We start from the raw sequence: 96637 nt of genomic DNA, 5'->3' as shown, positions 1-96637 counted from the left end.
GTCGTGGAGTCGTGGAGTCGTGGAGTCGTGGAGTCGTGGAGTCGTGGAGTCGTGGAGTCGTGGAGTCGTGGAGTCGTGGAGTCGTGGAGTCGTGGACGCGGGTCGGTGGCGAGCGGCTCCGTCGGGTGGGCTTTGGGGATAGGCGCGGGTTTGCGGGTGGAGTCCGGTCGAGGGCCGCCGACGTGGGTGGTCGTGGGCCTCGATTCTTTGCGGATGAGGGCTGGTGGTGCCGAAGGCTGGCCAGTGTGGCGCGTTGGACCGATGGGGCCGGTTGGGCCGATGGGGCCGTTGGGGTGGGTTGGGGTGGGCTGGCGCCTGAACTGGCGGATGGGGAGGCTTGCAAGGCTGGCTGAGGGGTGCGAGTGCGAAGTGGTGGTGACTCGTGGGTCGCGTTGGGAGCGTTTGAGGGGTGAGGGTGCGCTGCTGGGTCGGGTTGAAGGGCGCGACTCGCGGTTGGCACCGCGGTGGCGCGGGCGTGCGGCTGTGGGCCTGGTGGTGTGGCCATGGGGGCGGTGGAGGTCGTAAGCGCAGTGAAGGTCGTAAGCGCGGTGAAGGTCTTAGGCGCGGTGGAGGTCGTAAGCGCGGTGGTGTGGGGCCGTGGAAGCGGTCTGTGGCGTTGGTCGGGGCCCTGGGCGCATGGTGCTCGTTCGAGGGTGTGTTGCTCTCACAGCGGCCTGTGGATGGGCAGGCGTCACTGATTGGCCTATAAGGCCGCCCAGCGTCGGCTCGGAGGTGCCGATGTGCGACTGCGGCTTGCGAGGGGTGAGTGGTGACGACTCGCGGGAGTGGTCCGCAGCGCTGACTCACCCTCACGGCACGCTTGCATTGCTCCCCTCCGAACACGCCCGCATTGCTCGCGGGAGTCGGCGCGTGTGCCCGTCGTACGAGCGGTACGCCACGCTGGGCCACCCTCTCTGGCCACGACGGCGGCTCGTGAGCGTGGCACGCGGCGTTGGCCGCCCCGCGCGGTGCACCGGGGTCGGCTCGCCGGCTCAGTGCGCGGTGTCGGCTTCATGAGAGGCACGGATGTGGCTCACCAGAGGGGCCGATGGGGCTGAGGGTGAGGGGCTGCGGCCCCGTGAAGCCTGTGGCGGAGGCGCGCCGGCACCGGCGGCCGGCCAAGCTGGACGACCAGGATGAGCGGGCGGCCAGGATGAGTGGGCGGGTGGGCTCCGGGCCCCGGCTCGTTACCCCGAGAAGCCCTCCTTGGGCATCTCCAGGTCCGCCTTGGCCAGTTCTTCCACGTTCACATCTTTAAACGTGACCACTCGCACGTTCTTCACGAACCGCGCCGGTCGATACATGTCCCACACCCAGGCGTCCTGCATCTTCACGTCGAAGAAGACGTCGCCGTTCTCCGCGGTACGGACGTCGAGGTCGACCGAGTTGGTCAGGTAGAAGCGACGCTCAGTCTCCACCACGTATGTGAACAAACCGACGACATCCCGGTATTCGCGGTAAAGCTGCAGCTCCATCTCGGTTTCGTACTTTTCGAGATCCTCTGCGCTCATCGCGGTCCTCCTGTCGTACCGGTCCCCCGGTTCGCCTGGTCAGGCAACCCCGGCCCCCATTTCATTTTCACCCATCTCCCTCGCCACCGTGACGAAGGAGTATCGGTGATCAGGACACGGCCCGTGCGTTTCCAGCGCCAGCCGGTGTCCTGGTGTGACATACCCCTTGTGCACCGCGAAGCCATACTGCGGATAGCGCTCGTCGAGCGCGACCATGAGGCGGTCTCGCGTCACCTTGGCCACGATCGACGCCGCCGCCACGCATGCGGCCACCTGGTCCCCCTTCCACACGGCCAGCGACGGCGCCGGGAGCCCCGGCACCGGGAAGCCGTCCGTCAGGATGTACTCCGGGTCACAAGGCAACTGTGCGACAGCCCGCCGCATTCCTGAAACGTTGCTTTTGTGAAGACCTTTTGCGTCAATCTCCCCCGGCGGGATGATCACCATGCCGATGTGGGAGACGCGGACGATCTGGTCGTACAGACGTTCGCGCACCGCCGGGGAGAGCAGCTTCGAGTCGCCGAGGCCGTCGATCTGCCTGCGCAGGATCACGGCCGCGACGACGAGAGGCCCCGCGCAGGCGCCGCGGCCGGCCTCGTCGACGCCCGCGATGGGGGTGAGGCCGCGGCGGGCGAGCGCCCGCTCATAGGCGTAGAGTCCGGAATCGCGCCGGACGACGCTTGGCCGAGGGCGGAACGCAACTGTCATGACAGAGGCAGCGTACGCCCCATACGCCGCGAACCGCGACCGAAAGCGCCCGCTATTTGACCTTGTCAAAAGTGTCAGGACGGGAGAACAGATACCCCCGTGACAGCGGCCAGTAGCGCACCACGGCCTTGCCGATCACATCGTTCTCCGAGATGAACCCGCCTCCGGCCTCCTCCATGTGGGCCCGCGAGTCGGCCGAGGCGCTGCGGTGGTCGCCCATCAGCCAGAGCTTCCCGGGGGGCACGGTAACGTTGAACTTATCGCCGGAAGCGTAATCGCCCGGGTAGAGGTACGATGCCTCGTCCAGCGGCGTGCCGTTGACCGTGATGTGCTTCTTGGAGTCGCAGCACACCACCTTGTCGCCGCCGACGCCGATGACCCGCTTGATGGTGTCCTCGCCGTTGTTCCAGCCCTTGAACACCACGATGTCGCCGCGCTCCGGCGCGCCCGCCAGCTTGTTGACGAACACCCGGTCGTTGATCAGCAGAGTGTTCTCCATCGAGACGGACGGGATGTAGAACGAGCCGATCACGAACGCCTGCAGCAGCAGCGCGATGCCCACGCCCAGGACCAGCAGCAGCACCGTCTCGCGGAAGCCGCCCTTCTTCTTCTCTTTGCCCACGCCCTCCGCCTTCTTGGTGACGGCCATCAACGCCTCCTCCCCAGCCAGCGGCGACGAACCAGGACCAAGGGTACGGCCAGCCCGAACCCGGCGACCAGCGGCACGGAGTCGCCGAGCGCCTGAAGAGCGGGTTGCGCGAACGTGTCCGGGATGTCGATCGAGGCCGCCCGGTTGAACGGCCAGACGATCACGAAGGCCCGGCCGATGACCTGGCTCACGGGAATGGACCCGCCGCCCGCGTCACCGGTGTGGGACCGGGAGTCGAGCGAGACCGACCGGTGGTCGCCCATCACCCACAGCCGCCCCTCCGGCACCGTGATGTCGAAGAACTTGTCGGACGGCACGTTGCCCGGATAGAGATAGCTCTCCTCGTCGATGGGCGTGCCGTTGACCGTGATGCGATTCTTGGGATCGCAGCACTTGACGTGGTCGCCGCCGACGCCGATGACCCGCTTGATGTAGTCCTTCTCGCCGGGCACGATGCCGAACGCCGTGCCGACCCAGCGGAAGAAGGCCGCGATCGGGTTGGACGGCTCCTCCATCTGGAACTCGCCGTCCCAGGAGTCGACGCCCGAGAAGACCACCACGTCACCGCGCTCGATGTCACGCGTGTGATAGACGAGCTTGTTGACCAGGACCCTGTCGTTTTTCAACAGGGTGTTCTCCATCGACTCCGACGGAATGTAGAAGGCCTGGACCACAAACGTCTTGATGATCAGGGCCAGAACCAAGGCCACGACGACAAGAACGGGAAGTTCTTTCCAGAACGACCCCTTCTTCTCCCGTTTCTCGCCTTTTGCTGGCTTCTGAGTCTCTTCGGCGACCACGTCCACCTCGTCCTCGACAGGGCGGCGCGGCGCGCCGTGCTCCTGGCTCTCGCTAGTCATCGCTGACGAGCCTAGATGATGCTTCGGCTCGACAAGCCTCGACCGACGTTACACCCATGCACGAGTCGCTCCACATAAAGGAAACGGCCCTGTAAAGCCGAATGGCCCGCGCGAGTGCGCGGGCCATCAAAGAACGGGCTACTTGGCGGGCGTAGCCTCGCGCTTCTCGCGGATGCGGGCGGCCTTGCCGCGCAGGTCGCGCATGTAGTAGAGCTTGGCCCGGCGCACGTCGCCGCGGGTCACGAGCACGATCTTCTCGATGACCGGGCTGTGCACGGGGAAGGTCCGCTCGACGCCGACGCCGTAGCTGACCTTGCGGACCGTGAAGGTCTCGCGGGCGCCGGCGCCCTGCCTGCGCAGCACGAAACCCTTGAAGACCTGGATACGGGAGCGGTTTCCTTCGACGACTCGTACGTGAACCTCGAGCGTGTCGCCGGGGCGGAAGCCCGGCACGTCGCTACGCAGCGTCGCCTTCTCGAGCTCCTGGATCTTCGTGTGCATGAGAGCTGTCCTCAAGTCCTCGTGAGCACGCGGAGGTCCACCCGGCCGGGGCTCGCGGCGGACACGCCTGCTGATGTGATGAACCCGGGACCGTTTCCCGGGCATGACAGACCAACCAAATGACGGTTGGCAGCGATTCAGTTTGCCATATCTTCGCGCCCGACGCGAAACGACAGCTCCTCAAGGAGCTTCCTGTCGTGCTTGTCGAGCGTGTCAGGGTCGAGCGCCGCCGCCAGCTCCGGCCTGTTCCGTACGGTACGGCGCAACGCCTGGTCACGCCGCCATCTGGCGATTTTTCCGTGATGTCCGGACAGGAGCACATCAGGCACTTCGTGCTCCCGCCAGACGGGCGGCTTGGTGTAGACGGGACCTTCGACCAGATTCTGCATGGATCCGGGCGCGAAGGAGTCGTCCACGGCCGACTGGGCATTGCCGAGCACCCCGGGCAGCAGCCGCCCGATGGCCTCCACCATGACCAGCACCGCCACCTCGCCCCCGGCCAGCACGTAGTCGCCGATGCCGACCTCGTCGACCCGCAGCCGGGAGCCGTACTCCTCCATGACCCGCGAGTCGATGCCCTCGTACCGGCCGCACGCGAACAGCAGCCACTGCTCCCCCGCCAGCTCCTGCGCCAGCTCCTGGGTGAACGGCCGCCCGCTCGGCGTCGGCACGATCATCCGCGGCGCGCCGTCCCCGACGACGGTGTCGATGGCCTCGCCCCACACCTCGGGCTTCATGACCATGCCCGGCCCCCCGCCGTAGGGGGTGTCGTCCACGGTCTTGTGCACGTCGTGGGCCCAGTCGCGCAGCTGGTGCACGCGTACGTCCAGCGTGCCGCGCTCGCGGGCCTTGCCGATCAGCGAGACGTCGAGCGGCGCGAAGTATTCAGGGAAGATCGAGATGATGTCGAGCCGCATCAGAGCAGGCCCTCTGGCGGATCGACGACCAGCCGGCCACCCTTCAGATCGACCTCGGGCACCAGCGCCTTGACGAACGGGATGAGCGCCTCGTCCGCCCCGGCCCTGCGTACGACCAGGAGGTCCTGGCCGTGGTGGAGGACATCGGTGATCTCGCCCACGGGCTCCCCGGCGACGGTCTCCACCGTCAGGCCGATGAGCTGATGATCGTGGAACTCGTCGGGGTCATCGGACGGCGTCACCTCGGCCGAGTCGATGACGAGCATGGTGCCCCGTAGCTCCTCCGCCACGTCGCGGTCGGCAACCCCCTCGAACGCCAACAGCAGGAAGCCCTTGTGCCAGCGGCGGGCCGCGATGACCAGCGGCCCCCTGGCTGCCGGGTCCGTGGCGATGGACGTGCCCACGGCGAAACGCAGCTCGGGATCGTCGGTGCGTACCTCGACGGACACCTCACCGCGCACCCCGTGCGGACGGCCGATCCGGCCGACGACCAGCTGCAACATGAACTCCTAACGCAAGCGCCCCCATCGGCCGGCGAGGCCGATGAGGGCGCGGAAACCTGACGCTAACGGACTGCTTCGTGCAGGTCGAGCAAGTCGACCCGTACGTACTTCCCGTCGGCCAGGGCGTTCACAACGGTGCGCAGAGCCTTGGCGGTGCGCCCGCCGCGTCCGATGACCTTGCCCAGGTCCTCGGGGTGCACCCGGACCTCCAGGACGCGCCCGCTGCGAATGCGGCGTGCGCGGACCCGGACATCGTCTGGATGTTCGACGATGCCCTTCACGAGGTGCTCGAGAGCCTCCTCGAGCACGTCAGGCCTCGCCCTCGGGCTGGGTCTCGGCGGGGGCCTCAGCCTCTTCCTTCTTCTTGGCCTTCCTCGGCGTGGTGGCGGCCGTGCCGGTGTCGCCACCGGACAGCGCCTCCTTGGCCGCGGCCTCGTAGAGGGCGTGACGGTCGGGCGCGGGCTCGGCGACCTTCAGCGGCGCAGGGGCGGCCTCGCCCTTGAACTTCTGCCAGTCGCCGGTGAGCTTGAGCAGCTTGAGGACGGGCTCGGTCGGCTGCGCGCCGACCCCCAGCCAGTAGGCCGCACGCTCGGCGTTGATCTCGATGCGCGAAGGGTCGTCCTTCGGGTGGTACAGGCCGATCTCCTCGATCGCCCGGCCGTCACGCTTGGTGCGGCTGTCGGCGACGACGATGCGGTATTGAGCGTTGCGGATCATGCCGAGCCGCTTGAGCTTGATCTTGACTGCCACGGGTGTGGTCTCTCCTGCATTCGAGCGTGGGTGAACGGCATCTCGCCGAGTGGGGCACGACGGGACGACGCTCCAGGGACAGGCGCGTCCGGCGGGAGATGAGAGGGCACCCGCATGGCCACGATGTTCCAACATGCCATTGTGCCAGATCGACGGCACTGCCAACGACGTTCCGTCACGGCGCGTTGCCTTCGTCCGTGCCCGAATGGCTCCCGGAGGCTCAGCACCGCCCGCGACCAGGCCGCACGTACGGCGAGTGACCTGCTCATGCTATCGCCCGGGTACGCGATCCCGGGCGATCCCGGTCGCCGACCGGCTCGCGCCCCCAGCGCAGTCGTACGAGGAGCGGGGCGGCCAGGCGCGACGGGTGCAGGCGCTCACGGCGACCAGGGCACGGGTGAGCGGGATCCCGCCAGGTGCCGGAGCACGCCACCGCCAACGCGGAAACCCGGGGCGCGGGCCGTCGACAGCATGGACGCGCCGGTGGCCGAAGTACCGCGCCGCACGCGCCACTGGCCGGTGAGCCGGTGCCGCCGGAGTACCGGGCCGCGCGGACACCTGCGCCGTCGACAGCCGGGACGCGCCGCTGGTGGGCCGTGGCGCAGAACGGTGAGCCGGAGTGCCGAGGTGGCACCCGCGCCGCCGGGAGGGCTCCCGGCGGCGGTTTACTTCTGGCCGGGCAGGCGGAACTTGGAGGGGTCGAAGCCGGGCGGCAACTCCATCCCCGGCGGCAGCTTGCCCCCCAGGTTGCCCAGCAGCCCGCCGCCCTGGGGCTCGGCCGCGGGAGCCTCTTCGGCGGAGGAGGCCTTGCCGAGGGCCGCCTTGCGCGGGTCGCCGCTGACGCGCCGCCCCTTCTTGACCTTCTTCTGCGCCTTGGCCGCCTTGCCCCGGCCGCCCGGCATGCCGGGAATGCCCATGCCGCCCGCCATCCGCTTCATCATCTTCTGGGCGTCGAAGAAGCGGGTGACGAGGTTGCTGACGGCGGTGACCGTGACGCCGGAGCCGGCCGCGATGCGGACCCGGCGCGACCCGTTGATGATCTTGGGGTCCTGGCGCTCCGCCGGCGTCATCGAGCGGATGATGGCGGCGATGCGGTCGAGGTCGCGGTCGTCGATGGAGTTGAGCTGGTCGCGCATCTGCCCCATGCCGGGCATCATGCCCAGCAGGTTTTTGATGGGCCCCATCTTCTGGACCATCATCATCTGCTCGAGGAAGTCCTCGAGCGTGAAGTTTTCGCCCGACGTGAGCTTGCCCGCCATCTTGGCGGCCTGCTCCTCGTCGAACGTCTTCTGGGCCTGCTCGATCAGGGTGAGGATGTCACCCATGTCGAGGATGCGGGAGGCCATGCGATCGGGGTGGAAGGCGTCGAAGTCTTCCAGCTTCTCGCCCGTGGAGGCGAACATGATCGGCCGGCCCGTGATGTGCCGTACCGAAAGGGCGGCGCCACCGCGGGCGTCGCCGTCGAGCTTGGTCAGCACGACCCCGTCGAAGCCGACACCCTCCATGAACGCCTGCGCCGTCGTGACGGCGTCCTGGCCGATCATGGCGTCGACCACGAACAGGACCTCGTCGGGCGAGACCGCGTCGCGGATGTCCGCGGCCTGCTTCATCATCTCCTGGTCGATGCCCAGGCGGCCGGCGGTGTCGATGACGACGACGTCGTGCTGCAGCCGCTTGGCCTCGTCGATCGACGTGCGGGCGACCGCGATCGGGTCGCCGGTGCCGTTGCCCGGCTCGGGGGCGTAGACGGCGACCCCGGCGCGCTCGCCCACGACCTGGAGCTGCTGGACGGCGTTGGGGCGCTGCAGGTCGGCGGCGACCAGCATGGGCGTGTGGCCCTGCTCGCGCAGCCACTTGGCCAGCTTGCCCGCCAGAGTGGTCTTACCGGCGCCCTGCAGACCCGCCAGCATGATCACGGTCGGCGGCGTCTTGGCGAGGCGGAGCCTGCGCGTCTCGCCGCCGAGGATCGCGATCAGCTCGTCATTGACGATCTTGACGACCTGCTGCGCCGGGTTGAGCGCCTGGGAGACCTCGGACCCGCGGGCGCGCTCCTTGACCTGGGCGACGAACGCCTTGACCACCGGGAGCGCGACATCGGCCTCCAGCAGGGCGATGCGGATCTCGCGGGTTGTGGCGTCGATGTCGGCATCGGACAGCCGGCCTTTGGACCGGAGGGAGGAGAAGACCGATGTCAACCGGTCGGATAGCGTCTCGAACACGTGGTTGGCCAGTCCTCGAAGCGAATGAACGTCTAAGACTCCAGCCTATCCGCTCCGCTAGCCGCTCCAGCCTGGCACGGCCATGCGGACCGAGAGAGCGTGCTCGACCAGGTTGATCAGCGCGGTCTTGACCGAGTCCTTGGACCTGGCGTCGAGGCGCACCATCGGGATGTGCGGCGCCAGGGTCAGGGCGTCGCGCACCTCGACGTCACTGTGACCGTAGACGCCGTCCCATCCGTTCACCCCCACGATGAACGGCAGCTGAGCTTCCTCGAAGTAGTCGATCGCGGGGAAGCTGTCCGCCAGGCGCCGCGTGTCCACGAGCACCACCGCGCCGATGGCACCGCGTACGAGGTCGTCCCACATGAACCAGAACCTGTGCTGTCCGGGGGTGCCGAACAGGTAAAGGATCAGGTCGCGATCGAGCGAGACGCGGCCGAAGTCCATGGCGACGGTCGTGGTCGACTTCAGCGGGGTCATGCCCAGATCGTCGATGCCCGCGGAGGCGTCGGTCATGACGGCCTCCGTGGTCAGCGGCATGATCTCCGACACCGCGCCGACGAACGTCGTCTTGCCCACCCCGAACCCACCGGCGACCACGATCTTCGTCGAGGTCAAACCGGGGCTAGAGCCTGCGAAGTCCACTGAGCACCCTTTCCAGCAGGTTGACGTCCGGCCTACCCGCTTCCAGCTGCGGCTGATGCACCCGAACCAGGCCCTCTGCCGCCATATCCGCGATCAGAACACGCACCACCCCGAGGGGGATCCGCAGCAGCGCCGAGACCTCAGCCACCGACCTGACCTGCAGGCACAGCTGGCTGATCGCCTTGTACTCGGGAGTGATGTGCGAGAACTCCCGGTGCTCGGCGGTCGCCGAGGACACCAGTGCCTCCATGGCCAGCTTGACCTTGGGCGCGGTACGCCCGCCGGTGACGGCATAGGGCCGCACCGGCGAGGCAGGGTCATTGCTGGGCGGCGGAGGCTGCCAGCTCCCGCTGTTCTGGGAATCCCATGCACCGCTGTTATGGGATTCCCAGCCGCCGCTGTTCCATCTCGGGTCTGTCACCTACATCACCTGGTCTGGCTGGCACGCAGTTCGGCGCGCACAGCCGGAGTCAGCACCTGACCGGCGCGATCAACCATCAGCGTCATCTGATACGCCACCAGACCCATGTCACAGTCCGGAGCCGCCAGCACCGCCAGGCACGAGCCGTCGCTGATCGACATGATCAGCATCAGCCCGCGTTGCATCTCCACGATCGTCTGGTTGACCGCACCGCCCTCGAACACCCTGGCCGCACCCTGCGTCAGGCTCACCAGGCCCGACGCGATCGCGGCCAGCTGGTCAGCCCGGTCAGCCGGGAAGCCCGACGAAGCCGCCAGCGGCAACCCGTCGGAAGAGACGACCACCGCGTGCGCGACGCCAGGAACGGTGCTGACGAAGTCGGTGATTAACCAGTCCACCCCACGCGCCGACTGGCTCAGGTCATTCATGTGCGCTCATCCCTGCTTTCAACACTTCTCGGACCGGAGGGATACGTCCTGCCCTCGCTGATGTCGTCACGTGCCGCCCTGAACCCCTGCTGGAAGCTCGAAAGGCGGCTGCGCACCCGGTCCGGCGAGACCGCCGGCATGGGGGCGACGCCCTTGGGCGCCGAGACGGTGTCGGCCGAGCCGGGCACCAGGTTGGCCTTGGGCACCCGCTTGGGCAGTCCCGCCGCGGTCGCGCCGTCACGTACCGGCTCGACGACGGCTTCCGCGGCGCTCCAGCCCGCGTCCGCCTTGGCGGAACCCCAGGTCGCGCCACCCTCGTTGCCCTGCTCGAACCAGGCCGACTCGACCGAGGCGAAGATCGGCAGGTATTCGTCGCCCCCGGAGGCGGGCTTCACGGCCGGGATGGGACCGGTCGCCGCCGACTCGGTTTCGGGGAAGTCGTACCTCGGCTGCCCCATGTCCATCTGGTCGCCGCCGAAGGGCCGCCTCGGCAGGGAGTTGTTGTCCTGGCCCCATTCGCCCGGCCGGCTGTTGGAGTTGCGTGCCGGAACCCAGACGTCAGAGGTGTCGTACCCGCCGCTGCTGCTGCGCGGGTCGGCCGGCCAGCCCACGTCCACGCTCGGGTGCGCCGAGAACGACGGCTGTGAGGGGAACGACGGGTGCCCCGGCCCGGGCTGGTAGCCTCCCGGCCCCCACTGGGGAACGGGCGGCGGCGGCATGGGGGGCTGCATCGGGGGTTGCATCGGGGGTTGCTGCATGGGGGGCATGGGCTGACGGGCGCCGAAGCTGTCGTCGAACGAGTCCAGGGTCCCCATGCCATTGCTTCCGGGGGTCGCATAGGCGGGAGACTGCGAGCCCAGCAGCGCTTCCGGCATCAGGACCATGGCGGTCAGACCGCCGGTGCCGTGCGGGCGCAGCTGCACCCGGATGCCGTGGCGGTGCGCCAGCCTCGCGACCACGAACAGGCCCATTCGGCGCGACACAGACACGTCCACGGTGGGAGCGTCCATGAGGCGGTCGTTGGCAATGGTGAGCTCATCAGGGGTCATGCCGATGCCGGAGTCGCTGATCGACAGCATCACGCCGCCGCCGTCGATCCTGCTCCCGGAGACGGTCACCCTGGTCTCGCGCGGCGAGAACGACAGGGCGTTCTCGATCAGCTCGGCGAGCAGGTGGATGACGTCGTTGACGGCCTGACCGGCCACGGCGACGCCGTCCGGGACCTGGAGGACGACCCGCTCGTAGTTCTCGACCTCGGACAGCGAGGCGCGGGCCACGTCGACCAGCTTGACGGGCTTGCTCCAGCGGCGGGGCGGTTCCTGGCCGGCGAGGACCAGGAGGTTCTCGCTGTTGCGCCGCATGCGGGTGGCCAGGTGGTCCAGCTTGAACAGGTTCCCGAGCCGCTGCTCGTCCTGCTCGCCCTGCTCCAGTCCGTCGATCAGGGTGATCTGCCGTTCCACCAGCGTCTGACTGCGGCGGGACAGGTTCACGAACATCGCGTTGACGTTGCTGCGCAGGCGGGCTTCCTCGCTCGCCAGCCGGACCGCCTCGCGGTGTACCTCGTCGAACGCCCGCGCGACTTCACCGATCTCGTCCTGAGAGGCGACACCGATCGGCTGGACGTCGACGCCGTCCCCGACCGACTCGGCCTCACGAAGCTGACGGACGGTGTCGGGCAGGCGGCGACCGGCGATGAACAGCGCCTCCCTGCGCAGCCTGCGGAGGGGGCCGCTCAGCGAGCGCGCCATGAAGATGGTGACCAGCAGCACCAGGATGAGCAGGATCAGGATGGCGATCGCCACAATGACCGCGTTCTGCTGCTCGGACCCTTCCAGGGTGCGGCTGCGGAGCACGATGGAGTCGGCGGCGCGCTGCTCGACCTTGCGCATCCCGTCGATGGTCTCGCTGATGGCGGCGAACCAGTCCTTGCCGTCACGGGTGAGGCCGAGCTTCGGGTCCGACACCTGCTGCGGCTGCCCCAGGCTCTGCAGGAACAGAGCTCGGGCGGCCAGGATCTCCGCGCGGTCGACGGCCTTGCCGCTGACGGTGTCGTCGTACGCCTGGCGCAGCTCAAGGGGGACCTGTGCCCGGAAGGTGGCCAGCTCACTGTTCTTCTGCGCGCGGGCGGCGATGAAGGCGTCGAGCTCGGCCCGGCCGAACTCCTTGGTCGCCAGGGCCGACACGAGCAGCGCGCGCTGCGTGGAGACGTACTGCTTGGCGCGGGAAAGGGCGGCGAAGCCGGAGACGACCGCCGAGAGCTCCTTGTCGACCGCACCTTGATCGATGGTGTCGTTCAGGGAGAGAAGATCTGTGATGAACCGGTCGTAGAGCTCGATGACGGAGTTCACGTCAAGCTGGGAGTCCATCGCGTTCTTACGCGCGGTCTCCAGCTCGTTGAGGCGGTTCTTGATACGCAGGGCCTCGGGCGCCTGAGGGCTGTCGGAGGACGCCAGCGCATCGACGCCGCCCTTGACCTCGGCGACGAGCTTGTTGACCGGCTCGTACTGATCGGTCACTTCATCTCGGCCGGCCCTGCGCCCGAGGGCGACGAAGCGCGCGGTGTAGTCGCGCTCCACCTCGACCTCGTGCGCGAGCGCGGTCAGCCGGCTCGCCATCACGGCGACCTCGTTGACCTGCGCGTAGTCGCCGGCGCTCGAGATCGAGGTGGTGACACGCAGACCACCGAGCACGAGCGCGGCGAGCGTCGGGATGACGACCAGGACGAGCAGTTTGGAGCGCACGCGCCAGTTACGCAGGGAGAACCGCGACGCCGTCCGAGGCTTGCCTGCCTCACCCGCATTGCCTGGCGCGACCTGCTGGGGTCCACCAGACGCATGCCGGGGGGCTTCCTCTATTAAGCCCGGATCCCCGCCCACAGAGGGGACAACACTCTTCACTTGCCTCCGCAACCTCTCCTCGGACGGTCTGGTGCACGAAGATCACGTTATGCAGGTGTTTGCGGTGTGACGCCGACGCACCCTTGGGGCGAGAGCTTATTGGAGCACATCAACACGAGATCGGCCAATACCGCAAAGATCACGGTCGACACACGGCAGCACATTTTACGCAAATCACAACACCTGCCACAGGCCCTCGAAGTCAAGCCGAGTCAGAGATATTAATCGGACAAAAGGGATATATCGCCACATATGGTGATATATCTTGTTAATTTTAGGAGTTCCCGGTGCATCGGGAACTACGGGCTGCGCTAGGGTTCCAGCGTCGCTGACACCCTCAGTTACCAACACCCCCATCCCCATGGGTTCAAAGGAGACCGTAATGCGGTTCGGTGCATTAGGGCGCAGTGCCCTGATTGGGCTTGTCACCACCCTCGTCATCACCGGGTGTTCAAGTTCCGGCGACAAACCAGAAAGCTCGAGTTCCGCCGCCGGGGGCATGAAAACTGATCTTCTCGTCGGACAGTATCCGGGCGCCGACTCTGCGCCACTGTTCATCGCCATGGAGCGCGGCTTCTTCAAGGAAGAGGGCCTCAACGTCAAGCAGGAGCCCATTCAGGCTCCCCAGGCGGTCCTCCCCAAGCTCTCCAACGGCCAGATGGACGTGGTGCTGGGTAGCTACGCGACCATCCTGAGCATCCAGCAGGCGGGCACCGAGAAGTTCAAGTACATCGCCGACTCCTACCAGGGCGCGCCCGGGGCCTTCGGCATCATGGTCAAGAAGGACTCCCCGATCAAGCAGGTCGCCGACCTGAAGGGCAAGAAGATCGGCGTCAACATCGTCGGCGGTCTGGGCACGCTCACGATGGCCCCGCACTTCAAGATCGCCGGCATCGACACCGCCAAGGACATCAAGTACGTCCCCATCCAGACGACGGAATGGATCTCCTCGCTGGACAAGGGCCAAGTCGACGCCGTGTGGATGACGGACCCGTACGTCAGCCAGGCGAAGAAGGAGATCGGCGCCACCATGCTGCTGGACACCATGTCCGGCCCGACCGACGGTCTGCCCATCACCGGCTGGGCCGCCACGGAGAAGTGGACGCAGAACAACCCCAAGACCCTGGCCGCCTTCCAGCGGGCCATGGCCAAGGCGCAGCAGATCGCGGCCACCGACCGCAGCGCGGTCACCAAGGTCCTGCCGACCTACACCAAGATCCCGGCTGAGACCGCCGCCACGATCAACCTGGGCGCCTATCCGACCTCGCTGAACGCGCAGCGCATCCAGCGGGTGGCGGACCTGATGTTCGACTCCCAGATGCTCAAGCAGAAGATGGACGTCAGCTCGATGATCTACACAGCATCCCAGGGATGATGACCACGATCACCACGGCGCGGCGCGGGCAGAATCCGCTCGCCCGCGCCAAGCTGGCCAAATTCACCCGCCACGCCATCGGCGTGGCGGGTTTTCTGCTTGCCTGGCAGCTTCTCGGCATGACGGGCCTGTTCAAGTGGTTGCCTCAGGCCGGGGAAACCCTGGCCAGGACGTTCTCCCTGGCCTTGGACCCGGAATTCCTCGAGGACATCGCGGGCACGCTCACCGCCGCGGTCATCGGGCTGCCGCTGGCCGTCCTGGTCGCCGTCCCCATCGGACTCCTACTGGGAACGGTCCCGGTGGTCGAGGAGATGACCCGGGTGTTCGTGGAGTTCCTGCGGCCCATCCCCTCGGTGGCGCTGATCCCGCTGGCGCTGTTCTTCGTCCAGCCGGAGATCAACGCCAAGGTGGCGCTCATCATGTTCGCCGCCTCCTGGCCGATCCTGATCAACACCATGTACGGCGTGCGCGACGTGGACCCGCTGGCCAAGGAGACGCTGCGCTCGTTCGGGTTCGGCCGCGGCGCGGTGATCTGGCGGGTCGCGCTCCCGAGCGCGGCGCCCTTCATCGCGACGGGCGTCCGGCTGGCCGCCTCCATCACGCTCATCCTGGCCATCAGCGTGGAGTACGTCGTGGGCGGCTCGGTCGGCGTCGGAGGCTTCCTCATCGAGGCGAGCACCGGCATCGGCATGGACGCGATGATCGACGTCGTCGCGGTCCTGATCTGGGCCGGCATGATCGGGCTCGTCGTCAACATCCTGCTCGCACGCGCCGAGCGGCGGCTGTTCAGATGGCGGAACACATGATCCTCACCCTGCTCAAGCGCCTGTGGCTGGTCCCGGTCATGTTCTTCGGCTGGGAGCTGCTCTCCGGGGCGCTCGCCACTCCGTATCTCCCCGGACCGACCCTGATCGTGTCCCGGATCTACGAGATGTGGTTCTCCGGGCCTTACATCCTCACCGAGGAAGCAGTCGAGAACTTCCTGCCCAGCCTGATCAGGGTGGTCGGGTCCTGGGCCATCGCCGTGGTCATCGGCGTGGCGCTCGGGGTGGCGATCGGCAGGACCGCCTGGCTGGCCGACATCGTCGAACCGCTGATCGAGTTCGGCCGGGCCGTGCCGCCTCCCGTCATGCTCCCGATCTTCCTCGTGCTCTTCCAGATCGGCCCGCAGGTGCAGGTCGCGACCATCGTGTTCGGCATCATCTGGCCGATCCTGATCAACTCCATCGACGGCGCGCGCAACCTCGACGTGCTGAAGGTGGAGACCGCGGCCGTCTTCGGCGTGCCCGCCCGCCTGCGGTTCTTCCGGATCATCCTGCCCGCCGCGGCACCGAAGATCTTCGCGGGCCTGCGCCTGAGCGTCTCCCTGGCGCTGATCCTCATGGTCATCTCCGAGCTCAAGGCCAGCACCGAGGGGTTCGGCTATCTCCTCAACATGGCCGTCAGCAGCGCCGACATGGCGGCCATCTGGGCCAACGTCGTGCTGCTCGGCGTGCTGGGCTTCGCATTCAACTCACTGTTCCTCACGGTGGAGCGGCGCGTGCTGTCCTGGCACCGCAACGCCCACCGCCTCGCATAGGAAAGACCACTGCTGTGACCGACCTGTTGTTGAAGAACGTGAAGGTTGTCACCCACGAACACGACGAGCCCGTCGAGGCGGACATCGCCATCGCGGACGGCCGCATCGTACGGGTGGAGCCCGGGCAGTCCGCCGCCGGCGAGGTGATCGACGGCGGCGGCAAGCTGGCCTTCCCCGGGGTCGTCGACGCCCACCAGCACTGGGGCATCTACAACCCGCTGCCCGAGGACACCGGGTCGGAGAGCCGCGCCAGCGCCCAGGGCGGCGTGACGACGGCGCTCACCTACATGCGGACCGGCCAGTACTACCTCAACAGGGGCGGCTCCTACGCCGAGTTCTTCCCCGAGGTGCTCAGGCAGGCCGAGGGCCGGGCCTACATCGACTACGGTTTCCACCTGGCGCCCATGTCGAAGGGGCACATCGGCGAGCTGCCCGACCTGGTCGAACAGTTCGGGGTGCCGTCGTTCAAGATCTTCATGTTCTACGGCGGGCACGGGCTGCACGGGCGCTCCGACGACCAGCGGGCGTTCCTCATGCTGCCTGAGGGCGAGCGCTACGACTACGCGCACTTCGAGTTCGTGATGCGCGGCGTGCAGGCGGCCAGGGAGCGGCTTCCCGAGCTGGCCGGAGAGATCTCGCTGTCGCTGCACTGCGAGACCGCCGAGATCATGACCGCGTACACGAAGCTCGTGGAGGAGGCCGGGGACCTGAGCGGGCTGGCCGCCTACAGCGCCTCCCGGCCGCCGCACTCCGAGGGGCTGGCCGTCTTCATCGCCTCCTATCTCGCCCACGAGACGGGCCTGGCCAACGTCAACCTGCTCCACCTGTCCTCGGCCAAGGCTCTGGACGCCGCCGTACGCATGGCGGCGACGTTCCCGCACATCGACTTCCGCCGCGAGGTCACGATCGGTCACCTGCTCGCCGACATCGACACGGCCAGCGGCATCGGGGCCAAGGTCAACCCGCCGATCAGGCCCCGCGAGGACGTCGAGGCGCTGTGGGGACACGTGCTCGACGGCACCGTGGACTGGGTGGTCAGCGACCACGCCTGCTGCCGCGACGAGCTCAAGTTCGGCGAGCGGCGCGACGACGTCTTCGTGGCCAAGGCCGGGTTCGGGGGCGCCGAGTACCTGCTGCCCGGTCTGATCACCGAAGGACGCCGCCGGGGCCTGCCGTACGGCCGGATCGCCGCGCTGACCTCGTGGAACCCCGCCAAGCGGTACGGCCTGCGCACCAAGGGCACCATCGCCCCCGGTTTCGACGCCGACATCTGCCTGGTCGACCCCGGGCAGACCTGGACGGTACGCGCGCAGGACTCGGAGTCGACGCAGGAGTACACGCCGTTCGAGGGGTTCGAGCTGACCGCCAAGGTCACCGACACGTTCGTGCGCGGCAACCACGTGCTCGACGCCGGCAAGATCGTGGGGCAGCCGGTCGGCCGCTACGTGTCCCGCCCCGCCTGAAAGCGCATGCTCCTGCAGAAGAGATCATTCCTCGGGTACGCTCACGCAAAGTAACGTGTCTCGCTCTCCCAAATCCAAGTAGGAGAACCCCCCATGGCACGCACACTGCGCTGTCACGTACTCGCGCTCGGCACCGCCGCCGTCCTCGCGCTCACCGGCTGCAGCGGGGGCGGCGCGCCACCCGCCACGACGGGGCCCAACGGTCTGGAGAAAACCACCGTCAAGGTCGGGGCGCTCCCGATTCCCGACCCGGTCGCGCTCTACATCGCCCAGGCCAAGGGCTTCTTCAAGGAAGAGGGCCTGACGGTGGAGCCGGTCACGATCACCGGCGGCGCCGCCGCGCTGCCGCAGATCGAGAGCGGCGCCCTGGACATCACCCAGACCAACTACGTGTCCTCGATCCTGGCCGCGAGCCAGGGCAAGAAGATCAAGCTGGTGGCCGACATGTACCGGGCGGCCCCCAGCACCTTCGAGATCATGGTCCCCAAGGACTCGCCGATCCAGACGGTCGCGGATCTGAAGGGCAGGACCGTCCTGGTCAACAATCTCAGAAACATCGCCACGCTGGCCGTCACGACCCAGCTCAAGGCGGCCGGCCTCAGCGAGACGGACGTGAAGTTCGCCGAGAAGCCGTTCCCTGAGATGGGCAACGCGATCACCGCGGGGCAGGGCGACGCGGGCTGGATCACCGAGCCGTTCATCACCGCCAACAAGAACGCGCTCGGCTTCCGCACGATCGCCGACACGATGACGGGCCAGACCGCCGACCTGCCCATCGCGGGCTGGATGGCCACCGACGAGTGGGTCCGGCAGAACCCGAAGACGCTGGCCGCCTTCCAGCGGGCGATCTCCAAGGCGCAGCAACTCGCCTCCGGAGACCGCAAGGAGATCGAGGCGGCGCTGCCGACGTACACGAAGATCGACGCCAAGACCGCCGCGGCGATCACCCTGGGCGCCTACCCGAGCACCCTTGAGGCGGCGCGGCTGCAGAAGGTGGCCGACCTCATGCTCGAGTACAAGTACATCAGCGGCCCGATCGACGTGAAGTCGCTGATCGCGGCGAGCCCGGGCGGATGACGGGTGCCCGGCTGCTCCGCGGCGCCGTCGGCGCCGCGGGGTTTCTCCTGGCCGGAGAGCTGGTCATCCGCTTCGGCCTGGGCGAGAACCTCCTCTTCCCACCGCCTTCGACCGTCCTGTACGAAGCCGCGCTCCTCCCCGCCGACGCCAAGTTCCTGGCCGGGGTGGGCGCCACCCTCACGAACTGGGCACTCGGCCTGCTGACCGCCGTCGCGGTGGCCGTGCCCGCGGGCGTGCTGCTCGGCGCGCTGGCGCCGGTGGAGCGGGCGATCAGGCCCGTGCTCGAGTTCATGCGCCCGATCCCCTCGGTGGCCATCATCCCGCTCGCGATCCTGCTGGTCCCGGTGGACGAGCTGATGAAGGTTTCGGTCATCGTGTACGCGTCCGTCTGGCCGATCCTCATCAACACCCTGTACGGCATGCGCGACGTGGACCCGCTGGCCAAGGAGTCCCTGCGCAGCTTCGGGTTCGGCAACCTGGCCGTGCTCTACCGGGTGAGCCTGCCCAGCGCGGCCCCGTTCGTCGCGACCGGGATCAGGATCGCCGCCGGGATCGCGCTCGTCCTGGCCGTCAGCGCCGAGCTGGTCGCAGGCGGCGTCGACGGGATCGGCGTCTACGTGACCGTGGCAGGCAACGGCAACCGGACCGACCTCATGATGGCGGCGACGTTCTGGGCCGGGCTGTTCGGCGTGATCGCGAACCTGGCCCTGCTCGCCGGCGAGCGCCGCCTGTTCCACTGGCACCACGCTCGGACCGGGGCGGCTTCGTGAGGGCGGTCGCCAGGCTCTGGGTGGTCCCCATGGTGCTGGTCGTCTGGGAGATCATGGGGCGGGCGATCGGGGACACCGATTTCCCGCCGCCCACGACGATCGCCGTCCGCATGTACGAGCTGTGGTTCTCCGGCCCGCCTTCCCGCGCCTTCCTCACCGGCGACGCGGTCGCGAACATCCTGCCGAGCCTCGGCCGCATGTTCGGCGGCTGGCTGCTGGCCGCGCTGATCGGGATCGTGGCGGGCACGCTGCTCGGACGTTCGCGCTCGGCGACCGACTATGTGGACCCGCTGATCGAGTTCGGCCGGGCCATCCCGCCGCCGCTGCTGCTGCCGCTGTTCCTCGTGTTGTTCAAGGCGGGCCTGACCACGCAGCTGGCCACTATCGTGTTCGGAGTGATCTGGCCGGTGCTGCTCAACTCGATCGACGGTGCCAGATCCGTCGATCGCACCTACACCGACACGGCCACGGTCTTCAACCTGTCGAGGCTGCAGCGTCTGGGCATGGTCGTCCTCCCCGCCGCCGCACCCAAGATCTTCGCCGGGCTGCGGCTGAGCCTGTCGCTGGCGTTGATCCTCATGGTGATCTCCGAGCTCATCGGCGGCACGGACGGCATCGGCTACCAGTTGCTGACGGCCATGCGCAGTTTCGACGGCGCCGGGGTGTGGGCGGCGATCGCCCTGCTGGGTGTCCTCGGCTACGTCGTCAACTCCCTGTTCGTGCTGGCCGAGCGCCGTCTGCTCGTCTGGCACAGGCAGGCCACCGGAAATTCGTGAACTCTCAGGACCGAGAAGGGCATTGGCGATGAAGCTGGCCAGGTTCGTAGTCGCGGGTATGGCGATCGCGCTGACGATCAGCGCGTGCGGCGGAGGAGGAGAAAGCTCCACGGGCACGAGCAGCACCTCGTCCTCGGGCGGGCTGGAGAAGACCCAGCTCCTGGTGGGCGTGGTGCCGGTCCCGTCGTCGGCGCCGCTGTTCATCGCGGAGAAGCGCGGCTTCTTCAAGGAGGAGGGCCTGACCGTCAAGACGGAGATCATCCAGGCGCCACAGGCGGTCATGCCGAAGATCCTCAACGGCAGCATGGACGCGTTCCTCACGAGCTACGTGTCGCTGATGGCCATCAACGACTCGGGCGCGGCCAAGCTCAAGCTCTTCCAGCACAGCCAGGAGGCCGCCCCCAACGTCGCCGGCGTCGTCGTGGCCAAGGGCTCCCCCGTCAAGACGGCCGCCGACCTCAAGGGCAAGACCATCGCGGTCAACGTGCTCAAGGCCCTCGGCCAGACGCTGACCAACGCCCACCTGCAGCAGGCCGGGCTCAAGCCCGAGGACGTCAAGTACGTCCCTGTGCAGTTCGCCGACCAGATCGCCGCGCTGAGCTCGGGCCAGGTGGACGCGGCCTGGCTGGTCGAGCCGTTCCTGACCGCGGCGAAGAAGGGCGGCGCCACGCAGATCATCGACACCACCGACGGCGTGACGGCCGGCGTGCCGATCGACGGGTGGGGCGTCACCGAAGACTGGCTGGCCAAGAACCCGAAGACGGCCGCCGCCTTCCACCGCGCCCTGGCCAAGGCCCAGCAGGTCGCGGGCACCGACAGGAAGGCGATCGACGAGGTGGTGCCGACGTACACGCAGATCCCGGCGGACGCAGCGGCGGCGATGACGCTCGGCAAGTTCTCGATGGAGGCCGACAAGGCCAGTGTCCAGAAGCTGGCCGACCTGCTGCACGGCTACGGCTACCTCAAGACGAAGGTGGACGTGGCGCAGCTGTTCGCGCCTGTGAGCGGATGATCGAACACCGGATCGGGCGGGCGGCGCTCGGGGCCCTGGGGATCGCCGCGTTCATCGCCCTCGTCGAGCTGGCCGGGCGGCTCGGGCTGACCCCGGCCGGGTGGCCGTACGCGTCGGCCGTGCTCGCCACGGCGGCGGAGCTGCCGCTGGAGCCGCAGTTCAGGGCCGATGTCCTGGCCACGCTGGGCGCGTGCGCGAGCGGGCTGCTGATCGCGGTCGCGGTGGCCGTGCCCGCGGGGCTGCTGCTCGGGACGGTGCCGTTCGTGGAGAAGTCGGTGCGGCCGCTGGTGGAGTTCCTGCGGCCGATCCCGTCGGTATCGCTGATCCCGATCGCGATGTTCCTGTGGACCGCGAGCCAGGACGCCAAGACCGCGCTGGTCGTCTACACCTGCACGTGGCCGGTGCTGATCAACACGCTGTACGGCCTGACCGACGTCGACCCGCTGGCCAAGGACACGCTGCGGAGCTTCGGCTTCGGGCCGGTCGCCGTGGCGCTGCGGGTGAGCCTGCCGAGCGCGGCGCCCTTCATCGCGACCGGCGTGCGGATCGCGGTGTCGGTCACGCTGATCGTGGCCGTGAGCGCGGAGCTGCTGGCACCGGGCGGTGGCGGGATCGGCGCGTTCCTGTCGCTGGCCGGCAGCGCGAACCGGCTCGACCGCATGCTGGCGGCGCCGCTGTGGGCGGGGCTGATCGGGCTGGCCGCCAACCTGCTGTTCACCGCCGCCGAACGGCGCGCGTTCCGCTGGCACCGGGAACGGACGGGGGACGCCTCGTGAATTCTCTGCGCAGGCTCATGTGGTACTGGCTGCTGCCCGTGGCCGTGCTCTGCTGGGAGCTGGCCACGCGTTCCGCGCAGGCCGCGTACTTCCCGCCGCCGTCGCGGATCGTGGCCAGGCTGCACGAGATGTGGCTCTCGGGGCCGTGGACGCGGGCGTTCCTGACCGACGAGGCCGTCGCCGACCTGCTGCCCAGCCTGGCCAGGCTGTTCGCGGGCTGGGCGGTGGCCTGTGTGGCCGGGATGGCGATCGGGGTCGCGCTCGGCCGCTCGCGCTGGCTGTCTGCCCTGGTGGAGCCGCTGCTGCACGTCGGCCGCTCGGTGCCGCCCACCACGCTGGTGCCGGTGTTCCTGGCGCTGTTCAAGATCGGCACCCCGATGCAGCTGGCCGCGATCGTGTACGGCGTCGTCTGGCCCGTACTGATCAACTCCATGGACGGCGCCCGCCACGTGGACCGGCAGTACATCGAGACCGGGGTCGTCTATCGGCTCGGCCCCTGGCAGCGGCTCACCCGGATCATCCTGCCCGGCGCGTCACCCAAGATCTTCGCCGGGCTGCGGCTGAGCGTGTCGCTGGCGTTGATCATGATGATCATCTCGGAGCTGGTCGGCAGCACCGAGGGGGTCGGGCACCGGATGCTGGAGGCGCAGAGCCAGTTCGACATCCCGGCCATGTGGGCGGGGATCGTGCTGCTCGGGCTGCTGGGCATCGTGCTCAACGCCGGTTTCCTGGGGTTCGAGCGGGTGGTGCTGTCGTGGCACCGGGGTGCGAGAGGCTGACTCAGCCGACGCGGCGCTCGTTGATCAGGGTGCGCTTCACGCAAACGCCGTCCTTGATCCACTGCCAGGCGCGGCTGCGTGACTTGCCGTCCTCGCTCAGCACGATCATCTCGTAGAGCCGCAGGTCCTCGCCCTCGGCCTTGTACTGCCAGCTGAGGTAGATGGTGCTGCCGTCCAGCTCCCAGAACTCGCCCTTGATCCGCTCGGTGTCGAACCCGCACCGCCCGCCGCCGAGGTACGTGCCCGGGAACTCGTGCACCTCGGTGCGCCCGTCGTCCCAGCTGTAGCGGTTGGTCTGGTGGTAGACGGCGTCGTCCAGGATCGCGCAGGTCATCTGGACGCGGTGCCGGTCGATCGGGTTTCCCTCTCGGTCGAGGTGGAGGTACTCGCCTTCCCACTCGCCCTCGTGGCGGGCCAGCAGCGGCATGTCCGCGCGAAGTCCCATCCGGAGCTACTCCTTCGTCTGGTGCCACCAGGGGTCGGCGGCGTCGGATCGGTTGACCAGGAAGGCCCTGCGGCGGACGAACCGGCGGATGGAGGCGGCGCCCATCCGCGAGCCGCCGAGCCCCGACAGGCGGAAGGAGTGCTTCTCCCCCTCGTGCACGAGCGCGGTCAGCGAGGCGTCGTTGACGCTGATCGCGCCGGCCCGCAGCCGGGCCGCCACGGCCATGGCCTGCTCCTCCGTGGCGGCGAAGACCGCGGCCGACAGCCCGTAGACCGAGTCGTTGGCCATCGCGACGGCCTCGCCGGGCCCGTCCACGGCCATGACCGGCAGCACCGGGCCGAACGTCTCCTCCGTCATCACCAGCATGCCGTGGTCGACGCCGGACAGCACGGTCGGGCGGCACCAGTGGCCGCCGCCGTGGCGCTCGATCCGGCCTCCCGTGTGCACGGTCGCGCCCTTGGCCACGGCGTCGGCCAGGTGCGCGGCGACGACGTCCTCCTGTCCGGGGCCGATGATCGGCCCGATCGGGCCACCCTCGCAGGTCAGGCCCACCTTGGCGGCCCGGTCCACCAGCAGCGCGAGGAACTCGTCGTGGACCTCGCGGGCCACGTAGACGCGCTCGATCGACTGGCACGACTGCCCGGCGTTGGCGGTGCCGCCCCACAGGACGGCCGACGCGGCCCGCTCCAGGTCGGCCCCGGCCAGCACGATCGCCGGGTCCTTGCCGCCCAGCTCCAGGAACGCGGGCACGAACGCGCGGGCCGCCGCCTCGGCGACCACCCGTCCCGTCTCGACGCTGCCGGTGAAGACCACGGCGTCCACCAGGCCGACCAGGGCCGCGCCCGTCGCGCCGTCGCCCTCGACGATCTCCAGCGGCAGCTCGTCCGGGACCAGCCGCATCAGCGGCTCGATGAACCTGGGGGTCACCTCGCTCGGCTTGACCAGCACCGCGCAGCCCGCGGCCAGCGCGGGCACGGCGTCGATGAGGCCCAGCAGCAGCGGGAAGTTCCACGGACTGATCACCCCGACCAGCTCGTACGGCACCACGTCGCCGCCCACGAAGACGCCGGGCAGGGAGGCCGGGGTCTCGGCGGGCGGTGTGAGGAGGTCGGGCGCCTGGCGTACCCATCGGCCGATCAGACCGGCGACGATCTGCCGCTCGAGCACCGACTCCCCCACCCTGCCGGTGTCGGCCACCAGGGCGGAGAGCAGCTCTTCGTCATCGGCCAGCGCCGCCGCGAACCTGGAGAGGATCTCGCCGCGGTCGGCGTCCTGCCAGCTCCGCTGCCGTTCGCGCAGACCTGCCGCCAGGGCGGCGAGCCGGTCGGGCGGGACCGGGGCGAGCGGCCTGTCGGCCTGCCCGGTGATCGGGTTCCTCACGTTCATGTGGTGCGGCCACGGGACATGATGCTCCTGCGATGCTCGGCGGGAGCCATTGTGATCAGGAGAGGGCCGCGGCTGTCAACGCGCCCACGGGGCCAAAGCGGTACGACAGATTTCCTAACCGCCCCAGCCCGGGACGGCCATGCGCACGGAGAGCGCGTGTTCGACCAGGTTGATCAGCGCGACCTTGACCGAGTCCTTGGACCTGGCGTCGAGCCGCACCAACGGGATGTGCGGCGCCAGCGTCAGGGCGTCGCGCACCTCGGCGTCGCTGTGCGGATATTGACCGTCCCAGCCGTTGACGCCCACCACGAACGGCAGCTGGGCCTCCTCGAAGTAGTCGATCGCCGGGAAACTGTCGGAGAGTCGGCGTGTGTCCACGAGCACGACCGCGCCGATGGCGCCCCGCACCAGGTCGTCCCACATGAACCAGAACCTGTGCTGACCGGGCGTCCCGAACAGGTACAGGATGAGGTCACGGTCCAGGGAGACCCGGCCGAAGTCCATGGCGACGGTCGTGGTCGACTTCAGCGGCGTCATGCCCAGATCGTCGATCCCCACGGAGGCGTCGGTCATGACGGCCTCCGTGGTCAACGGCATGATCTCCGACACCGCGCCGACGAACGTCGTCTTGCCCACCCCGAAACCTCCAGCCACCACGATCTTCGTCGAGGTGAGGCCGGGGCTAGAGCCTGCGAAGTCCACTGAGCACCCTTTCGAGCAGATTAACGTCCGGCCTGCCGTCGTCCAGCTGTGGCTGATGCACGCGGACGAGACCTTCGGCAGCCATGTCAGCGATCAGCACGCGCACCACGCCGAGGGGGATCCGCAGCAGGGCCGACACCTCTGCCACGGACCGGACCTGCCGGCACAGTTGACTGATCGCCTGGTACTCCGGCGTGATATGCGAGAACTCCCGGTGCTCGGCGGTCGCCGAGGACACCAGGGCCTCCATCGCCAGCTTTACCCGCGGCGCCGTCCGTCCACCTGTCACGGCATAGGGACGGACGGGCGATGCGGGGTCGGGATTCAGCTGCGGCTGGGACTGGGGCACAGGCTGGGGCGCCCAACCGCCGCTGTTCCATCTCGGGTCTGACACCTACATCACCTGGTCTGGCTGGCGCGCAGCTCGGCCCGCACAGCCGGAGTCAGCACCTGACCGGCGCGATCGACCATCAGCGTCATCTGATACGCCACCAGACCCATGTCACAGTCCGGAGCCGCCAGCACCGCCAGGCACGAACCGTCACTGACCGACATGATCAGCATCAGCCCGCGCTGCATCTCCACGATCGTCTGGTTGACCGCACCGCCCTCGAACACCCTGGCCGCACCCTGCGTCAGGCTCACCAGGCCCGACGCGATCGCGGCCAGCTGGTCAGCCCGGTCAGCCGGGAAGCCCGACGAAGCCGCCAGCGGCAACCCGTCGGAAGAGACGACCACCGCGTGCGCGACGCCAGGAACGGTGCTGACGAAATCGGTGATTAACCAGTCAACGCCGCGCGCCGCGTGACTCAGCTCATTCATGCGCCCTCCTTCGTCGGACGCATGAACGAGACTCAGCTGTGTTGATTGGTCGCTCGCTTCGCTCACTCATGCGCCCTCCTCCATCGGGCGCATGAGGTGTTGATCGGTCGCTCGCTCATGCTCCCTCCTCCCTGTCATTGTTTCTCGGGCCAGAGGGGAACGCCCTGCCCTCGGTGATGTCGTCGCGTGCCGCCCGGAAGCCCTGCTGGAAGCTCGAGAGCCGGTTGCGGATGCGGTCCGGTGACACCGACGGCATCGGTGTCACGCCCTTCGGCGACGCCGAGGAGTCAGCCGAGCCGGGCACCAGGTTGGCCTTGGGCACCCGCTTGGGCAGCCCCGCCGCCGTCTGGCCGTCACGTACCGGTTCCACCACTGCCTCCGCCGCGCTCCAGCCTTCGTCCGCTTTGCTCGAACCCCAGCTCGCCCCGCTGTCGCGGCCGAACCAGGCCGACTCCACCGCGGCGAAGATGGGTAAGTAGTCGTCTCCCGCCGAGGCGGGCGGGGCGGCCGGGATGGAGCCCGGGTTGCCCGACTCGGTCTCGGGGAAGTCGAACCCCGGCCGCTGCGGCGGCATGGTGTCGCGGCCCCATCCGCCCGGCGGGGGCTCGGGCACGGGCCGTCTGGGCAGGGCTCGGTCGCCGTTCCAGGACGGGCTGCGGGGCGGGGTCCAGACGTCGGAGCTGTCGTAGCCGCTGCCGATGCGCGGCTCGGACGGCCACGCGGCGGCGTCCGGCTGCCACTGCTGCGTCGGCGGCCAGTTGCCGTTCAGCTCCGGGTTCGACGGGAAGGACGGGTGGCCGGGCCCCATCTGGCCGGGCCCCATCTGGTACGTGGGCTGCGGCCAGTCCGGAGCCGGGGGCGCGGTCTGCGGCCAGTCCGGAGCCGGGGGTGCGGCCTGCGGCCAGTCCGGAGCCGGGGGTGCGGCCTGCGGCCAGTCCGGAGCCGGGGGTGCGGCCTGCGGCCAGTCCGTTGCCGGAGGCGCCGGGTGCGGCCCCGAGTACGGCTGCTCGCCGGGACCGCCACTCGCCGCGCCCGCGAGGGCGGGCGGCTGGTTGCCCGAGAAGGAGGGCATGCCGGCGATGTTCGGAACCTGGGAGCCGAGCATGTTCTCCGGGATGAGCACCATCGCGGTCAGGCCGCCTGAGGCGTGCGGGCGCAGCTGCACCCGGATGCCGTGCCGGTGCGCCAGCCTGGCCACCACGAACAGGCCCATGCGCCGCGACACCGACACGTCCACGCTCGGCGCGTCCGTGAGGCGGTCGTTGGCCTGGACCAGCTCGTCCTGGGTCATGCCGATGCCGGCGTCGGTGATCGACAACATGACACCGCCGCCGTCGATCCTGCTGCCCGAGACCGTCACCCTGGTCTCGCGCGGCGAGAACGACAGCGCGTTCTCGACGAGCTCGGCGAGCAGGTGGATGACGTCGTTGACGGCCTGGCCGGCCACCGAGACGCCGTCGGGCACCTGCAGCACGACCCGCTCGTAGTTCTCCACCTCGGACAGCGAGGCGCGGGCCACGTCCACCAGCTTGACCGGCTGGCTCCAGCGGCGCGGCGGGTCCTGACCGGCCAGCACCAGCAGGTTCTCGCTGTTGCGCCGCATGCGGGTGGCCAGGTGGTCCAGCTTGAACAGGTTCCCGAGCCGCTGCTCGTCCTGCTCGCCCTGCTCCAGCCCGTCGATCAGGGTGATCTGCCGTTCCACCAGCGTCTGACTGCGCCGCGACAGGTTCACGAACATCGCGTTGACGTTGCTCCGCAGGCGGGCCTCCTCGCCCGCCAGCCGGACCGCCTCACGGTGCACCTCGTCGAACGCCCGCGCGACCTCGCCGATCTCGTCGTGCGTGTCCACGCCGATGGGGACGACGGGACCGGCCACGCCGTCGTTGCTCTCGCGCAGCTGCTGCACGGTCTCCGGCAGGCGGTGGCCGGCGATGTCGAGGGCCTCGCCGCGCAGCTTGCGCAGCGGCCTGATGAGCGAACGGGCGATGAGCGAGATGATCGCGGTGACCACGACCAGCAGGAGCAGGATGAGACCGCCGGAGATCAGCGCCGAACGGTTGGCGCCTTCCTCCAGGGCGCGGGCGCGCAGGATGACGGAGGAGGACAGGTCCTTCTCCACGCTGCGCAGCGCGTCGATCTTGCCGGTGCTGACGTCGAACCAGGTGGAGACGTCCCTGTCCGGCCGGACACCGATGCTCAGCTCCTTGCCCTCGGCGGACTGCGCCATGGCCCGCAGCCTGAACAGGTCGGTCTGGTCGACGTCCCTGCCCACGACCGTGTTGCGGTAGAGCTCAAGCTGGTCGAGGGTGGCCAGGGTCGCGAACAGCGTCTCCTCGCTCTCCTCGCGCGACTTGGCGTCGGTGAGCGCGTCGAACTCGCCGCTGTCGAAGCCCTGCTTGTCCAGAGCGCTGGCCAGGACGCCGCGCTGCTTGGAGGCCTGCTCCTTGGCCCGGGAGATGGCCGACATCGCGCTGGCGCTGTGCGAGACCTCGTCGTCCACCGCCACCTGGCCGACCTGGTCGTGGAACTGGAGCAGGGCCGCGATGATCTGCGAGTACTTCTGGATCATCGGGAGGGGCTGGATCTTCCCCTTGACGGCCGTCTCGCGCAGCGTCGGGATCTCCTCCAGACGGCGGAGCACGGGGCGTACGGCGTCGCCATGGGTGTCCGAGAGCGCCCGCGCCCGCTGCTTGGCCTCGTCGATGAGGCCGTTCACACCGCTGTAGGTCGTGCGGAGCTGGGCCTCTCGGGTGGCCGGCCGGCCCTGTGCGATGTAGAGGGCGGTCTGGTCGCGTTCGAAGGACAGCTCATGGGTGACGGCGCCGAGCTGCTGGCTGAGCTCGGCCACCTCTCTGAGGGTCTGGTAGGTGTTGGCGTCCCTGAGCGAGGTGAACACGCTCAGTCCGCCCAGACCCACGGCCACTGCCGTGGGGACGACGATCAGCGCGATAAGGCGCGACCGCACGTGCCAGTTGCCCAGCCCGAACCTGCGTGAAGGAGGGTTGGGCAACCGTCGCTTCTGATGCCCGTGCGGCTCGCGGTCGGCGGAAGCTCCAGCGCTCTGCGTTCTCACTTGCCTTCGCAACCTCTCGCCCGTGGAGGGGAATTCTCGGTGACCATGCAGGTAAATGCACGTGGGGCAATATGTACGTCAGATAGTCAGCATTTGAGCACAGCAGTTGGCGCGGGCCAACCACTACTAGTGCCCCATTGAGGCGTTTATCCCCGATTGTCCAAATATTTCGGCAGAATCGGTGAGGTTACCCTCTAACTGGTGAAACAGGCAACAGAAGAGTGTCCAGCGAGCCTGTTTCGGGCTCGTGGAATATTCGACTGACTAGCCTCATCAGTAACAGTCGTCCCGCCGATCCCCTCCTTTCACAAACCGGACAAACACCGATCTCTTACCGCTCATCAAATTTTCACGATAGAACGAGAACCCGACATTGCAACCACAGATATCGTTTTCGCGATAATGACTACAGATTTGGTGTTACGGTCTATCCCTGTTGTGCGTCAGGCACACAGCCCCCGGGAGCAGAAGCCACCCGGTCCCCCCGCCTGGCTCCATCTGAAGGGAGTCCCTGACATGAGGCTTGGCCGTCCCGCCAGGGCCGCCATCATCGGGTTAGCTTTGACACTCGGCGCCGTTGCGTGCAGCACGGGCGGCTCCACGACACCAAGCGCGGCCCCGTCCGCATCCGCCGGCGGCCTGGAGAAGACGAAGATCAAGGTCGCCACCCTGCCCGCCATCGACAGTGCCGCCATCTACGTCGCCATCGACCAGAAGCTCTTCGAGAAGGAAGGGCTGGAGGTCACCCCGCAAGTGGTCCAGGCCGCGCCAGAGGCCATCCCCATGCTGCTCAAGGGCGAGATCGACGCGATGTTCGGCAACTATGTGTCGATGTTCCAGGCGCACGACAAGCAGGCTCTGAAGCTGCGCATCCTGGCCGAGGGCTCTCGCGCGGCCCCCGACTCGCTCAGCATCATGGCCCTGCCGAACTCGCCCATCAAGACCGCGAAAGACCTCGAAGGCAAGACGATCAACGTGAACGTCCTGCACAACTTCCAGGAACTGGCGCTGACGCAGGTGCTCAAGGCCAACAACGTCGACCCGGCCAAAATCAAGTACGTCCAGGTGACGTTCCAGAACATCATGCCCTCGTGGAAGGGCGGCCAGATCGACGCCGCGTACCTGGGCGAGCCCATGGTCACGGCGGCCACGTCCTCGATGGGCGCCCGCAAGATCCTCGACCCGGCGTCGGGTCCCGCCGCAGAGTTCCCGATCTCCGGTTATGTCAGCACCCAGGAGTGGTACGACAAGAACCCCAAGACGGCGGCGGCGTTCCAGCGGGCGATCCACAACGCGGCCAAGCTCATGGAGAACAACCGCGAAGTGGTGGCCAAGGTGCTGCCGAACTTCACCCAGATCGACGCGGCCACCGCGGCCACGGTCACGTTCCCGTACTTCTCCAGCAACGACAACCCCGTCCGCCTGCAACGCGTGGCCGACTGGATGCTGGAAGCCAAGTGGCTCTCGAAGGCGATCGACGTCAAGTCGCTGATGTCGCCCACCACGTCGGGGTGAGCGCTCAGACCCTGGCCCCCTCCCGCCCGGCGTCCGCCGCCACACGCTGGTCGCGCCGGGCGGGCGGGGCCCTCGCCTTCGCCGCACTGATCGAACTCGTCAGCCGGACCGGGCTGGTCGATCCGGAGAACCTGCCGCCCGCGACGGCGATACTCGGGCGGGCGGTGACGCTGATGGCCGATCCCGCCTTCCGCGCGCACGCCCTGACGAGCCTGCTCGCCTGGGCGATCGGGCTCGGCGTCGCGGCGGTGGTCGCGGTGCCGCTCGGGCTGCTGCTCGGCAGCGTGCCGGTCATCGACGCCGCCACGCGCTCGGTCGTGGAGTTCCTGCGGCCGATCCCGTCGGTGGCGCTGATCCCCCTGGTGTCCCTCCTGATCGGCACCGGACTGCAGGTGCGCGTCACGCTGGCGGTCTACGCCTCGTTGTGGCCGATCCTCTACAACACGATGTACGGGCTGCGCGGCGTCGACCCCCTCGCCAAGGAGTCGCTGCGGTCGTACGGCTTCGGGCCCCTCGCGGTGCTGCTGCGCGTGTCACTGCCGTCGTCGGCGCCCTTCATCACGACCGGGATCAGGCTGGCCGCCGGAGTCGCGCTCATCCTGATCGTCAGCACCGAGATCGTGGCCGGGCGGGGTGAGGGCATCGGCGTGTTCATCTTCTTCGCCGGCATCGCCGTGCCCGCGCGGATGACCGACATCCTGGCCGCGGTGTTCTGGGTCGGGCTGTTCGGGGTGCTGGTCAACGCGCTGCTGGTGGCCGCCGAACGGCGGGCGTTCCGCTGGCACCACGCGCGCCTGGGAGAGACGGCATGAGGACCAGGGGCATGCGAGGGGCGGCGTTCCGGTCGCTGGTGCTGGTCGTGCTGATCCTCGCCTGGGAGGCGGTCACGCGGCTGGCGGGCAGCACGTTCTTCCCGCCGCCCAGCACGATCGTGGTCAGGATGCACGCGATGTGGTTCTCCGGCCCGCCGGGCAGGCTGTTCCTGACCGACGACGCCATCGGGAACATCCTGCCGAGCCTGGGCAGGATGGCCGCCGGGTTCGCGGGGGGCGCGCTGGCCGGGGTCGTGCTCGGGCTCGCGCTGGGGCTGTCCGCGCGGGCGTACGACTATCTCGACGGGGTGCTGCAGTTCCTGCGGGCCATCCCGCCGCCCGCGCTGGTCACGGTCTTCGTGGTGGTGTTCGGGTTCGGGCTGCGGATGCAGCTGACGTTCATCGTCTTCAGCATCGTCTGGCCGGTGCTGCTCAACACCGCCGACGGCGCCCGCTCGGTCGAACCGCTGCACCTGCAGACCGGCCAGGTGTTCCGGCTGACCTGGACCGAGCGGCTCTTCCTGGTGATCCTGCCGTCGGCGCTGCCCAAGATGTTCGCGGGGCTGCGGCTCGCGCTGTCGCTCTCCTTGATCGTCATGGTCTTCTCCGAACTGCTGCCCGGCACCGTGAACGGCATCGGGTTCCAGCTCACGGCCGCGTACCAGACCTTCGACCTGCCCGCCATGTGGGGCGGGATCGTGCTGCTCGGAGTGCTGGGCTACGCCCTCAACGAGCTCTTCCTGGTCGTCGAGCGGCGAGTCCTGGCCTGGCACCACGCCGCCCAGCAACTCACGGGCACGTGAGAGTAAGATCGCACGCGTTTACAAGTATGCCGATTCCCGCTCGGATAGAGTGTTTCCGGCTCAGTGTTGTCCATGGTCTCGCCCCCTGAGGAACTCCATTGCTCGAGATAGACAACCTCTCCCACGTCTACGGCGGCGGTACCCCCAACGCGCACCACGCCATCGAGGGCCTCAACCTGAGCGTCGCCGCGGGTGAGCTGCTGTGCATCGTCGGCCCCTCCGGGGCGGGCAAGTCGACCCTGCTGCGTTCGATCGCCGGGCTGCTCACGCCAACGGGCGGCCAGATCAAGATCGAGGGCAACCTCGTACGCCAGACGCCGGACAACCTCGCCGTGGTCTTCCAGGACTACAGCCGCTCCCTGTTCCCGTGGATGTCGGTGGCCGACAACGTCGCGCTGCCGCTGCGCCGCAAGAACATGGACAAGCGCCAGCGCCGCGAGGCCGCCCAGGAGGCCCTGGAGTCGGTCGGCCTGGCGGGCGCGGAGCGCAAATACCCGTTCCAGCTGTCGGGAGGCATGCAGCAGCGGGTGGCGATCGCGCGGGCCCTGGCGTACCGCCCGGCCCTGATGCTCATGGACGAGCCGTTCGGCTCGGTGGACGCGCAGACCCGCGAGGACCTGGAGGACCTCGTCCTCAAGGTCCGCGGCCACCACCAGATGACGATCGTGCTCATCACGCACGACATCGACGAGAGCGTCTACGTGGGCGACCGCGTGGTCGTCCTGTCGAAGGCCCCGGCCCACGTGGTCGGCGACCTCAAGGTGGAGCTGCCCGGGCCGCGCGACCAGATCACGACCCGCGAACACCCGGACTTCGTCCACCTGCGCGCCGAGGTCGGCCGCCTGGTCCGCGGCAGCCACGCCACCGTATAGGTGGGCCGGGCTCCCCCACCCGTCACCCAGCTGGGTGGTGGGCCCGCCGACACCCACCCCGAGCCGCCGCGTTCATCCCACAGACTTGTCAGCCGCCGAACGATCCGAGTCGGTCACAGACTTCGAACACCTCCACGTGCCGCCATAGGCCCAGCCTTGCCGGCGTGCCCCGAACCTCGACTTCTCAGGTCGTCGGCATCGGACGACAACATGATCGTGCACTGGCGGAACACTTCCACGGCTTCCGCCGACGAGCGTGTTCCGTGTATAGCATTTCCAATGCCATAATGGTTCCATGGCTGACGACGTTGACTTTCTCCCTGGTGATGGCCCCGCCAGCGGCATCTCCGTCACCCTCGCCGCCGGCACTCTGCAAGCGATCCGCGAGCGGGTCGGCAAGCGGGGTGTGTCCGCGTACCTGGAGAGAGCTGCTCAGCGTCAGATCGAGCGGGACAACCTGGACGAGCTGATCGCCGACTTCGAGAAGGATCACGGCCCTGCCGATCCCGCGGCCGTGGCGGCCAAGCGGGCTCGACTCACCGGCGATGCCCCAGGGGCAGGGGCCGCTGCGTGAGCGGCGCCCTGGTCCTGGACAGCGAGGGCTTGGCGAAGGCCGTGCAGCGGGATCGGGAGGTGCATGAGTGGCTGGCGGCGGCCCGTGACGCGGACCTGCCGGTTGTGACCTCGGCAGCAGTGCTGGTCGAGGTGATTCACCCAAAGATCAACGACGTCGCGTTGAAGTGGACGCTGTCGCGCCTTCGCGTGGAGCCGGTTACGCAGGCTGTCGCCCAGTCCGCTGCCACTCTGCTGCGGAGCGCGGGGTTGCACGGTCACAAGTACGCCATCGACGCCATGCTGTGCGCGACTGCTCTCCAGCATCCGGGCCAGGTGACGATCCTGACCTCCGACGTCGAGGACATTCGCCTGCTCATGGCCGATCATCCGCGAGCAGGAGCCGAGAAGGTCTGATGCCCTGCCGGCCACCCACGCAGTCGCCGTCACCGGCCTGACCGCCGCGAGCAAGCTCGTCGAGGCCGACGCCGTCGCCACCCCCGACGGCTTCAACGTTTCCGCCGGGGCGCCTGCTCGCCTTCGCCCAGGGCTGATCCGCCCCGCAGGTTATGCCCAGTGATGGACGAATGCCATATGTGGTCTCGATCCCCTAGCCTGTTTTCGTGGATGATGTCCTGGCGGGCCAGGGTTGCGCCTGGGTGTTCGAGGCGGACTCGCTGCGGGTCAGGCCCGAAGGCGCCAAGGTCCCCAAACTCGTTTCCGAGCTCGGTGAACGGGTCATTCCCTATGCGGCGATCGCCGAGGTGACGCTGACCGCCGGGAAGAAGGGCACCGTGGTGCTGCGCGTGGTGCCCCGGCGGGGTGCCGATCCGGTCATGACCGCGGCGGCCGGGCAGCTCAAGGAGCCGGCCGATCCTTGGCGGCTGGTGCTGCCTGCCGAAAGGGAGACGCTCGCCGATTACTACGCGGACGAGTTGCGGGCGGCCATCGGTGATTCCGGGCCGGTGACGCGGTTCATGGTCGAGGCTCCGCCGGTGCCCCGCACCTTCAAGGGGTGGGACGGGGCGGCGACGTTCGACGGGGCGGCCATCACGTTCACGTGGTACTGGTCGGTGGCGTCGACCGCCAAATACTCCACGGGTGACCAGCGGTTCTCGGTCGCCGATCTGGAGAACGTCGAATGGCACGCGCCGGAGGGCACGAGCGGATGTCTCCGGCTGCGGGTTCGCGGGCGGCAGGCGGATCCCGATCCGAACAAGGATCCGGCCTCCGTCCTCTTCGGGCTCGGGTGGGGGGCGACGTCCAAGTCCTTGCCCTTCGCGGCCGCGGTCCTCGCGGCGATCCCGGCTCAGGACGCCCCCACGCTCGACGCCGCCCCGGCGGCCCGCGAGGTGCTCCGGGCTCCGTCGGGTGCCGAGGCGGCCGAGCTGATCGCCAAGCTGGGGGAGCTGCGGGACGCGGGGCTGCTCTCCGAGGAGGAGTTCCAGACGAAGAAGGCCGAGCTGCTGTCCCGCATGTGAGGTTGAGGGCCGAAGGTTGAGGGCCGAAGGTTGAGGGCCGAAGGTTGAGGACCGAAGGTTGAGGACCGAAGGTTGAGGACCGAAGGTTGAGGACCGAAGGTTGAGGACCGAAGGTTGAGGACCGAAGGTTGAGGGCCGAAGGTTGAGGACCGGAGACTGGGGCCGGGGCGGTGTTTGCCCCAGTCGCCGGGTGGGGTGTGGGTCAGCGGGTGATCAGGCGGATGGTCGAGCCGCCGTGGCCGAGCCTCAGCGACACCTGGCCCGCCGGGGCGTCGGAGTCGATCTCCGGGTAGTCGTCGCTGGACACCGTGACGCCGATGCTGTGCCCGGCCGCGACGCGGTAGTGCGTGGGCCAGGTGCGGAGGTCCAGGTCGTACGTCTTCCCTGGGCGAACCGGGATCGCGCGGGTGTGGCCGGAGCGGTGGCTCGCCTTCAGCCAGCCCTGGGTGATGCGGGTCGCCGTGCCGTCGGGGGCGATGTCCTGCACCACCACCGCGATGTTGCCGTCGGCCGCCGTGAACGAGGCCCGTACCTTCGCCTCGACCTCACCCGCGAGGACCAGGTCGCGCTGGAGCGGCTCGGTCGCGAACGACAGCCGCTGGCCCGGCCCGCCCGCGGCCGGCTCGGTGTTGACCTCGAAGGTGCGGGTGGCGGGCCTGCCGGGGTCGGAGGTCAGGGCGCCGTCAGCGCCGAGGCCGAGCCGCACCGGGCGCGTTCCCGCAGGGGGCCAGCTGTCGAACTGCTGCCAGCCCGTACCCGGCACCTCATAGGAGGTCACCCTGGCCGCGGGCAGCGGGGCTCCGGGGCGGCTGGCCAGCCAGCGGTCCCACCAGGCGAGGTAGGCGCCGTTGCCGATGTCGGCGGGCTGCCCGGCCGGCCAGCCGTGCACCCAGGGGCCGGACACCAGCCAGACGTTGCGCCCGCGCGCCCGGAGGTTGTCCACCATGCCCTGCCGGTAGCGGTCGTACCAGCCGGCGATCTCCAGGACGGGGACGTCGAGGTCCTTCCAGCGGGACTTGACGCTGCGCTCGCGCCAGAAGTCGTCGTAGAGGGGGTGCTGGGCGTACGTCACGAGGGTGTCGGGGGCGACGGATCGCTGCCAGTCGCGGATCCTGGCCGAGTAGATGCCGCCCCGGTAGATGGTGTTCTCGTACCAGTCGCTGATGCCGTCCACGGGGATGATGGCGGCGAGGTGGGGCGGCTTGTTGACGGCGACGAGCAGGGACGAGTGCCCGCCGTAGCTGACGCCCGTCTGCCCGATCCGGCCCGTGGACCAGGGCTGGGCGGCCAGCCACTCGATGAGGTCGTAGTTGTCGCGCTGCTCCTGGCCGCTGAAGGGGTCGAGATAGCCGGGCGAGTCGCCCGAGCCTCGGACGTTGCACACGGCCGCGACGTAGCCCCGGGTGACGAAGTACGCGGCGGCCTGGCCTTGGGGGCCGAGCTGGTCGTAGGCGTTGTAGTCGTAGACGATGCCGGGGAAGCGGCCGGGGGCCGGAGTGCCGTCGGGGGCGGCGGGACGGTGCAGGTCGCAGGCCAGGTGGCTGCCGTCGCGCAGGGGTACGGTGACGCGTTCCTTGTGGACGCCGTACTCGGCGGGGCGGTCGTAGGCGAAGAACGGGTCGGCGGGGAGGGATGTGGTGGTGGTCCCCGCCACCGGCACCGGTTCGGCGGCCGCGGGAAGGGCGGGGAGGGCGGAGACGCAGGTCAGGCCCAGCGCGGCGGACAGGGTGGCGGACAGGGCGGCCATGATCTTGGTGGGTCTCATGTTCGGTCCTCTTGAGGCGGAGGGGCGCTTCGAGGTGAAAGGCGTCAGGAAGGGAGGGGGTGGGATGAGGGCGGGGGGCCGAGACGGGTGCCGCCGGGGCCCGTGGCGAAGGTGAGCCAGGGTTGTGGCGGGCGGAGCCGGCCAGTGGCCGGGTCCGTCTGGCCGACTCCGGGGCGGGAGTAGTCGCACACGCCCGTCGGGAAGGCGGTACGCAGGCGCGCCCACTGCTCGTCCGTGAACGCGACGCCGCCGTAGTCCCCGCGCCGCAGCGGCTTCAGGCGGCATTTCAGCAGGTCGCTGGTCGGCCCCTCGCCGGCCGCGACCCGGGTGTCCGCCTTGTGCGGGTACGCCTGGTCGCAGGCGGCCTGGTCGGTGACCTTGGCGCCGGAGATCCAGCAGGCGTCCACGGCCTCGGCGGGACGGTGGCGTACGACCATGCCGGGCAGCGGGGTGGGCCGGTGGTCGGCCTCGACGGCGGCTAGCCAGCGGTCCATGACGTCCAGGGGCGAGCCGTCGCTGCCGTTCGTCCAGAGCACCTGGTTGCGGTGGTGGCCGTTGGCCCGGTCGAGGCGGTTGCGGAGGACGAGGCTGCGCCAGGGGTAGTGGTAGTCGTTGTTGTCGGTGCCGCGGAGCACGAGGATCGGCACCTGGGCCAGGCCCCGGCCGAAGACGACGCGTCCGGTGCGGTGCGCGGTCTCGACGGCTCCGGCGTCGGCCGCGCTTCGCGAAGGGGTCCAGTTCATGTCGATGTCGAAGCCCCCGACCCGCTGGTTGAGGTCGACGAACTGCTCGGCGCTGATGCGCCCGTCGCGGAGCGCGGTCAGGCCGTACTGGACACCGACGTTGTCCCACGGCCGCCGGGCGCACGACGCACCGGAGCACCCCTCCCTCCGGGCGCCGTAGATGGAGATCATGAAGTCCTGGAGCGTGCAGCGGACGCCCCCGGGGTTGCGCGCCGGGTCGTAGCTCGCCTCCCCCGCGCAGGACGTCCCGTCGTCGGGCTTCATGTAGTCGGGGGCGCGACCCGCGGAGGTGGCGCAGACGCCGGTGCCACCGTGCCCGAAGACGGCGGTCCTGTCGTCGGGGTCGGTCCACAGCGACGTGGCGTCCATGGCGCGGACCAGGGCGGCGCAGTCGCCGAACTCGCGGTAGGCCCCGACGATCTGGTCCGGCCAGTCCTGGGTCGGCAGGAGGCCGTCCAGCAGGCCCGGGTAGGCGTCGGCGACGAGGTACTGCTGGAGCGCCCCGCCCGAGCCGCCGCGGCCGATGGTGTAGCGGATCTCGCCATACGTCTCGACGACGTGCTCCTTGACCATCATGACGGTCTCGGCGGAGGTGACGTCGTTGCTGTGCAGGTAGTTGTCGGTCATCGTGGACGACGCCACCGCGAACCCCTTGACGGCCGCCTCCTGGGCCTCCGGCATGGTCAGCCCGCGGGAGACGCCCTGCCGGTACTGCTGGCCCGTGCCCGCCCCGAACACCCACACCAGCTTGTGGTTCCAGTTCGCCGGCACGAGCAGGTCGTAGATCCCGCGGTTGACGGCGCCGCGTTCGAGGGTGGCCTTGACGCCGTTGCCGAGGGTGATCTCACTGCGGACGGGCGCGGCGTCGCACTGGTCGTTCAGCGCGGGGCCGAGGCCGTTCTCGGCCGTCTGGCACTGCCACGGCCGCACCTGCGCGCCCGAGAACACCGGGCCGCCCGACGGGTGGTCGGTGATGGTCAGCCGCTCGGCCCGCCCTCGCGGCGGCCGGACGGTCAGGACGTTCCGGCCGGGTGAGAGGCCGTCGACGAGCCCGGTCAGCGTGCCGTCCGTCCCGGATGCGAAGCGGGAGGTGACGTCGGCGCCGTTGAGTTCGACCTGTACGCGTGCGGAGCCGGTGACCCTGACCAGCGCGTCGCCTCCCGAGACCAGGTCGGCGCGGTTGGAGAGCACTTCGACCGCGAGATCCGGCTGCGCCGGGAACAGCGGCAGCGCCATGAGCGCCGGGATGAGGGCAAGCTCGCGCCAGCTCATGTCACTCTCCAGAGGGCTCAGAGGGAGAACGCGCCGGTGAGCAGCGCGACCGCGGTCATCACGAGCGTGGTGGCGAAGGCCCACTTGAAGATGAAGCGCTGATGCTCGCCCAGTTGCACGCCGCTCATCCCGACCAGGATGAACGTGGAGGCGGTGAGCGGGCTCAGCGGGAACCCCGTGGTCATCTGCCCGAGGATGGCCGCCCTGGCCACCTCGGCGGGGGCGCCGCCGAAGCCGCTGACGGTCTCGGCGAGCACGGGCAGGACGCCGAAATAGTAGGCGTCGGGGGTGAAGACCAGGCTGAGCGGCATGCCGGTGATGGCGACGAGGACCGGCAGGTGCCCGCCGAGCGAGTCGGGGATGACGCTGACGAACGCCGACGCCATGCTGCCGATCATCTTGGTGCCGGTGAGGACGCCGGTGAACACGCCGGCCGCGAAGATCATCGTGGTGACCAGGACGACACTCTTGCCGTGCTTCTCCAGGAGCTCCTGCTGGCGTTCCCAGGTGGGGTGGTTGACCAGCAGCGCGATCGCGAACCCGACCACGAACAGCACCGGCAGGGGCATCACCTGCAGCACGAGCCCGACCAGCAGGGCGACCGTGAGGACCAGGTTGAAGGCCGTCAGCGCCGGGTGGGCGGGCGCCCGCTGGGTGCCGGGCCCGTCGCCGGCCAGCCGCTCCTCGGGCAGCTCAGGAGCGGAGATCGTGCCGAGGCGGCGGCGTTCCCTGAGCCCGATCAGGTACGACGCCACCAGCACCCACACGATGCCCGCCGCCATCGCGGGCAGGACCGGCGTGAACACCTGGGAGCTGTCCAGCTTCAGCGCCGCCATCGCGCGGGCGGTGGGGCCGCCCCAGGGGATGAGGTTCATGACGCCGGCGCCCAGGCAGACCACGCCAGACAGGACGAGCGGGCTCATGCCGAGCCGCCGGTAGACCGGCAGCAGCGCCGAGATCGTGATGAGGAACGTCGAGGCGCCGTCTCCGTCGAGGGCCACGCACATGGTCAGTACGGCGGTGCCGACGGCGATGCGGAGTGGATCGCCCTTGGCCACGCGCAGGATGCCGCGGATGAGCGGATCGAAGAGACCGGCGTCGATCATCAGGCTGAAGTACAGGACCGCGAACGCGATCATGATGCCGGTCGGCGCGACCTTGGTCAGCCCGTCGAGGATCATCTTGCCCAGCTCGCCGCCGAAGCCCCCGGCCAGCGCGGCCAGAACGGGGATCAGCACCAGCGCGATCAGGACCGACACGCGTTTGGTCATGGTGAGCAGCAGGAACAGCGCGATCGTGGTGAATCCCAGGGCTGCCAGCATCGGTGTTCGCCTTCTTCCTCGCCCGGCTCGCGGGGGGTGACGTGCCGGAGTGTTACGGAAGAGTTTCCGAGCGACGAAATCACAGGTCCAGCATCAAAGCAACATTTATCCATGCGTTCTGCGCAATAGTCCCGCTCTATGCTCGACGCCATGGAGGCGAACCTGCGGCTGCTGGCCGCCTACGCCGCCGTCGCCAGGGCGGCGAGTTTCACCGCGGCGGCGGCCGAGATGCACGTGTCACAGTCGTCGCTCAGCCGGGCGGTGGCCGAGCTGGAGCGGCTGCTCGGCGCGCAGTTGCTGGAGCGTGACACCCGCAACGTCCAGCTCACCGCGGCCGGGGTGGAGACGCTGCGGGTCGCCGAGCAGATCGTGTCCGCGCACCGGTCGGGCATGAAGGAGCTGGAGCGCTACCTGCTCGGCGAGTCGGGCGTGGTGGCCGTGGCCACGCTGCCGTCGGTGGCGGCGGTGCTGCTGCCCCGGGTGATCTCCGAGTTCCGGCTGCGGCGGCCGCTGGCCGGGTTGCGGATCATGGACGGCCTGGAACAGGTCGTGCTCGGCCGGGTCCTCTCGGGGGACGCCGACTTCGCGATCTCCACGGTCGGCGCCGCGCCCGAACAGCTCGAACACCGCCCGTTGATCAAGGACCGCTTCCACGCCGTGCTGCCCGAGGACCATCCGCTCACCGAGCTCCCGGAGATCACCTGGGAGGAGCTGGCCAGGGAGCCGTTCCTGGCGGTCGGGCCGGAGTCGAGCGTGCGGCGGCTCACGGACGCGGCGTTCGCGCAGGCCGGGGCGGTCCCGACGCTGGCGGCCGAGGCGGGCAGCGTGGCCACGGTGGGCGGGCTGGTGACGGCCGGGCTGGGCGTCTCGGCGATGCCCGCCCTGGTGCTGCCGCTGATGAGGGCGGGGACGGTGGTGTACCGGCCGCTCGCCGAACCCGTCGTGGACCGCCGGCTGGACGTCGTGGTCCGGGCCCGCCGCACGCTGCCGCCGGCGACGAGCGCGTTCCTGGACCTGCTGGACGGGTTCCGCCGCGAGCTGCGGGACCTGCCCGCGGGCGTCACCTGGAACCGAGGCTGAGGCAGCCCTCCGGGATTCATGCGCAAAGCGCATTGAATGATGGGTTTCTTGTGCTGGACACGCATTTCGCCGCCTCGGCAGGATGAAACGGGTCGGGAGGCGAAGGAGCGCGGGTGACAGGCACGGGTCAGGAAACGGGCGGAAGCGGCCAGGGGCAGCTGCGCGGGCTGAAGGTGGTGGAGTTCGCGCACGTGGTGGCCGGGCCGATGGCCGGCTCCATGCTCGCCGACCAGGGCGCCGACGTGGTGCACGTGGAGGCCCCCGGAGCCGGGGACGCCGCCCGCGCGATGGGCCCGGTACGGGACGGCGTGCCCCTGTGGTTCAAGGTCGCCGGCCGCAACAAGCGTTCGGTCACCCTCGACCTGCACCACGCCGCCGGACGCGAGATCGCCCACCGGCTGGTCGCCTGGGCGGACGTCGTGATCGTCACCCTGCGGGCCGGGCGGCTTCGCGACTGGGAGCTGGACTGGGAGGCCGTGCACCGGATCAACCCGATGGCGATCCTGCTGCAGATCTCGGGGTTCGGGGCGACGTCCTCGCGGGCGGACGAGCCGGGCTTCGGCAAGATGGGCGAGGCCAGGAGCGGGGTGGTGCACCTGACCGGGTTCCCCGACGGGCCGCCCGTGCACACGGGGTTCTCGCACGGGGACGCGGTCACGGGGCTGATGGGCGCGTACGCCGTGCTCGCCGCCCTGCACCGCCGCGCCGCCGACCCCGCCTTCGACGGCGAGTGGATCGACCTGGCCCTCTTCGAGCCGCTCTACCGGCTGATCGAGTGGCAGATCATCACGTACGACCAGCTCGGCGCCGTACCCGAACGGGCGGGCAACCAGCTCGCCGTCGCGCCCGCCGCGGTGATCAACACCTACCGCGCAGGCGACGGCGAGTGGATCACGGTGACCTCCGCGACCCTCCGGTCGGTACGCAACGTGGCCCGCCTGCTCGGACTGCCCGAGGAGGACTTCGCCACCTCGGCGCAGCAGCACGCGGGCCGGGAGACCCTGGACAAGGGCCTGCGGGAATGGGTGGCCGCGCGGAGCACGGACGAGTGCCTGGCGGAGTTCGCCCGGGCGGAGGTGGTGGCCTCCCGCGTGTTCACCGCCGCCGACATCGCCGCCGACCCGGTCTACGCCGAGCGCGGCGACATCATCACCGTCGACGACGCCGACCTCGGCCCCGTGCGCATGCAGGGCGTGATCCCCCACTTCCACCAGCGGCCGGGGAAGGTCTGGCGCACCGGCCCCGCGCTCGGCCAGGACAACCGCCTCGTCTACCACGAGTGGCTGGGGCTCCCGGAGGAGGAGCTGGCGGAGCTGGAGCAGCACGGTGTCATCTGAGCGGCCACTGATCCGTTCCCTGCTCTTCGTCCCGGGCACCAGGACCGGCTGGCTGGCCAAGGCGGAGGCGGCGGGGGCCGACGCGGTCATCCTCGACCTGGAGGACGCCGTCCCCGCCGACGGCAAGCCCGAGGCCCGCCGGGAGGTGGCCGCGGCGGTGGCCGCGTACGCGGGGCACCTGGCCCTGTTCGTCCGCGTGAACCCGCTGGACGGCTGGGCGGGGGCCGAGGAGCTGCGGGCCGTCGCGCACGAGCGGCTCACCGGGGTCGTGCTGCCCAAGGTGGCCGGTCCTGAGGACGTGCGCCTCGCCGACCGGCTGCTCGCCTGGTGCGAGCGCGAACGCGGCCTGCCTCAGGGGCACATCGCCCTGGTGCCGCTGCTGGAGACGGCCTCCGCGCTGCGGGCGGCGTACGACGTCGCCATGGCGGCCCCGTCCCGGATCGCTTACCTCGGCGCCGTCACCGCGCCGGGCGGCGACGTCGCCCGCGCCGTCGGCTACCGCTGGACCCCCGAGAGCACGCTCGGCCTGCGCTCCCGCGTGCTCCTCGACGTGCGCGCCGCCGGTATCCCCAACCCGGTCGCGGGCCTGTGGACCGGCATCGGCGACCTGGACGGGCTGCGCTCCTTCGCCGAGCAGAACCGCGCCCTCGGCTACGAGGGCATGATGGCCATCCACCCCTCCCACGTCCCCGTCATCAACGCGGCCTTCTCCCCCTCCCCCGACGAGCTGGCCCGCTACGCCCGGCTGATCGCGGCGGTGGAGTCCGCCCAGGCCGGGGGGTCGGGCGCGGTGACGTTCGAGGGCGAGATGGTGGACGAGGCCATGGCCGCCACGGCCCGCTCCGTACTCGACCGGTACGGCCGACAAACCGGTTGCGGGCGCCGCGAGACTGAGTCGCATGGAACGAGAACTGATCAGCGCCATCGCCCACCGTGACCATCCGATCGCCGCGCCCATCACGCCCGGCAACCTCGACCGGCTGCTGCGCCGGGCGGCGCTGCCGGAGGGGGCCCGCATCCTCGACCTGGGCTGCGGTGGGGGCGAATGGTCGCTGCGCGCGCTCGAGCTCGTCCCCTCCGCGACGGCCGACGGCGTGGACGTCTCCCGGCAGGCCCTGTCCGCGGCGGAGCGGGCCGCGGCCGCGCGTGGCCTGTCCGGCCGGCTGACGCTGCACGAGACGCCGGCTGCCGAGTTCTCCTCGGAGCAGCCGTACGACCTGGTGCTCTGCGTGGGCTCTACCCACGCGTTCCAGGGGTTGAAGGGCACGCTGGACGCGGCCGCCAGGTTCGTGCGGCCCGGCGGGCTGGCGCTGGTCGGGGAGGGTTTCTGGGAGCAGACTCCGGCGCCCGAGGTCGTGGCGGCCATCGGCGAGTATCCCGATCTGGCGGGCACGGTGGCCGCCGCCGAGTCAGAGGGCTGGCTTGCCGGGTACGGCCACGTGAGCACCCTGGCCGAGTGGGACGAGTACGAATGGTCGTGGACCGGCACCCTGTCCCGCTGGGCCGCCGCCAATCCGGGCCCGGACGGCGACCAGGCCCTCGCCGTCGCACGGGAGCACCGCGAGCTGTGGCTCAACGGCTACCGCAGCGCGCTCGGCTTCGTCACGCTCCTGCTGCAGCGCGCATGACAGAGCGGCCGGGCCTCCCGTCGTGAGGCCCGGCCACCGGGGACTAACCGTTGATCAGGGCAACCGCCAGGTCAGGATCGAACGTCCCGGCCGTCTTGTCGGAGATGCCGCACTGGCCGTCGGAGTCACCGGGCACCTTGACCCAGAAGAGGTACTCGGCGCCGCTCGTCTGCTTGACGGGCGCGGTGCCGAGCTTGCGGCCGGGCGGGTTGCACCAGTTGTCCTCGGGCGTGTCGTCCGAGTAGGGGCCGTTGCCGTTGCGGCTGGTGTCGATCACGTACTTCTTGGCGCCCACCGTGCCCGAGAGCTGACCGTTGACCGCGACGGAGTACGTCTCGGAAGCGGCGGTGGTGAAGTAGTTCGACACGTTCACGGAGAAGCCGCGGGTATTGGCGATGCCCGACTTGACCAGCAGCGGCGCGATGACGTCGGCCGTGAGCCAGGTGGCGTTGGCCGCGTCCAGGTAGACCCACGCGTTGGGGGCCTGGGCCTTCAGCACCTGCGTGGCGTCCAGCAGCATCGCGTACTGGTCCTCGGGGTTCTTGCCGATCTTGGTCACGCACCCGGCGGCGGCGACCGCGTCGGGCTCCAGCACGACGATCGCGTGCCTCGTGCCGATGGCCTTGGCGAAGTCGGTGATCCAGGTGTGATAGCCGGCCGCGTCGCCCGCGCCGCCGCCCGACTGGTTGGCGCACGCGTCCCGGTTGGGGATGTTGTACGCGACCAGCATCGGCAGCTTGTCCTGGGCCTGGGCCGCGCCCACATAGGTGTCCACGGCCTGCGTGATGTCACTGAACCAGCCGCCGAACCACTCGAAGATCGGCTTGTTGGCGATGTTCGAGGAGATGGCCGCGGTCTGACTCGCGTTCGGATTGGCCGTGACGAACTTGGCCGGGTTGGACTGGTTCCACACGAACAGGGTGGTCGGGCGCGTCGTCTGCGTCTCCATCAGCGACACGTTGTCGAACCGGACCACGGGCTTCCCGCCGGACCCGCCGAGCTGGAACGTCACCTCGGCCGCCGTGTCCGTGGCGGTCGCGGCCGTGAAGGGGATGCTGTAGCGCTTGCTCGCCGTGGTGAGCTGCACGCCGGTGGCCAGCGACTGGTTGGCGCTGGGCGTGGCCTTGTACTGCACCGTCGTGGTGGCGTTGAACGCGATGGTGGAGTAGGCGTCGAAGGAGAGCGTGTAGCTCTTGCCCGGGTTCAGGACGGCGGCGGTGGGCGCGGCCACCATGGCGTCCCAGGGGTTGGCCACGACGGCCTTCACGTCCACCCGCAGCCGCTGGGATTCGACCGCGACGGACGTCTGGCCGATCGCGGCCCAGGGGGCGGTGGCGCTGTCGAAGGTGCCGTTCCCGATGAGCTGGGTGGCGGCCGAGGCGGGCTGGGGGACGACGAGGACTGCTGTCAGAACGGCGGCTAAGGCCGCGGTCTTGCCTGCGATGAATCGCACGTGTGCACCTTTCGGCGGGAGTCGCGGTTGATCATTACCGACCCCATCTGACAAGGTCAAGAGGTGGAGTATGAACCTACGCACCGGCCATCGGCGGTGACGGAGCGTAGGTTCTGCGGCTCCGCTATGATCGGCCGCATGGTTCCTGGCACCTTGTTTCTCTGATCCGCGTCCCTGAGCGGACCTCGCAGCGCTTCCGGCGACCCGTCGTCGGCACGGCTCCGGCCGAGCGCTCTGTTCCGCGTTCTTCGACGCGTTGACCGCCGGCTTCCGGCCTCCACCGAGAAACGAGTGCATTTCCATGACTTCCCGTTCCCTGTCAGGGCACCCGACTGTCCTCAGCACCCTCGACCCGGACGACCCCGTCCTCGACGATCTCGAGCCGCTACGCGGCGTGGTCTCCGACGCCCAGGTCGTGGGCGTCGGCGAGGGCGCCCACTTCGTCCGCGAGTTCACCCTCGCCCGCGCGCGGCTGCTGCGCTTCCTCCTCGAACGCTGCGGGTTCACCGACGTGGCGTTCGAGCTCGGGTCCGCGCAGGCCACCGCCGTCAACGACTGGCTCGCCGGCGACGGCGACGAGGCGGACCTCCCCCAGCTGGCCGGGCCGCTCACCCTGGGCGTGTTCGGCGAGCTGCTGCGCTGGTTGCGCCGCTACAACCGGAGCAGGTCGCGGCCCGTCCAGATCGTGGGGATCGACCTGCCCAACACGCTCACCCTGCGACCCGACCTCGACCCGGTCGCCGACTACCTGCGGCTGGTCGACCCCGACCTCGACGACCTCGTGGCGGGCGTCCTGCGGGTGGCGGGCGAGATCACCGGCGGCTCGGCCGTCGTCTCGGCGCCCGCGTGGGCCGCCCTCGGCCCGGCGGTCCAGGACTCCCTCACGGCGAGCCTGTCCCGGCTGTCGACGCGGCTCCGGGCGCTCGAACCGCTCTACGTCTCCCGCAGCGACCAGCACCGCTACGACACGGCCCGCCGCCACCTGGAGGCCGCCTGCCACACCGACTACATGCTCCGTGCGATGAACGACCTGTTCGCCGGCGCGGGCCTGCCGGGCGACACCTCGGCCCGCGACCACTACATGGCCCTGGCCGTACGGTGGCACCTCGCGCGTGCCGGCAGCGGCGCGCGCGTCGTGCTGGTGGCCCACAACAACCACCTGCAGAAGACCCCCGTCACCTTCGACGGCCACCTGGCCGGCCTGCCGATGGGCCACTACCTCGGACGAGACCTCGGCCCCCGCTACCGCGCCGTGGCGCTGACCCACACGGACGGCCGGGTGCCGGAGATGATCGTCCCGGTCGAGGGCTCTCCGGTCGGATTCGGACTCGACCTCGTCAGCCTCGACGCCCCGGCGCCCGGGAGCGTGGAAGGGGCTCTCCTCGACGCCGGGCTCGGCGGGGCCGTCACCCTGACGGATCTGCGTTCGTGTCCGCCGCTGGACCGCATCCGGTCGCAGAGCGCCGGCGTGGACACGCCGCTGCACGAGGCGTTCGACGCGGTCCTGTGCACCCCCACCGCGACGGCGGACTCATCGACCATGTTTGGAGCTTCCTCATGAACATCACCAACGCCGTCGTCACCGGCGCCGCTGGCGGGATCGGCAGAGCCCTGGCCGCCCGTCTCCGCTCGGACGGGGCGCGGGTCGTGCTCGCCGACGTCAACGAGACGGCGCTCGCCGAAACCGCGGCCGAGCTGGGAGCCGAGGCCGTCCGGACCGACGTCTCCGACTCCGCGCAGCTGGAGGCGCTGGCCGCCGCCGCACCGGAGGTCGATCTGGTCTGCCTGAACGCGGGCATCGTCGGCCGGGATCTGGGCGCGCCGTGGGAGGTGAGCCCGGAGGACTGGGACCGGGTGTTCGCGGTGAACGTCGGCGGCGTGGTCAACGGATTGCGGGCGTTCGTCCCGCGCCTGCTCTCGGCCGGCCGGCCCGCGCACATCCTGATCACGGCGTCGCTGGCGGGGCTCGTCACGTTCCCGGCGGGCGGCGCGTACGCGGCCTCCAAGCACGCCGTCGTCGCCCTCGCAGAACAGGCCGCGCTGTCGCTGGCCGGCACGCCCATCGGCGTGACGATGCTGTGCCCGGCCCTGGTCCGCACCGGCATGTCGCCCGACGGCGAGGACCCCGCGGACATCGCGGACCAGGCCCTCGCGGCGGTGCGGGCGGGCACCTTCACCGTGGTCCCGGACGGCTGGCCGGCCGCGATCACGCGACGCGCCCACTGGCTGGCTACCGGAGCACCGCCGGAGATGCCGGCCGCCGGCCAGTGATTTTGACCCACAGGTCAAGAAACTGCTAGCGACGCGGAGTGGGCCGCCATCTTCGACCTCAACCTCCTCAGCGCCGTCCGCGTCACCAGGGCCGCCCTGCCCAGCCTGATCGAGCGGCGCGGATCGGTGGTGAACGTCTCGTCCATCAACTCCAGGCTCCCGGCCGCCGGTCCCGTCGCCTACAGCGCCGCCAAGGCCGCACTGACCGCGCTCGGCAAGTCCCTCGCCGAGGAGTTCGGCCCCCTGGGCGTCCGGGTCAACACCGTCTCGCCCGGCGTCGTCCGCACCGCGATCTGGGACGACCCGGACGGCTTCGGCGGCAAGGTGGCCGCCCTGGCGGGCGCGGACCACGCCGCGTTCCTGGAGGGGCTTCCGGCGGCGTTCGACATCACCACCGGCCGCATCACCGAGCCACGGGAGGTGGCGGCGCTGATCGCGTTCCTGCTGTCGGACGTCGCCGGGAACATCACGGGCGCGGACCACATCATCGACGGCGGCACCGTGAAGACCCTCTGACGGCGCTGTGCGGTTCTCTGGGGAAGTGCGGGTACGGGATAACCGGCCGTCACTCGGCGGGTCTGATGCCGCCAGTTGAGCGCAATCCGGGCAGGCTCCCGTTGCCATAGGCGCGAACCGCAGAGACCACCCCAATATGGGCAGTGGGCGAACTCGTATCCCACACAGGCTGCTATTCGTCTTGGGCCGCACCGCGTGCTGGACGGGACTGCGGTCGGTGACGGAGATGCCCAACCAGTAGGAGGCCTCCTCTGGGTGGATGGTCAGGCCGCTCTCAAGACTGATGAGGTCATCCAGGTGGACGGGCCAAGGGGATGTACCCGCGTCCGCTGATAACAGATCTCTGTAGCACAGGGGGCTACGTCGAGCTACGATGGAAATATGATGAAGGTCATTACCCAACGGGAGTTCCGCAATAACTCCGCCGCTGTCATGGATCAGGTTGAGGCAGGCGAGGTCTTTCACATCACCCGCAACGGAGTCGAGATCGCGGAGTTGCGACCGATTCCACGCAGACGGCGCTTGAGCGCTGAAGAGCTCGTCGCCAGACATCGCCGACTTCCAGTTGTGAACTACGCGGCGATGCGTCGAGAGGCCGACGAGTTCTTCGGCTCCGAAGACCGCATCGACGACGACCCGTGGGATGGCCGCAATGACTGAGCGGCACGATGCCGGAGTGATAGACACGTGCGTTTACATTGATCTCACCGAGATCTCTCCCGCTGATCTCCCGACTTATCCCGAGCTCACAGCCATCACGCTTGCCGAACTTCACCAAGGTGTGGCCATGGCCAAGGATCAGGCCACCCGAGTCGCGCGCATGGAGAAGCTGGGCGCTGCGGTGACCGACTTCGAGCCTCTGCCCTTCGATGCCGACGCGGCGGCTCGCTACGGCAGCCTTGTCGCGCTGACGCTCGCGGCGAAGCGTGACCCGCGACCTCGCCGAATGGACCTCATGATCGCCGCAGTCGCCTCCAGTCGAGGGCTGCCGCTCTTCACGCGTAACACCGACGACTTCGTCGGGCTGGAAAGCTTGGTCACCGTCGTCCCCGTGTGAACATCGATCCCTCGACGGCCCTACATGATGAGATCGGGGAGACGTCATCCCAGTGCGCCGTGCGGGAGACCGAGGAAGAGACGGGCGTCCGCGTAAGCCAGTGAGCTCAACGACTGTCTGAAGGGCTTATCCGCACGTCGATTGACTGACTGCGAGGCCTGGAGGGCAACCTGTGGCCCCTGGACAACGAAGCCTGCCGGATCCAGTTGGCAGGGTGGGCGGAAGTCGGCCCACCGCCTCGTCGGTCAAGGGGTGGGCCGACCAGTCGCCGAAGGCGCCCAGACAAGAACGTCTGAGCGCCTTCGGCGCGAAGCGCCCCATTGCGAAGGCCGTTGGCCTCGGGGCGGGGTCCAGCAGGTCAACCACCCAGATGGGCAACCTACACCGGGGTGTGCATGTGGCGGGTAAGGGCGTGTTCCACCAGGGTGATCAAGGTGGATTTCACCGACTCCCGCTGCCTGGCGTCCAGGCGGACGATCGGGATGTGGCCGCCGATCGACAGGGCCTCGCGGAGCTCGTCCTGAGCGTGCGCGAACTGCCCGTCCCAGCCGTTGATGCCGATCACGAACGGCAGCTTCGCCTCTTCGAAATAGTCAATGGCGGGGAAGCTGTCCGCCAGGCGCCGCGTGTCCACGAGCACCACCGCGCCGATCGCGCCCCGCACCAGGTCGTCCCACATGAACCAGAAGCGGTGCTGTCCGGGCGTGCCGAACAGGTAGAGGATCAGGTCCTGGTCGAGCGAGACCCGGCCGAAGTCCATGGCCACGGTCGTGGTGGTCTTGTTCGGCGTGAGGGAGACGTCGTCCACGTGCGCGGAGGCGTCCGTCATGACCGCTTCGGTGGTGAGCGGCAGGATCTCCGAGACCGCACCCACGAATGTCGTCTTCCCCACGCCGAAGCCCCCGGCCACGACGATCTTCGTCGAGGTCAGGCCGGGACTAGAGCCTGCGAAGTCCACTGAGCACCCTTTCGAGCAAGTTGAGGTCCGGCTTTCCGGCGTCCAGCGCAGGCTGGTGCACGCGGATCAGGCCCTCGGACGCCATGTCGGCGATCAGCACCCGGACCACGCCAAGGGGCTGGCGTAAAAGGGCGGAGATCTCGGCAACCGACCGGACGTTCCGGGTCAGTTGAATAATCGCCTGATACTCCGGACTAAGTAGGGAAATGTCTTGGTATTCCGACGTCACAGAGGACACCAATGCCTCCATGGCGAACTTCATCCGCGGAGCGGTACGCCCCCCGGTCACGGCATATGGCCGTACCAGGGAGCTCGGCTTCTGCGGACGGGGAGCCGCCGGATGCGGCGGAGTGCTATCACCAGCCCAACCCTGACCTGACACCATGATCTCCTGTCACCGCCCCGCTAACGGGGGCGGGCCGCTTGCAGCTCGGCGCGTACGGCCGGCGTCAGCACCTGGCCCGCCCGCTCGACCAGCAGGGTCATCTGGTACGCGACCAGGCCCATGTCACAGTCGGGGGCAGCCAGGACAGCCAAACAGGACCCATCACTGATGGACATGATCATCAAGAGCCCACGCTGCATCTCGATAACGGTCTGGGTCACCATACCGCCCTCGAAGACCCGCGCGGCGCCCTGGGTAAGGCTGATCACGCCGGACGCCACCGCGGCCAGCTGGTCGGCCCGGTCCTTGGGAAAACCCTCGGAGAAGGCCAGCGGCAAACCGTCGGACGACACCACGACCGTATGGGCGACGCCCGGCACGTTGTTCACGAAATCCGTGATCAACCAGCTGATGCCGCGCGCTCCCTGGCTCATTTCTCTCATTTGTCCTCCTCATTCTCTTCGCCCCGGGTGAACGCTCGGCCCTGGCGGACGCCCTGCTGGAAGCTGGAGAGCCGGCTGCGCAGCCGCTCGGGTGAGATCTGTGGCGCCGGTGACGAAGCCTGGGGCTCGGCGAGGCTGGCCGTACCGGGCACCAGATTGGCCTTGGGGACGCGACGGGGCAGGCCCGAGGACGTCGTGCCACCCTGCGCGGGCTGTGCGGCAGCCTGCGCGGCCTGGAAACCGGAGTCCGCGGGCGAGGACCACTGCGCCCCCGCCCCCGACGCGCCCGGCGTGCGCCGCGGCAGACCCGAAAGGGGCTGCGCGGGAGCGGCCGGAGCGGGGGCCGGGTCTGCGGGCACGGCCGGGTGCACGGCCGTGACATCCGGCTCGTCCTCGTGGGCCACGGGCTCGCTGTACGGCCGCGGCGCCTCGGGCTCCGGCCGCCGGAACCAGTCGGACCCGACCGACGAGAAGATCGGCAGGAACTCGTCCCCCTGCTCCTCGATGGGCGAGTTGCGCACCACGGGGAGCGGGCCGGTCATGTCCTGCGAGGAGTAGTCGCCGGGCCCGAACCTGTCGAAGTTGGAGTGCCCGTTCTGCTGGAACGGGTCGGCAGGCTTGGGCTCATCCACGAACGGCGACCGGTACGACTCGCCGAACTGCGGCTGCGGACGGTCCTCGGACTCGAACAGCGACCTGCGCGGCACCGGGTCGGCGAACGACGACCACCGCGGCTCCTCCGGCTGCTGCTTGGGCGGCTCGGTGGCGAACGACGGCCAGCGCGGCTCTTCCTCCTGCAGGGGCGGCGGCTGCTCCGCGAAGGACGGCCACCGGTTGTCCGCGAACGACGTCGGCTGCGGCGCGGGCGGCTGCGGCGTCTCCTCGGCGAACGAGGGCCAGCGCTGCTCCCCGAACGGCTGCTCACCGAACGGCTGCTGCGCGGGCGGCGGGGTCTCCTCGGCGAAGGACGGCCAGCGCGGCTGGTCGCCGTTCTGCGAGCTCTGCGGCTGCTCCGCGAATGGCGCCTGCCGGTCCCCGAAGGGCTGCTCGCCGAACGGCTGGTCCCCGAAGGGCTGCTCACCGAACGGGCGGTCCGCTGCGGGCCGGTCGTTGAAGGTCGACGGCTGCTCACCGAACGCCGCGGGCTGCTCGCCGAACGGCGCGGGGTCGCCCCCGAAGGGAGCCCAGTTCCCGCCGCCGCTGCTCCCCGGCACGGGCAGCGTCCCCGGCCACTGGGTGTCCACCACGTGCTCGGGACCGTCGCCCGAGGGCGCCGACCCGAAGGAGCCGGACCCGTTGCGCGACTGGTCCGTGAACATGCTCGGGTCGAAGTCCGTGAACGCCTCGTACTGCCCGCCCTGCTGCGGCACGCCCAGCCCGCTGCTGATCAGCATGTCGGGCAGGAAGACCAGCGCGCTCAGGCCGCCCGTCTCCCGGGGGCTGAGCTGGACGCGGACGCCGTGCCGCAGGGCCAGCCGGCCGACCACGAACAGGCCCATGCGCCGCGACACCGAGACGTCCACGACGGGCGGGTTCGCCAGCCGCCAGTTGGCCTCGGAGAGCTCCTCCTGGTTCATCCCGATGCCCAGGTCGTTGATCGACACGAGCACGCCGCCCTCGGCGGGCGTGCTGGTGACCTGGACCTTGCTCTCGCGGGGAGAGAACGAGATCGCGTTCTCGATCAGCTCGGCGAGCAGGTGGACGGCGTCGGTGACGGCCGGGCCGACGATCAGCGTGCCGGACGGGATCTGGATCTGGACCCGCTCGTAGTTCTCGACCTCGGACAGCGAGGCGCGGGCGATGTCGACCAGCGGCACCGGCTCGCTCCACTTGCGCGCGGCCTCCTGGCCGGCGAGGACCAGGAGGTTCTCGCTGTTGCGGCGCATGCGGGTGGCCAGGTGGTCGAGCCTGAACAGGTTCGCGAGCCGCTGCTCGTCCTCTTCGCCCTGCTCCAGGCCCTCGATGAGCTGCAGCTGCCGCTCGACCAGCGTCTGGCTGCGGCGGGAGAGGTTGACGAACATGGAGTTGACGTTCGCGCGCAGCTTGGCCTCGTCGCCGGCCAGCCGGATCGCCTCGCGGTGGACCTCGTCGAAGGCCTGCGCGACCTCGCCGATCTCGTCGCGGGTGTTGATGCCGACCGAGGGCGTCTCGGGCACGTGCGCGCCGTCGCCGGACTCGCGCAGCACGCGGACGGTCTCGGGCAGCCGGGTCGTGGCGACCTGAAGCGCCTCGGCGCGCAGCCGGCGCAGCGGGCGGACCAGCGAACCGGCCACGCGGGTGGTGAAGACCAGGACGAGGAGCAGCAGGACGAGGATCATCGCACCGGAGATGATCGCGTTGCGCTGCTCGGTGTCGCTCAGGTCCCGGGTCCTGGCCACGATCCTGGTGGCCAGGCCGTCCTCGACCTTGCGCATGGCGTTTCCGGACAGCGTGGTCGACTCGTACCAGTTGCTCAGGTCACGGCGGGTGGTGACGTCGAGGTCCCGGATCTCGTTGTACTCACGCACCTGGGCGAGCGCCCGCTGGCGCATGGCGTCCCCGAGGTCGATCTCCAGGCCCTTGACGCCCTTCTGGTACGCGCTCAGGTCCTTGGGGTCGGCCTCCTGCTCGAAGGCGGCCAGCTCGGCCTGCTGCTTGTTCCAGGAGCCCAGGAAGTCCGACAGGTCGTCGTTGTCCAGCTTCCGCTGGACGAGCGCCACGATCAGGATGATCTGCTGGCGCGAGATCTCCTCCTTGACCCGCTGCAGCGAGCCGAGCGCGGCCACGTCACCCTGGAGGGTGTCGTCGTTGACGCCGTCGCCCAGGTCGCCCTCGATCGCGGAGAAGACGCCGATCATGGTGGTGTACGTGCTGATGGCGGCGCGCGGCGGCACGTTCGAGACCATCGACTCGCGGAGGCTGTCGAGACCGCCGAGCCATCGGCGCATGTTGTCGACGCCCTCGCGGACGCGGGCGGAGTGCGCGGCGTCGATGGCGTTGGCCGAGCTGAGCACCTGCTTCTTGGCCGTGTCCGTCGCCTGCCGCTGCGTCTTGAGCTGCACGAGGCGCTGGCCTCTGCTGCGGTCGGAGACGTACCACGCGGTGAGCGTGCGCTCCTTGCCGAGCTCGTGGTTGAGCGCGCCGATGCGCTGCACCAACTCTGCGACCTGGGTGAGCCGGCGGTACTCGGCGCTGGTGCCGATGGCGTTGGCCAGCTGCACGCCGGCGAGCAGCACGCCCACCACCGTGGGGATGAGGATCAGCGCGACCAGCCTAGAGCGCACACGCCAGTTCCCCAGCCGGAAACGTCCGCCTGTGTACTCCCCTGACCGCGTGTGCCTGGGGTCTTTCGTCCTCACTGACTCTCGCAACCTCTCGCCGGTACGTGCTCGAAAGAAATCAGACACGCGTGTGGCGCATGGGATTCGTTCCGGCTGGGTAATTGGAACACAACCCGTACCAGATCGGCCAACCGAACATATCCCATCACACGTGCCCAAAGGGTCACTTTGGGCAACATATCGCCGTACACGTCTTTAAGCGGGCCGGAACGAATCCCGCTCTGCGGGTGCCGCGTGCTTCACCATCAGGTGCCGCGTCACCGAGTACTCCTGCACCGCCTCCTGGCTCATGTCTTTGCCGAACCCACTGCCCTTCACCCCGCCGTGCGGCGCCTCGCTGGCGATGGGCAGATGGTCGTTCACCCAGGTCACACCCACATCGAGCCGGTGTGACACGCGCATCGCCCTGGAGACGTCACGCGACCACACCGACGAGGCCAGACCGTACCGCGTGTCGTTGGCCAGCCGGACCGCCTCGTCCTCGCCGTCGAACGGTAGCGCCACGAGCACGGGTCCGAAAAGCTCCCCTTGGACGATCTCGCTGTCCTGGGCGACGTCGGTCACGAGTGTGGGCGGGTAGAAAAAGCCGGAGCCCTCGATCGGGGCGCCGCCGTGGAGCACGCGCCCCCCGGCCCTGGAGACGAACCCGTGCACCCGATCCCGGTGAGCGGCCGAGATCAGCGGGCCGATGTCCGTGGCCGGGTCCCAGGGGTCACCGACGGTTATTCTGGCAAGAGTTGCCCGCAGCGCCTCGATCGCGTCCGCGTACACCTCACGGGCGACGTAGACGCGGGTCGCGGCCGTGCAGTCCTGCCCGGTGTTGTACGTCGCCCCCATCGCCACCCCGCGGGCCATCTCCGCGAGGTCGGCGTCCTCGAAGACCAGCGCCGGCGCCTTGCCGCCGAGTTCGAGGTGCACCCGCTTGAGCGTGGCCGCGGCCCCGGTCATGACCGCCCGGCCCGTCTCCGTGGAGCCGGTGACGCTGACCATGTCCACGCCCGGGTGGGTGACCAGCGCCTGACCGACCTCGGCGTCCCCGGTGACCGCCTGGACGAGCCCGTCGGGCGCGCCCGCCTTGGCGAACAGCTCGGCCAGCCGCAACGTCGTACGCGGGGTCTGCGGCGCCGGCTTGATCACCACAGCGTTGCCCGCGGCCACCGCCGGGCCGACCTTCCAGATCGCCATGACGAACGGGAAGTTCCACGGCGCGATCGACCCCACCACCCCGACGGGACGGCGCAGCATGACCGAGGTGTAGCCGGGACTGAAGACGCCGGCGCCCGAGCCTTCGAGGGAACGGGCGGCCCCGGCGAAGAAGCGCAGGTTGTCGACGGCGAACGGCAGCTCACCGTCCCTGAACACCGTCGCGGGCTTGCCCGTCTCCTCCACCTCCAGCCTGGTCAGCTCCTCGGCGTCGGCCTCCACCAGGTCGGCCACCCGCAGCAGCAGCCGCGCCCGGTCGGCCGGGGTGGTCTGCGACCACCCCTCGAAGGCCGCGCGGGCACGGTCCACGGCCGCCGCCACGCCCTCCACCGGAGTGTCCGGAATCTCGGCGCACGGCAGCCCGGTGGCGGGGTTGATCAGTTCACGCATGGGAATTCAGGTCCTCACTGGCCGATCTGCTCGATCAGGTCGGCGGCCCTGCGCAGGCCGTCGCGATGCCTGATCTCCTCACCCGCGGCGGCGATCCGGGCGCGCAGCTCGGTGTCCCCGAGCAGCCGCTCGACCGCCCCCTTCAGTTCTTCGTCCGTGAAGGTGTAGGTGGAAAGCCTCACACCATAGCCGAGTTCGTCGGCCCGCTGGGCGTTGTCGTACTGGTCCCAGAAGAGCGGCAGCAGGATCATCGGCTTGCCGAAGTGCAGCGCTTCTGTAGTCGTGTTGTTACCGCCGTGCGTGATGACCAGATCGCACAGTGGGATGATCTTCGTCTGCGGGAGGAACTCCGCACCCCACATGTTGTCGGCGAGCTTGATCTCCTCGTGCAGCGGGCCCTTGGAGACGATGTACTGGTGCGGCGTGGTGGCCAGCACGTCGATGACGCGCTGCATCAGCTCCACGTCGGAGGAGCCCAGCGAGCCGAGCGAGAAGTAGACCAGCGAGCCCTCCTTACGCTCGAACGGCAGCGCGAAAGCCTCGTCCGTCTCCCGGACCGAGGAGTCGAGCCGGTGCCAGGAGTCGCCGAGCGGGCGGTCGCCGACGTAGTCGAGGAGCTCGGGGTAGACGTAGAGGTTCAGGTCGCCCTCGTGGATGAAGTCGAGGTCGGGCAGCGGCTCGGTGCCCTGCTCGACGCACCACTCGTTGAAGGCGGTCCAGAGCTCGCGGTGGGTGCGGTCGTACTCGGCGCGGAAGGCCGCCCACTCCGAGCGGTCGTCGGCGGGCAGGCCGGAGAAGACCGGCGCGATGTTCTCGCCGCGCACCTCGAGCGGGTTGCAGGAGACGATGCGGACGAACTTCTTGCCCGCGGTGAGCAGAGCCGGGAACGTGATCACGTTATCCTCGACGATCACGTCGGGGTTGACGCGCTCGATGATCGCCTTGAGCTGCGGCTCGCAGTACTTCACGCCGTCGATCAGCTCGGCCCAGATGGGCTTGGTGACGGTGTCGAGCTGCTCCAGGGTGCTCTTGCGGTACTCGGGGGCGGTCTCGCGGATGAAGTCCTTCCAGAACTGCCCCGGGTCCTGCTCGTCGGCGTCCTCGGGTGGCGGGGCGAGGTCGACGAGGTCCTCCTCGAAGCCGAGCGCTTCGAGCTTGCCCTTCCACGACGCCTCCGCGGCGAAGACGACGCGGTGGCCGCGGCGGCGGAGGATGTCGCCGATGCCGATCGAGTTGTTGGTGGGCCCGTAGGCGCTTTCAGGCATGAACAGGATGGTGAGAGACATCGAGACTCCGGTCGAACTCATCATTTTGAAGAGGAATTCAAGAACTCATCTAGCGTGAAGGTCAAGTAACAGGCACTATGGTCACGGCTAACTGAACAGCAGCCAAACGAGTGAAGGCGGTGGGGGTGGCTCAGCGTAAGAGCCGTAATGACCGGCGCATCGACTTGATCGAGGCCGCGCGCAGGGCCATCATCCGTCACGGCGTCGACGGCGTGCAGCTCTCGCACGTCGCCGAGGAGGCCGGTCTGACCTCCGGCGCTGTGCTCTACCACTACCCCGACCTCAGCGAGCTGCTGGTCGAGGCGCAGCACGCGGGCATGGAGCGCTTCTACGAGCAGCGCGTACGGCAACTGACCACCCTCACCGACCCGGTCGAGAAGCTGGTGCTCACGATCAGGTCCGGGCTGCCGACCGGGCCGCTCGACCCCGACGTCCGCCTGCTCAACGAGCTGGGCGGGGCCGCGGGTCGCAATCGGGTCTACGGCGTGCTGCTCACCTCGCTCTACGATCGCCAGGTCTCGATGTACCAGGCGGTCCTGGACACCGGGGCCGCTTTGGGGGTGTTCAGGCTGAGCGCCGACTCGCTGACGATCGCGCGCAACCTGGTGGCGCTGGAGGACGCGTACGGCTACCGCATCACGGCCAGGCACCCGGTGATCGGCCCGGCCGAGGCGGCCGAGCTGATCCTGTCCTACGCCCGCGCTGCCACGGGCAACGACCTGGCCCACTGAGTTCACCGGTCGACCGCCATGATGACCGCGTCCTCGGCCTTCCAGCGCACCTTGACCTTCGCGCCCACCTTCACCACGCTCGCCCCCTGCACGGCGACGAGCACCGGCCTGGTGTGGCCCGGCACGTCCACGGAGATGTGCGACACGCCTCCGTAGAAGCTGACGTCCAGGACGCTGCCCTTGAGCCCGCGGGTGGCGTTCTCGTCGGCCAGCTCGACGCTCTCCGGCCGGACCGCCAGCAGCGCCCCGGCGCCCGCCTCCAGGTCGTCGAGCGGGTTGCCGGCCAGCATGCCGAAGTCGTCGGTCTTGATGCCGTCGAGCCCGCTGGCCGTGCCCAGGAAGAGGTTGTTGGCGCCGACGAAGTCGGCCACGAACGGCGTGCGGGGCCGCTCGTAGAGCGCGATCGGCTCGTCCACCTGCCGCACCTTGCCGCTGTCGAAGACCGCGATGCGGTCGGCCAGCGACATGGCCTCCTCCTGGTCGTGCGTGACCACCACGAACGTGATGCCCACCTCGTGCTGCAGGCGCTTGAGCTCCAGCTGCATGTCGGCGCGGACCTTCTTGTCCAGGGCCGACAGCGGCTCGTCGAGCAGCAGCAGGCGGGGCCGCTTGACGATGGAACGCGCCAGCGCGACCCGCTGCCGCTGGCCGCCGGAGAGCTGGGCGGGCTTGCGGCCGGCGTGCGCCGACAGCCCGACGGTCTCCAGCACCTCGCCGACGCGCTGCCGCACCTCCTGGCGGGGCAGCCGCTCGCGCTCCAGGCCGTAGGCCACGTTCTTGGCCACGGTCATGTGGGGGAACAGCGCGTACGACTGGAACATGAGGCTGATCGGCCGCCGGTTCGGCTGCTTGGACAGCAGATCCTCGCCGTCCAGCGTGACCGTGCCCCGGTCGGGCGTCTCGAACCCGGCGATGATGCGCAGCAACGTGGTCTTGCCGCAGCCCGAGGGCCCGAGCAGGGCGAAGAACTCGCCCTGGCCGATCTCCAGCGACACGTCGTCGAGTGCCGTGACCTCCCCGAACCTGCGGGTGATCCCGTCAATCCTGAGCACGCCTCTCCCCGATCTTCGTCATACGCTGGCCGGCGATCACCGCCGTGAAGCTCACGAGGAGCAGGATCGCGGCCAGCGCGTTGATCTTCGGGGTGACCCCGAACCGGATCATCGAATAGATCACGATCGGCAGCGTCTGGTCGCTGTTGCCGATCGTGAAGAACGCGATCACGAACTCGTCCAGCGACAGCGTGAACGCCAGCAGCGCACCGGCGACGATGCCCGGCGTCAGCTGCGGAAGCGTGATCTTCAAGAACGTCGTGACCGGCCCCGCGCCCAGATCCCGCGAGGCCTCCTCCAGCGAGGTGTCGGAGTTGGTCAGCCTGGTGCGCACCACCGCAGCCACGAACGCCATCGCGAACAGGCCGTGGGCGAGGATCACCGAGTACAGGCCGAGCGTGAGCTGGATCAGGCCGTAGAACAGCAGCAGGCCGATCGCGAGCACCAGGTCGGGCAGCACCGCCGGCATGAGCGCGATGGCGTCCAGCGTCTTGGACCTGGTGTGCCGGGCCAGCCCGACGGCCAGCAGCGTACCGAGCACGGTGGCGATCGCCGTTGCGCCCGTGGCCACGATCAGCGTGTTGACCAGGCCGTCCCTGACCCGCTCGTCGTTGAGCAGCTCGCCGTACCACTTGAGGCTGAAGCCCTCGTACGTGTACGCCGACTTGCCGGAGTTGAACGACATGACGACGAGCACGACGATCGGCAGGTACAGGAAGACGTACGTGGCCCAGAAGGGGACGTACAGGAGCTTTGACCTACGCACGGCGCGCCACCCTGGCCTGCACGAGGAGCAGCACGATCAGCACCGCGATGAGCGCCAGCGCGAGCGTCGAGCCGAACGGCCAGTCGCGGGCCTTCAGGAACTGGTCGCGGATCAGATTGCCCACCATGATCGACTTACTGCCGCCGAGGATCTCGGGGATGACGAAGTTGCCGAAGCTCGGCACGAACACGAACAGGCACCCGGTCATCACGCCCGGGACCGTCAGCGGCAGCGTGACCTTCCTGAAGGTGGTGAACGCCGAGGCGCCCAGGTTGGCCGAGGCCTCCCTGAGCTGCGGGTCGAGCCGCTCGATGGCGGAGTAGAGCGGCAGCACCATCAGCGGCAGGTACGAGTAGAGCAGCCCGGTCACGATCGTGCCCTGCTTGTAGAGCAGCTCCAGGTCCGTGCCCAGCAGCGAGTTGACCACGCCGGGGCCGCTCAGCAGGATGATCCAGGCGTACACGCGGATGATGAAGTTCGTCCAGAACGGCAGCACGATGGCGACCAGCGCCACCGTCTTCCACTTCGGCGGGAGCTGGGCGATCAGGTACGCCGTCGGATAGCCGATCAGCAGCGCGATCAGCGTCGTCAGCGTCGCGATCTTCAGCGAGACGCCCACCACGCTCAGGTAGAGCGGGTCGACCAGGCGCGCGAAGTTCTCGGTGGTGAACTCGTAGACGACACCGCCGAAGCGCCCGCGCTGGAACACCGTGTTGCTGAGCACCAGAGCCAGCGGCACCAGCAGCAGCACGATCAAATAGGTCATACCGGGTGACAGGAAAACGAACGCGCCGAGCCGGCGTTTCAGCCCACGCGACAACGACGCGCCCAGCCGGGGCCCCTCCGAAGGGGCCACCGGCCGGGTTTCGACCTCAGACTTCACTGCTCTTACTGCTGTGCCGTGACTTCGGTCGACAGGCGCGTGTACTTGGTCGACGCCTGGCCCAGGTCGATGATCGACTCACCGTTGAGCAGCTCGGCCGGCTTGATGCCGAGCAGCGAGCCCTTGGGGACCGAGACCCGCTCCATGGCGGCCTTGTTCGGGACCTTGTAGTTGATGTTCGCGGCGGCCCAGCTGTGGATCTCGGGGTCGAGGATGTAGTTGATCAGGGCGTGCGCGGCCTCCTTGTTCTTGGAGGACTTCATGATCACCATGGTGTCCACCCAGAGGTCGCTGCCCTCCTTCGGATTCGCGAACCCGATGTTGCCCTTCGGGTCGGTGGTCGGGCACCAGCCGTCCCACGCCTCGACCATCACGGCCTCGCCGGAGGTCAGCTTGTCACCGAACGTGGTGTCGTCGTAGCCGAGCAGGTGCGGCTTCTGCGCGACGAGGAGGTCCTTGACCTTGGCGATCTCGTCGTCCTTGTCGGTGTTGACCGAGTAGCCGAGCGCCTTGATCGCGGGCAGGGCCAGCCAGCGCTCGGTGGTCATCATGGTGACCTTCTTGTCGGCCCAGGCCGGCGGCTTCAGCAGATCGTTCCAACTGTCCGGGACCTTCTTCACCAGGTCCTTGCGGTAGCAGATGCCGGTCGTGCCCCAGGTGTAGGGCACCGAGTACTTGTTGCCCTTGTCGTAGGAGAGCTGCGTGGCCTCCGGGTAGAGGTTGGCCAGGTTGGGGATCAGCTCGGGGTGGATCGGCTCCAGCAGGCCCGCCGCGTTGAGCGCCTGGGCGTACTGGCCCGACACGAACGCCACGTCGATGCCGCTGTCACCGGGGGCGGTGAGCTTGGTCATCGCGACCTCGTTGGTGTCGTGCAGGGCGACCTTCATGTCCTTGACGTGAAGCTTCGCCTTGACCTTCTCCGGCAGCTCCTTGGGCGTGTAACCGTCCCACACCGTGATCTGGAGCGACTGCTGCGACAGGTCCGCGTTGGGCTTGAGCTGGTCCGCCGCCGCCGGCGTCGTGCCTTCTGAGCTGGTCGACGACTCACCGCCGCACGCCGCTACGGCGAGCGCGAGACCGGCCGCCGTGAGGGCGGCCGGGAGACGACGGGTGAACCGGATACGGGACACGGCCGCTACTCCTTCTGAAGTTTGCCTTGTTGTGGGGTCGCGCGACCTTACCGGACACGGCAGACCAGAGACAGGAGTGTTGCAGGGCAAATCAACATGAGCAAGACTTGTGATGACATTGCTACCTGCGAGCTCCGGAAGTTTGGTCCATAAAGTTTGAATTGGGATTCAATAGCCGATCGGCTGCTCTCTCTCGGTGAGAACCCCCTCACGGCCCGAGACCGGGGGGTCAGCGCCGCACTCCTCCCACTGCTCGAAGGTGAGGTGCCGCCGCCGTTCGCGGTGCGGCGCTTCCTCCGGCTGCCCAGCCTCTCGTACAGCCTTGGAGATCTCCACACTGGGGCCCCAGGTGAGCGGGATTTCGGTCCGCACGTGGATCAGACGAACTACTCGGTGGTGGTGGACGAGAAGGTCGTCGTCAAGTGGCTCACCCCACCTGTCCCACTGCCACACCCCGCCCCAGAGGTCTTCGCTCACCTCGTTGAGGCGGGATTCAACGACACAGCACCTCCTTACGCGGCCCTGACCCGCGCGGTGGACGGGAAGGAGCAGCTCCTGGCCCTGGTGACGGGCTACCTTCCGCAGGCCCGCGACGGCTGGGAGTGGTGCGTCGACGAGGCCGAGGCCGGCACCACGCGCTTCGCCCCCGTGCTCGGCCGCCTGGCCGCCGACCTCCACCTCGCCCTCGCCACACTCCCCACCCCGGCGGCGGGGCCAGGAACCGCGGGTACGGCGGCCAGGGCGGAGGCCGCGCTCGCGGAGGCGCTCGCACTCACGGACGGCGCGGACGGCGCGTGGCTGGCCGCGAAGGCCCCGGCGATCCGGCGCGAGCTGGCCGCCCTCCAGGAGCCCGTGGCGGGCCCCCGCATCAGGATCCACGGCGACCTCCACGTGGGCCAGATCCTCAAATGGCGCGACGGCTACGCGGTGATCGACTTCGACGGCAACCCCACCGTCACCGACGCCGACCCGTGCCAGCCGGCCGCCAGGGACGTGGCCCAGCTCACCACGAGCATCGAACACGTGGCCCAGGTCGCGATCAAGCGCAGGGACGCCGCCCCCGACGCGGCGGCCGCGTGGGCCGCGAAGGCCCGCGCCGGGCTGCTGGCCGCCTACCGGGCCCGCCTGGCCGAGAGGGACCGGCCTGACCTGCTCGACGAGCGGCTGCTGCGGCCGTTCGAGGTGGAGCAGGAGTGCCGCGAGCTCATCTACGCCGCCCGCCACCTCCCCCGCTGGCGTTACGCCCCCATGGGCGTCCTGCGCACCTGGTACCAAGAGGAGAACATCACGTGAATTCCGAGCTCTACCTGTCCGACCTGGAAGCCAAGCCCGCGGCGCTCAGAGGGCTGGCCGCCGCGCTGCGGGAGGAGAACCCGTTCGCGGCCCTCCCCCAGGGCCTCACCAGGGTGCTCCTCCTGGGCATGGGCAGCTCCAGGTACGCCGCGGGCGTGGCCGCGCTGCGCCTGCGCGGCGCGGGCGTGGACGCCTACGCCGACTACGCCTCGGCGGCGGCCACCTACCCGGCCGCCGCGGACACCCTGGTCGTCCCGATCTCGGCCACCGGTTCGAGTACGGAGACCCTCGACGCCGTGGAACGGTACACGGGCGGCCCGTCCTATCTGGCGGCGCTCACCAACACCCAGGGCTCCCCCCTCGCCGAGCGGGCCGACCTGGTGATCGACATGCGCGCGGGCGAGGAGCGCGGCGGCGTCGCCTGCCGTACGTTCCAGCACACGCTGGCCCTCCTCCTGGCTTTGGAGGCCCACCTCACCGGGGCGGACCGCGACCTGCCGGGGCTGCTGGAGCGGTCCGCCGAGGCCACGGCGGACCTCCTGGACAGGAGGGACGAATGGCTCCCCCTGACCATGGAGCTGCTGGACGGCGACCGCGGCGTCTACACCATCGCCCCCGTCGAGCGGCTGTCGTCGGCCGAGCAGTCGGCGCTGATGTTCCGCGAGGGACCGCGCCGCCCCGCCGACGCGTGCGAGACGGGCGACTGGTCACACGTGGACGTCTACCTCACCAAGACCCTCGACTACCGCGCCCTGCTCTTCCCCGGCTCCCGCTACACCGCCCAGGCCATGGACTGGGTGCGCGAGCGCGGCTCCACGGTGGTCACCGTCGGCGCCGAGGTCAAGGACGCCACGGCCGCCGTCAGGTACGCGCACGACGACGACCCGGACGTCGCCCTGCTCACCGAGACGCTGGTGGCCGAGCTGGTCGCCGGGGAGTGGTGGGCGGGCCAGTAGGGGTCTAACTCGCCCGCGCGGCGAGCGCGTGCTCGACGAGCGAGATGAGGGCGTGCTTGACCGCGGGCCGCGCCCGCGCGTCGGTGCGGACGATCGGTATGTGCGGCGAGAGCGTGAGCGCCTCCCGCACCTCGCTCTCGCTGTGCGAGAACACCCCGTCCCAGCCGTTCAGCCCGATGATGAACGGGATGCCGGACTCCTCGAAGTAGTCGATGGCCGGGAAGCTGTCGGCCAGCCGCCGCGAGTCCACCAGCACCACGGCCCCGATGGCGCCGCGCACGAGGTCGTCCCACATGAACCAGAACCGGTGCTGCCCCGGCGTGCCGAACAGATAGAGGATCAGATCCTGGTCCAGTGAGAGCCGCCCGAAGTCCATGGCCACGGTGGTGGTGGTCTTGCCCGGCGTGAGCCCGAGGTCGTCGATGCCCTCGGACGCGTCCGTCATCACCGCCTCCGTGGTCAGCGGCATGATCTCGGATACGGAGCCCACGAACGTGGTCTTCCCTACACCGAACCCGCCCGCCACGACGATCTTCGTGGAGGTGAGGCGGCTAGAGCCTGCGAAGTCCACTCAATACCCTTTCGAGCAGGCCCCTGTCGGGGAGGCCCGCGTCAAGCTGGGGCTGGTACACCCTGACCAGCCCGTCCGCTTCCATATCGGCCACCAGCACCCTCGCCACCCCGAGAGGAACGCTCAGCAGCGCGGAGATCTCCGCCACGGAGCGCACCTGCCGGCACAACTCGCTGATCGCGCGATATTCGCGGGTGTACGTCATGCCGAGTCGTGCCGAGGTGGCTGACGATACCAGGGCCTCCATGGCGAGGTCCGTGCGAGGAGTCGTCCTGCCGCCGGTGACGGCGTACATCCGGACGAGCGAACTGCGCTCGGGCTCCGGCTCATCGTGGTGCCACGGTGCCAACGTCTACTCCCATCACCCTGTCGGTCCGGCCGCCGCGGCATCCATCAGGGACGCACCGCCGACAGCTCCGCCCGCACGGCAGGCGTGAGCACCTGCCCGGCGCGCTCGACCAGGATCGTCATCTGGTAGGCCACCAGGCCCATGTCACAGTCGGGCGCGGCCAGCACCGCCAGGCAGGATCCGTCGCTGATCGACATGACCAGCAGCAGGCCGCGTGCCATCTCGACGAGCGTCTGGGTGACCCCGCCGCCTTCGAACACCCGCGCCGACCCCTGCGTGAGGCTGACGAGCCCGGCCGCGATGGCGGCGAGCTGGTCGGCGCGGTCTTTCGGAAAGTCTCTGGAGTACGCCATCGGCAGCCCGTCGGCGGACACGACCACGGCGTGCGCCACCCCGGGGACCTCTTCGACGAAGCTGGTGACCAGCCAGTTCATGTCCCTGGCCGCCTGGCTGAGCTCCTTCACGAGTCCTCCTCAAGCTCGGCGCGACCCTTGCGCACACCCTGCTGGTAGCTGGCCAGCCTGTTGCGCAGCCGGTCGGGCGACACCGGAGGAGTGGGAGCGGACGGGGGTTTCGGACTCGCGGTGCCCGGTACCAGATTCGCTCTCGGTGTCCGCTTCGGCAAGCCCGAGTTGGTCGTGCCGTTCTGCGCCGGCTCCGCGGCCGCGCCGGCGGCCTGCCAGCCCTGATCGGCGGCGGAGGACCAGGCGGAGTCGCGGTGGTCGGCCGTGGGCGTGGTCTTGGTGAACCAGCTGCTCCCCTCCTCGACGGCGGAGTAGATGGGCAGGACGTCGTCGTCCCTGGACGGCGCCGGCGGGGTGGCGAACGACGGGTAGGAGTCGCGTGAGTCGCCCAGGTCCGGCGGCAGCTGCTCGACCGAGTGCGCGGGCGAGGAGCGGAACCAGGACGAGGGCTCGGGCGCCGGCGGGACGGCGTCCAGCGACGGGTGCCCGAACAGGGGCCCGGGGAAGGGCTCGGCCGGTGGCAGCGTCCCGAAGGACGGATGCCCGGGGAAGGGCGCGGCGGGTGTCGGCGAGTGGGCCTGCCTGGGCACCGGGATGCGCGCCGGCACGGGCACCATGCCCGGCACCGTGCCCGACAACGCCGTGAGCAGCGCGGGCGGGACCAGCACCATGGCGGTCAGCCCGCCGATGTCCTGCATGCGCAACTGGACCCGGATGCTGTGCCGCAGGGCCAGCCGGCCGACCACGAACAGGCCCATGCGCCGCGACACCGACACGTCCACGACGGGCGGGTTCGCCAGCCGCCAGTTGGCCTCGGCCAGCTCCTCGGCGCTCATGCCGATCCCGTGGTCGGTGACCGACAACATCAGCGAGCCGCCGTCGATGCGGCTGCTGGAGATGATGACCTTGGTGTCCCGCGAGGAGAACGAGACCGCGTTCTCGACCAGCTCGGCGAGCAGGTGCACGACGTCGGTGACGGCCTGGCCGGCGATGGCGACGTCCGACTGGACCTGGATGCTGACCCGGTCGTAGCTCTCGACCTCGCCGAGCGCGGCCCGCACGATGTCCATCAGCTCGACCGGCTCGCTCCACTTGCGTGCCGCCTCCTGGCCGGCGAGGACCAGGAGGTTCTCGCTGTTGCGGCGCATGCGGGTGGCCAGGTGGTCGAGCCTGAACAGGTCGCCGAGCCGGGTGTCGTCGCGCTCGCCGCGCTCCAGCCGCTCGATCAGCGTGAGCTGCCGCTCGACCAGCGTCTGGCTGCGCCTGGACAGGTTGACGAACATGGCGTTGACGTTCGCCCGCAGCTTGGCCTCGTCGCCGGCCAGCCGTACGGCCTCGCGGTGCACCTCGTCGAACGCGCGGGCGACCTCGCCGACCTCGTCCCTGGAGAAGACCCCGATGGGCGGGACCTCGGTGTGGACGACGCCGTCGCGGGACTCGCGCAGGTGCTGAACGAAGTCCGGCAGCCGCCGGCCCGCGATCTCCAGAGCCTCGCCGCGCAGGCGGCGCAGCGGGCGCACGAGCGACCTGGCCACTCCGGTGGTGATCAGCAGGACGGCCACGAGCAGGGCGAGCACGGCGCCCGCGGTCACGAGGGCCTGCTGCCGCTCGTCCGCGCTGAGCGCCTCGCTGCGGGCCACGATGCCCTGGGCCTGGCGCTCCTCGACCTCGCGCATGGAGTCGACGACCACGTTGACCGCGTCGAACCACTCCTTGGCGTCGTCGCGCTTGCTCAGGTCGAGGCCGCGCAGCGGCAGGCCCTTCGTGCTCCTGATGAGCACCAGCTCGCGCAGGAACAGCATGCGGTCGGCGGACCTGCCGTTGACGGTCTCGTCGAAGAAGCGGCGCTCGTCGGCGGTGGCCTCGGCGGAGTACGCCTTGCGCTCGTTCGTCTCCTTGGACTGCTCGCCGAGGAAGCGCTTGAGCTGCTCCTCGTCGAACGCGCCCTCGACGAGCACGGCGGTGACCAGGGCCTGCTGGTAGGAGACGCTCTCCTTCGCCCTGGCCAGGGCGTTCAGCATGCGCGTCCGGCGGAACAGCTCGTCGTCCACGATGTCCTTGATCAGCTCGTTGTGGACGGAGAGCAGGTCGCCGATCACGGTCGTGTAGAGCTCGACGGCGGGGCCCGGCAGCAGGTTGGCGTCCAGCGCCTGCTTGCGCAGGGCGGTCAGGTCGTCCAGCCGGCCGAGCAGGTTCTCGAGCTGGTCGGCGCTACGGCCGCTCGCCTCGGTCAGCAGTTGCCCGGCGGTCCCGCGTACCTGCCTGACGGCCTGGTCCGCCTGGTCCATCTGGGCCTGCACCGTGGAGAGCATCCCCGCCGGCCGGTTGCGCGCTATGTACCAGGCGGTCGTGGCCCGCTCGGCGGCCACCTGATGGGTGAGCCCGCCCAGCTCGGCGGAGAGCTGGGCGAACTGGTTGGTACGCGCGTAGTCGCCGGCGGCGGACGTCCTGGCGTACACCTGGATACCGCCGAGCAGCACGGCGGCGGCCGTCGGGATCAGGATGAGGGCGACAAGGCGCGCTCGTACGCGCCAATTGCTCAGCCGCCAGTTGCCGTTACTGGCCTTCCTCTCACCCAACGCTGTAGTCACCGAACGCACCTCGCCCGAATCGGCGTATTTGAGGGGGCTGTGTCCCGTGGGGAAATCAGCAAGTGCCGGCTAATTAGAACACATCCCACAGTAGTGTGGCCCACCCGAACATAACGCTACAAAAATCGACTCGTGTGACTCAAGTGGCAAAACCTGGAGCTCCATGATTCATGATCGCAAAGCGGGAAATAAACCTTTAACGCGTTACATGTCCGGTTGTGGGGCTTTTGTACGTTCCAAATGCATAACACGCCAGGACCACAGAGGTCTCTGGAAGGTCACAACACGTTGAGATTTCCGTTATTCGCGCCATATGTTGTGGCGGTCAAAGAAGGAGGCGAGGGTGGGGGTTTCTCCCGACAGCGCGGCCATCACCGTTGAGGGCCTTTGGAAGATCTTCGGCTCCAGGGCACAGAAAGTCCTGGACAGCGAGGACAGGCAGCTCGACCAGGCAGCGCTGAGAGAGAAGACCGGCTGCACCGCCGCCGTCAGGGACGTGAGCTTCGAGGTGCGCCCTGGCGAGGTCTTCGTGGTCATGGGCCTGTCCGGCAGCGGCAAGTCCACCCTCGTACGCTGCCTCACCCGGCTGATCGAGCCCAGCGCCGGCGAGATCAGGATCGGCGGCGAGGACATCGGCCGGGCCTCCCCCGCCAGGCTCCGCGAGATCCGCCGTCACCAGGTCAGCATGGTCTTCCAGCATTTCGGCCTGCTGCCGCACCGCAAGGTGATCGACAACGTGGCGTACGGGCTGGAGATCCAGGGCACCGCCAAGGCCGCCAGGCACGCGCGGGCCGCGGAGATCCTCTCCCTCGTCGGCCTCGACGGGTACGCCGACGCCTACCCCGACCAGCTCTCCGGCGGGATGCAGCAGCGCGTCGGCCTGGCCCGCGCGCTGGCCGTGGACCCGCAGGTGATGCTGTTCGACGAGCCGTTCAGCGCGCTCGACCCGCTGATCAGGCGCGACATGCAGGCCGAGGTGATCCGCCTGCACCGGGAAGTCGGCAAGACGATGGTGTTCATCACGCACGACCTGTCCGAGGCGCTGAAGCTCGGCGAGCGGATCGCGATCATGCGGGCGGGCTCGATCGTGCAGCTCGGCACCGCGGAGGAGCTGGTGGGCGCGCCCGCCGACGACTACGTGGCCGACTTCGTGCGCGACGTGCCCAGGAGCCACGTGCTGACGCTGCGCTGGATCTGCCGCGAGCCCGAGCCCGGCGAGCCGCTGGACGGGCCCGTCCTGCCGGTCACCACGCTCATCACGGACGCCATCGGCGCCTCGTCCGCCTCCTCCCGCCCCATCAGGGTCGTGGACGGCGACGACCTCGTGGGAGTCGTGGACCGCGTGGACCTGCTGACCTTCCTGTCCGGCGCGGACGTCGCCATGAAGGCAGGGGCATGAGCAGCACCGCTGTCAGCACCGCTTCCCGTCTGAGGTTGCCGAAGTGGGTGGCCCCCGCCGGGGTCGCGGCCCTCTTCGTGGTGGCGTACCTGGTCTTCCGCGGCACGGCGACGCTGCCGCACGACAAGGAGGCGCCGCAGTTCCTGGCCGTCACCGACCTGCGCGAGTGGATCGACGACCACCGCAACGACAACCCGCTCTTCCTGTACTTCCTCAACTACATCCGGCTCTTCGTGGGCTGGCTGTTCGGCCTGTTCCAGTCGGTCCTGTACGCGCTCGGCTGGCCCGGCATCACCGGTGTCATGGGCGCGCTGGCCTGGCTGGCGGGCGGCTGGCGGATCGGGCTGGCCGCGGTGGCGGGCGTGAGCGCGTTCGGCTTCCTCGGGCTCTGGGAGTCGAGCGTCGACACGCTGGCCCTGGTCGCGGTCTCGGTGCTGCTGTCGCTGGCCATCGGGATCCCGGTGGGCGTCTGGGCCGGGCTCTCGGGCCGCGTCCGGCGGGTGATCACACCGGTGCTGGACGTCATGCAGATCATGCCGACGTTCGCGTACCTGGCGCCGCTCGCGCTGTTCTTCCACATCGGCGCCCCGGCCGGGGCCATCGCGACGATGATCTACTCGATCCCGCCGGCCATCCGCATCACCGCGCTGGCCGTCTCCGAGGTCTCCCCCACGGCCGTCGAGGCGTCCAGCTCGCTGGGCGCGACGGGCCGGCAGACGCTGTTCAAGGTCTACCTGCCGCTGGCCAGGTCCACGATGGCGCTGGCCGTCAACCAGACGATCATGATGGCCCTGTCCATGGTCGTCATCGCGAACCTGATCTCCGCCCCCGGACTGGGCGGCGACATCATCCGCGGCCTGTCGCGGGCGCAGGTCGGCATCATGCTCCCGGCGGGCGTGGCCATCGTCATCATGGCGGTGCTGCTCGACCGCACCATGATGGCCATCGCCCACCGCGAACCCCATGCCCGGCTGCGCATGCTCGATCTCGTCCCCGCGGGCGTGCTGGCCGTGGCCGGGCTCGCGCTCATCCCCGTGCTGCCCAAGACGTGGCCGGACGGCCTCACGGTCAACTTCGTGGCCGAGGTGAACGACGCCGTCCGCTGGGCCGAGACCAGCTGGTACGGCGTGACCACGCTCATCAAGGACCTCACGACCAGCGCCCTGCTCAACCCGCTGGAGACGCTGCTCACCTCGGCCCCGTGGTGGCTGGTCGCCCTGGCGGTGCTGGCCGTGGCCTGGCGCGTGAGCGGGGTACGCCCGGCGCTGACGGCGCTGGGCTGCCTGCTGGCCATCGCGCTGCTCGGCGTCTGGGAGCACACCATGCAGACGCTGACCACGGTCGTCGTGGCGGTGTTCGTCACGCTGGTCGTCGGCCTGCTGCTCGGCGTGGCCGCGGCCCGCTCGCCGCGGTATTCGGCCGTGCAGCGGCCCATACTCGACGCCGCGCAGACCATGCCGGCGTTCGTCTACCTGCTGCCGGCGCTGGCCCTGTTCGAGACCACCCGCTTCACGGCGATCTTCGCCTCGGTCATCTACGCGGTGCCGCCGGTGGTGCGGCTGGTCGAGGACGGCATCAAGGGCGTGCCCCCCACGGTCGTCGAGGCGGCCGCCTCGGCGGGCTCGACCTCGGGCCAGCTCCTGTGGAAGGTGCAGCTGCCCATGGCCAGGCAGGCGATCCTGCTCGCGGCCAACCAGGGCATCGTGATGACGCTGGCCATGGTGGTCGTCGGCGGTCTGGTCGGGGCGGGGGCCCTCGGCTACGACGTGGTCGTCGGATTCTCCCAGCGACCCGATTTCGGCATGGGCTTCGTGGCCGGCATCGCGACCGTGCTGCTCGGAGTCATGCTCGACCGCATCACGCAGGGCGCCGACAGGCGCCCCTCCCCCCGAAAAAGGAAATCCACATGAAGATTCGCCTGCTCGCAGGCCTCCTCGCCCTCGGGCTCGCCGCTGTCGGTTGCGGCGGGGCCAAGGTCGAGACCTCTACCAGCTCCACCGCCGCCGCCCCGCAGGCCTCCGGCTCAAGCGCCCCCACCGGGACCGTGAAGATCGCCATCAACCCGTGGGTGGGCTACGAGGCCAGCGCGAACGTCGTCGCGTACCTGCTGAAGAACGAGCTCCACTACAACGTCGAGCTGCCCGAGATCAAGGAGCAGCTCGCGTGGGAGGGCTTCGAGACCGGCGACGTCGACGTCATCATCGAGAACTGGGGCCACCCGGACCTGAAGAAGAAGTTCATCGAGGAGAAGAAGGTCGCGGCCGAGGCCGGCTCCACCGGCAACAAGGGCATCATCGGCTGGTACGTGCCGAAGTGGATGGCCGACAAGTACCCGGACATCACCGACTACAAGAACCTCAACAAGTACGCCTCCCTGTTCAAGACCTCGGAGTCCAGCGGCAAGGGCCAGCTCCTCGACGGTGACCCCAGCTACGTCACCAACGACGAGGCCCTGGTCAAGAACCTGAAGCTGGACTACAAGGTCGTGACGGGCGGCAGCGAGGCGGCCCTGCTCAAGTCCGCCACGCAGGCGCAGGAGCAGCAGAAGGCGCTGCTGTTCTACTTCTGGACGCCGCACTGGCTCTTCGACAAGGTGGACCTGGTCCGGGTCAACCTGCCGGCCTGGACCGAGGGCTGCGACGCCGACCCCAAGAAGGTCGCCTGCGACTACCCGGAGATGGACCTCGACAAGATCGTCAGCAAGAAGTTCGCGGACACCGGCGGCAAGGCGTACGAGCTGGTCAAGAACTTCAGCTGGACGAACGAGGACCAGAACGCCGTCGCCAACGACATGACCAACAACGGCCTGTCCGGCGAGCAGGCCGCCAAGAAGTGGATCGAGGCCAACACCGCCAAGTGGCAGGCCTGGATCCCCAAGTGACGCCCTCTTGACCGCGGCCCCCGCGCGGGGGCCGCGGTCGCCGGGAGACCTCATGTTGCGAACGAACAAGCTCGTCGGGCCGCTGGTCGCGGTCCTGCTGCTGACGACCGCCTGCTCCGGCGAGGAGCCCGGCTCCGCCACGGGGTCGAAGGGCACCGTCAACATCGACATCCACGGCTGGGTCGGGTACGAGGCCCAGGCCGCCGTGCTGGCGTACCTGCTCGAACACGAGCTGGGCTACACGGTGCACAAGCGGACCATGAAGGAGGGCGATTCCTGGGAGGATTTCGAGGACGGCAAGGTCGATGTGATCGTCGAGAACTGGGGACACAACGACCTGAAAAAGAAGTTCATCGAGCAGAAGCAGGTGGCCCTGTCGGCCGGGCTCACCGGGAACCAGGGCATCATCGGGTGGTACGTCCCCGAGTGGATGGTCAAAAAATACCCCGACATTACGGACTACCGAAACCTCAACAAGTACGCACATCTATTCCGTACTGACAAAACCGGAAATGCCGGACAGGTTCTGGACGGAGATCCGACCTTCGTGACGAATGACGAGGCTCTGATCAAGAACCTCGGGCTCAATTACCGGGTCGTCTACTCGGGCAGCGAGGCGGCGCTGATCAAAGCGGCCGAGTTCGCCACCAAGAATCGGACGCCGCTGCTGATGTATTTCTACGAGCCGCAATGGCTGTTCACCAAGGTCAAACTGGTCAAAGTAGCACTTCCGCCCTACGCCCTCGGCTGCGACGACGACACGAAGAGGGTCGCCTGCGACTACCCGCCGTACCTGCTCGACAAGATCGTCAGCAAGAAGTTCGCGCAGACCGGCGGCAAGGCGTACGAGCTGGTCCGCAACTTCATCTGGACCAACGACGACCAGAACGCCGTGGCCAGCGACATGATCAACGAGAAGATGAGCGCCGAGCAGGCCGCCGAGCGGTGGGTGCGGGACAACAAGATCGTGTGGAAGGACTGGATCCCCCGATGAGGCACGACGTCGTTTCAGCCTAGGCTGAACTCATGGCTCCTTCCGACGACCGCGAGCACACGCTCGACTGGGTCGAGCGTGTGGCGACGTTCTGCGGCGAGGCCTGGGGCCTGGCGCCCATCACCGGCCGGGTCCTGGGCTGGCTGCTGATCTGCACCCCCGCCGAGCAGTCCGCGGGCGAGATCGCCGACGCGATCGGGGCCAGCCGGGCGTCCATGACGTCCAACCTGCGCCTGCTGACCTCCATCGGCCTCGTCCGGCGCCGCACCCGGCCGGGCGAGCGCACCACGTACTACCGCATCGAGGACGACGCGTTCGAGAAGGTCGTGCGGCAGCGGCTGGCCTCGTTCGCCGCGTTCGGGGAGATCGCCGAGGAGGGGCTGAGGCTGGGCGGGGAGGACGAGGAGCGCGCCCGGCGCATCCGCTCGGCCCAGCGCTCCATCGCCCTCCTCACCGAGCGGGTGTTGTGACGCCCTACCGGTCGAGTCGCTGGTAGAGGCGTACCGACAGGGCGAAGAACACGACGGTGATCACCACCGGCCAGACCACCGCCATCAGGACGGCGTGCTGGGCCACCCACGAGTCGCCGCCCCAGCCGGGGTTCCCGAAGAGCTCCCTGGCCGCCGCGACCGTGGACGACAGCGGGTTCCACTCCGAGATCGCCCCCAGCCAGCCCGGCATCGTGCCGGGCGCGACGAAGGCGTTCGACAGGAAGCCGACCGGGAACTCCAGCATCTGGATCGCCACCACCCCGCCCGGGTCCCTGGTCAGCAGCCCCAGGTACATGCCGGCCCAGAGCAGCGAGAAGCGCAGCAGGAGCAGCAGGCCCGCGGCGCCCAGCGCGCCCGGAAGGGATGCCGGCCGCCAGCCCACCGCCAGGCCGCAGGCCAGCAGCCCGGCCAGGATCAGGACGGAGTTGAGCAGGTCCGCGACGGCCCGGCCGACCAGCACGGCCGAGGGCGCCATGGGCATCGAGCGGAAGCGGTCGGTGACGCCCTTGGAGACGTCGGTGGTGACGGCGATCATGGTGGAGCTGAGACCGAAGAGCATCGTCATGCCGTACATGCCGGGCATGAGGAACTCGAAGTAGTCGGCCCCCGCGGGCACCTCGACCGCACCGCCGAACAGATAGCCGAAGGCCAGCGTGATCATCACGGGGAAGAGCACCCCGAACACCACCGTCATCGGCTGGTTCGCCCAGTGGATCAGGTCGCGGCGGGCGACGGTCCAGCCGTCGGCCAGAGCCCATCTCATTTCGTGCCTCCTCCGGCGCCGGTGAGGTTCAGGAAGACTTCGTCGAGCGTGGGGCGGCGCAGCGCGACGTCCTCGACCTCGATCCCGGCCGCCGACAGGGCCGCGAGCGCCTGCGTGAGCGCCCGCACCCGCTCGCCCACCGGCGCGCTCACGTGCCCGGTGTCCCGGTCGGCCTCGGCCGGCCCCGACGCCACCCCGCCGACGATCGCGGCGGCCTCGTCGAGCCGGGCCGGGTCGTGGACCACCACGTCGAGCCGGTCGCCGCCGAGCTTGGACTTGAGCTCGTCCGGCGTGCCCTCGGCCACCACGCGACCGCCGTCGATCACCGAGATCCGGTCCGCGAGCTGGTCGGCCTCCTCCAGGTACTGCGTGGTCAGCAGCACGGTGGTCCCGTCCGCGACGAGGTCGCGCACCGCGCGCCAGATCTCCGTGCGGCTGCGCGGGTCCAGCCCCGTCGTCGGCTCGTCCAGGAACAGCACCGGCGGCGCCAGGATCAGGCTGGCCGCGAGGTCGAGCCTGCGCCGCATGCCGCCCGAATACTCCTTGGCCGGACCCTTGTGGTCCAGCCCGAACCGCTCCAGCAACTCCTCCGCCCTGGCGCGGGCCTTCGACGGGCCCAGGTGGTAGAGGCGGCCGAACAGCTCCAGGTTCTGCCGGCCGGTCAGGATCTCGTCCACGGCGGCGTGCTGGCCAACGAGGCCGATGCTGCGGCGTACCTGCCGGGGCTGGGCCGCCACGTCGAACCCCGCCACCTCCGCGCGGCCGCCCGAGGCGCGCAGGAGGGTCGTGAGGATGCGGACGGCCGTGGTCTTGCCCGCGCCGTTGGGGCCGAGCAGGCCGCAGACCGTGCCCCGGCCCACGTCGAGGTCGATCCCGTCGAGCGCCGCCTTCTCGCCGTACTTCTTGCGCAGGTTCTGCGCGAGCACCGCCGGCATGCGTGTCCCCTCCCTTGTGTCGTACGGCGTACCGTACAGCATACGGTTCGATGCGGGCAACCGTACGGTGTACCGTACATATGTGACCGTTGAGTACTCGGGAAAGGGCGACCCCGCGCGCAGCCTCGCGCTGCTCTGGCGCACCAGCGAGCGCGCCAGCCGCAAGGGCAAGCCCGAGCTGAGCGTCGACCGCATCGTGCGCGCGGCCATCGAGGTGGCCGACGCCGAGGGGCTGCAGGCGCTGTCCATGCGCCGCGTGGCCGAGCGGCTGGGCGTCGGGACGATGTCGCTCTACACGTACGTGCCGGGCAAGCCCGAGCTGTTCGACGTCATGCTCGACACCGTCTACGGCGAGACACCCAGGCCGCAGGACGTGCCCGGGGGCTGGCGGGTTCGGCTGGAGCAGATCGCCAGGGAGAGCTGGGCCCTCTACCTGCGCCATCCGTGGCTGCTGCAGGTGGCGGCCAGCCGCCCGGTGCTCGGCCCGAACGTCACGGCCAAGTACGACTACGAGCTGCGCGCCGTGGACGGCATCGGGCTCACGGACCTGGAGATGGACTCGGTGATCACGCTGGTCGCCGGGTTCGTGCACGGGGCCGCGCGCGGCGCGGTGGAGGCGGCGCAGGCCGAGAGCCAGACGGGCATGAGCGACGAGCAGTGGTGGGCCGCGCACGCGCCCTTCCTCAGCCGGATCGCCGACGCCGCCCGCTACCCCACGGCCTCGCGCGTGGGTCAGGCGGCGGGCGAGGCCCTCAACGCCGCCTACAGCCCGGAGCACGCCTTCGAGTTCGGCCTGCAGCGCGTCCTGGACGGCGTCGAGGCCCTGGTGAACCGCCGCTCGGCCTGAGCCCCGACACCACGGTTCAGCCCGATAGGGCCCGCTCGTAGGCCAGGAGGGTGTCCACGAACATCCGCCGCTGCTCCGGCGTGAGCGGCCCCAGGGCCTCGCGCCAGGCCTTGGCGCCGTAGCCGAGCCACTCGTTGATCGACCCGTGGTGCCGGTCGGCGATGCTCACGATCGTACGGCGCCGGTCGGCGTCGTCCTCGCGCCGGTCGAGGACGCCCTTCCTGCTCAGGTCCCCCACCATCAGGCTGACCGTCGCGGGCGCCACCTCCAGCCGGGCCGCCAGCTCGTTCACCGTCATCGGCCCGTCGAACAGCAGGTAGGCCAGCAGCGACAGGTGCCGGGGTGCCAGGGACAGCGACTGCAGCTCACTGGGCACCCCCAGCCGCTTGGCCCGCCCGACCATGCGCGGCATCAGCAGCAGCAACGTCCTGATCCCGTCGTCCACACTCAAGCCGTCTGTTGACATGTCGAACACCTTGATGTCTAAATTAGCTTTGCTTGCAAAGCAAATACGAAGCCTCGTCCAAGGATATGACGTGACCGATTTCAATCAGCAGGTGATCGAGGAGTTCCGGGCGAACGGCGGCAAGGTGGGCGGCATGTTCGAGGGCGCGCCTCTCGTGCTGCTCACCACCACCGGCGCGAAAACGGGCCGGCGGCGCACCAACCCGGCCGTCTACCTGCGGGACGGCGAGCGGGTCCTGGTGTTCGCCTCCAACGCGGGCGGCGCCGCCAACCCGGCCTGGTACCACAACGTGCTCGCCAACCCGAGGGTGATCGTCGAGCTGGGCGCGGAGAGGTTCGCGGCCAGGGCCGTGCCGCTCGAAGGCGAGGAGCGCGACCGCCTGTACGCCCGGCAGGCCGCGATCGACCCGGCCTTCGCCGCCTACCAGGCGAACACCGAGCGGGTCATCCCGGTCGTCGCCCTCTACCCCGAGCTCGAACGGCTGGCGGCGTTCGGGGACGAGCTGGTCAGGATCCACGACCACCTCAGGGGCGAGCTGGCCAAGGTCCGCCGAGGGGCGCCCGCCGACGACCTGCGGGCGTACTGTCTGGCCTTCTGCGACGCGATGACCTTCCACCACAACGGCGAGGACCGGGTGGCGTTCCCGCACCTGGAGAAGCTCTTCCCGGAGCTGAAGGAGCCCCTCGACCGGCTGCGCGCCGAGCACGCGGTGATCGCCGGGCTGGTCGCGGAGCTGCGGGAGGCCACCGAGCCGGCGACGCTGGAGCGCATCGCCGGCGAGATGGAGGCTCACTTCGCCTACGAGGAGGAGCAGCTGGTGCCGGTCCTCAACTCGCTGGAGAGCGTCCCCTGGGCTTAGCGCACGGGCGCGGCACGCAGCCGCACGACGTGCTCGACCAGCGAGATCAGCGTCGCCTTGACCGAGTCGCGGTTGCGGGCGTCCGTACGCACGATCGGCACGTGCGGCGAGAGTGCGAGCGCCTCCCTGACCTCCTGTTCGGCGTGCGGGAACTGCCCGTCCCAGCCGTTGACGCCGATGACGAACGGCAGCTTCGCCTCTTCGAAGTAGTCGATCGCGGGGAAGCTGTCGGCCAGCCGGCGGGTGTCGAGCAGCACCACCGCGCCGATGGCGCCGCGCACGAGGTCGTCCCACATGAACCAGAACCGGTGCTGCCCGGGCGTGCCGAACAGGTAGAGGATCAGGTCGCGGTCGAGCGAGAGGCGGCCGAAGTCCATGGCCACGGTCGTGGTCTGCTTGTTGGGGGTGAGACCTAGGTCGTCGATGCCCGCGGACGCGTCCGTCATCACCGCTTCTGTGGTGAGCGGAAGGATCTCGGACACCGCCCCCACGAACGTCGTCTTACCGACGCCGAACCCACCGGCGACGACGATCTTCGTCGACGTCAGCCCGGGGCTAGAGCCTGCGTAGTCCACTGAGCACCCTTTCGAGCATGTTGAGGTCTGGCTGTCCCTGGCTGAGGTGTGGCTGGTGCAGGCGGACAAGCCCTTCGTCGGACATGTCCGCCACAAGCACCCTGGCCACTCCCAGCGGAACACGGAGCAGGGCCGAGATCTCGGCGACCGACCGGAACGACCTGCACAACTGCATGATGGCCTCCTGCTCAGGGGTGAGCAGGGCCATCTCGTCGTCCGGGATCGACATCGACGAGATCAACGTCTCCATCGCGAGGTGGTAGCGCGGCTCGGACCGGCCACCTGTCACCGCGTAAGGACGGAACAGGGGCTCTTCGTCCCCGGCTCCGTCAACGCCGTACACGGCCCTCTCCCATCAGTTCCATCACATCACCGGGTCCTGGCGGCCTGGAGTTCGGCACGCAGGGCCGGCGTGAGCGCCTGTCCGGCCCTGTCCACCAGCAACGTCATCTGGTACGCCACCAGGCCCATGTCGCAGTCGGGGCCCGCCAACACCGTCAGGACGGAGCCGTCGCTGATCGCCATGACGATCAGCAGCCCGCGCTGCATCTCGACGACGGTCTGCGTCACAGACCCGCCCTCGAACACCCTGGACGCCCCCACGGTCAGGCTCAGCAGGCCCGCGGAGACCGCGGCGAGCTGGTCGGCCCGGTCCGGCGGGAAGCCTTCAGAGGCGGCCAGGCACAGGCCGTCGGCCGACACGACGACGGCGTGCGCGACTCCGGGCGTGTTACGCACGAAGTCCGTGATCAGCCAGTCGAACTTGTTCGCCTCGTGGCTAAGGGTTGTCACGCATCCTCCCCGGCGGGACGCTCACTCACTCTGTTCCTCCTGTCCACGTACTTCCTGGCGGCCCCGTCGCACACCCTGCTGGTAGCTGGCCATCCGGCTACGCATCCGGTCCGCCGAAACGGGCGGCATCGGAGCGGGCCGCTGCGGCTGCTGCGGCTGCGCCTGCTGGCTCGCCGTACCGGGAACCAGGTTGGCCTTGGGGGTGCGCTTCGGGAGCCCGGCGGCGGTCATGCCGCCGAGGCTGGGCTCGGCGGCAGCGGCCGCCGCGCGCCAACCGGCGTCGGCCGCCGTTCGCCACGCTTCCTCCCCAGAGGGTACGGCTTGCGAGGGCTTGTCCTCACCATCTCCGGGCACCTGTGCCGCCGTCTCCTCCGGCGGCCTGCGGAACCAGGCGGACTCCACCGCCGCGAAGATCGGCAGGAACTCCTCCTGCTCCTGCTCCATGGGCGACATCTCGACCGAGGGCGTCGGGTCAGGTCTGCGCACGTCGTTCGTGGGATACGACGGGAGCTGCGGAGACGGCGGAGGCGTCTGGAACGCGCCATTTCCAGATGGGTAGGAGCCCGGGTTGTTCGGGAGGGGTGGGAAGCCGCCCGAGTCGAGCGACGGCGTCTGCCTGCGGTACGAGCCACCGTCGGTGTCGGCGGTGAATCCGTTCACACCCGCCCTGCCGGGGTCCGAGTGGAACGGCGAGCTGTCGTACGAGCGTGGTCCGGAGGTGCTGTCGTACGAGTGCGGTCCCGGGGTGCTCTCGGGGGCCGGGAAACCGTGCCTGGGGGCGGGCCCGTTGGGACGCCGCCCGCCGTCGAAGGAGTCGAAGCTGCCGAACGACCTGAACGTCCCGTTCTGGGTCCCATTCTGGGCCCCGTTCTGCACGGGCGGGCTCGCCGGGGTCGACACGGTTCCGCCGCCGAACGCGGGCCGCTGCGGCAGCGGCTGCTGCTGCGTGCCGTCGGCGATCAGGGAGGGCGGCAGCAGCACCATGGCGATCAGGCCGGCGCCCTCGCCCCTCCTGAGCTGGACCCGGATGCCGTGGCGCAGCGCCAGGCGGCCGACCACGAACAGACCCATGCGCCGGGAGACCGACACGTCCACGACGGGCGGCTCGGCCAGGCGGCGGTTGGCCTCGGCCAGCTCGTCCTCGGTCATGCTGATGCCGGTGTCGCTCACCGACAGCAGCGCGCCGCCGCCCTCGATGAGGCTGCTGGTGACGACGACCGGGGAGTTGCTCGGGGAGAACTGGATGGCGTTCTCGACCAGCTCGGCGACCAGGTGGACCAGGTCGTTCGCGGCGCTGCCGAGCACGGAGGTGCCCCGGTGCACCTTGACCTGGACGCGCTCGTAGCCCTCGACCTCCGACAGCGCGGCGCGGACGACGTCGACCAGCTTGGCCGGCTGGCTGCGCCGGCGGGTGGCCTCGTGGCCGGCCAGAACCAGGAGGTTCTCGGAGTTGCGGCGCATGCGGGTGGCCAGGTGGTCGAGCTTGAACAGGTCGGCCAGCCGGGTGCCGTCCTGCTCGCCCTTCTCCAGGCCGTCGATCAGCGAGATCTGCCGCTCGACCAGCGTCTGGGTGCGGCGCGAGAGGTTGACGAACATCGAGCTGATGTTGCTGCGCAGGTCGGCTTCCTCGCCCGCCAGCCGCACCGCCTGCTGGTGCACCTGGTCGAAGGCCCTGGCGACCTCGCCGATCTCGTCGTTGCCCTCGACCTCGATGGGCCGTACCTCGCCCACGGACGCGTCGCCGCTGGCCCGCAACCGGTGCACCACGTCGGGGAGCCGGAAGCCGGCCACCTCCAGCGCCTCGGTCCGCAGCCGGCGCAGCGGGGTGACCATGGAGCGGGCGATGGCCACGGTGAGCAGCAGGACCAGCAGCAGCAGCGCCAGGATCAGGATCCCCGCGATGATCGCGCTGCTGATCTCGGATTCGCGCAGCTCCTTGCTGCGCAGGCTCACCTCTCCGGCCAGCTGCTGCTCGACGCCGTGCAGCACGTCGATGGCCACGGAGTTCTCGTTGAACCACTGCTCGCGGCTGCCGTTGGCGGAGATCAGGTTGTCGCTGATCCGCGCGCCCGGCGCCCGGCCGCTGGCCAGCGTGACCGCGCGCGACTTGGTGAGCTGGACGTTGACGTACTCGGGCTGGGAGGTGAGCGCCTTGGACAGCTTGAGCCCGACCTCGACGCCGGCCTCCGCGCCGACCTCGGAGATGTCGCTCTGCTCGCGGGCGTTGGAGGCGATGAACTGCTCGACCTCCTTGGCGTCCACGCGCTGGGTGTCGTAGGACGCCTGGAGCAGTTGGACGCGCTGCCGGGAGATCTCCTCCTTGGCCGCGGCGAGCGCGCCCAGGGCGCGGAACTGGCCGATGATCTGCGCGTCTTCGGACAGCAGGCTCAGCTCGTCGTGCAGCTTGAGCAGCGTGTCGGTGAGGAAGTCGTAGCGGATGGTCTCGGTCTGGCCCTCGGCCCGGATCTTCGGCAGCCGGCCCAGGTCGTACTTCGCCTGCTGGGCGGCCTTGACGATGCGGGGGCCGTACGAGTCGTCCATCGTGTCGAGGTCGGCGTTGACGGTCTTGACCAACGCGTCCACCGCGGCCTTGCGCTGCGCGAGCGGCTGCGCGAGCTTCTTGCGCATGGCGCGGTTGGCGCCGATCCAGCCGCCCGTGTCACGCTCCAGCCCGATCGCCTGCAGCAGGTCGCGGATTCGCCCCGCCTGCTCGGCCCCGGTCGCCGTGCGGTCGTAGGCGGCGATGCTCTGGACGGACCCGACGACTCGTGCTCCCCCGAGCACGACTCCGGCCATCGTGGGCACCAGGATGAGGGCGGTGAGCCGCCACCGTACACGCCAGTTTCGCAGGCCCAGGCGTGGCAGTGGCCGCTTTCCGCGGCCCCGCTTCACGGCTGGGCCGCTGTCGGAGTTCCCCGTAGTCACTGCTTCCGCTACCCCTCAATCGTCCCGTCCCCGACGGGCCTAAAAGCCGTCCACAAGGTATCCGCAGGTTCTGACTTACCGGGCATTTCGGACACAATCGTTACATATGTGACCGGCAGTCGTGTGCTGTTGGTTATCGCAGTGCGGCCAGGACTTGATCGCGGACTTGTGCCCTCTGCCCGGCGTCGCTGAGGGGGCGACCGGCGCGATCCACGACATAGAAGACGTCCACCGCCTCCGCGCCGAGAGTCTCCACGCGAGCGGCCCTCACGTCAAGACCGCACTCGCCGAACGCCCGTCCGATACGCCACAGTAGCCCCGGCCTGTCATGGGCCCTGACTTCCACCACAGTGGCGGTCGCGGAGGCGTCGTCGACCAGTGTCACCCGAGGTGGGGCCACAGGTACCCGGGGCGGCCTCATGGCCCGCGTACGGCGGGCCAGCCGCTGCTCGATGTCAAGACGGCCAGCAAGGACGAGACGGAGATCGGACTCCAGTGTCGCAGGGTCGGGCGGGGAGCCGTACTCGGGGATGACGGAGAACTCGATCACCGCGGTGGAGCCCGCGGAGGCGGACGAGGCGGAGCGGACGATGAGCCGGTGCGCGGACAGCACGCCGGCGGCGCTCCAGAGCAGCCCCACCCGGTCGGGGGCGACGACCGTGACCGCTCCCCCGTTGACGCGGACGGCCCCGCCGCCGTGCCTGGCGAGCGCGGTCTGGTCGGCCGACAGGGTCGGCGGCTTGGGCGGCGGCGAGCCGGCCAGCACGGACCTGACGCGGCGCACGAGGTCGGCGACGAGCCCGGCCTTCCAGCTGTTCCAGGCGGCCGGCCCGGTCGCGTTGCCGTCGGCGACCGCGAGCGCGGCCAGCAGGTCGAGGACCTCCCGCGTGCCGACGGTGGCGGCGACCTTCTCGATCGTGACGGGGTCGTCGAGGTCCCTGCGGGTGGCGGTCTCGGGCAGCAGCAGGTGATGGCGTACGACGGTGGCGAGGGTCTCGACGTCCTGCGCGGACAGGCCGATGCGGGTGGCGATGTCGCGGACCACGACCTCGCCGGTGGCCGAGTGGTCCCCCGGCCAGCCCTTGCCGATGTCGTGCAGCAGCGCCCCGATCAGCAGGAGGTCGGGGCGGGAGACCTCGCGGGTGTGGCTGGCGGCGTTCGCCGCGGCCTCGATCAGGTGCCGGTCGACCGTGAAGCGGTGGATCGGGTTGCGCTGGGGACGGTGGCGTACGCGTTCCCAGTCAGGAAGCAGTTTGACAAGGATGCCCGCCTGGTCGAGCTCCTCCCACACGGGCACGGCGGCGCGGCCCGCGCCGAGGATCGACACCAGCGCGTCGCGCGCCTCCTCGGGCCACGGCACCGGCAGGGGAGGCGACTGAGCTGCGAGCACGGACACCGTCGCGGGGGCGAGCGGCAGCCCGGAGTCGGCCGCCGCGGCGGCGGCGCGCAGCACCAGCACGGGGTCCTTGCGGGGGTCGACCCCCCGCGCGAGCACCACTTCGCCGGCGTGCTCGACCACGCCGTCCGCCAGCGGGCGGCGGCCTCGGGGAGCAGGCCCTGACAGGAGCCTGTCAACGGTGCGCCAGGTGCCGTCGAAGGCGTGGGAGATGGTGCGGCCCGCCTCGGCGAGCCGGCGCATGAGCGCCTCGGCGTCGAGCAGGCCGAGCAGCCCCGCCACGGCGTCCTGCTCCTGCAGGACCAGCCGGTCGGTGCCGCGGGCGGTGACGACGTGCAGCGCGTGCCGCACGTCGAGGATGAACTCGTACGCCTCGCGCGCCCTGGGACCGGGCGCCGAGGCGACCCAGGCGGCGGCCACCGCCTGCATGGCCTGGACGTCGCGGAGCCCGCCGCGCCCGTCCTTGAGATCGGGTTCGAGCAGGAAGGCCAGCTCGCCGCTCACCTGGGCGCGCTTGTCGGCCGCCTCGCGCAGCTCGCTGAGCCTGCGCCGGGAGTCGGCCCGCCATTCGGCGAGCACCGCCTCCCTGGCCTTCTTGGTCAGCTCGGGGTCGCCGGCCACGTGCCGGGCCTGGATGAGGCCGAGCACCGCCTTCAGGTCCTGCCTGGCGACGGTCACCGCCTCCTCGACCGTCCGCACGGAGTGGTCGAGGTTGACCGCGGAGTCCCAGATCGGATACCAGATCCGGTCCGCGATCCTGGCCACGTCGGCCCGGCCGTTGTGCAGCAGGACCAGGTCGAGGTCGCTGCCGGGTGCCAGTTCGCCCCTACCGAGGCTCCCGACGGCGACCAGTGAGACATGGTCGCCGTCGCTCGCCGTGCGGAAGAGATCCTTGAGCCAGCGGTCGGTGTCCGCGGCCCGCTCCTTGCGGGCCGCGGCGTACGAACGGGCCTCTCCCCTCAATGCTGTGCCCCCTTGCCGAGCTCCGCCCGGACACCGTCGTCCGGGCGTCGCCGTGGATCCGTCGTGGAATCCCTGTCGCAGGTCACAGGGCTTCTGGGCCCCGTTCTCCCGTGCGAACACGAACGATGGTGTCCACCGGGACGGACCAGACCTTGCCGTCGCCGATCTTGCCGGTGTGCGCCGCCTTGACGATGACGTCGATCACGTCCTCGGTGTCATCCTCGTCCGCGAGGACCTCCAGGCGGACCTTGGGCACCAGGTCGACCTGGTACTCGGCGCCGCGGTAGACCTCGGTGTGGCCGCGCTGACGGCCGTAGCCGCTCGCCTCGCTGACCGTCATTCCCTTGATGCCGAACTGCTCGAGTGCGGCCTTCACGTCATCGAGCTTGAAGGGCTTGATGATCGCCGTGATGAGCCTCATGCGTCCACCTTCTTAGCGACCGGGGCGGAGGGCCCGTTGGAGGAGGTCACGCCGGAGGCGTAGACCGTTCCGAGGTCGTACCCGGTCTCGGCGTGCGTGGTCACGTCAATGCCGGTGACTTCTTCCTCGGTGGTGATCCGGAAGCCCATCGTCTTGTCGATGATCTTCGCGATGACCCAGGTGACGACGAAGGAGTAACCGCCGACCGCGACCGGGCCGAGCACCTGCAGGCCCAGCTGGCCGAAGCCGCCGCCGTAGAACAGGCCCTTGCTCTGCTGCTCCAGGAAGGGGTACGCGGCCAGGAAGCCGAGCGAGACGGCGCCGATGACGCCACCCACCAGGTGCACGCCGACCACGTCGAGGGAGTCGTCGTAGTTGAGCTTGTACTTCAGGCCCACGGCGTAGGCGCAGACGGCGCCGGCGATCAGGCCGATGAGCATCGCCGCCCACGGGTCCACGAAACCACAGGCGGGGGTGATGGCGACCAGACCGGCGATCGCGCCGGAGGCGACGCCGAGGCTGGTGGCGTGCCCGTCACGCAGCTTCTCCACGACGAGCCAGGCGCCCGCGGCGACCGCGGTGGCGATCTGGGTGTTCATGAACGCCAGGCCGGCCGTGCCGTCGACGGCCAGCTCGGAGCCGGCGTTGAAGCCGAACCAGCCGAACCACAGCAGGCCCGCGCCGAGCAGGACGAACGGGAGGTTGTGCGGCCGCATCGGCTCCTTGCGCCAGCCCTGGCGCTTGCCGAGCACGAGACACAGTGCCAGGCCCGCGGCGCCGGCATTGATGTGGACGACCGTGCCGCCCGCGAAGTCCTCGATGCCCATGGTGTTGAGCCAGCCGGTGCCCCACACCCAGTGCGCGATCGGGAAGTAGACGATCGTCGCCCAGATGATGCTGAAGAGGATCCACGCCCCGAACTTCGCCCGGTCCGCGATCGCGCCGCTGATCAGCGCGACGGTGATGATGGCGAAGGTCAGCTGGAAGGCGGAGAAGACCAGGCTCGGCATGCCGGTGCCGTCGTCCTTGGTGGCCGTGTCCACCAGGCTCTGCAGGCCGAGTGCGTCGAAGCCGCCGACCACGTTGTTGATCGCCGAGCTTGGGTTGTCGGTGAAGGCCAGGGAGTGCCCGAAAAGCACCCAGGCTATGGTCACCGTGATGATGGCGCCGAACGACATCATCATCATGTTCAGGACACTCTTCGCCCTGGTCATGCCCCCGTAGAAGAAAGCGAGACCCGGAGTCATCAGCAACACCAGCGCGGTGGCCGCGAGCATCCAGGCTGTGGTGCCGCTATCGATCTTCACGACGCGACCCTCCTTACATGTGACGTGTGGCCACAGCGTGTTCGGCCGGGGTTTCATGACTCGACCAGGCATGTTTCACATTCGTGAATCTCGCCACACTGGTGTTTCGAGCGGGTTTCGGGGTCTTCACACCTCCCTTTTCGGCTCCGCCAAATCAGGCATGAGACACTTAGGTTTGCCTAACCTACGATCAAGGAATGCCGATGCGTCTTCGCCTGGCCGTCGCCGCCATGCTCCCCGTCCTCGCCCTCGCCGCCTGTGGCACCTCCACCTCCTCACAGGAGGCGGGCCCGACCCGGACCGTCAAGCACGCCATGGGAGAGACGAAGGTGCCGATGACCCCCAAGCGGGTCGTGGTGCTCGACACGGACAAGCTCGACACGATGGTCTCGCTCGGCCTGGCGCCCGTCGGAGCGGCGCAGGCCCAGGAGAACCAGAAGTGGCCCGCGTACCTCGGCTCGGCCCTGTCGGCCACCAAGGCGGTCGGCACCCTGCAGGCCCCCAACATCGAGGCCATCATGGCGCTCAAGCCGGACCTCATCCTGGGCACCAAGTTCCGGCAGGCGGCGTTCTACGACAAGCTCAGCAAGATCGCGCCCACCGTGTTCACCGAGAAGGTGGGCATCACCTGGAAGGAGAACTTCCTGCTCGACGCCGAGGCGCTGGGCAAGAAGGACCAGGCCCAGCAGCTGCTGTCGGCGTACGAGCAGCGGGCCAAGGAGGTCGGGGCCAAGTTCTCGAAGCTCCAGGTGAGCATCGTGCGGTTCATGCCCACCGAGATCCGCATGTACGGGCCCGAGTCCTTCAGCGGCATCGTGGTCGGTGACGCGGGCATCCAGCGGCCCGAGGCGCAGCAGCTCGCCGACCAGGCGGACAAGCGCTTCGGGAAGCTGAGCCAGGAGAACATCGCCAAGGCCGACGCCGACGCGGTCTTCTACACGGCGTACGGCGCGGCGGCCGCCAAGTCGCAGGCGGCGGTGACCGGCGGTCCGCTGTGGAAGAACCTGAAGGCGGTCACGTCGGGCAACGCTCACACCGTGGACGACGAGGTCTGGATGACCGGCATCGGTGTCACGGCCGCCGGCAAGATCCTCGACGACCTGGACAAGTACCTCACGCCGCTGGCCTCGTAAGCCCCGCTGACGGGCACCCGGTTGTGCCTGGCCACCGTGCGGAGCGCGTCCGGATCGCGCCCGAGGCTCCCGTGCCCGAGCGTCGGCACCGCGCAGCGCGGGCCGGCCACGATCACCGCCAGCGCCACCTCGTCACCGATGCGCAGCTCGCGCCCCACCCAGTCGTTCTCCACGAACCCCTCCGCCTCCGTCCCGATCACCAGGTTGGGCCGGTAGCGGAGGGCCTCCACGGTGCCGCGCGGGCCGAGCGCGCCGATCCCTCACGCCCGAGCAGCGTCGACAGCTCCTCGTCGCCGGGAACACCGGTGCCCTCGATCGTCAGCAGGCCGCGCCAGAGGCGGGGGTTCTTGGCGCTGGCGATCTTCCCGGTCGCGACGTCGAGCACCGCGCGCACCCGGTCCCCGGCGAGCCCCCGCTCGGTGACCTCGCTCTCGGAGACCTCCTCCCCCAGCATCGACTTGACGGGGTAGCGCCGCAGCGTCTCCAGGTACATGGGGGCGATCCTACGGTCGGCGCCCGAGCCTAGGGGTGGGCCCAGAAGCGGCGAAGATGCGGCACCAGCTCGTCCGCCCGCTCCTCGGGGAAGAACAGCCGCCCGCCCTCGATCTCGACGATCTCCTTGACGCCGGGGATCGTGTCCCGCAGCCATCGGGCCCAGCTCACGTCGAAGAACGCGTCCCCCGTGCCCCAGACCACGAGCGTCGGCACGGTCAGCACGGTGAGCTGCGGCTCGATGGCGATCATGTCCTTGGCGTCGATCGAGGTCAGCAGGCGCTCGAAGGCCCGCCCGCCGCCGGGCTTGGCGAAGATCGGCCGCAGGTACGCGTCCACCACCGCCGCCGGGTCGTCGATCCGCTCGTAGCCCTCCCCGAACGCGGTCTGGGTCAGGAGCTCCGGCTGGTCCAGGACGAGCGCCGTGAGCGCGGCCAGCTCGCCCCTGGCGGCCAGGTCGACCGTGGGCTTGAACGCCTCGGGCGGGGTGTTGGTGTGGACGTCGCAGTTGGTGAGGGTGAGCGTACGCAGGCGCTCGCGGTGGCGTACGGCGAAGACCTGGGCCACGGCGCCGCCGGTGTCGTTGGCGACGAGGTCCACGCCGGTCAGCCCGAGCCCCTCGCACAGCTCCTCGACGGCCTCGGCGAGCGCGGGGATCGACAGGTCGTCGCGCGGGGCGCTGCCACCGTGCAGCGGCAGGTCGATGGCCACGCAGCGACGCTCGTCGCGGAACGCGGCGATGATGTCGCGCCACAGGTGCGAGCTGGTGCCGACGCCGTGCACGAACAGGCTGACCGGCCCTTCCCCCACGTCGACGTAGCTGATGCCCTCCATGGGTTCCTCCTTGGCAGATTACAAACCGACTGTCGGTCTATGAAATTACCGACTGACAGTCGGTTTGTCTAGAGTGGTCGCATGAACCTCAAGGCGGAACGCGGCGCGGCAACCCGCGAAAGGGTCCTGACGATCGCCACGCGGCTGTTCGCCGACCGGGGCTACGACGACACCTCGATCGAGGTGGTCCTGCAGGAGTCGGGGCTGAGCCGGGGGGCGCTGTACCACCATTACGCCGGGAAGGACGCCCTCTTCGAGGCGGTCCTGGAGGCCACGGAGTCCGCCATCGGCGACAAGATCGTCGAGGCCGTCCGCGGCGTCACCGACCCGGCGGCGGCCCTGCGCGCCGGCGTGCTGGCCTGGATCTCACTCGCCGGAGACCCGGTCATCCAGCGCATCATCCTCATCGACGCGCCTTCGGTGCTGGGCTGGGAGCGGTGGCGGGCCATGGAGGAGCGCTACTCGTTCGGGATGCTGAAGGCGGCACTGGGGGCCACGGGGGCGGTGCCTGAGGAGTTCCTGGACCTGCACGCGCACATGCTGCTGGCGGCCATCAACGAGAGCGTCCTCATGGTGGCGCGCGGCGGCGACCACACCACAGCGGTAGCCGCCGTCGAAGACTTCCTCCGCCGCATCCTCCAGGCGTAGCCCGACGGCACCACCACGCCTCACCCACGCCCGCCACCCCAAAGCGCGGCGGTTGGCGCGGAAAGCCCCGGGCAGCGCGAAAACCCCGGGCGGCGCGGGAAGCGCGGCCCGGGGTGGTCGGGTCAGGCGGCTGCTGTGGCCATCTTGCGGAGGCGGGCCAGGGCGTCGCGTTCGATGCGGCGGGCGCGGTCGCGGCCGATGCCGTAGCGTTCGCCGACCTCCGTCAGCGTGTGCTCGCGCCCGTCCACCAGCCCGTACCGCCACCGCAGCATCTCGCTGGTGTCACCCTCAAGCCCCGTCAGCCACTGGTCCAGGCGCTCGCGCTCCAGGATGTCGATGGCCTGCTGCTCGGGATCGGCCCACGTCTCGTCGGCGATCATGTCGCCGAGCTCCGTCTCGTCCTCGTCGCCCACCCCGAGCTGGAGCGAGACCGGGTCGGAGGCCCAGCGCCGCAGCTCGCGTACGCGCTCGATCGGCAGGTCGAGGATCTCGGCGAGATCGTCGTCCGTGGGCTCGGCGTCGAACTCCGCCAGCAGGTCGCGGCGGACCCGCATCAGCCGCGTCATCTGCTCCCCCGCGTGCGTGGGCAGGCGCACCGGGCGGGCCTGCTCGTGGATGGCACGCCCCACCGACTGCCGGATCCACCACGTCGCGTACGTGGAGAACTTGTACCCCCGCCGGTAGTCGAACTTCTCCACCGCCCTGACCAGCCCCAGGTTCCCCTCCTGGACCAGGTCGATCAGGGGCATCCCCCGCCCCGAGTATTTCCTGGCCACCGCCACCACCAGGCGCAGGTTGGCCTGGATGAACTCGTCCTTCGCCCGCTGGCCGGAGACGGCCAGCCGCTCCAGCTCCTCGTCGGCCGCGTCCCCGATGCGCGGCTCCGAACCCCCACTGTCGAGCAGCTGCTCGGCGAAGAGACCCGCCTCGATGCGCTTGGCGAGCTCCACCTCTTCCTCCGCCGTGAGCAGCGGGACCCGGCCGATCTCAGCCAGATATGTCCCCAGCAGATCGCGCTCGGCGATGTGCTGCTCCTGCGTGCGACTCCCCGTAGGCCTTGCCATCCCCTGGCACCTCGTTCCGCAGCTGCGTTCTATACCCGGCCAACGTCCGACCAGATGCAAAGATTCCCTAAACAAGTACGTCGCTGGGATGGTTCTGGATGTCCTCCTAAAGGAGGAGACCACCATGAAATACCTGGTGAACGAGGGGGACGCCGGGCCGGTAGGCAAGGTGTACATAGGAGGGGGCATCGAGCACGACGAGGTCCGCGCGGGCCCCGCGCCGCAGCCAGCCTACGTCCGTACGGCGTAGCGCGCGTGCCCCGCCGTACGTCGCCGCCCTGATCGCCTCCAGCGGCGTCATCCGCATCTCGCGCACGGCCAGCGCCACGCAGAACGCCATCGACGACGTGAACGACGACCCCGGGTTGCAGTCGGTCGCCAGCGCCACCGTCGCGCCCGCGTCGATCAGTTTCCGGGCGTCCGGATACGGCGACCGCGTCGAGAACTCGGCCCCCGGCAGCAGCGTCGCCACCGTGCCCGACGACGCCAGCGCGTCCACGTCGGCCGGCGTCAGGTGGGTGCAGTGGTCGGCCGAGGCGGCGCCCAGCTCGCAGGCGATGCGCACGCCCGGCCCCTCCCCGAGCTGGTTGGCGTGCACCCGCACCCCCAGCCCCGCCTTGAGCCCGGCGCCCAGGATCTCGCGCGTCTGGTCGCCGTCGAACGCCCCGCGCTCGCAGAACACGTCGACCCACTTGGCGTACGGGGCACACGCGTCGAGCATCTCCCCGGCGACGAGCCGCACGTAGGAGTCGGCGTCCATGCCGGCGGGCACGACGTGCGCCCCCAGGAACGTGGTCTCGCCGGTCAGCCCGGCGGCGATCTCCAGCGAGCGCCGCTCGTCCTCGACGGTCAGGCCGTACCCGCTCTTGATCTCGACGGTCGTGGTGCCCTGGGCGAGCATCTCGTTCACCAGGGCACGCGCGTGGGCGGCCAGCTCGGCGTCGCCGGCCTGCCGGGTGGCGGCGACCGTGGTCCTGATGCCGCCTCCGGTGTACGGCTCGCCGGACATGCGGGCCTGGAATTCGGCCGTCCGGTCACCGGCGAAGATCAGGTGGGCGTGGCTGTCCACGAAACCGGGGATGACGGCGCGGCCCCCGACGTCCACCCGCCCGTCGGCGTCGGGCGCCCGGTCGGCGGGCCCGGCCCAGGCGACCAGGCCGTCCTCCAGGACCAGCGCCGCGTCCTGGATCTCCTCGCGCTCGGGGTCGCCGGTGTACAGCGATCCGATCCCGTCGATCAGCGTCGTGCTCATCTCACCCTCCGTATCGCCTCGGCCAGCAGTGATCCGACGTCGCCGAGCCGGTGCCGCCCGTCCGTGACGACGCGGCGGCCGCCGGAGACCACCGAGTGCACGTCCGCCGCCGTGGCCGCGAACACGACGGCCTCCAGGCCGCCGGCGCCCGCCGTGCGTACGGAGTCGAGCCGTACCGAGACCAGGTCGGCCCAGGCGCCGGGCACCAGCAGGCCCGCGTCGGGGAAGCCGAGCGAGGCGTGGCCGGCGACGGTCGCGGCGGCGAACAGGTCGGCGGCGCTCCAGTTGCCGCGCCTGCCGCTGCTCAGCCGCTCGTCCAGCTCGACCGCCCGCGCTTCCTCGAACAGGTCGATCACGGCGTGGCTGTCGGAGCCGAGCGTGATGTGCGCGCCCCGGTCGGCCGCCGCCCTGGCCGGGCCGATGCCGTCGGCGAGGTCGCGTTCGGTGGTCGGGCACATGCAGATGTGGGTGCCGGACTGGGCGATCAGCTCGATGTCCACGTCGGTCAGGTGGGTGGCGTGCACGGCGGTCGAGCGCGGCCCCAGGGCGCCCCGCTCGTGCAGCACCTGGACCGGGGTGGCCGCGTACATCTCCACGCAGGCGGCGTTCTCGGCCGGCTGCTCGGACACGTGCATGTGGAGGGGGGCGGCGTGCCGGTGGGAGAACTCGGCCACGACCGGCATCTGCTCCGGCGGCACCGCGCGTACCGAGTGGATGGCCGCGCCGATCTCCACGTCGGGCTGCCCCTCGTAGGCCGCCGCCAGCTCGTCGGCCCTGGCCGCCCAGCGCGCGGCGTCACCGTCGGTGAAGCGCAGCTGCGCGCCGGTGAGCGGGGCGCCGATGCCGCCGGTCAGGTAGCAGGTGTCGAGCAGCGCGATGCGCAGGCCCGCCTCGCGGGCCGCGCGGACGAGGGCGTGGCCCATCTCGTTGGCGTCGTCGTACGGGCGCCCGTCGGGCCCGTGGTGCAGGTAGTGGAACTCGCCCACGCAGGTCACCCCGGCCAGCGCCATCTCGGCGTAGACGGCCCTGGCCAGCCGGAGGTACGAGTCGGGCTCCAGCGCCCCTGCCACCTCGTACATGCGCTCGCGCCAGGTCCAGAAGTCGCCCTTGCCCTCCTGGACGGTGCCGCGCAGCGCGCGGTGGAAGGCGTGGGAGTGGGCGTTGGCCAGGCCGGGGACGGTGATGCCCGGCAGGCGCTCGGCCGAGCCCGGCGCGCCCTGGCCGACGCTCGCGATCCTGGCGCCCTCGACCTCGATGAGCACGCCCTCCGCGACCCCGTCGGGCAGCCACGCCTGCTCGCACCAGTAGGTCAGCGACACAGGTCCTCCAGCACGTCCGCGAGTGCGACGACTCCCGCCTCGCAGTCTGGCCGCTCGGCGTGCTCGGCGGGGGAATGGGACACGCCGGTGGGGTTCCTGACGAACAACATCGCGCTCGGGACACCCGCCGTGGCCAGGATCCCCGCGTCGTGGCCCGCCCCCGTGGGCAGGATGGGCGCGGGCGTGTCGCCTCCCGCGACCCTGGCCAGGCGTTCCCTGAGCGGCACGTCGAAGTCGACGACCGGCGTCCACGACTCCTCCCGCACCGTGGCCCCTGCCTCTTCGGTCAGTTCGGCCACGAGGTCGCGGACGGCGGTCTCGTCCGCCCCGCGGGCGTCGAGCCAGGCCGAGACCAGGCCGGGGATCGCGTTCGCGTTGCCCGGCGAGACGCGTACCTTGCCGATCGTGGCCACCACGTCGCGGCGCGCGGCGGCCGCGCGGGCGGCCAGCACCATGCTGGCGAACGGCAGCATCGGGTCGTCCCGGTCGGCCAGCCGGGTGGTGCCCGCGTGGTCGGCCCGGCCGTGGAAGTCGAAGCGCCAGCGCCCGTGCGGCCAGATCGCCGCGGCCACGCCCACCGGCCGCCCCTCGTGGACGAGCGCCTGGCCCTGCTCGACGTGGAGCTCCACGAACGTGCCGACCGCGGCGAGCGTCTCGTCGTCCCGCCCGATCGCGTCCGGCGCCCGCCCGGCCTTCGCCATGACGTCTGCCAGCGTGTCGCCGGCGTCGTCGGTGAGCGCGAGGGCCCGGCCGGGCTCCAGCGCGCCGGTGAGCAGCCGCGACCCCATGCACGGCACCCCGAACCTGGCGCCCTCCTCGTCGGTGAAGCAGGCCACGCCGACCGGCCTGGCCGGCGTGATCCCGCGCTCCTTCAGGAGGTCCAGGGCGGCGAAGGCCGACACGACCCCGAGCGGCCCGTCGTACGCGCCGCCCTGCCGTACGGAGTCAAGGTGGCTCCCGGTCACCACGCCGGGGCGGCCCGATGGGTCGCCCCACCACGCCCAGAGGTTGCCGTTGCGGTCTTCGCGCAGGTCGAGCCCCCTGCGCCCGGCCTCGCCCGCGAACCACTCGCGTAGCTCCATGTCAGCATGCGACCAGGCGTCCCTGACGTAGCCCCCGGTCGACGGATCCCGTCCTATGTGCGCGAGTGGTTCAAGCATGGCCCCACTGTAGTGAATGGATCCATTCAGTTGACAGGCCCGCCCCTGGGACGGAGGGTCAGCTCGGTGAGGTGGGCGTCGGGGCCGGCGGTGACGGCGGCCAGCACGGCCCGCGCCACGCTCTCCGGCGTGAGGTACTTCTCGGGCTCGAACTCGCCGCCCTCGTAGCGGCGCAGCTCGCGCTGCATGTCGGTGGCTGTCCGGCCCGGGTAGACCGTCGTCACCCTGAGCCGCGGCTCCTCCAGCCGCAGCGCGTCGGCGAACGCCTTCAGCGCGAACTTGCTGGCCGCGTAGGCGCCCCACTCGGGGTTGGCCCGCTGCCCCGAACCCGAGTTGACGCAGACCACGTGCCCTCCGGCCGCGCGCAGGGCGGGCAGCAGCAGCCTGGTCAGCTCGGCGACCGCGACGACGTTCACCTCCAGCGTCTCGCGCCACGCGGCGGCGGACAGGTCGGCGATCCGGCCCATCCGGTTGATCCCGGCGGAGTGCACGAGCACGTCGAGCCGCTCGATGCCGGCGACCTCCGCCTCCGTGACCGCCGTCAGCTCCGCCGGCCAGACCCGCGCGTCGGGCAGCCCGGCCGCCACGGCACCCAGCGCCTCCTCGTCGCGGCCGTTGAGTATCACGTGATGCGTGGGGCCCAGGACCCCGGCCACGGCCGCGCCGATCCCGCGCGAAGCGCCTGTGACCAGCGCCGTCGGTCGTTCGTTCATGGAGATCAGCTTATTGACGTTGACGGATATACAAATTTGAATACAAACTTGTACTCATGTCTGCTTCGACCCGCATCCTCATCCTGGGCGCCCTGCTCGACGGTCCCATGAACGGCTACGGGGTCCGCCGTCGATTGGAGACGATGGGCACCGATCAATGGGCGAACGTCGCCTTCGGGTCGATCTACCACGGCCTGAGCAAGATGGCCGACGAAGGGCTCCTGGCCGTCGTCGAGGCGGGCAGGGGCGGCAAGGTCGTCTACGAGCTGACCGAGCACGGCCGCGAAGAGTTCCACCGGATGCTGCTGACCGCCTGGCACGAGGTCAAGCCCATCGTCGACCCGTTCCAGGTGGCGATGACGTTCATGGACCGGCTGGAAAAGCAGGAGATTCTGCAGGCGCTGTATGGCAGGATGCAGCAGCTCAGAGTGAGCGTCGAGATCCTTGGACATGCCCTCGGCGCCAAGCAGCGCTTCGGCGCTCCCCAGCACGTGGACGAGAACCTCCGTCTCAACAGAGCCATGGTCCAGGCCCAGCTCGACTGGGTCGAGAAAGCCATCGAACGGGTTGAGGCCGACGAACTGCCCTAAGGAGCTGAACCCCCCAATGATCATTCAGGCGCAGGGCCTGCGAAAGACGTTCACCACCAGGAACAGGAAGGGCGCGCAGACGGTCGAGGCCGTCCGCGGCGTGGACCTAGAGGTCGCGCAGGGCGAGATCTTCGGCGTGCTCGGCCCCAACGGCGCGGGCAAGACCACCACGATCAGGATGCTCTCCACGCTGATCGCCCCCGACGCCGGCACCGCCACCATCGCGGGTCACGACCTGCTCAAGGAGCCCGCCGCCATCCGGCGCAACCTCGGGTACGTGAGCCAGGCCGGCGGCGTGGAGGACACCACGAGCGCCAGGGCCCAGATCATGATGGCCGCAAAGATCCACGCCATGGCCGACCCGAAGGGGGCCACCGCCGAGGTGCTGGAGCGCTTCGACCTGACCGAGATGGCCGACCGTCCAGGCCGTACCCTGTCGGGCGGGCAGAAGCGGCGCGTGGCCATCGCGATCGGGCTGGTGCACAACCCGCCGCTGCTCTTCCTCGACGAGCCCACCACCGGCCTCGACCCGCAGAACCGCGCGAACCTCTGGGACCGCATCAGGCAGCTGCGCGAGGCCGGCACGAGCGTGCTGCTCAGCACCCACTACCTCGACGAGGCCGACGCGCTGTGCGACCGCCTCATGATCGTCGACCACGGTGAGGTCGTGGCCGAGGGCACTCCCGGCGAGCTCAAACGGGAGGTCTCCGGCGACGTGATCTCGCTCAGGGTCGACGACCTGGAGCGGGCCGCGGACACGCTCAAGCCGTACGCCCGCGAGACCCGCGTCGACGAGGACCTGCTGCGCGTCTACGTCGACGACGGCGAGCACACGCTGCCCGCGCTGCTGCGGGCCCTTGAGGAGCAGGGCCTGGGGTTGAGCTCGATCGCGCTCGACCGGTCCACCCTCGACGACGTCTTCCTGGCCAAGACCGGCCGTTCCCTCCGCGACACCGGAGCCGCCTCATGATCCGCCACACTGTTCTGTTCGCCGGGTATGAGCTGAAGAAGTCGTTCAGCAACCCGATCTGGCCGCTGTTCGGCATCATGCAGCCGGTGCTCTACCTGCTCATGTTCGCGCCGCTGCTGAAGTCGCTGACGCCGGGCGGCTCGACGGTGGACGC

98 protein-coding genes and 1 pseudogene (1 of these 99 only partly in view) are annotated in these 96637 nt (G+C 69.6%); 43 read left to right on the top strand and 56 right to left on the bottom strand.

What is annotated here, in order from left to right; translation table 11 throughout:
• Positions 1 to 1187 precede the first annotated feature (1187 nt).
• The 14 genes from ABZS69_RS32690 to ABZS69_RS32625 all read right to left on the bottom strand — a co-directional run bounded on the left by ABZS69_RS32690 (position 1188) and on the right by ABZS69_RS32625 (position 12853).
• Positions 1188 to 1511 (bottom strand): DUF2469 domain-containing protein, encoded by a 324-nt coding sequence (locus ABZS69_RS32690; protein ID WP_026215037.1) that lies wholly within the window; start codon positions 1509 to 1511, stop codon positions 1188 to 1190.
• A 39-nt stretch (positions 1512 to 1550) separates the two neighbouring features.
• Positions 1551 to 2219, bottom strand: coding sequence for a ribonuclease HII (locus ABZS69_RS32685; RefSeq protein ID WP_355379180.1), 669 nt, complete (start codon positions 2217 to 2219; stop codon positions 1551 to 1553).
• A 52-nt stretch (positions 2220 to 2271) separates the two neighbouring features.
• Positions 2272 to 2868 (bottom strand): signal peptidase I, encoded by a 597-nt coding sequence (gene lepB / locus ABZS69_RS32680; RefSeq protein ID WP_355379179.1) that lies wholly within the window; start codon positions 2866 to 2868, stop codon positions 2272 to 2274.
• On the bottom strand, positions 2868 to 3728 hold the full coding sequence (gene lepB, locus ABZS69_RS32675) for a signal peptidase I (RefSeq protein ID WP_355379178.1): 861 nt from the start codon (positions 3726 to 3728) through the stop codon (positions 2868 to 2870). Before lepB (ABZS69_RS32675) ends, lepB (ABZS69_RS32680) begins: the two co-directional genes overlap by 1 nt.
• 138 nt (positions 3729 to 3866) lie before the next feature.
• Positions 3867 to 4229 carry a 50S ribosomal protein L19 gene (gene rplS / locus ABZS69_RS32670; RefSeq protein WP_355379177.1) on the bottom strand — a complete coding sequence of 121 codons (363 nt, stop codon included), beginning with the start codon at positions 4227 to 4229 and terminating at the stop codon, positions 3867 to 3869.
• Positions 4230 to 4366: 137 nt separating this feature from the next.
• The gene (gene trmD / locus ABZS69_RS32665; RefSeq protein ID WP_355379176.1) at positions 4367 to 5146 is read right to left on the bottom strand and encodes a tRNA (guanosine(37)-N1)-methyltransferase TrmD; all 780 of its coding nucleotides are present in this window, start codon (positions 5144 to 5146) and stop codon (positions 4367 to 4369) included.
• Positions 5146 to 5646: a ribosome maturation factor RimM gene (rimM, locus tag ABZS69_RS32660; protein ID WP_355379272.1), complete on the bottom strand. Its 501-nt coding sequence runs from the start codon at positions 5644 to 5646 to the stop codon at positions 5146 to 5148. Before rimM ends, trmD begins: the two co-directional genes overlap by 1 nt.
• 65 nt (positions 5647 to 5711) lie before the next feature.
• Positions 5712 to 5957: an RNA-binding protein gene (locus ABZS69_RS32655; RefSeq protein ID WP_043634919.1), complete on the bottom strand. Its 246-nt coding sequence runs from the start codon at positions 5955 to 5957 to the stop codon at positions 5712 to 5714.
• A 1-nt stretch (position 5958) separates the two neighbouring features.
• On the bottom strand, positions 5959 to 6399 hold the full coding sequence (gene rpsP / locus ABZS69_RS32650) for a 30S ribosomal protein S16 (protein WP_355379175.1): 441 nt from the start codon (positions 6397 to 6399) through the stop codon (positions 5959 to 5961).
• A gap of 665 nt (positions 6400 to 7064) precedes the next feature.
• Positions 7065 to 8618: a signal recognition particle protein gene (ffh, locus tag ABZS69_RS32645; protein WP_355379174.1), complete on the bottom strand. Its 1554-nt coding sequence runs from the start codon at positions 8616 to 8618 to the stop codon at positions 7065 to 7067.
• A gap of 57 nt (positions 8619 to 8675) precedes the next feature.
• Positions 8676 to 9236: an ATP/GTP-binding protein gene (locus ABZS69_RS32640; RefSeq protein ID WP_355379173.1), complete on the bottom strand. Its 561-nt coding sequence runs from the start codon at positions 9234 to 9236 to the stop codon at positions 8676 to 8678.
• A gap of 7 nt (positions 9237 to 9243) precedes the next feature.
• The gene (locus ABZS69_RS32635) at positions 9244 to 9567 is read right to left on the bottom strand and encodes a DUF742 domain-containing protein (protein WP_168022241.1); all 324 of its coding nucleotides are present in this window, start codon (positions 9565 to 9567) and stop codon (positions 9244 to 9246) included.
• A gap of 122 nt (positions 9568 to 9689) precedes the next feature.
• Positions 9690 to 10112: a roadblock/LC7 domain-containing protein gene (locus ABZS69_RS32630; protein ID WP_103955821.1), complete on the bottom strand. Its 423-nt coding sequence runs from the start codon at positions 10110 to 10112 to the stop codon at positions 9690 to 9692.
• Positions 10109 to 12853: a nitrate- and nitrite sensing domain-containing protein gene (locus tag ABZS69_RS32625; RefSeq protein WP_355379172.1), complete on the bottom strand. Its 2745-nt coding sequence runs from the start codon at positions 12851 to 12853 to the stop codon at positions 10109 to 10111. The genes ABZS69_RS32630 and ABZS69_RS32625 overlap by 4 nt, the downstream gene beginning before the upstream one ends.
• Before the next feature lie 655 nt (positions 12854 to 13508).
• On the opposite strand from ABZS69_RS32625, the gene ABZS69_RS32620 reads away from it, so the two are divergent.
• The 10 genes from ABZS69_RS32620 to ABZS69_RS32575 all read left to right on the top strand — a co-directional run bounded on the left by ABZS69_RS32620 (position 13509) and on the right by ABZS69_RS32575 (position 22616).
• Positions 13509 to 14384 (top strand): ABC transporter substrate-binding protein, encoded by an 876-nt coding sequence (locus ABZS69_RS32620; RefSeq protein WP_355379171.1) that lies wholly within the window; start codon positions 13509 to 13511, stop codon positions 14382 to 14384.
• The gene (locus tag ABZS69_RS32615) at positions 14381 to 15190 is read left to right on the top strand and encodes an ABC transporter permease subunit (RefSeq protein ID WP_355379170.1); all 810 of its coding nucleotides are present in this window, start codon (positions 14381 to 14383) and stop codon (positions 15188 to 15190) included. Before ABZS69_RS32620 ends, ABZS69_RS32615 begins: the two co-directional genes overlap by 4 nt.
• Positions 15187 to 15963 (top strand): ABC transporter permease, encoded by a 777-nt coding sequence (locus ABZS69_RS32610; RefSeq protein WP_355379169.1) that lies wholly within the window; start codon positions 15187 to 15189, stop codon positions 15961 to 15963. Before ABZS69_RS32615 ends, ABZS69_RS32610 begins: the two co-directional genes overlap by 4 nt.
• 14 nt (positions 15964 to 15977) lie before the next feature.
• Complete coding sequence (locus ABZS69_RS32605) at positions 15978 to 17426, top strand: dihydroorotase family protein (RefSeq protein WP_355379168.1); 1449 nt, start codon at positions 15978 to 15980, stop codon at positions 17424 to 17426.
• 93 nt (positions 17427 to 17519) lie between these two features.
• Positions 17520 to 18503 (top strand): ABC transporter substrate-binding protein, encoded by a 984-nt coding sequence (locus ABZS69_RS32600; RefSeq protein ID WP_355379166.1) that lies wholly within the window; start codon positions 17520 to 17522, stop codon positions 18501 to 18503.
• A complete protein-coding gene (locus ABZS69_RS32595; protein ID WP_355379165.1) occupies positions 18500 to 19273 on the top strand; it encodes an ABC transporter permease in 774 nt (257 codons plus the stop codon). The genes ABZS69_RS32600 and ABZS69_RS32595 overlap by 4 nt, the downstream gene beginning before the upstream one ends.
• Complete coding sequence (locus tag ABZS69_RS32590) at positions 19270 to 20049, top strand: ABC transporter permease (RefSeq protein ID WP_355379164.1); 780 nt, start codon at positions 19270 to 19272, stop codon at positions 20047 to 20049. The genes ABZS69_RS32595 and ABZS69_RS32590 overlap by 4 nt, the downstream gene beginning before the upstream one ends.
• 58 nt (positions 20050 to 20107) lie before the next feature.
• The gene (locus tag ABZS69_RS32585; RefSeq protein ID WP_355379163.1) at positions 20108 to 21061 is read left to right on the top strand and encodes an ABC transporter substrate-binding protein; all 954 of its coding nucleotides are present in this window, start codon (positions 20108 to 20110) and stop codon (positions 21059 to 21061) included.
• Positions 21058 to 21837, top strand: coding sequence for an ABC transporter permease (locus tag ABZS69_RS32580; protein WP_355379162.1), 780 nt, complete (start codon positions 21058 to 21060; stop codon positions 21835 to 21837). Before ABZS69_RS32585 ends, ABZS69_RS32580 begins: the two co-directional genes overlap by 4 nt.
• Positions 21834 to 22616, top strand: coding sequence for an ABC transporter permease (locus ABZS69_RS32575; protein ID WP_355379160.1), 783 nt, complete (start codon positions 21834 to 21836; stop codon positions 22614 to 22616). Before ABZS69_RS32580 ends, ABZS69_RS32575 begins: the two co-directional genes overlap by 4 nt.
• A 1-nt stretch (position 22617) precedes the next feature.
• Here ABZS69_RS32575 and ABZS69_RS32570 read toward each other — a convergent pair whose 3' ends face one another.
• From ABZS69_RS32570 to ABZS69_RS32545, 6 genes are all read right to left on the bottom strand, one after another.
• The gene (locus tag ABZS69_RS32570) at positions 22618 to 23061 is read right to left on the bottom strand and encodes a hypothetical protein (protein ID WP_355379159.1); all 444 of its coding nucleotides are present in this window, start codon (positions 23059 to 23061) and stop codon (positions 22618 to 22620) included.
• 6 nt (positions 23062 to 23067) lie between these two features.
• The gene (locus ABZS69_RS32565) at positions 23068 to 24441 is read right to left on the bottom strand and encodes an aldehyde dehydrogenase family protein (RefSeq protein WP_355379158.1); all 1374 of its coding nucleotides are present in this window, start codon (positions 24439 to 24441) and stop codon (positions 23068 to 23070) included.
• 120 nt (positions 24442 to 24561) lie between these two features.
• Positions 24562 to 25149, bottom strand: coding sequence for an ATP/GTP-binding protein (locus ABZS69_RS32560; RefSeq protein WP_355379157.1), 588 nt, complete (start codon positions 25147 to 25149; stop codon positions 24562 to 24564).
• Positions 25130 to 25498, bottom strand: coding sequence for a DUF742 domain-containing protein (locus ABZS69_RS32555; RefSeq protein ID WP_355379271.1), 369 nt, complete (start codon positions 25496 to 25498; stop codon positions 25130 to 25132). The genes ABZS69_RS32560 and ABZS69_RS32555 overlap by 20 nt, the downstream gene beginning before the upstream one ends.
• 50 nt (positions 25499 to 25548) lie before the next feature.
• Positions 25549 to 25971 carry a roadblock/LC7 domain-containing protein gene (locus ABZS69_RS32550; protein WP_355379156.1) on the bottom strand — a complete coding sequence of 141 codons (423 nt, stop codon included), beginning with the start codon at positions 25969 to 25971 and terminating at the stop codon, positions 25549 to 25551.
• A 115-nt stretch (positions 25972 to 26086) separates the two neighbouring features.
• Positions 26087 to 28981 carry a nitrate- and nitrite sensing domain-containing protein gene (locus tag ABZS69_RS32545; protein WP_355379155.1) on the bottom strand — a complete coding sequence of 965 codons (2895 nt, stop codon included), beginning with the start codon at positions 28979 to 28981 and terminating at the stop codon, positions 26087 to 26089.
• Positions 28982 to 29560: 579 nt separating this feature from the next.
• Here ABZS69_RS32545 and ABZS69_RS32540 point away from each other — a divergent pair.
• The 7 genes from ABZS69_RS32540 (at position 29561) to ABZS69_RS32510 (ending at position 35079) form a co-directional block, all read left to right on the top strand.
• Entirely contained in the window at positions 29561 to 30559 is a 999-nt protein-coding gene (locus tag ABZS69_RS32540) for an ABC transporter substrate-binding protein (RefSeq protein ID WP_355379154.1), read from the top strand.
• Positions 30556 to 31371 carry an ABC transporter permease gene (locus ABZS69_RS32535; RefSeq protein WP_355379152.1) on the top strand — a complete coding sequence of 272 codons (816 nt, stop codon included), beginning with the start codon at positions 30556 to 30558 and terminating at the stop codon, positions 31369 to 31371. The genes ABZS69_RS32540 and ABZS69_RS32535 overlap by 4 nt, the downstream gene beginning before the upstream one ends.
• Positions 31368 to 32174: an ABC transporter permease subunit gene (locus tag ABZS69_RS32530; RefSeq protein WP_355379151.1), complete on the top strand. Its 807-nt coding sequence runs from the start codon at positions 31368 to 31370 to the stop codon at positions 32172 to 32174. The genes ABZS69_RS32535 and ABZS69_RS32530 overlap by 4 nt, the downstream gene beginning before the upstream one ends.
• A gap of 98 nt (positions 32175 to 32272) precedes the next feature.
• A complete protein-coding gene (locus tag ABZS69_RS32525) occupies positions 32273 to 33046 on the top strand; it encodes an ABC transporter ATP-binding protein (protein ID WP_350730292.1) in 774 nt (257 codons plus the stop codon).
• Positions 33047 to 33341: 295 nt separating this feature from the next.
• A complete protein-coding gene (locus ABZS69_RS32520; protein ID WP_355379150.1) occupies positions 33342 to 33620 on the top strand; it encodes a hypothetical protein in 279 nt (92 codons plus the stop codon).
• Positions 33617 to 34015 (top strand): PIN domain-containing protein, encoded by a 399-nt coding sequence (locus ABZS69_RS32515; protein WP_355379149.1) that lies wholly within the window; start codon positions 33617 to 33619, stop codon positions 34013 to 34015. Before ABZS69_RS32520 ends, ABZS69_RS32515 begins: the two co-directional genes overlap by 4 nt.
• Positions 34016 to 34221: 206 nt before the next feature.
• A complete protein-coding gene (locus ABZS69_RS32510) occupies positions 34222 to 35079 on the top strand; it encodes a DUF4429 domain-containing protein (protein ID WP_355379148.1) in 858 nt (285 codons plus the stop codon).
• A gap of 202 nt (positions 35080 to 35281) precedes the next feature.
• Here the strand turns inward: ABZS69_RS32510 and ABZS69_RS32505 are convergent, their stop codons facing one another.
• Genes ABZS69_RS32505 through ABZS69_RS32495 form a run of 3 tightly spaced genes read right to left on the bottom strand, consistent with a single transcriptional unit; the run spans position 35282 to position 40181 of the window.
• Complete coding sequence (locus tag ABZS69_RS32505; RefSeq protein ID WP_355379147.1) at positions 35282 to 36844, bottom strand: CocE/NonD family hydrolase; 1563 nt, start codon at positions 36842 to 36844, stop codon at positions 35282 to 35284.
• A 44-nt stretch (positions 36845 to 36888) separates the two neighbouring features.
• The gene (locus ABZS69_RS32500) at positions 36889 to 38859 is read right to left on the bottom strand and encodes a DUF6351 family protein (protein WP_355379146.1); all 1971 of its coding nucleotides are present in this window, start codon (positions 38857 to 38859) and stop codon (positions 36889 to 36891) included.
• Positions 38860 to 38876: 17 nt separating this feature from the next.
• Entirely contained in the window at positions 38877 to 40181 is a 1305-nt protein-coding gene (locus ABZS69_RS32495) for a citrate:proton symporter (protein WP_355379145.1), read from the bottom strand.
• A gap of 150 nt (positions 40182 to 40331) precedes the next feature.
• Here ABZS69_RS32495 and ABZS69_RS32490 point away from each other — a divergent pair, with 150 nt between their 5' ends.
• From ABZS69_RS32490 to ABZS69_RS32475, 4 genes are all read left to right on the top strand, one after another.
• On the top strand, positions 40332 to 41261 hold the full coding sequence (locus tag ABZS69_RS32490; RefSeq protein ID WP_355379144.1) for a LysR family transcriptional regulator: 930 nt from the start codon (positions 40332 to 40334) through the stop codon (positions 41259 to 41261).
• 113 nt (positions 41262 to 41374) lie between these two features.
• A complete protein-coding gene (locus tag ABZS69_RS32485; RefSeq protein WP_355379143.1) occupies positions 41375 to 42598 on the top strand; it encodes a CoA transferase in 1224 nt (407 codons plus the stop codon).
• Positions 42588 to 43535 (top strand): CoA ester lyase, encoded by a 948-nt coding sequence (locus ABZS69_RS32480; RefSeq protein WP_355379142.1) that lies wholly within the window; start codon positions 42588 to 42590, stop codon positions 43533 to 43535. The genes ABZS69_RS32485 and ABZS69_RS32480 overlap by 11 nt, the downstream gene beginning before the upstream one ends.
• Positions 43498 to 44226 carry a class I SAM-dependent methyltransferase gene (locus ABZS69_RS32475; protein WP_355379141.1) on the top strand — a complete coding sequence of 243 codons (729 nt, stop codon included), beginning with the start codon at positions 43498 to 43500 and terminating at the stop codon, positions 44224 to 44226. The genes ABZS69_RS32480 and ABZS69_RS32475 overlap by 38 nt, the downstream gene beginning before the upstream one ends.
• Before the next feature lie 43 nt (positions 44227 to 44269).
• On the opposite strand, the gene ABZS69_RS32470 is transcribed toward ABZS69_RS32475, so the two are convergent.
• Positions 44270 to 45679, bottom strand: coding sequence for a glycoside hydrolase family 6 protein (locus tag ABZS69_RS32470; RefSeq protein WP_355379140.1), 1410 nt, complete (start codon positions 45677 to 45679; stop codon positions 44270 to 44272).
• A 301-nt stretch (positions 45680 to 45980) separates the two neighbouring features.
• Here ABZS69_RS32470 and ABZS69_RS32465 point away from each other — a divergent pair, with 301 nt between their 5' ends.
• The 7 genes and pseudogenes from ABZS69_RS32465 to ABZS69_RS32435 all read left to right on the top strand — a co-directional run bounded on the left by ABZS69_RS32465 (position 45981) and on the right by ABZS69_RS32435 (position 49627).
• Positions 45981 to 47240 carry an erythromycin esterase family protein gene (locus ABZS69_RS32465; protein ID WP_355379139.1) on the top strand — a complete coding sequence of 420 codons (1260 nt, stop codon included), beginning with the start codon at positions 45981 to 45983 and terminating at the stop codon, positions 47238 to 47240.
• Positions 47237 to 47950 carry an SDR family NAD(P)-dependent oxidoreductase gene (locus ABZS69_RS32460; protein WP_355379138.1) on the top strand — a complete coding sequence of 238 codons (714 nt, stop codon included), beginning with the start codon at positions 47237 to 47239 and terminating at the stop codon, positions 47948 to 47950. Before ABZS69_RS32465 ends, ABZS69_RS32460 begins: the two co-directional genes overlap by 4 nt.
• A 30-nt stretch (positions 47951 to 47980) precedes the next feature.
• A pseudogene (locus tag ABZS69_RS32455) lies at positions 47981 to 48235 on the top strand (SDR family NAD(P)-dependent oxidoreductase); the annotation flags it as partial.
• Positions 48236 to 48274: 39 nt separating this feature from the next.
• Positions 48275 to 48466, top strand: a complete 192-nt coding sequence (locus ABZS69_RS32450) for an SDR family oxidoreductase (protein ID WP_355379270.1) — start codon at positions 48275 to 48277, stop codon at positions 48464 to 48466.
• 381 nt (positions 48467 to 48847) lie between these two features.
• Positions 48848 to 49126 (top strand): type II toxin-antitoxin system prevent-host-death family antitoxin, encoded by a 279-nt coding sequence (locus tag ABZS69_RS32445; RefSeq protein WP_355379137.1) that lies wholly within the window; start codon positions 48848 to 48850, stop codon positions 49124 to 49126.
• Positions 49119 to 49523: a type II toxin-antitoxin system VapC family toxin gene (locus tag ABZS69_RS32440; protein ID WP_355379136.1), complete on the top strand. Its 405-nt coding sequence runs from the start codon at positions 49119 to 49121 to the stop codon at positions 49521 to 49523. Before ABZS69_RS32445 ends, ABZS69_RS32440 begins: the two co-directional genes overlap by 8 nt.
• Positions 49520 to 49627, top strand: a complete 108-nt coding sequence (locus tag ABZS69_RS32435; RefSeq protein ID WP_355379134.1) for an NUDIX domain-containing protein — start codon at positions 49520 to 49522, stop codon at positions 49625 to 49627. The genes ABZS69_RS32440 and ABZS69_RS32435 overlap by 4 nt, the downstream gene beginning before the upstream one ends.
• Before the next feature lie 275 nt (positions 49628 to 49902).
• Here ABZS69_RS32435 and ABZS69_RS32430 read toward each other — a convergent pair whose 3' ends face one another.
• From ABZS69_RS32430 to ABZS69_RS32405, 6 genes are all read right to left on the bottom strand, one after another.
• Positions 49903 to 50454, bottom strand: a complete 552-nt coding sequence (locus tag ABZS69_RS32430; RefSeq protein ID WP_355379269.1) for an ATP/GTP-binding protein — start codon at positions 50452 to 50454, stop codon at positions 49903 to 49905.
• A gap of 7 nt (positions 50455 to 50461) precedes the next feature.
• Entirely contained in the window at positions 50462 to 50866 is a 405-nt protein-coding gene (locus tag ABZS69_RS32425) for a DUF742 domain-containing protein (protein WP_055507219.1), read from the bottom strand.
• Between the two features lie 20 nt (positions 50867 to 50886).
• On the bottom strand, positions 50887 to 51300 hold the full coding sequence (locus ABZS69_RS32420; protein WP_201760494.1) for a roadblock/LC7 domain-containing protein: 414 nt from the start codon (positions 51298 to 51300) through the stop codon (positions 50887 to 50889).
• 5 nt (positions 51301 to 51305) lie between these two features.
• Positions 51306 to 54572 carry a nitrate- and nitrite sensing domain-containing protein gene (locus ABZS69_RS32415; protein ID WP_355379133.1) on the bottom strand — a complete coding sequence of 1089 codons (3267 nt, stop codon included), beginning with the start codon at positions 54570 to 54572 and terminating at the stop codon, positions 51306 to 51308.
• A gap of 252 nt (positions 54573 to 54824) precedes the next feature.
• Positions 54825 to 56222 (bottom strand): aminobutyraldehyde dehydrogenase, encoded by a 1398-nt coding sequence (locus tag ABZS69_RS32410; RefSeq protein ID WP_355379132.1) that lies wholly within the window; start codon positions 56220 to 56222, stop codon positions 54825 to 54827.
• Between the two features lie 14 nt (positions 56223 to 56236).
• Positions 56237 to 57487: a nucleotide disphospho-sugar-binding domain-containing protein gene (locus ABZS69_RS32405; RefSeq protein WP_355379131.1), complete on the bottom strand. Its 1251-nt coding sequence runs from the start codon at positions 57485 to 57487 to the stop codon at positions 56237 to 56239.
• A gap of 146 nt (positions 57488 to 57633) precedes the next feature.
• On the opposite strand from ABZS69_RS32405, the gene ABZS69_RS32400 reads away from it, so the two are divergent.
• Entirely contained in the window at positions 57634 to 58239 is a 606-nt protein-coding gene (locus ABZS69_RS32400; RefSeq protein ID WP_355379130.1) for a TetR family transcriptional regulator, read from the top strand.
• 2 nt (positions 58240 to 58241) lie between these two features.
• Here ABZS69_RS32400 and ABZS69_RS32395 read toward each other — a convergent pair whose 3' ends face one another.
• From ABZS69_RS32395 to ABZS69_RS32380, 4 genes are all read right to left on the bottom strand, one after another.
• Positions 58242 to 59291, bottom strand: coding sequence for an ABC transporter ATP-binding protein (locus ABZS69_RS32395; RefSeq protein ID WP_355379129.1), 1050 nt, complete (start codon positions 59289 to 59291; stop codon positions 58242 to 58244).
• Entirely contained in the window at positions 59278 to 60057 is a 780-nt protein-coding gene (locus ABZS69_RS32390) for an ABC transporter permease (protein ID WP_355379128.1), read from the bottom strand. The genes ABZS69_RS32395 and ABZS69_RS32390 overlap by 14 nt, the downstream gene beginning before the upstream one ends.
• Positions 60050 to 60823, bottom strand: coding sequence for an ABC transporter permease (locus tag ABZS69_RS32385; RefSeq protein ID WP_355379126.1), 774 nt, complete (start codon positions 60821 to 60823; stop codon positions 60050 to 60052). Before ABZS69_RS32385 ends, ABZS69_RS32390 begins: the two co-directional genes overlap by 8 nt.
• Before the next feature lie 122 nt (positions 60824 to 60945).
• Positions 60946 to 62070, bottom strand: a complete 1125-nt coding sequence (locus ABZS69_RS32380) for a spermidine/putrescine ABC transporter substrate-binding protein (RefSeq protein ID WP_355379125.1) — start codon at positions 62068 to 62070, stop codon at positions 60946 to 60948.
• Between the two features lie 372 nt (positions 62071 to 62442).
• Here ABZS69_RS32380 and ABZS69_RS32375 point away from each other — a divergent pair, with 372 nt between their 5' ends.
• Both ABZS69_RS32375 and ABZS69_RS32370 read left to right on the top strand, forming a co-directional pair.
• On the top strand, positions 62443 to 63363 hold the full coding sequence (locus ABZS69_RS32375; protein ID WP_355379124.1) for a hypothetical protein: 921 nt from the start codon (positions 62443 to 62445) through the stop codon (positions 63361 to 63363).
• On the top strand, positions 63360 to 64319 hold the full coding sequence (locus tag ABZS69_RS32370) for an SIS domain-containing protein (RefSeq protein WP_355379123.1): 960 nt from the start codon (positions 63360 to 63362) through the stop codon (positions 64317 to 64319). The genes ABZS69_RS32375 and ABZS69_RS32370 overlap by 4 nt, the downstream gene beginning before the upstream one ends.
• Positions 64320 to 64323: 4 nt before the next feature.
• On the opposite strand, the gene ABZS69_RS32365 is transcribed toward ABZS69_RS32370, so the two are convergent.
• The 4 genes from ABZS69_RS32365 to ABZS69_RS32350 all read right to left on the bottom strand — a co-directional run bounded on the left by ABZS69_RS32365 (position 64324) and on the right by ABZS69_RS32350 (position 68294).
• Complete coding sequence (locus tag ABZS69_RS32365) at positions 64324 to 64890, bottom strand: ATP/GTP-binding protein (RefSeq protein ID WP_355379122.1); 567 nt, start codon at positions 64888 to 64890, stop codon at positions 64324 to 64326.
• On the bottom strand, positions 64871 to 65185 hold the full coding sequence (locus ABZS69_RS32360; RefSeq protein ID WP_355379268.1) for a DUF742 domain-containing protein: 315 nt from the start codon (positions 65183 to 65185) through the stop codon (positions 64871 to 64873). Before ABZS69_RS32360 ends, ABZS69_RS32365 begins: the two co-directional genes overlap by 20 nt.
• A 98-nt stretch (positions 65186 to 65283) precedes the next feature.
• Entirely contained in the window at positions 65284 to 65703 is a 420-nt protein-coding gene (locus tag ABZS69_RS32355) for a roadblock/LC7 domain-containing protein (protein ID WP_355379121.1), read from the bottom strand.
• On the bottom strand, positions 65700 to 68294 hold the full coding sequence (locus ABZS69_RS32350; protein ID WP_355379120.1) for a nitrate- and nitrite sensing domain-containing protein: 2595 nt from the start codon (positions 68292 to 68294) through the stop codon (positions 65700 to 65702). The genes ABZS69_RS32355 and ABZS69_RS32350 overlap by 4 nt, the downstream gene beginning before the upstream one ends.
• Before the next feature lie 343 nt (positions 68295 to 68637).
• Between ABZS69_RS32350 and ABZS69_RS32345 the strand changes: the two genes are divergently transcribed.
• The 5 genes from ABZS69_RS32345 to ABZS69_RS32325 are packed head-to-tail and all read left to right on the top strand — an operon-like array spanning position 68638 to position 74038.
• On the top strand, positions 68638 to 69693 hold the full coding sequence (locus ABZS69_RS32345; RefSeq protein ID WP_355379119.1) for a glycine betaine/L-proline ABC transporter ATP-binding protein: 1056 nt from the start codon (positions 68638 to 68640) through the stop codon (positions 69691 to 69693).
• Positions 69690 to 71603 (top strand): ABC transporter permease subunit, encoded by a 1914-nt coding sequence (locus ABZS69_RS32340; protein ID WP_355379118.1) that lies wholly within the window; start codon positions 69690 to 69692, stop codon positions 71601 to 71603. The genes ABZS69_RS32345 and ABZS69_RS32340 overlap by 4 nt, the downstream gene beginning before the upstream one ends.
• Positions 71600 to 72574, top strand: coding sequence for an ABC transporter substrate-binding protein (locus ABZS69_RS32335; protein ID WP_355379117.1), 975 nt, complete (start codon positions 71600 to 71602; stop codon positions 72572 to 72574). Before ABZS69_RS32340 ends, ABZS69_RS32335 begins: the two co-directional genes overlap by 4 nt.
• A 52-nt stretch (positions 72575 to 72626) precedes the next feature.
• Entirely contained in the window at positions 72627 to 73568 is a 942-nt protein-coding gene (locus ABZS69_RS32330; protein WP_355379116.1) for an ABC transporter substrate-binding protein, read from the top strand.
• Positions 73569 to 73600: 32 nt separating this feature from the next.
• Positions 73601 to 74038, top strand: coding sequence for a helix-turn-helix domain-containing protein (locus tag ABZS69_RS32325; protein WP_355379115.1), 438 nt, complete (start codon positions 73601 to 73603; stop codon positions 74036 to 74038).
• A 4-nt stretch (positions 74039 to 74042) separates the two neighbouring features.
• Here ABZS69_RS32325 and ABZS69_RS32320 read toward each other — a convergent pair whose 3' ends face one another.
• Positions 74043 to 74822: an ABC transporter permease gene (locus ABZS69_RS32320; protein WP_355379114.1), complete on the bottom strand. Its 780-nt coding sequence runs from the start codon at positions 74820 to 74822 to the stop codon at positions 74043 to 74045.
• On the bottom strand, positions 74819 to 75757 hold the full coding sequence (locus tag ABZS69_RS32315) for an ATP-binding cassette domain-containing protein (RefSeq protein WP_355379113.1): 939 nt from the start codon (positions 75755 to 75757) through the stop codon (positions 74819 to 74821). Before ABZS69_RS32315 ends, ABZS69_RS32320 begins: the two co-directional genes overlap by 4 nt.
• 82 nt (positions 75758 to 75839) lie before the next feature.
• Between ABZS69_RS32315 and ABZS69_RS32310 the strand changes: the two genes are divergently transcribed.
• Positions 75840 to 76604, top strand: a complete 765-nt coding sequence (locus ABZS69_RS32310; protein WP_355379112.1) for a TetR/AcrR family transcriptional regulator — start codon at positions 75840 to 75842, stop codon at positions 76602 to 76604.
• Positions 76605 to 76620: 16 nt separating this feature from the next.
• On the opposite strand, the gene ABZS69_RS32305 is transcribed toward ABZS69_RS32310, so the two are convergent.
• A complete protein-coding gene (locus ABZS69_RS32305; RefSeq protein WP_355379110.1) occupies positions 76621 to 77070 on the bottom strand; it encodes a MarR family winged helix-turn-helix transcriptional regulator in 450 nt (149 codons plus the stop codon).
• A gap of 70 nt (positions 77071 to 77140) precedes the next feature.
• Between ABZS69_RS32305 and ABZS69_RS32300 the strand changes: the two genes are divergently transcribed.
• Positions 77141 to 77929: a nitroreductase/quinone reductase family protein gene (locus ABZS69_RS32300; protein WP_355379109.1), complete on the top strand. Its 789-nt coding sequence runs from the start codon at positions 77141 to 77143 to the stop codon at positions 77927 to 77929.
• Here the strand turns inward: ABZS69_RS32300 and ABZS69_RS32295 are convergent.
• From ABZS69_RS32295 to ABZS69_RS32265, 7 genes are all read right to left on the bottom strand, one after another.
• Positions 77926 to 78477 carry an ATP/GTP-binding protein gene (locus tag ABZS69_RS32295; protein ID WP_355379267.1) on the bottom strand — a complete coding sequence of 184 codons (552 nt, stop codon included), beginning with the start codon at positions 78475 to 78477 and terminating at the stop codon, positions 77926 to 77928. The genes ABZS69_RS32300 and ABZS69_RS32295 overlap by 4 nt on opposite strands.
• A 7-nt stretch (positions 78478 to 78484) precedes the next feature.
• Positions 78485 to 78847 carry a DUF742 domain-containing protein gene (locus ABZS69_RS32290; protein WP_355379108.1) on the bottom strand — a complete coding sequence of 121 codons (363 nt, stop codon included), beginning with the start codon at positions 78845 to 78847 and terminating at the stop codon, positions 78485 to 78487.
• Positions 78848 to 78873: 26 nt separating this feature from the next.
• On the bottom strand, positions 78874 to 79296 hold the full coding sequence (locus tag ABZS69_RS32285; RefSeq protein WP_355379106.1) for a roadblock/LC7 domain-containing protein: 423 nt from the start codon (positions 79294 to 79296) through the stop codon (positions 78874 to 78876).
• 21 nt (positions 79297 to 79317) lie between these two features.
• Entirely contained in the window at positions 79318 to 82092 is a 2775-nt protein-coding gene (locus ABZS69_RS32280; RefSeq protein WP_355379105.1) for a nitrate- and nitrite sensing domain-containing protein, read from the bottom strand.
• A gap of 262 nt (positions 82093 to 82354) precedes the next feature.
• Positions 82355 to 84580, bottom strand: a complete 2226-nt coding sequence (locus tag ABZS69_RS32275) for a [protein-PII] uridylyltransferase (RefSeq protein WP_355379104.1) — start codon at positions 84578 to 84580, stop codon at positions 82355 to 82357.
• An 82-nt stretch (positions 84581 to 84662) separates the two neighbouring features.
• Positions 84663 to 85001 (bottom strand): P-II family nitrogen regulator, encoded by a 339-nt coding sequence (locus tag ABZS69_RS32270; RefSeq protein ID WP_355379103.1) that lies wholly within the window; start codon positions 84999 to 85001, stop codon positions 84663 to 84665.
• Positions 84998 to 86308, bottom strand: coding sequence for an ammonium transporter (locus tag ABZS69_RS32265; RefSeq protein ID WP_355379102.1), 1311 nt, complete (start codon positions 86306 to 86308; stop codon positions 84998 to 85000). The genes ABZS69_RS32270 and ABZS69_RS32265 overlap by 4 nt, the downstream gene beginning before the upstream one ends.
• A 203-nt stretch (positions 86309 to 86511) precedes the next feature.
• Between ABZS69_RS32265 and ABZS69_RS32260 the strand changes: the two genes are divergently transcribed.
• Positions 86512 to 87441: an iron-siderophore ABC transporter substrate-binding protein gene (locus ABZS69_RS32260; RefSeq protein ID WP_355379101.1), complete on the top strand. Its 930-nt coding sequence runs from the start codon at positions 86512 to 86514 to the stop codon at positions 87439 to 87441.
• On the opposite strand, the gene ABZS69_RS32255 is transcribed toward ABZS69_RS32260, so the two are convergent.
• Genes ABZS69_RS32255 through ABZS69_RS32245 form a run of 3 tightly spaced genes read right to left on the bottom strand, consistent with a single transcriptional unit; the run spans position 87339 to position 88767 of the window.
• The gene (locus ABZS69_RS32255) at positions 87339 to 87671 is read right to left on the bottom strand and encodes a hypothetical protein (protein ID WP_355379100.1); all 333 of its coding nucleotides are present in this window, start codon (positions 87669 to 87671) and stop codon (positions 87339 to 87341) included. The two genes, ABZS69_RS32260 and ABZS69_RS32255, sit on opposite strands and share 103 nt — an antisense overlap.
• On the bottom strand, positions 87638 to 87934 hold the full coding sequence (locus ABZS69_RS32250; RefSeq protein ID WP_355379099.1) for an MOSC N-terminal beta barrel domain-containing protein: 297 nt from the start codon (positions 87932 to 87934) through the stop codon (positions 87638 to 87640). Before ABZS69_RS32250 ends, ABZS69_RS32255 begins: the two co-directional genes overlap by 34 nt.
• Before the next feature lie 29 nt (positions 87935 to 87963).
• Positions 87964 to 88767: an alpha/beta hydrolase gene (locus ABZS69_RS32245; protein WP_355379098.1), complete on the bottom strand. Its 804-nt coding sequence runs from the start codon at positions 88765 to 88767 to the stop codon at positions 87964 to 87966.
• 81 nt (positions 88768 to 88848) lie between these two features.
• On the opposite strand from ABZS69_RS32245, the gene ABZS69_RS32240 reads away from it, so the two are divergent.
• The gene (locus ABZS69_RS32240; protein WP_355379097.1) at positions 88849 to 89415 is read left to right on the top strand and encodes a TetR/AcrR family transcriptional regulator; all 567 of its coding nucleotides are present in this window, start codon (positions 88849 to 88851) and stop codon (positions 89413 to 89415) included.
• A gap of 122 nt (positions 89416 to 89537) precedes the next feature.
• Here the strand turns inward: ABZS69_RS32240 and ABZS69_RS32235 are convergent, their stop codons facing one another.
• From ABZS69_RS32235 to ABZS69_RS32215, 5 genes are all read right to left on the bottom strand, one after another.
• Positions 89538 to 90479, bottom strand: coding sequence for a sigma-70 family RNA polymerase sigma factor (locus ABZS69_RS32235; RefSeq protein WP_355379096.1), 942 nt, complete (start codon positions 90477 to 90479; stop codon positions 89538 to 89540).
• A gap of 106 nt (positions 90480 to 90585) precedes the next feature.
• Positions 90586 to 91731 (bottom strand): imidazolonepropionase, encoded by a 1146-nt coding sequence (gene hutI, locus ABZS69_RS32230; protein ID WP_355379095.1) that lies wholly within the window; start codon positions 91729 to 91731, stop codon positions 90586 to 90588.
• Positions 91728 to 93050 carry a formimidoylglutamate deiminase gene (locus tag ABZS69_RS32225; protein ID WP_355379094.1) on the bottom strand — a complete coding sequence of 441 codons (1323 nt, stop codon included), beginning with the start codon at positions 93048 to 93050 and terminating at the stop codon, positions 91728 to 91730. The genes hutI and ABZS69_RS32225 overlap by 4 nt, the downstream gene beginning before the upstream one ends.
• Positions 93041 to 94210, bottom strand: coding sequence for an allantoate amidohydrolase (locus ABZS69_RS32220; RefSeq protein ID WP_355379092.1), 1170 nt, complete (start codon positions 94208 to 94210; stop codon positions 93041 to 93043). The genes ABZS69_RS32225 and ABZS69_RS32220 overlap by 10 nt, the downstream gene beginning before the upstream one ends.
• 26 nt (positions 94211 to 94236) lie before the next feature.
• Positions 94237 to 94923, bottom strand: coding sequence for an SDR family oxidoreductase (locus ABZS69_RS32215; protein ID WP_355379091.1), 687 nt, complete (start codon positions 94921 to 94923; stop codon positions 94237 to 94239).
• A 56-nt stretch (positions 94924 to 94979) separates the two neighbouring features.
• On the opposite strand from ABZS69_RS32215, the gene ABZS69_RS32210 reads away from it, so the two are divergent.
• The 3 genes in view from ABZS69_RS32210 to ABZS69_RS32200 are tightly spaced (at most 16 nt apart) and all read left to right on the top strand, a layout consistent with a single transcriptional unit that may run on beyond the window.
• Positions 94980 to 95513 (top strand): PadR family transcriptional regulator, encoded by a 534-nt coding sequence (locus ABZS69_RS32210; protein ID WP_355379090.1) that lies wholly within the window; start codon positions 94980 to 94982, stop codon positions 95511 to 95513.
• Positions 95514 to 95529: 16 nt separating this feature from the next.
• The gene (locus ABZS69_RS32205) at positions 95530 to 96483 is read left to right on the top strand and encodes an ATP-binding cassette domain-containing protein (RefSeq protein WP_355379089.1); all 954 of its coding nucleotides are present in this window, start codon (positions 95530 to 95532) and stop codon (positions 96481 to 96483) included.
• Positions 96480 to 96637 carry the start of an ABC transporter permease gene (locus tag ABZS69_RS32200; RefSeq protein WP_355379088.1) on the top strand. The gene runs 592 nt beyond the window's last position, so only the first 158 of its 750 coding nucleotides appear in the window; the start codon lies at positions 96480 to 96482; the stop codon falls past the right edge of the window. The genes ABZS69_RS32205 and ABZS69_RS32200 overlap by 4 nt, the downstream gene beginning before the upstream one ends.

The organism is Nonomuraea sp. NPDC005650 (assembly GCF_040605375.1).
Lineage (GTDB): Bacteria > Actinomycetota > Actinomycetes > Streptosporangiales > Streptosporangiaceae > Nonomuraea.
The sequence above is the reverse complement of the archived record's forward strand: the minus strand, read 5'-3'. Positions and strand labels throughout refer to the sequence as shown.

What these genes read in the sequence shown, in the direction of transcription:
- ABZS69_RS32505 (WP_355379147.1), bottom strand. Translation starts at nt 36,844, where the DNA reads ATGAGACCCACCAAGATCATGGCCGCCCTGTCCGCCACCCTGTCCGCC.
- hutI (WP_355379095.1), bottom strand. Translation starts at nt 91,731, where the DNA reads ATGAGCACGACGCTGATCGACGGGATCGGATCGCTGTACACCGGCGAC.
- ABZS69_RS32245 (WP_355379098.1), bottom strand. Translation starts at nt 88,767, where the DNA reads ATGGAGGGCATCAGCTACGTCGACGTGGGGGAAGGGCCGGTCAGCCTG.
- ABZS69_RS32500 (WP_355379146.1), bottom strand. Translation starts at nt 38,859, where the DNA reads ATGAGCTGGCGCGAGCTTGCCCTCATCCCGGCGCTCATGGCGCTGCCG.
- lepB (WP_355379178.1), bottom strand. Translation starts at nt 3,728, where the DNA reads ATGACTAGCGAGAGCCAGGAGCACGGCGCGCCGCGCCGCCCTGTCGAG.
- ABZS69_RS32410 (WP_355379132.1), bottom strand. Translation starts at nt 56,222, where the DNA reads ATGCGTGAACTGATCAACCCCGCCACCGGGCTGCCGTGCGCCGAGATT.
- ABZS69_RS32205 (WP_355379089.1), top strand. Translation starts at nt 95,530, where the DNA reads ATGATCATTCAGGCGCAGGGCCTGCGAAAGACGTTCACCACCAGGAAC.
- ABZS69_RS32420 (WP_201760494.1), bottom strand. Translation starts at nt 51,300, where the DNA reads ATGAGCCAGGGAGCGCGCGGCATCAGCTGGTTGATCACGGATTTCGTG.
- ABZS69_RS32335 (WP_355379117.1), top strand. Translation starts at nt 71,600, where the DNA reads ATGAAGATTCGCCTGCTCGCAGGCCTCCTCGCCCTCGGGCTCGCCGCT.
- ABZS69_RS32570 (WP_355379159.1), bottom strand. Translation starts at nt 23,061, where the DNA reads ATGGGACTTCGCGCGGACATGCCGCTGCTGGCCCGCCACGAGGGCGAG.
- ABZS69_RS32460 (WP_355379138.1), top strand. Translation starts at nt 47,237, where the DNA reads ATGAACATCACCAACGCCGTCGTCACCGGCGCCGCTGGCGGGATCGGC.
- ABZS69_RS32280 (WP_355379105.1), bottom strand. Translation starts at nt 82,092, where the DNA reads ATGGCCGGAGTCGTGCTCGGGGGAGCACGAGTCGTCGGGTCCGTCCAG.
- ABZS69_RS32210 (WP_355379090.1), top strand. Translation starts at nt 94,980, where the DNA reads ATGTCTGCTTCGACCCGCATCCTCATCCTGGGCGCCCTGCTCGACGGT.
- ABZS69_RS32260 (WP_355379101.1), top strand. Translation starts at nt 86,512, where the DNA reads ATGCGTCTTCGCCTGGCCGTCGCCGCCATGCTCCCCGTCCTCGCCCTC.
- ABZS69_RS32530 (WP_355379151.1), top strand. Translation starts at nt 31,368, where the DNA reads ATGAGGACCAGGGGCATGCGAGGGGCGGCGTTCCGGTCGCTGGTGCTG.
- ABZS69_RS32685 (WP_355379180.1), bottom strand. Translation starts at nt 2,219, where the DNA reads ATGACAGTTGCGTTCCGCCCTCGGCCAAGCGTCGTCCGGCGCGATTCC.
- ABZS69_RS32305 (WP_355379110.1), bottom strand. Translation starts at nt 77,070, where the DNA reads ATGTCAACAGACGGCTTGAGTGTGGACGACGGGATCAGGACGTTGCTG.
- ABZS69_RS32250 (WP_355379099.1), bottom strand. Translation starts at nt 87,934, where the DNA reads ATGTACCTGGAGACGCTGCGGCGCTACCCCGTCAAGTCGATGCTGGGG.
- ABZS69_RS32385 (WP_355379126.1), bottom strand. Translation starts at nt 60,823, where the DNA reads ATGACCTATTTGATCGTGCTGCTGCTGGTGCCGCTGGCTCTGGTGCTC.
- ABZS69_RS32580 (WP_355379162.1), top strand. Translation starts at nt 21,058, where the DNA reads ATGATCGAACACCGGATCGGGCGGGCGGCGCTCGGGGCCCTGGGGATC.
- ABZS69_RS32540 (WP_355379154.1), top strand. Translation starts at nt 29,561, where the DNA reads ATGAGGCTTGGCCGTCCCGCCAGGGCCGCCATCATCGGGTTAGCTTTG.
- ABZS69_RS32520 (WP_355379150.1), top strand. Translation starts at nt 33,342, where the DNA reads ATGGCTGACGACGTTGACTTTCTCCCTGGTGATGGCCCCGCCAGCGGC.
- ABZS69_RS32595 (WP_355379165.1), top strand. Translation starts at nt 18,500, where the DNA reads ATGACGGGTGCCCGGCTGCTCCGCGGCGCCGTCGGCGCCGCGGGGTTT.
- ABZS69_RS32240 (WP_355379097.1), top strand. Translation starts at nt 88,849, where the DNA reads ATGAACCTCAAGGCGGAACGCGGCGCGGCAACCCGCGAAAGGGTCCTG.
- ABZS69_RS32465 (WP_355379139.1), top strand. Translation starts at nt 45,981, where the DNA reads ATGACTTCCCGTTCCCTGTCAGGGCACCCGACTGTCCTCAGCACCCTC.
- ABZS69_RS32320 (WP_355379114.1), bottom strand. Translation starts at nt 74,822, where the DNA reads ATGAGATGGGCTCTGGCCGACGGCTGGACCGTCGCCCGCCGCGACCTG.
- ABZS69_RS32585 (WP_355379163.1), top strand. Translation starts at nt 20,108, where the DNA reads ATGGCGATCGCGCTGACGATCAGCGCGTGCGGCGGAGGAGGAGAAAGC.
- ABZS69_RS32495 (WP_355379145.1), bottom strand. Translation starts at nt 40,181, where the DNA reads ATGCTGGCAGCCCTGGGATTCACCACGATCGCGCTGTTCCTGCTGCTC.
- ABZS69_RS32690 (WP_026215037.1), bottom strand. Translation starts at nt 1,511, where the DNA reads ATGAGCGCAGAGGATCTCGAAAAGTACGAAACCGAGATGGAGCTGCAG.
- ABZS69_RS32445 (WP_355379137.1), top strand. Translation starts at nt 48,848, where the DNA reads ATGATGAAGGTCATTACCCAACGGGAGTTCCGCAATAACTCCGCCGCT.
- ABZS69_RS32325 (WP_355379115.1), top strand. Translation starts at nt 73,601, where the DNA reads ATGGCTCCTTCCGACGACCGCGAGCACACGCTCGACTGGGTCGAGCGT.
- ABZS69_RS32425 (WP_055507219.1), bottom strand. Translation starts at nt 50,866, where the DNA reads ATGGTGTCAGGTCAGGGTTGGGCTGGTGATAGCACTCCGCCGCATCCG.
- ABZS69_RS32550 (WP_355379156.1), bottom strand. Translation starts at nt 25,971, where the DNA reads ATGAATGAGCTGAGTCACGCGGCGCGCGGCGTTGACTGGTTAATCACC.
- ABZS69_RS32475 (WP_355379141.1), top strand. Translation starts at nt 43,498, where the DNA reads ATGGAACGAGAACTGATCAGCGCCATCGCCCACCGTGACCATCCGATC.
- ABZS69_RS32610 (WP_355379169.1), top strand. Translation starts at nt 15,187, where the DNA reads ATGATCCTCACCCTGCTCAAGCGCCTGTGGCTGGTCCCGGTCATGTTC.
- ABZS69_RS32620 (WP_355379171.1), top strand. Translation starts at nt 13,509, where the DNA reads ATGAAAACTGATCTTCTCGTCGGACAGTATCCGGGCGCCGACTCTGCG.
- ABZS69_RS32235 (WP_355379096.1), bottom strand. Translation starts at nt 90,479, where the DNA reads ATGGCAAGGCCTACGGGGAGTCGCACGCAGGAGCAGCACATCGCCGAG.
- ABZS69_RS32405 (WP_355379131.1), bottom strand. Translation starts at nt 57,487, where the DNA reads ATGCCTGAAAGCGCCTACGGGCCCACCAACAACTCGATCGGCATCGGC.
- rplS (WP_355379177.1), bottom strand. Translation starts at nt 4,229, where the DNA reads ATGCACACGAAGATCCAGGAGCTCGAGAAGGCGACGCTGCGTAGCGAC.
- trmD (WP_355379176.1), bottom strand. Translation starts at nt 5,146, where the DNA reads ATGCGGCTCGACATCATCTCGATCTTCCCTGAATACTTCGCGCCGCTC.
- ABZS69_RS32315 (WP_355379113.1), bottom strand. Translation starts at nt 75,757, where the DNA reads ATGCCGGCGGTGCTCGCGCAGAACCTGCGCAAGAAGTACGGCGAGAAG.
- ABZS69_RS32215 (WP_355379091.1), bottom strand. Translation starts at nt 94,923, where the DNA reads ATGAACGAACGACCGACGGCGCTGGTCACAGGCGCTTCGCGCGGGATC.
- ABZS69_RS32440 (WP_355379136.1), top strand. Translation starts at nt 49,119, where the DNA reads ATGACTGAGCGGCACGATGCCGGAGTGATAGACACGTGCGTTTACATT.
- ABZS69_RS32360 (WP_355379268.1), bottom strand. Translation starts at nt 65,185, where the DNA reads ATGTACGCCGTCACCGGCGGCAGGACGACTCCTCGCACGGACCTCGCC.
- ABZS69_RS32630 (WP_103955821.1), bottom strand. Translation starts at nt 10,112, where the DNA reads ATGAATGACCTGAGCCAGTCGGCGCGTGGGGTGGACTGGTTAATCACC.
- lepB (WP_355379179.1), bottom strand. Translation starts at nt 2,868, where the DNA reads ATGGCCGTCACCAAGAAGGCGGAGGGCGTGGGCAAAGAGAAGAAGAAG.
- ABZS69_RS32340 (WP_355379118.1), top strand. Translation starts at nt 69,690, where the DNA reads ATGAGCAGCACCGCTGTCAGCACCGCTTCCCGTCTGAGGTTGCCGAAG.
- ABZS69_RS32490 (WP_355379144.1), top strand. Translation starts at nt 40,332, where the DNA reads ATGGAGGCGAACCTGCGGCTGCTGGCCGCCTACGCCGCCGTCGCCAGG.
- ABZS69_RS32270 (WP_355379103.1), bottom strand. Translation starts at nt 85,001, where the DNA reads ATGAGGCTCATCACGGCGATCATCAAGCCCTTCAAGCTCGATGACGTG.
- ABZS69_RS32600 (WP_355379166.1), top strand. Translation starts at nt 17,520, where the DNA reads ATGGCACGCACACTGCGCTGTCACGTACTCGCGCTCGGCACCGCCGCC.
- ABZS69_RS32330 (WP_355379116.1), top strand. Translation starts at nt 72,627, where the DNA reads ATGTTGCGAACGAACAAGCTCGTCGGGCCGCTGGTCGCGGTCCTGCTG.
- ABZS69_RS32220 (WP_355379092.1), bottom strand. Translation starts at nt 94,210, where the DNA reads ATGCTTGAACCACTCGCGCACATAGGACGGGATCCGTCGACCGGGGGC.
- ABZS69_RS32615 (WP_355379170.1), top strand. Translation starts at nt 14,381, where the DNA reads ATGATGACCACGATCACCACGGCGCGGCGCGGGCAGAATCCGCTCGCC.